Below are 111008 nucleotides of genomic sequence, written 5' to 3'. Positions count from 1 at the left end.
AGGGCAAGCTCGATCTGCTGACCACGATCGACTTCCGCATGACGTCCACGGCGCTGTTCGCCGACGTCGTGCTGCCGGCCGCCACCTGGTACGAGAAGCACGACCTGTCCTCGACCGACATGCACCCGTTCGTCCACGCGTTCAACCCGGCCATCGCCCCGCCGTGGCAGACCCGCGCCGACTACGACGTCTTCCTCGGCCTCGCCGACGCCTTCTCCGAGCTGGCCGCCCGCCATCTCGGGAGGCGGACCGACGTCCTCGCCGTCCCGCTCGCCCACGACACGCCGGACGAGCTGGCGCAGCCCGGCGGCCGCGTACGCGACTGGAAGCACGGCGAGTGCGAGCCCATCCCCGGGAAGACCATGCCGAAGATCGTCACGATCGAGCGCGACTACGCCGCCGTCGGCGCGCGGATGCGCGGCATCGGGCCGCTCTTCGCCGAGCTGGGCCTGACCACCAAGGGCATCACGTACCGGGTCGGGCCCGAGCTGGACGACCTGCGCGCCAGGAACGGCACCACCCCCGAGGGCCGCGTCTCCCTGGCCACGGCCGACCGCATGTGCGAGGCCATCCTCGCGCTGTCCGGCACCACCAACGGCCGCCTGTCCACGCAGGGCTTCGAGACGCTGGAGCGGCGCACCGGCACCCGGCTCGCCGACCTGGCCGCCGAGCACGAGGGCAAGCGGATCACGTTCGCCGACACCCGGTCCAGGCCGCAGCCCGTCATCACCTCGCCCGAATGGTCCGGGTCGGAGACCGGCGGACGCCGCTACTCCGCCTTCGTCATCAACGTCGAACGCGACAAACCCTGGCACACGCTGACCGGCCGCCAGCAGTTCTTCCTCGACCACGACTGGATGATCGAGCTGGGGGAGCAGCTGCCCGCCTACCGGCCGCCGCTCAACATGCGCCGCCACTACGGCGAGCAGGGCGACGGCCAGGACGGGGCCGAGGTCACCGTGCGCTACCTGACGCCGCACTCGAAGTGGTCCATCCACTCGGAGTACCAGGACAACGCCTACATGCTGGCGCTGTCGCGCGGCGGGCCGACGATCTGGATGAGCGTCGAGGACGCCGCCAGGATCGGCGTGGCCGACAACGACTGGATCGAGGCGTACAACCGCAACGGCGTCGTCGTGGCGCGGGCCGTCGTCTCGCACCGCATGCCCGCCGGGACCGTGTACATGTACCACGCCAAGGACCGCAACGTGAACGTCCCCCTGACCGAGAGGTCGGGCCGGCGCGGCGGCGTGCACAACTCCCTCACCCGGCTGCTGCTCAAGCCCAGCCACCTCATCGGCGGGTACGCGCAGTTCACCTACGCCTTCAACTACTACGGGCCCACCGGCAACCAGCGTGACGAGATCACGGTGATCCGCCGCCGGGGCCAGGAGGTGACGTACTGATGCGCGTCATGGCACAGGTCGCGATGGTCATGAACCTGGACAAGTGCATCGGCTGCCACACCTGCTCGGTCACCTGCAAGCAGACCTGGACCAACCGGGACGGCGTCGAGTACGTCTGGTTCAACAACGTCGAGACCAAGCCCGGCGTCGGCTACCCCAAGCGCTACGAGGACCAGGACCGCTGGCACGGCGGCTGGCAGCTGGACGGGCGCGGCCGGCTCAAGCTGCGCGCGGGCGGCCGGGTCAAGCGCCTGCTCAACCTGTTCTCCAACCCCGACCTGCCCGCCCTGGACGACTACTACGAGCCGGCCACCTACGACTACGACACCCTCGTCAACGCCCCCGCGGGACCGCACACCCCGGTCATCCGCCCCAAATCCGCCATCACCGGCCGCGACATGGCCATCACCTGGGGCGCGAACTGGGAGGACGACCTCGGCGGCGCCCCCGAGCACGCCACGGCCGACCCCAACCTCGCCGCGATGGCGGAGAAGGTGGCGATGGAGTTCGACAAGACCTTCATGTTCCACCTGCCGCGCATCTGCGAGCACTGCCTCAACCCGGCCTGCGTCGCCGCCTGCCCGTCCGGCGCCATGTACAAGCGCGAGGAGGACGGCATCGTCCTCGTGGACCAGGAACGCTGCCGCGGCTGGCGCATGTGCGTCTCGTCCTGCCCGTACAAGAAGGTGTACGTCAACCACAGGACCGGCAAGGCCGAGAAGTGCACCTTCTGCTTCCCCCGCATCGAGGCCGGCCAGCCGACCGTGTGCGCCGAGACCTGCGTCGGCCGGCTGCGTTACCTCGGCCTCATCCTGTACGACGCCGACGCCGTGCTCGACGCCGCCCGCGTCGCCGACCCCCGCGACCTGCTGGAGGCGCAGCGCCGGGTCTTCCTCGACCCCGAGGATCCCGCCGTGGCCGCCGCCGCCCGCGCGAGCGGCATCAGCGAGGACTGGATCGAGGCGGCGCGGCGTTCCCCGATCTACAGGCTGGCCATGCGGTACCGGGTCGCGCTGCCGCTGCACCCGGAGTACCGGACGCTGCCGATGGTCTGGTACATCCCGCCGCTCTCGCCCGTCCTCGACGCCGTCACCGGCGTCGGCGCCGACGCCGACGACCCCGACAACGTCTTTCACGCGATCACCGACCTGCGCATCCCGCTGGAGTACCTGGCGAGCCTGTTCTCGGCGGGCGACACCGAGGTGGTGGCCGGGGTGCTGATGAAGCTGTCGGCGATGCGGGCGTACATGCGGGCCCGCACCATCGACGGCACCGTCGCCACGGACCTGCTGGAGTCGGCCGGGATGACGGCCGCCGACATGGAGGACATGTACCGGCTGCTCGCCATCGCCAAGTACGACGAGCGCTACGTCGTGCCGGCCGCCCACCGCGAGGACGCCGCCGCCCTGTCCGCGCAGGCCGGCGGGTGCAGCCTCGACGGCGACGGCGGGCCCGGCATGAGCGACTTCCACCCGACCGGCGTCACCGGCCGGCGCGGCGACGGCCGCCTGGGCCTGAAGCTCTTCGTCGGCAAGGGAGGCCCGGCATGAACCACGTCCCCCGGCAGCGCGCGTCCCTGCTCCGGCTGGTCTCCCTCCTGCTCCAGTACCCCGACCCCGCCCTGCTCGCCGCCCGCGACGAGCTGGCCGAGGCGGTACGCGCCCTGCCGGAATCGAGGGCCCGCACGTCGCTGACCGCCTTCGTGGCCTGGTTCGGCGACCAGCCGCCGATGGAACCGGCCCGCCACTACGTCCAGACCTTCGACCTGCGCCGCAGGTCGAGCCTCTACCTCACCTACTACCTGCACGGCGACACCCGCCGCCGCGGCATGGCCCTGCTCACGCTCAAGCAGCGTTACCGGGTCGCCGGGCTCACCCCGCCGGAGGGCGAGCTGCCCGACTTCCTGCCGGTCGTCTGCGAGTTCGCCGCCCTGGCCGGCCCGGCCACCGGGGAGGCCCCGCTCCGGCAGCACCGCAAGGGCCTGGAGCTCATCCGTACCGCGCTGCACGAGGGCGGCTCGCCGTACGCGCTCGTCCTCGACGCGCTCTGCGGCGAGCTGCCGGAGCTGTCGGCGGCCGAGCAGTCCGCCGTCGCCGACCTCGCCCTGGTGGGGCCGCCCGCCGAGGAGGTCGGGCTGGCGCCGTACGGCCCGCCGCTCACCGAACTGGAGGTCAGACCGTGAACGTCGCGCTCTGGGTCGTCGTCCCCTACGTCGCGCTGACGGTGTTCGTCGTCGGGCACGTCTGGCGCTGGCGGGTCGACCAGTTCGGCTGGACGACGCGCACCACGCAGGTGCTGGAGAGCCGGCTGCTGCGGCTCGGCTCGCCGCTGTTCCACCTCGGCGCGTTCGCCGCGATCGGCGGGCACGTGCTCGGCCTGCTCGTCCCCAAGTCGTGGACCGCGGCCGTCGGGATCGACGAGCACCTCTACCACCTGGTGTCGGTGGTCGCCGGCACCGTGGCCGGGCTCATGGTGGTCGCGGGCCTGGCGCTGCTGCTGGCCCGCCGCTTCACCAGCCCGCGGGTGCGCCGGACGACCACCCGCGCCGACAAGGTGCTGTTCGCCGTCCTCGCCGTGGTGATCCTGCTCGGCATGAGCGCGACCATCGGCGCGAACCTGTTCGGCGGCGGCTACGACTACCGCGCCACGATCGCCGTCTGGTTCCGCGGCGTCCTCATCCTCCGCCCCGACCCCTCCCTGATGGCCGGCGTGCCGCCGGTCTTCCAGCTGCACGCGCTGTCGGCCTGGCTGCTCGCCGCGATCTGGCCGTTCACCAGGCTCGTCCACGTCTGGTCGGCGCCCATCGCGTACCTGTGGCGGCCGTACGTCGTCTACCGCCGGCGCGTGCCGCTGAGCTGATGGCTCCAGCCGTGCTCCAGGAGGTCGAAGGCCCGGACGATGGCCTCGCGGGGATTCTCGTGGGCGTAGGCCGCGCGAGGGGCTTCGAGGGCGAAGTGGGCCAGGGCACCGCAAACAGGGTCGTCCGCGGCGAGGCCGCTCTCCTCCGCGATGACCCGGGCGAGCGCGGCGGCGTGGCGTAGCCACATGTTCTGGGCGTAGTCCCGCAGCGCGGGCGTCCTGGCCACCAGGTCGGCGAAGGCGGCGAAACGGGCGTCGCCGCCTTCACCGGCGGCCACCCGGGTGGTCAGGGCGTGCTCGCGCAGCGCGGCCGGGATGGACTGGCCCTCGGGCCGCTCGCGTACGGCGGCGAGCAGCCGCGCCTCCTGGCCGGAGTCCTCGTCGAAGACGAGGGCTTCCTTCACCGGGAAGTGCTTGAACAGCGTGGTGGTGGACACGTCGGCGGCGTCCGCGATCTCGCGGATGCCGACCTCGTCGTATCCGCGCTCCAGGAACAGGTGCAGCGCGGCGTCGGCGATGGCCTGCCGGGTGGCGGCCTTCTTGCGCTCGCGGCGCCCCATCGGCGGGTGAGACATGCCCGCACCCTACCAACTCGGTGGTACGACTTCAAAAGTTGAACTGTTGCACTTATTGAGTTGGTGTGCTTTTCTGTGGTGCGGCCGCGACACCGCCACCTTCGGAACGAACGGAGCACCACCATGAACACGACTCCGGCACCCCGCATCGCCATCATCGGAGCCGGCCCCGGCGGCCTGACCTGCGCCCGCATCCTCCAGCGGCACGGCATCACCGTCGCCGTCCACGACCGCGACGCCGGCCCCGCCGCCCGCGACCAGGGCGGCACCCTCGACCTGCACGCCGACAACGGCCAGATCGCCCTGCGCGAAGCCGGCCTCCTCGACGAGTTCTTCCGGCTGGCCCGGCCGGAGGGCCAGGAGATGCGCCAGCTGGACCCGGCCGGCACGATGCTCTTCCACCACGTCCCCGGCCAGGACGAACGGTTCAAACCGGAGATCGACCGCGGCCTGCTGCGCGACCTGCTGCTCGACTCGCTTCAGCCCGGCACCGTGCGCTGGGGCCACACCCTGCGGGCCGTCACCGGCCCCGCCGAAGGCCCCCGGCAATTGCACTTCACCGACGGCACCACCGTCGAAGCCGACCTCGTCATCGGCGCCGACGGCGCCTGGTCCAGCGTCCGCCGCGCCGTCTCCCCGGCCACCCCCCGCTACACCGGGGTGAGCTTCCTGGAAGCCTGGTTCCACGACGTCGAGACCCGGCACCCCGACATCGCCGAGCTCGTCGGCCAGGGCGGAGCCGCCGCGGCCGACGGCGAACGCGGCCTGTTCGCCCAGCGCAACGGCGGCGACCACATCCGCGTCTACATCATCCAGCGCGTCCCGGCCGACTGGATCACCGCCGGCGGCCTCACCCCCGAGGCCACCGACGACATCCGCGCCCTCCTCCTGGAGCGCTACCGCGACTGGTCGCCCCGCCTGCGCCGGCTGATCGCCGACAACGACGGCCCGTACGTCGACCGCCCGATCTTCGCCCTGCCCGTCCCGCACGTCTGGGAGCACAACCCGACGGTGACCCTGCTCGGCGACGCCGCTCACCTCATGCCCCCGCTCGGCGTCGGCGTCAACCTCGCCCTGCTGGACGCCTGCGAACTGGCCCTCGCCCTCGCCCGCCACGACACGGTTGACGAGGCGATCCACGCCTACGAGCAGACCATGCTGCCCCGCTCCACGGAAACGGCCCGGCTCCTCGACGGCGCCGCCGAAGGGCTGCTGTCCACCGAGCTGCCCGACTTCGCCGCCGCCGCACTGGGCTAGGTTGCTCGGGTGGGCGTCTACGAGGATCTGCCGGCGGAGCTGATGACCGAGCGGCTGCGGTTGCGGCGGTGGGTGCCGTCGGACGCCGAGGACTACCGCGGGTTGTGGCTTGAGCGGGATCCACGAGTACCGCCGGCACGGCGGATCGACGCCGAGGGCCACCCGACGGTCGAGGACGTCCGCGGCTGGCTCCTCGACAATCCGCTGTCGGCGGCCCCGGGGCTCGGGCTGCTGCCTGTCGAGCTGAGAGCCACCGGTGAGTTCATCGGGTACTGCGGCTTGACTGTCGGCCAGGGGTCTTTCGACGAACCGGAGATCGCGTACGAGCTGGCACAACGAGCTCACGGCCATGGTTACGCGACGGAAGCCGCCCGCGCGGTCATGGAAGCCGCGACTCGAACAGGACGCCGACGACTCTGGGCGACCGTGCGGGAATGGAACGCACCCTCGTTCCGCGTCCTCGAGAAGCTCGGATTCCGCCGAAGCGGCCGCATCACCGAGGACGCCGAACATGGCGACACGATCTGGATGACGCGCGTACTCGAGACGTGAGCACCGGCCGCGCTCCACGGCGCTGTGGTCAGCAGCAGCCGCCCGGCTCGACGGGCTCCTTGGTCAGGGTGTCGGCGTCGCCCTTGACCACGTACACCTCCCATGGCTCCGCTCCCGGGCCGTGGACCCAGACCTTGTCCTGGAGCGCGTAACAGCAGGAGGTGTCGTTCTCCTCGAAGGTGGCGAGACCGGCGTCCTTGAGCCGCTGGGTGGCGGCGTTGACCAGGGCGGTGTCCTCGACCTCCACGCCGAGGTGATCCAGGCGGGTCGCCTCCCCCTCCTCTCCCTCGATGAGCACCAGCTTGAGCGGCGGCTCGGCGATGGCGAAGTTGGCGTAGCCGGGGCGACGCTTGGCCGGCTCAGTGCCGAACAGCTTGGAATAGAAGGCGATCGAGCCTTCCAGGTCGGCGACGCGCAGGGCGAGCTGGACGCGAGACATGGCGATCTCCGCTCTCGTGGTTTCGACGGATGTCTAATCAGCCCCGAGTCTGCGCTACTACTTAGGTACATGTCAAATTAGAGAATCATCTAAGCAGGGTTCAGTATGTACTCGCGCGAGGCGTGGACCTCGCGCCGCAGGGCGGGCAGGTCCACGTCGAGGACGTGGCCGTTCCACTTGCGGGGCTCGCCGTTGATGAGGACGGCGCTGATGTTGCGGGCGTCGGAGCCCAGCACGACGGTGCCGATCGGGTCGTTGAGCGGCATGTTGTTGAGGTCCTCGGCCTGGATGACCAGCAGGTCGGCCTTCTTGCCCGGGGTGAGCGAGCCGGTGACGGCGGCCAGGCCGTTCGTACGGGCGCCCTGGAGAGTGGCGAAGTCCAGGACGTCGTGGGTGGTGATGCGGCGGGGCTGCCGGCCGGTGCCGTACGCGGCGTTGACGGCGCGCATCCGCTGGATGGCGTGCAGGGCCCGCATCTGCGTGAACATGTCGCTGGCCAGGGCGACCTCGACGTCGATGCTCAGCCCGGGGCGGATGCCGACCGACAGGGCCTCGTCGACGGCGGGGATCGCGGTCTCCAGGCCGATCTGGGCGTCGGAGGTGGGGGCGAGCGCCACGGTGGCCCTGGTCTCGCCCATCGCCTTCCACGCCTCCGAGGTCAGCCCGGTGGCGTGGATGAGGGTGACGTCCGGGCCGAGGATGCCGTCCTCGGCCCAGCGCAGGACCGCCTCGGAGGAGGACGTGCCGAAGACGGCGTCCACGCTCACTCCGATGCCCAGGTCCCGCGCGACGCGGGCGAGCTCGGGACCGTAGGCGAGCGCGGGTCCGGCGATCTCGTCGGTGGCGAGCGCCGCCAGGCGCAGGGTCAGCAACTGGTCGTCGCCGCTGAAGTACTGGTCCTTGATGCGCGCCAGATCACCCGGCCACTGCCGGTCCCAGTCGCCGAAGTGCGGCCCCATGGAGGCGTGTACGCCGCGGATGCCGGTGTCGCGCAGGGCCTCGATGGCGGCGTCCGAGTGCTCCCGGGTGCGGGAGTTGTGGGAGAAGTCGAGCATGGTCGTGATGCCGCTGTCGATCGCGGTCAGCGCGGCCAGTCTCGTGCCGACGTACATGTCCTCCGGCCGGTAGACCGGGGCGTAACCGGCCAGCGTGGACATGACATAGCCGCCGAGGTCGTCGACGTCCGGCATGATCCGGCGTAGCTGAGCCTCCCAGGCGTGCCGGTGGGTGTCGACGAAGCCGGGGCTCAGGACGGCGCCGGTGGCGTCCACGACCACCGCGTCGTCGGCGCTGAGGTGGGGGCCGACGGCGGCGATGGCATCGCCCTCGACGAGGAGGTCGCCCTGGTCGATGACGCCGAGGTCGGGGTCCATGGTGACGATGGTCGCGCCGGTGAACAGGATGCGCCGCTCGCTCGCGGGGCGGCGCAGGAGTTGTTCGAGGACGGTGGCGTTGACGTTCATGAAATGTCCTTGTTTTGTGCGTACGTGGGGGAGAGGGCGGCGATGGGCCGCCGGGACGGGTCAGCCCAGCGTCATGACGTAGCCCGCGTGGTGCAGCTCGTCGCCCCTGAACTCCCCGTAGGCCCAGAAACCGAGGTCGTCCAGGTAGTCGATGCGGTCGCCGTCGATCCAGAACCGGCCCTGGTAGGCGTGCGGGCGACCGCCCCGGGTCTCGTCGTAGCGGCCGTCGGCGGTGAGCTCCTGGTGCAGGAAGCCCTTGCGGTCGACCCAGACGCCGACCCGCGGGCTGCCGGTCAGGTCCGGCGCGGCCGGGATGCCCGTTTCGGGAGCGGTGGCCCGGCCGGGGGCGTCGGCGCCGGCCCACAGGACGGGCCGACCGGCCGCGACCAGCGCGCGGACCTGCTCCGGCCGGGACCCGAGGACGGCGATCGCGCTCGGCACATCGGGGGCGAGCTCGTCGGGCACCACCAGGAGATCGGCGGCGTTGCCCGGGGTCAGCGTCGCGACGTACTCCGGACGGCTGCCGCGTCCGCCGGCCAGCGCGACGGCGTCCACGACGGCCGGGACGACGGTCATGCCCGTGCAGTCGACGACGATGGCGTTGTCGTCCTCCGCCGCGGTGACGATGCCGGGGCCGACCCCCACGATCAGGGAACCGACGAACAGGATGTCGGCGCCGGTCATGGTCCCGATCAGCGGGTCCATCGTCACGATCCGGGCGTTGGTGAACAGGACGGGACGGCCGCCGTCGTCCGAGATGATCTCGTGGAGGGCCTTCGGGTTCCAGCTCGCCGTGCCGGTGATGGTCATGGTGCTCCTCACGGGGCTCGTAGGTGTGTGACCATCAGGTTCGTCGTGCCGCGGCGTCGTTACCAGGCCGCCGCTTCCCTAGGTGCGCCGCACCCAGGAAGCCCGTACCTGGGGACACGGCGGCCTGGCCGCCGGCCGGCCGCCGGGCCGACCATGGAGCCATGACCAGCGACGACACGCTCCGCGATCCCCACCCGTACGTCGGGATGTGGGTGACCGCGGACGGCTACATCCGCCAGGAACTGCTGCCGGACGGCCGTTACGACGAGGCCCGAGGGAACCGGCAGAGCGCCTATACCGGCCGCTACAGCGTCACCGGCGACCACATCGACTACATCGACGACACCGGCTTCACCGCCACCGGGGACGTCCGCGACGGCGTTCTCTTCCACGAGCACCTCGTGCTGTACCGCGAGAGCGACCCGCGCGTGCGGCCGCGCGGCTGAGCGGTCGGGGGATTCTCGCCAGGGCCGCTCAGTCCCAGGACGGGTGGCTCGCCGCCTGCACCACCTGTACGGTCTCCCCTCGACCGGCGCGCGCCCGGAGCTCCGCGAAGGCGGCCGCGGTGGCGCTCGCCGGCTCGGCCTGATAGACGACCAGCTGCTGATGCGGGGCGTCATTGACGGTGAACGCCGAGAACTCGATCTCCAGAGCGCCGACCTCGGGGTGCGCGAGGTGCTTGGCCTGCTGGGTCTTGCCCTTCACCTCGTGCCGCGCCCACAGCTCGGCGAACTCGGGGCTCTTCGCGCGGAGCGTGCCGACGACCTCGTCGATCCGGGGCGCGTCGGGGTCGTGCCCGTAGGCCGCGCGCAGTTCGGCCGTACACGAGCTCGCGGCCTTGTCCCAGTCCCGGTAGAAGGCGTGCCCGGCCGGGTCCAGGAAGACCATGCGGGCCAGGTTGTCGAACCTCTGGAACCCGCTGTGCAGGGCCGCGGCGAGCGCGTTGTGCGCCAGGATGTCGAGAGCCGGCCCCAGGATGAAGGCGGGATTGTCGGGCCAGCCGTCGATCAGCCGCCGAAGCTGGGGGCTGATCCGGTCGTGACCGGCGGGGATGCCGCGACGCTCCTGACGCGCCCTGGCGAGCCTGCGCAGGTGGTCGTGCGCCTCGCCGCCGAGGTGGAGTGCGGCGGCGATCGCGTCGATCACCTGGGGCGACGGGCTGGTCTCCCGGCCCTGTTCGAGGCGCATGTAGTAGTCGGAGCTCACGCCCGCGAGCATGGCGACCTCCTCGCGGCGCAGCCCCGGCACCCGCCTGCGCCCGTACTCCGGCAGGCCCACGTCCTGCGGCTTCAGGGCTTCGCGTCGCGCTCTGAGGAAGTCACCCAAGGGAGTGCTGTCGCTCATGACCCCAACCTAATGGGGGACGGAGCCGGCATCGGCAACAGGACGCCCAAGCCTGCCCCGGCGGCCTCCCGGCCCCGCCGTCCGGATCATGGCGTCACCGGAGGAGCGGGGAGCGGCGACGTGGGCTTGGTTGGAACGATCCATAGGCGAGTCTCTCCAAAGGGTGCAAACATCGCCGGGCGACCCGGAAGGAGAACGACGTGAGCGAACCCGAGGTTCGGCCGAACGAGACGACAGTGCCGCTGATGCCGTGCGCGTCAGTGGAGGAGACCCTGGCGTTCTATGAGGCGCTGGGGTTCGAGGCGACCTACAAACAGAGCAAGCCCTACGTCTATCTGGCGCTGCAGTGGAGCGGATTCCAGCTGCACTTCGGCCCGGCGCCCAAGGGCCTGGATCCGGCGCGGGAGGAGTCGGGAAGCTGCCTGGTCATGGTCGACGCCGTGGCGCCGTACCACGCGGCGTTCGTCGCCGCGATGCGCCGGGTCTACGGGAAGGTGCTCGCCTCCGGCCTTCCGCGAATCACCCGTTACCGGCCCGGCGCGTCCCGGTTCACCCTGATCGATCCGTCCGGGAACTCGATCCTCTTCATCCAGCGTGACGAGCCCGCCGAGTTGGAGTACGGCGGCTCGAAGAAGCTGACCGGCCTGGCCAAGGCACTCGACAACGCCCGCATCCTGCGCGAGTTCAAGAACGATGACCTGCAGGCCTTCCGCGCGCTCAAGTCCGCGATGCGCAGACACCACGCGAACGCCTCAGCGGTCGAGCGGGCCATCGCCCTGTGTCATCTCATCGACTTGGCCACCGTTCTCGGCGAGCCCACCGATCCCTGGCTCGCTGATCTGCGCGGTCTGGAGCTCACCGTCGCCGACAGGCAGCGCGTCGAGTCGGAACTCGGGCATCTCGCCGGACTTCAGGAGTGGCTTCCCCAGGTCGGTTGATCACCTCGGCGGAATTGTCGGCGGCGAAGGATACGGTTGGCCGGTGGAACTCACCCCCCGACAGGCGCTCGGTTTGCGGATGTCCAGCCTGCTGCTCCGGGCGTCGCCCGGCGGCGCCGGCCGGGCGAAGGGCGTGGCCGAGGTGGTGACGTGGCTCGGGGCGATGCAGGCGCAAGACCTGGCCAGCGGCCTGTGGTCGTTCGGCGTGCGGCTGCCCGGACACACCGCCGCCGACGTCACCGCCGCGCTGGAGCGGCGTGAGGCGCTGCGCACCTGGCCGATGCGCGGCACCATCCATTTCGTCCCGTCCCGCGACGCCCGCTGGATGGTCGAACTGATGGGCGTCCGAGTGCTGAACGGCGCGGCGAGGCGGCGCGAACAACTCGGCCTCTCGGAGGAGACCGCCGTTCAGGCCATGGAGGTGCTGGGCGCGGCCCTGAGCGGCGGCGGGCGGCTGACCCGGTCGGAGTGCCTGGCCGTGCTGGCCGACAAGGGCATCGACACCGGTGGCCAGCGCGGCTACCACCTGCTGTGGTACGCCAGCCAGCGCGGCCTGCTCTGCATCGCCCCCAACATCGGCAACGAGCAGAGCTTCGTGCTGCTCGACGAGTGGGTCCCCGACCCGCACCGGCCGGAGCGCGACGAGGCACTGGGCACCATCGCCCTGCGCTACTTCCGCGGCCGCGGACCGGCCACCCGGCAGGACTTCGCGGGCTGGACCGGCCTGACCGCGGCCGACGCCAGACGCGGCATCGCCGTGGCCGGCGGCGCGCTGGCCCGGGTGACCGTCGACGGGGTGGAGACGTACCTCGACGGCGCGCTCCTCGACGCCGCCCCGCTCCCGGCCGGCGACGACGAGGTGCTCGTGCTGCCGGGGTTCGACGAATACCTGCTGGGCTACAAGGACCGCTCGCTCATGGTCGCCGACGAGCACAAGGCGGCCATCATCCCCGGCAACAACGGGATCTTCCAGTCCACCGTCGTGCGCGCCGGCCGGGTCGTGGCCACCTGGAAACGCACCCTCACGAAGAGCGCGGTACGGATCGCCGTGCAGCCGCTCGCGCCACTCCACGGAAACGACCGGGCGGAGGTCGAGCGGGCGTTCGAGCCGTACGCGCAGTTCGTGGAACGCACCCCGGAGGTGCGCTGGCCGTGACCCGTCGCGTGTTCGGGCAGTGGCGGATTCGGGCGGCAGGGGTTGAGCCGCCCGCCTGTAAGACAGGCCCCGCACATTCCGATCGGGCTGGACCTGCGGCTCGACACTCGCGTGGGAGTCATCGACCCACGGGGTGGACGTGCAGTGGAGCAGCTTGCTGCGCGGCGGACGCTTTGTCACCTGCGGCGCGGGGCTGGGGGCGGGGACTGGTAAGCAGCAGGGCGCCGGCGGCCAGGACCGCCAGGGCGGTGGCGCCGTGGACGCCGAAGGCGGTGGCGGGCGCTCCGCCGGAGGACAGCACGATGAACATGTCGCCGATCGGGGTGAGCGCCGTGGCCAGCATGACCCAGCCCAGGACACGGCGGTTCCCCGTCAGGGCGACCGCGACGATCACCAGGCCGGACGCCACATCGCGGATTCCCTTGACGGCGAGGAATCCCGCGCCCTCACCCTGAGGCCAGGTGGGCAGGCCGAAATCGGGCGCCATGGACTGGGGAGCCAGCAAATACATGACCCCGACGTAGGCGATGAAGAGGGCGCCGATCACAGAGAGGACGGTGCCGATCGTGGCGCGGGACGGCAGCTTCGTGGGCATGAAGAGTCTCCTGCAGGGGGTGAGGGTCAGGACGCCTGGCGGTCGCGGGTCCAGGTGGGGCTGTCGAGGAAGTGGTTGTCGTAGAGGTCCTGGGAGGCGAGCAGTTCGTCGAGCGTGGCCTCGCCCCGGCGGAGGCGGTCGAGGAGGCGGAAGTACTCGAAGCGCTGGATCCCGGGGGCGACGACGATGAGGAGGTCGGCGGTGTGGCCGGGGGCGGCGGCGAACGCGTGGGGCGTCAGCGGGGGCACGGCCGCCACGTCGCCCTGTTCCAGGGTCACGATCTGCTCGCCCGCCAGGATGCGGGCCTTGCCGCCCAGGATGTAGAAGAGCTCGGTGGAGGTGGCGTGGTGGTGGGGTACGGCGCCGTCCGCGCCTTCGGTGAGCGTCATCCGGATGGTGCTCAGCGCGCCGCCGGTGTCGCTGGAGTCGAGCAGCAGCCGCCCGGTCGCCGTGGGCGAGACGATGGCCTCGGCGTCGACTTCGCGGACGATGGCGGTTTCCACGATCAGAGACATGTCAGGTTCCCTTCGAGCGCGGAGGACACGAGCCGTTCTACGTAGGCCCGGTCGACCGGCGCTCCTGTGATCAGTACTCGGTAGTAGAGGGCGCCGGCCAGCTGGTCGAACAGCACCTCGGCGTCGAGGTCGGCGCGCAGCTCGCCGCGCACGCGTGCCCGCTCGATCAGGGCGATCCCGAGGGCGTTGCGCTCGGCGTACTGCCGGCGGGCCAGCTTGCCGATGTCCTCGTGCCTGGCCGCGGCCGCCACGAGCTCGCCGGCGGTCCCCGCGGACGGGCCTTCGCGGCCGCCTGCCGCGCGCATGCGGTTGAGCGCGGCGGCGATCTCTTCCAGATTGTCGACGAGGTCGGCCCGGATGTCGCCGGTCTCGGTGATCTCATGGTCGGCCTGCAGCCGTGCCACCACCGCGACGGCCAGGTGGTCCTTGGTCGGCCAGCGGCGGTACAGCGTCGTCTTGGCCACTCCTGCCTGCTCGGCCACCTCGTCGATGGACAGGCCGGTGTAGCCGCGTTCGAGCAGCAGGGCGGCGGCGATCCGCAGCACTCGCTCGTCAACTTGCGTGTCGCGTGGTCGTCCCCGAGGCACTGTGCCGCCCCCTCCTCTTTCGAAACTCAGGTAGCGAAAAAAGAAGTTACTCCTCGTGCCGGGATTGCGCAACTCCAGTTTCGTAATTGGTCCGGGCCCTTCCTCCAGGGCCGGAGTTGAGTCAGCATGATCCAGTCGTTGTGGTGGGGAGGGTGGATGGTCGTGTTCGCGTGTACGGGGTGCGGTGCCGTGCTGACGGCGCCGGTGTCACGGGTCGCGCTCCCCGTCCACGCTGATCAGCGGTTCGGCCATGAGCTGCTGCCTGCGCTCCTGGAGCCCGGGACGTACGCGGTGAACCCGGAACCTTCCGGACCGCCTTGGCGACGGTGGGACGAGGTGGGTGCGGACGAAGCGGCGGCCCGCGGAGTGTACGCACCGGTGTACTCCCTGTCGTACGGGCCGCCAGGAAGGGTGGGAGTCGCGCCGGGCGATGTCCGCGGAACCGTGCTGATCCCTGATCGGTGCGACGGTTACTGCTTGGGGCTGGACGGCCGGGACGGCCCGAATCTGGCCTGTGAGGGATGCGGGCAGGCGGTGGGGACCCGGATCGACGACTGCACGCTCTGGCAGGTGGTGTGGCTCGACCCGCGCGCCGTGCGCCAGGTCGGCGCTGCGGGTCCCGCTCGCGGGGTGGTCGGCTGGGAGGCGCTACGGGAGGAACATCCGGGTACGCCACCGGTCGAGCAGCCCGGATGGTGGAGCCCGGTGTGGACGGCGGCCGTCGCGGTGGCGCTGGCCCACCTGCTGGCGGTGTCGGGCGGCAAGCGAGTGGCCGTCCCCGACGGGCCGGTCGCCGAGGCGTTTCGCAGGGCGATCGACATCCTGCTCCCGCCGGGGCCGCCGGCCCGCGAGGTGGGCTTGGCCGGACCTGGCCTGCCCGCCACGATCATGGACATAGCCCTGGTGCCGCAGCATCCGCAGACGGGTGAGGTGTGGCCGGCGGGTGCACGGGCGGTGGTGCCGATGGCCGCTGACGTGTGATGTACATGGCCTTCCACGACGATCGGCGGCTCGCCCCGGCGGCGAGTGGGATGCCGGACGGCGTCCGCCGCGATGATCCGCCGCCGTTGTTGCCGTGGAGGCCGTTCCGGCCCGATTGGGAGATGTTCCTCAGGACATTGGCGCGCCTGCCGGAGGTTCGTCAGCCGTGGTTACGCGCCGTCTATGACCAGGTGGGGGACCGCCGGTACCGGCACCCGTTCTTCTGAACGACTTCGGGCACGCCACAGGCGCAGGTGCCGGCCTTCACAGGTCTTGTGTCCAGATGCCGGGAGAGTGTTCGTCGGGCCTCAACCACAGGTGCGGCTGGTGGTCGCGGTAGCGGTCGTCCCCATCTGGGTGCCAGGGGAAAGTGCCGTCCCGGCCGGGCCAGACGACCTGGAGAAACGGGAAGGGCGGTCGTCGGTAGAACCCGATGGCCGTGCCGAAGAAGGCCCGGTACCAGTGATAGTCGACGGCTTTGAGAGCGATGGGGTATCGGTCGATGATGTCGGGCCATTCCTGTTCGGCCACCAGCGCCAGGCGCGCGGCCGCCTTCTCGCCGAGGGCGTTGAGGCAGGTCTGCATGTCGTAGATGTCCAGGCCGAACATGGCCAACTCGGGCGAACGGTAGTTGTGCCACAGCCCGATGGTGAAGGCCCAGCCCGGCCCGTGCTCATCAGGGGGGATCATCACGACTTGCCAGCCGTGCTCCTGAACCTTCTCGATCGTGGCCTGAGTGCGACGGTCCAGGTCGCCTTGGGCGTCGCAGAGGACGCAGTGGCATGCGTTCAGGTCGACAGGCACAGGCGTGAGCGTATCGACAAAAAGGACCTGCGTTTCCGCAGGTCCTTGGAGAGATCGTGAGTGCCCCCTGCAGGATTCGAACCTGCGCACCCGGCTCCGGAGGCCGGTGCTCTATCCCCTGAGCTAAGGGGGCTCAACAAGGGAAAAGGCTACCAGCATCTGGGGACTGGTCTGCACCAGATAACGCTCGTCGAACACATCCCGCGAAACCCCGCGCGGGCACCGCCTCAGGAGTTAGCTTGGCGGCCGTGGCCGAGGTTCTTGGGAAAGTACTGGTCGTTGATGATGACGAGGTCATCCGGCAGCTCATCGCGGTCAACCTCAACCTGGAGGGGTTCGAGGTGGAGACCGCCACCGACGGGCAGGACTGCCTGGATCGGGTACGGGACGTCAAACCGGATGTCATCACGCTCGACGTCATGATGCCGCGCCTGGACGGCTGGTCCACGGCCGAGAAGTTGCGGGCGGAGCCGGACACCAGCCACATCAGGGTGGTGCTGGTCACGGCGCGGGCGCAGGACGACGACCGGCGGCGCGGGCTGGGGATCGGGGTGGACGCCTACCTCACGAAGCCGTTCGATCCGGCGGAGCTGATCGAGGTCGTGCGGGAGCTGGCCGCCAGGAGCTGATCCGCCGTGCGCGCATGCCCGGATTGTTCCGTACGCTGGCGGCAACAGTCCGGAGTGGCGGGGGGTTCGAGGCGTGCGGAGCTCGGTGTTCGGCAATCTGGAGGGGCAGGGGCTGCCTGGCGGGTTCGTCCTGCAGAACGGCAAGATGCTGCGGGTCGAGCTGCCCTCCGAGGTGCTGGCCAAGCAGGGGTCCATGGTGGCCTTCCAGGGGCAGATGGACTTCGACTACGAGGGCGGCGGGCTCGGGAAGCTGCTGAAGAAGGCGGTGACGGGCGAAGGGGCCGCGCTGATGCGGGTGCGCGGCCAGGGGCTGCTGTATCTCGCGGACAACGCCGACGACATCCACCTGTTCTACCTGGAGAACGAGGGGCTCACGGTCAACGGGCGGAACCTGCTGGCCTTCCAGCCGTCGCTCGCCTGGGACATCAAGCGGGTTCAGGGCGCCGGGATGGCGGCCGGCGGGCTGTTCAACACGACCGTCACGGGCACCGGGTGGGTGGCGGTGACCACGCACGGCGAGCCGGTGCTGCTCGACGCGGCGCGCATGCCGACGTACGCGGACGCCCAGTCGGCCGTGTGCTGGAGCACCCAGCTTGAGGTGGGCGTGAACCGTACGGTCAAGATGGGGGCGCTCATCGGGCGGGGGAGCGGGGAGGCCATGCAGCTCGCGTTCAGGGGGCAGGGGTTCGTGCTGGTGCAGGCCAGTGAGGGCCCGCCGGTGGTGAAGGCCACGTCCTGAGCGACCTGCCGGGCCACCGGCGGGGACGGTCAGGAGCAGGTGGGGCTGGGGGCGGTGTTGGTGCCGCTGGAGGAGCCCAGGAAGCCGAACGTGGTGGACGCGCCGGGTGCGAGCGAGCCGTTCCAGCTCTCGTTGCGCACGGTGACGTTCGCGCCGCTCGCGCTCAGCGTGCCGCCCCAGATCTGGGTGACCTGCTGGCCGTTCGCGAACGTCCAGCGCACGGTCCAGCCGGTCATCGGCGTCGTGCCGGTGTTCTTGACGGTGACCTCGCCCTGGAAGCCGCCCTGCCACTGGCCGGCGGTCCGGTAGGTGGCGGTGCAGCCGCCACTCGTGGTGGGGGTCACGGTCGGGGTGATGGTCGGGGTCGGGGTGACGCGGGACAGGGCGTTCACCAGCGCCGGATACCACTTGTCCGACATCTTCTGGTCGCCGGCCGCGTTCGGGTGCACCCCGTCGTAGGTGTCGGTGGCCGTGTTGAAGCCGGTCCACTGGTCGACCACGGTGACGGGAGACTGCGCGGTCGAGGTGGACGCGGCCCAGGCGGGGATGGCGTTGTTGAAGTTCAGCGCGCGCTGGCCGCACTCGGCGCAACTTGACGGGTTCATCGGAATGATCTTGGCGACCAGGATCTTCATGGCGGGGTTGCTGGCCCGCATCTGGTTCACCAGCGTGGTGAACGCGCCGAGGATCGTCGCCGGCGGGATGTTGCTCCACACGTCGTTCGTGCCGAAGTGCATCATGACGATGTCGGGCCTGGTGGCGGAGAGCCAGCCCGGCAACAGGTTCTGGTTGGCCACGTTCGTGGCCAGGTAGCCGCCGTGGCCCTCGTTGTCGCCGTCGTGGGCGACCCCGCAGCCCTGGGGCGGCAGCGTGCCGACGAAGTCGATGTCGGTGTAGCCGGTGCTCTGTAACCTGTTCCAGAGCAGTGCTCGCCAGCAGCCCGGCGACCCCGTGATCGAGTCTCCCAGGGGCATGATCCTGATGGCGGCCGCGCTGGCCGGCGTGGCGGTCAGGTACATCACCACCGCGGCCAGGGCCAGGAACGCCGCCAGCGCACCGCTGGTCTTCCGCATCGTCCGCTCTCCCGTCGTCGTCTGGCGCCGATCGTAAGAGCGCGTCCGTACGACGGAAAGCGGCTAACCGGTCAAGGAGCCGCGACCTGCGGCGTTGCCGCAGAGAAGCATGTAACTTTCAGCGGACGACGGCGAGCGGGCACGGAGCGTGATGGAGCAGGGCCTGGCTGACCGAGCCGAGGATCAGCCCGGCGAAGGAGGAGCGCCCGCGTGAGCCGACCACGAGCAGGTCCGCCCCCGCCGCCGCCTCCTTGAGCACCTCGACCGGATGGCCGTGGACGACCTCCGTCACGACCGTGACGCCCGGATGCCGCTCGTGCCGCTCCGCCACCAGCGTCCGCAGCTCGCGCAGCACGTCCTGCTCGCTGTCGGGGTCGGCCGGCCCGAACCCGGTGACCTGCGGCCAGGCCCAGCCGTGCACCGCCCGCAGCGGCACACCGCGCCGGCCCGCCTCGGCCAGGGCGAAGTCCAGCGCCCGCAGCCCGTGAGGGGAGCCGTCGACGCCGGCCACGATCTCACCGCGCGTTCCTGCCGTGGGCCGGGCCGGCACCAGCACCACGTCCGTACGGGCGTGCGCGGCCACCCCGTGCGCCACGGACCCGACCAGCAGCCCTCGAATGCCGCCGATCCCCCGGCTGCCCACGACCAGCAGCTCGGCGTCCGCGGCGGCCTCGACGAGCGCGGCGCGCGGGTCGCCGGGCAGCAGCTCGGTGTGCAGCTCGACGTACGGGTTCTCCCTCCGCACCCGGTCCTCGGCCGCCGCGAGCACGGTCGCGCCGCCCTCGCGCAGCCACCGGCCGACCTCGGCGTAGCGGCCGCTGTCGTTCTCGGCCACCCAGCGGGCGACGGCGTGGGCGACGGTCAGCGGTGTACGGCGCAGCGCCGCCTCGGCCCCGGCCCACGCGGCGGCCTCCAGCCCGGCCCGCGAACCGTCCACCCCGACGAGGATCATGACAGTGCGTAGCACTCGACCTCGGCCCGCCGGTACGGCAGGCCCTGCCGGACGGAGTCCCGTACGCACTGGCGCTCGGCCTTGCTGAGCCTGAGCTTGCCGCACACCGTGATGCCGGAGTAGGTCCGGCAGTCGAGCGATTTGTCCGTCCGGCCGACGCGGTACAGCTCTTCGACCTCGGCGCGGCAGCGCGCCCGCGCCTTCGCCGTGTCGGCGTAACGGCACTGGGAGACCAGGGTCCGATACTGCTCTCGGCTGACTTCCTGCTGAGTGGTGCCGTCACCCGCGGCGGCGGGACCACCCATCACGGTCACCACCACGAGCCCTGCTACAGCGGCGATCTTCTTCATGTTCCCCCTGATGGGGACCGTACCGCCGTGGGCGATCGGCAAACCTCGCGGGCCCCCGGCGGAGCCCGCGAGGACGGGCTCAGCCCGGCAGCGTCTCGCCGCCGATCGGGGCGAGAACCTCGCCGGTGTAGTACGACGACATGCGGTTGGCGGCGAAGAAGACGTACGAGGGGGCGATCTCGTCCGGGTCGGCGGCCCGCCCCATGGGCACCTGCTCGCCGAACTTCTCCACCTTGCCCTCCGGCATCGTCGCCGGGATCAGCGGCGTCCAGACGGGGCCCGGCGCGACGGCGTTGACCCTGATGCCGCGTTCCGTCAGGTTCTGGGCCATGGAGTAGGTGAACGCGTTGATCGCGCCCTTGGTGGCGGCGTAGTCGATGAGCGTCTTGTTGCCGCGCAGCCCGTTGATCGAGGACGTGTTGATGATCGCGCTGCCCTCGCGCAAGTGGGGGAGCGCGGCCTTGGTGACGCGGAAGTAGCTGTGGATGTTGACCGCGAACGTGTGCTCCCACTGCTCGTCGGACAGTTCCTCCAGGCCGTCCACCGGCGCCTGGTAGGCCACGTTGTTGACCAGGACGTCCAGCCCGCCCAGCTCGGACACCGCCTGCGCGACGACCGAGCCGCAGTGCGCCGCGTCCGCGAGGTCGCCCGGCAGCAGCACGCAGCGGCGGCCGGCCTCCTCGACCAGCTTGCGGGTGTGGGCGGCGTCCTCGTGCTCGCTCAGGTACGCGATCGCGACGTCGGCGCCCTCCTTCGCGAAGGCGACCGCGACGGCCCTGCCGATGCCGGAGTCGCCTCCGGTGATCAGCGCCTTCTTGCCTTCCAGCAGGTTCCGGCCGACGTAGTCGCGCATCTCGTCGCGTGGCTCCGGGGACATCTCGCCCGTACGGCCGGGGTACTGCTGGTTCTGCTGTGGTGGTGTGGTTTCCGGCATGCTGAGCGGTCTGCCCGTGGGGCGGACCGCCTAACGCGCCTCAGGCCGCGGCGTGCGTCCGCAGCCGCCGCATCCGGAAGGCCAGGACGATCAGCATGATCCCGGCCAGGATGGCGTAGACGCCGATGAGCAGCGCGATGGTGAGCGCCCCGGTCGCCGGCCACGTCAGCACCAGCACACCGAACAGCACCGACAGCGCGCCGGCGAGGACGTGCAGCCACTCGCCCCGGATCTCGTGGCGCAGCCTGATCGCGGCGATGATCTCCGCGATGCCGGTCACGATGGCCCAGATCCCGATGAGCAGCGTGACGACCAGCACCGTCACGCCGGGCCAGATCAGGCACAGGATGCCGAAGATCACCCCGGCGACGGCCAGCAGGATCAGCGGGGCGCGCCGCCCCTTGGCGGCGCGGGTGGCGGCGACGCCGGCGAGGACGCCGTCCACGAACGCGTACGCGCCGAACACGACGGCGAGCACCAGCAGGGTGATCCCCGGCCAGGCGACGGCCAGGATGCCGAAGATCAGGGCGAGCACCCCGCGCAGCGCCAGGGCCCACCAGTGGCCCAGGAAATCGTCGATCATAGTGCGGTTACTGCCCGGAACCGTCCGCTGTCACACGGTAACGACGACCTTGCCCATGAAGACGAATCCGGCGGCCCCGGAGGGCCGCCGGCAGGGCGGGGTCAGATGGGCAGGCCGCCGGTGGCGGAGCTGGTGGAGCCGGTGGCCTGGTAGGCGGCGATGGTGCGCTCGGCGATGCGCATCTGGTGGATCTCGTCGGCGCCGTCGGCGAAGCGGGCCCAGCGGGCGTGCTGGAACATGTCCGCCAGCGGCGTGTCCGTCGAGTAGCCCAGCGCGCCGTGGACCTGGATGGCGCGGTCCACGATCCGGTTGAGGCTGTTGGCCACGAAGTGCTTGGCCATCGAGACCTCCGTACGGAAGTCCTCGCCCTTGTCGATCTTGGATGCGGCGTGCAGGACCATCAGCTTGCACTGGTAGAGCTCCATCGCCGAGTCGGCGATCAGCCACTGGACGCCCTGCTTCTCGGCGAGCAGCGAGCCGTGGCTGTAGCGGTTGAGCGCCCGGTCGACCATCATGTCCAGGGCCGTCTCCGCCTGGGAGATCCAGCGCATGCAGTGGGCGAGGCGGGCCGGCCCGAGCCGGTACTGCCCCAGGCGGTGGCCGTTGCCCCGGCCGCCGAGTACGGCGCTGTCCGGCAGGCGGAGGTCCTCGATGACGATCTCGCTGTGCCCGGTGGAGCCGTGCATGGTCTCGACCTCGCGGACGTCCTTCCAGCCGGGGTTGGGCAGGTCCACGAGGAAGGCGGTGGTGGCGCCCCGGGTGCCCTCGGGGACGTCCTGCTCGGTGCGGGCGATGAGGATGGCGAAGCTGGCCCGGCGGGCGTTGGAGATGAACCATTTGTGACCGTTGATCACCCATTCGTCGCCGTCCCGCACGGCGGTCGTCCGGATGAGGGTCGGGTCGGAGCCGGCGACCTCGGGCTCGGTCATCGCGAAGCAGGACATCTGGGTGCCCTCCAGCAGCGGGCGAAGGTACTTCTCCTTCTGCTCGTCGGTCGCCCAGTGCAGCAGGGTGTGCATGTTGCCCTCGTCAGGGGCCTGGCAGTTGAGCACCCACGGGCCGATGCGGGTCTTGGCCGCCTCCGACTGCACCATGGCCAGCTCGACGTGTCCCAATCCCATGCCGCCCCACTCCTTGGGCATGTGCGGCAGCCACAGGCCCTCGGCCTTCGCCTGGGAGCGGAGCCGGAAGATGGCGCGCAGGTAGGCGTCCCGGTCGCCTTCCTGGACCTCCTCCATGGCGGGGATGACGGTGCCCTGGATGAACGAGCGGACCCGCTTGCGGATCTCCTCGTGCTCGGGGGCGAGGGTGAAGTCGATGGCCATGTCGCCTCTCAGTGGTTCGGTGCGGGGTTGTGGCAGGCCAGCCAGTGGTCTTCGCCGATCTGCCGGATCTGGGGCTCCTCCAGCGAGCAGCGGTCCGTGGCGCGCGGGCAGCGCGTACGGAAGCGGCAGCCGGAGGGCGGGTCGACGGGGGAGGGCGGCTCTCCGGTGATGAGGGTCTCCGCCGGCCGATCGCTGCTCGGGATGGAGGCGATCAAGGCCCGGGTGTACGGATGCGCGGGCCGCGAGATGAGGTCCTCGCCCGGCGCCAGCTCGCACACCTTGCCCAGGTACATCACCATGACGCGGTCACTCACGTTCTTCACCACGGCCAGGTCGTGGGCGATGAACACGAGCGTCAGCCGGTAGCGCGCCTTGAGGTCCTCCAGCAGGTTGAGTATCTGCGCCTGCACCGACACGTCCAGCGCCGACACCGGCTCGTCGCAGATCACCACCTCGGGCTCCAGGATCAGGGCGCGGGCGATGGAGATGCGCTGGCACTGCCCGCCCGAGAACTCGTGCGGCCGCCGCTCCGCCGCCGTCCCCGGGTCGAGGCCGACCGCCTCCAGCACCTCGTCCACCCGGTCGCCGGGCAGCCGCCACACGTGGGGGCCCTCGCCGACGATGTCGCGGACGCGGCGCCGCGGGTTGAGCGAGGAGATCGGGTCCTGGAAGATCATCTGGAGCCGCCGGCGGGTCCGGCGCAGGGCCTCGCCGCGCAGGGCGGTCAGCTCCTGGCCGTCCAGCAGCACCGAGCCCGAGCGCGGCGGCGGCAGCTGCACCAGGGCGCGGGCCGCGCTCGACTTGCCGCACCCGGACTCGCCGACGATGCCGAGCGTCTCGCCCCTCCGCAGGTCGAAGCTGATCCCGGCGACGGCGCTCACCGTACGGCCGGCGCGGCCCGCGGGGAACTCCACGACCAGATCCTCCACCCGCAGCAGCACCTCGTCACGGGGGCGCAGGTGCGCGTTTCCGCTACCGGCCATCGGCGTGCGTCCCTTCCAGAGTGGTCCCGGTCAAGGGGAGCGGGTGCCAGCACGCGTACGCGCGCCCCTCCGCCTCCGTCAGCGGCGGCTGCTCGGTCGCGCAGCGGTCCCCGGCGTACGCGCACCGCGCGCGGAACGCGCACCCGGCCGGCAGATCGGCGAGGTCGGGCGGCCGGCCGGAGATGACCCGGAGCCGGTGGTGCGCCGGGTCGGTGAGCCGGGGCGCGGCCTGGAGCAGGGCCTCCGTGTACGGCATGCGCGGCCGGCCGAACACCTCGGCCGCCGGCCCCCGCTCGACGACCCGCCCCGCGTACATGACGACGACCTCGTCCGCCCAGCGCGCGACCACCGACAGGTCGTGGCTGACCAGCACCACGGCCATGTCGCGCTCCTCGCGCAGCCGGTGCAGCAGCCGCAGCACCTGGTCCTGGATGGTGACGTCGAGCGCGGTCGTCGGCTCGTCGGCGAACAGCACGTCGGGCCCGCACGACAGCGCCATGGCGATCGTCACCCGCTGCCGCATCCCGCCGGAGAGCTGGTGCGGGTAGCGGCGCAGCGCGCGGGCGGGATCGGGGATGCCGACCGAGGCCAGCAGCCGTACGGCCTCCTCGCGCGCCTGCCGCCGGCCCATGCGCAGGTGCACCCGCAGCGGCTCGGCCACCTGGGCGCCGATGGTCCGCACCGGGTTGAGCGCGGTCATCGGGTCCTGGAAGACGGTCCCGAGACGCGGCCCGAGCACCGAGCGCATCTCGACGGGCGAGCGGGCGGTCAGGTCGTCGCCGGACAGGTAGACGGTGCCGCCGCGCACCGCCGTGCCGGGCAGCAGGCCGAGGATCGACCGGATGAGCATGGACTTGCCCGACCCGGACTCGCCCACGACGGCGAGCGTCCGGCCGCGCTCCAGCGTGAAGGAGACCCCGTCCACGGCCTTGACCAGGCCGCGCGGGGTGACGAAATGCGTCCGTACGTCCTCGGCCTGGAGCAGGCAGTCCCGCACCGGGTGCGGCGCGGCGGGCGCGGGGACGGCGGCGACCGCCTGGCGCACCGGCTCCAGGCCGATCTCCCGCACGTCGGTCAGCGCCCGCAGCCGGTCGCCGACCAGGTTGAACGACAGCACGGTCAGGAACATCACGACCGACGGCGCGAGGACCACGTTGGGGGCGTCCTCCATGATGGTGCGGCCCTCGTTGATGAGGCCGCCCCAGGTCGGCGTGGGCGCCTGGACCGACAGGCCGAGGAAGGCCAGGCTGCCCTCGGCGACGATGACGACGGCCATGCCGATGAAGGCGTACGAGGAGGCCGGCACGGCGACGTTCGGCACGACCTCGCGCCACAGGATGCGCCGGTCGCGGGCGCCGAGCACCCGGGCGGCCAGCACGAACTCCCGCCCGGCGTAGGTGAGCGTGGACCCGCGGACGAGCCGCACCCACGACGGCACGCCGAGCACGCCCAGCACGATGATCACGTTGCGCAGGCTCGCGCCCGCGAACGCCACCACGGCGAGGGCGAAGACGAGCGCCGGGAACGCCTGCGCCACGTCGTTCAGCGCCATGATGACCGCGTCGGCGGCCTTCCTGCGGTAGCCGGCGAGCAGCCCGAGCGGCGCGCCGATGGCGAGCCCGAGCAGCACCGCGCCGAGGCCGACGCCGAGCGAGACGCGGGCCCCGTGCACCACCCGGCTCAGCACGTCGCGGCCGAGCCCGTCGGTGCCGAAGGGGTGCGCGGGCGAGGGCCCGGAGCGGGGCGGGCCGGCCAGCGTCTCGTCGTAGCGGGCCAGCGGCAGCACGTCCGCCAGCAGCGCGGCCAGCAGCACCAGCAGGATCCAGCCGGTCGCCAGCCAGAAACCCAGCCCGAGGCGGGTGCTCAGCCGGCCCCTACGCACGACGGATCCTGGGGTCCACGGCGGCGTACACGAGGTCCACCGCGACGTTGATGGCCACGTAGCCGACCGAGATCAGCACGACGCCTCCCTGAACGGCCAGGTAGTCCCGGGAGAAGATGGAGTCGACGATGAGCCGCCCGACGCCGGGCAGCCCGAAGAGGGTCTCGATGATGACCGCGCCGCCGATGAGCGCGCCCAGGTTGAGCCCGACGGCGGTGATGAGCGTGATGGCGGACGGGCGCAGCGCGTGCCGCCACAGGATGCGGCGCGGCGACAGCCCGCGGGCGCGGGCGAGGGTGATGTAGTCCTCCTGGAGGGTGGCGATCAGGTCCGTACGCAGCAGCCGCGCGTACACCGCGAGCTGCCCGCAGCCCAGCGTGACCGCCGGCAGGATCACCGACGTCAGGTTCCACCCCAGGTCGAGCGAGATCGGCGTCCACCCGGTCGCCGGCACGACCTGCCAGGTCACCGCGAAGACCAGGATGAGCAGCACGCCGAGCACGAACACGGGCGTGGACAGCAGCGCGAAGCTGAGGGCGGTGAGCGCCTGGTCGAGGGCCCGGCCGGCGCGGCGGGCGGCGGCCACGCCGATCGGGATCGCCAGGCCGAGCGCGATGACCTGCGCCGCGACCAGCAGCTCCAGGGTGACGGGCAGGCGTTCGGCCAGCTCGGCGGCGACCGGCATCCTGGTGATGTAGGAGGTGCCGAAGTCGCCGGTCGCGATCCCGCCCAGCCAGTCGAGGTAGCGCACCAGCAGCGGCTGGTCGAGGCCCAGCTCCTGGCGCACCTGCGCGCGGGCCTCCTCCGTCGCCGACAGGCCCAGGATCTGCGTGACCGGATCGCCGGGCAGCAGGTTGAGCAGCGCGTACGACAGGAAGGTGACCGCGAGCAGCACGATCAGGAGCCGGACCAGCCGGTGGACGACGATCACCGCTGGGTGACCCAGATCTGCGTGAACGGGTGGTAGGGGATGGGCGAGCCGGTCAGCGGCAGCCCCTTCTCGCCGTCCGGCAGCGTGTGCTCGCCGATGCCCTGCACGCGCGACCTGGCGATGATCGCACCGGTGTTGAGATGGTCGACGAACACGTACGGGACCAGCTCGCGCAGGCGCTCCTGCACGGTCGCGTACGCCTGCTTGCGGGTGGCCTCGTCCGGGCTGATCCGGCCGACGTCGAGGGCCTTGCTGAGCCGGTCGTCCTTGAGCCTGGTCATGTTGAGCGAGATCGCGCCGACCGGCTTGGCGTACGCCTGGTGCATCCAGATGTACTCGCCGTCGGGGTCCTGGGCGGAGAACTGCGTCCACACGGTCGCCTGGTAGCCGCCGGTGATCGCGCGGTTGATCAGGTCGGCCTGGTCGGCCTGCTTGATCGACACCTCGATGCCGGCCTTGCGCCACATGTCCTGGGCCAGCTCGACGCCCTGCATGGTGTTCGGGTCGGGGGTGGAGATCAGCTCGAAGCGGATCGGGCCCTTCTCCGCCTCGACCTCCTTGACCAGCGCGGTGGCCTTGGCGAGGTCGTAGTCGGGGTAGCCGCCGGGGGCGTACCAGGGGGAGTCCTTCGACCACGGGCCGTCGGCCGGCTCGGTCAGCCCGCCGCGCAGGGTCGAGATCACCGTCTTGCGGTCGGTGGCGTGGGCGAGCGCCTTGCGCACGCGTACGTCGTCGAGCGGCGCGACGGCGGTGTTGAGCAGGAAGAAGTACTCGGCGACCGCCATGCCCTCGGCCCGGTGCACGCTGTAGGCGTCCTTCATGGCGCCGAACTTGGTCAGGTCCTCGTCCCGGGAGGTGCCGATGACGTCGATGCCGCCGGCCTCCAGGGTCTGCGCGCGGGTCTGGCTGTCGGGCAGGATGCGGAACTCGATCTCGTCCAGGTACGGGAGCCCGTTCCGCCAGTAGTGCGGGTTCTTGACGACGACCATGCGGTTGTCCGGCACGTACTCCTTGAAGAGGAACGGCCCGGTGCCGACCGGTTTGAGGCTGGCCGTCTTCGGGTCGGCGAGTGAGGCGGGCGGCACGATCATGCCGGTCTGGGTGGTCAGGTAGTAGGGGAAGGCCACCCACGGCTGCGACAGCTTGACCTTGACCGTCATCGGGTCGGCCAGCTCGAACGACTTGATGGGCACGAACACCGCCGCGGTCAGCGGCGACGCCTTCTGCGCCTCCAGGTTGGCCTTGACGATGTCACCGGTCAGCCGGATGCCGTCGGTGAACGCGATGCCGGACCTGACCTTGATGGTCCACTCGTCGTAGGTGTCGTTGGGGGTGACCGACTCCGCCAGGTACGGCTTCCAGCTCCCGTCGGCGGCCACCGCCACCAGCGGCTCGATGATCGTGGTGACCATGCTGTAGCTCTGCGCCGCGAACTGGTCGGTCACCGGGTTGAACCCGTTGGCGTCGGCGCTCAGCCCGTACACCAGCCGGCCGCCCTGCGCCGGCCCCGACGACGCCGCCGAGGGGGCCCCGCCCTGCGGGCCGGCGACCGGGCGTTGGCCGCTGCAGGCCAGCAGCACGGCCGTGGCCAGTAACAGCGTGGCCGGCGTTCTCCAGCGTTTCATTCACGCCTCCTCCCGGATCGTCCCCCGAGAGCAATTTCACCGATAGTACTATCGGTGAAAAATCGCACAAGACCCTAGAGGACCGCGTGATGACGACACCGCCGCTCAGCAGGAGCGAGGCGAAGGACCAGACCCGGCGGCGGCTGATCCGGGCCGCGCTCGCGATCCTCGACCAGGAGGGCGAGGCGGGACTGAGCACCGTCAAGGTCGCCAAGGCGGCCGGGATCGCCCAGTCCAGCTTCTACGTGCACTTCAAGGACATGCACGAGCTGCTGCGGGTGCTGGCCGAGGAGGGCGGCGAACGGCTGCGCGGCGCGATGCGCGAGGCCCGGCGCAAGGCCCGCGAGGAGCCCGGCGACCTCGACCGGCACCGCGAGACCTTCCGCATCCCGCTGGAGGCGAGCTGCCGGCATCCCGAGCTGCTGCGCATCCAGCTGCGGGCGCGGCACGACCCGTCGTCGTCGCTCCGGGACTTCGCGGTGCGGACGGCGGCGGCCTACCGCGACCATCACGCCGCCGACCTGGCCGCGCTCGGCTACACCGCCGACGACGAGCGGGACCGGCGGCGGCTGGAGATGATCGCCGAGGGCATCAACGCCGCCACCAACGCCCTCGCCATCGGCCATCTGGAGGGCCGCTACCCCGACTTGGACGAGTGCGCCGACATCCTGACGGCCCTGTCCCGCGGCGCCCTCCGCCTCCTCCGCCACGAGTCCACCACCCCCCGCCACCCCGATCGGCCGGAGCCGAGAGACCGGCCGGAGCCCGCCGACCCCCACCGCCCCGCGCCCGCCGACCCCGAAGCCGGCGGCTAGGGGGCGAAGGGCGGCGAGCGCCGGGGCCGACGGACGGCGAGGGGCGTGGGTCAGACCTGGGCGGCGAGAGCTGCGGCCTGGTCGGTGGTCAGGCGGCCGTCGGCGACGATCGTGACGACCCTACGGCTCAGCCGTTCCTCGACGACCAGCGGCCGGTCCCAGGCCAGCGCCTGTCCCACGCCCGGATACTCCGTGTTGCGCACGAACCAGGCGTCCCCGTCGTCCTGGACGAACACCAGCGTCCAGTCCCGCCCGTCCGGGTCGGTGCCGGACAGCGCCACCCACCGGTCGCGGCTCCCGTGCACGGCCTCCTCGCCGCCCGGGAGCGTCGCCCGGTCCGTGGACGTGCCGGGCGCGCGCCAGAAGAAGCCGCCGTACCCCGCCCCCGCGCGCCCCTTGGTGGCCGAGCTGTTGACCTCGACGGGCGCCCCGGTGAGGTTCGTCAGCGTGAACGCGAAGTCCAGCGCCCAGGCGCCGTCCCCCAGCGGCCGGGCGGCGACGACGCGCTCCTCGCGCGCCACGACCCGCCCGTCCGGGCCCGCCCACTCCAGCTCCTCCGTGAAGCCGTCGTCGGCGAGCCGGGTGAAGGCCCGGTGCCGCTGCGTGCCGTGGTCGTCGAGCCAGGTCGGCCCCTGGTCCTTGACGTACGTGCGCCCGCCCCAGAAGTTCACCCCGCCGAGGTCCGAGATCGCGACGCCCGCGCCCAGGTGGTGCACGTGGTCCTCGGGCCGCACCTCGGTGACCTCGACGCCGCCGAGCGTGCGCACCCGGTGCAGGTAGGGCCGGGGCGAGTCGGTGGCCGGCAGGTCGGGCCGGATCTCGTACGCGGCCACCTCCGTGCCGCCGACCGTGCCGCCGACCAGCAGGTTCACCCGCGACCACGGCGCGTCCAGCTCGGAGTAGAGCGCCAGCTCGTCCGCGCTGCGGGCGGTCAGCTCGGTGATGCCGGGCAGCAGCCTGCGGACGACCTCGCCCGCCGCGTCCCGCTCGGCCACCTGGTGCCGCTCGGGGATCGGCAGCGGCTCGGGGGCCCGCCGCACGGCGTCCAGGACCTGGGTGAACGCCTCGGTGCGGGCCAGCGGCACCAGCAGCTCCGCGCCCGTCCTGACGTGGTCGATCAGGTTCTCCAGCAGGCCGGCGCGCTCGTGGACGGTGGTGGTGACCGAGCCGTCGGCACGCTCGACCCGGAGCTGGTCCTGGGTGTAGACGAGCGTGGCGCGGCCCCGGTCGCCGTGCACGACGAGGTACGGCTCGTGTCGCTCGGCCGCGCACAGCGACACCGCGATCGTGATCGTCAGCCCGTCGTCGAGCCGGATCCGCACACAGGAGGTGTCGTCCGACTCGATCGGGTTGGCGTGGTAGAGCTCGGTCTCGATGCCGGCCACGCCGCTGTCGGTGAGCGCCAGCGCGGTCGCGACGGCGTGCGCGAACGGGTTGGTGAGCGCCCCGTCCACGACGTCCACGCCGTTCAGCCGGCGCTTGCCGGCCCAGGCCGAGCGGGTGAAGTACGCCGCCGGCCGCTCCCACGCGCCCGCGCCGCCGATGCCGCGCACGGTGCCGAGCGCGCCGCTCGCGATCAGCTCGCGCAGCGCGGGGACGGCCGCCGAGCCGAGCGACTGGAAGCCGACCTGGAGCGCCCGCCCGGTCTCCTCGACCGCCGCCGCGATCCGCCGGTGCTCCTCCGGGCTCGGTGCCGGGGGCTTCTCCAGCAGCACGTGGGAGCCGGCGCGGAGCGCGGTCACCGCGAGGTCGGCGTGCGTGTGGATCGGCGTGCAGATGATCGTGAACTCCGCGCCGGTCTTCTCGATCAGCTCGCCCAGGTCGGGCGACTGCAGCGGCGTGCCGAAGTCGACCTCGACCGGCCGCACGTCGCAGATCCCGACCAGCTCGACGAGCCCCTGGGCGGCCAGCGCGCGCAGGTTGCCCAGGTGGTGCCGGCCGTGCCCGTTGGCCCCGGCGAGAACGACCTTCTCCATCATGTCCTCCCGTCGGGACCGTCGCCCTCAGGCGACGGGGAAATCGGGAGCGGGAGGGCCGTCAAGGCCCAAGCGTGTGGTGACCCGTCTGCTTCACGCATCAGAGTTCTCCGTTCGTCAGCATGGCAAAGGTGCGGTACTGGATGCTGGTTGTGTGACTCGTCAGGTAGGAACCTGCCCTGGCGCAACCGGGCGCCCGGCGTACCGCCGCCCGAACGAGCGCCCCAGGCAGGTAGGGGAACTGCAGGTGATGCCCAGCCACGTGCACCTGTTCGTCCAGCCACATCCTCAGCTCTGGCGCTCGTACGTGGCCGGCCAGTTCAAGGGCAAGGGGTTCACCTCTGTCCACCTGCGCGCCGCGGTGCAGCCCAACAGTCAGACACAGTACGAGCGCGCCCCCGGCGGGGATGACCGTGCGTAGGGCGTTCAAGTTCCTGTTGCGTCCGACCCGTCACCAGGAGATCGCGCTCGCGGCCTGCCTGGAAGACCACCGGCAGTTGTACAACGCCGCTCTTGAACACCGGCGCACCGCTTACGCCAAGGCGGGCGTCACGATCAGATACAGGGACCAGTCGGGCGAGTTGAAGCACATCCGGGCCGACGATCCGGAGGGTCAGGCCCGGTGGTCGTTCTCCTCTCAGCAGGCCACGCTGCGCAGGCTGAACAGGGCGTTTGGCGCGTTCTTCGACCGGGTCAAGGCTGGGCGCACGCCTGGGTTCCCGCGGTTCAAGGGCCGGGGCCGGTTCGACACGGTGCAGTGGCCGAAGGACGGTGACGGCTGCCGGTGGGATTCCCAGCCCGAACATCCCACTGCCACCTTCGTCCGGTTGCAGGGTGTCGGGCATGTGCGGGTGCATCAGCACCGGCCGGTCAAGGGCCGGGTGAAGACGATCAGCGTCACGCGGGAGGGCTCGCGCTGGTATGTGGTGCTGTCGTGTGACGAGGTGCCCGCCGAGCCCCTGCCCGCGACGGGCGCGGCGGGCGGGATCGACATGGGCGTGGCGTCGCTGGTGACCACCAGCGACGGCGAGCACCTCGCCAACCCGCGGCACCTGGCCGCCTGCGCCGACCGGCTCGCGGTGGCCCAGCGGGACCTGACCCGCAAGAAGCGCGGCTCCAACCGCCGCCGTAAGGCGGTGGCCAGGGTCGCGGCGCTGCACGCCAAGGTACGCCGTCAGCGCCTCGACACCGCGCACAAGGTCGCGCTGGCGCTGGTGCGCGCCTACGACGTGATCGTGCACGAGGACCTGCGGATCACGAACATGACCCGCAGCGCGTCCGGCACGATCGAGGCACCCGGCCGCAACGTCGCGGCCAAGTCCGGTCTCAACAAATCGATCCTGGACGCGGGCTGGGGGGTGTTCCTGCGGGTCCTCGCGTACAAGGCTGAAAGCGCCGGTCGAGAGCGGATCGCGGTGAACCCCGCCAACACCTCCCGGACGTGCGCCGAATGCGGCCACGTCGCCAAGGAGAACCGTGTCACCCAAGCCGAGTTTCGATGTCAGGCGTGCGGGCATACCGCGCACGCCGACGTGAACGGCGCGGTCAACATCCGCGGGGCAGGGCTTGCCCTTCGTCAGGCTGCGCAAGCGGCCTAGCGAGAAGCCGCTCCCTTCAGGGAGCGGAGGAGTCACCACGTCCACCTCAGTCCGAGTCCGGCGTGCCCGCCCGCGCGCAACATTCCTCCCGAAACCTCCACCGGGTAAGGCTCCCGCAGCAGCCCGAGTGCCGCGAAGGAGGCGTCCTCCACGTCCTCGGCCATGGCCGGCAGCGGCAGGGCCAGCGCGAGCTGCCCGGACAGCTCGCTCAGCAGATGCGGGTAGACCGGCACGTCGTACGTCCTCGCCAGCTCGGCGATCCGCAGGAACGGCGTGATGCCGCCGACCCTGACCACGTTCGGCTGCACGACGTCGCAGGCCCCGGCGGCCAGCAGGTCGCGGAAGCCGTAGGTGGTGTAGACGTTCTCGCCGACGGCGATCGGCACGTCGATGGAGCGGCGCAGCTCCACGTGCGCGGCCACGTCGTCGGCGGGCAGCGGCTCCTCGATCCAGTGCAGGCCGAACTCGCGCAGCGCGGCGATGGCCCGCCGGGCGCGGTGCAGGTCCCAGCGCTGGTTGGCGTCGATCATCAGCAGCCGGTCGGGGCCGATGACCTCGCGGACGGCGGCGACCCTGGCGACGTCCTCGGCCAGGTCGGGCCGGCCCACCTTGATCTTGACGCCCCGGAGCCCGGCGGCCGTCCAGCGGCGGGCCTGCTCGACCAGCTCCTCCAGCGAGTAGTGCAGGTTGACGCCGCTGCCGTAGACCGGGACCTCGTCGCGCCGCCGGCCGAGCACGTCGGGCAGGGCGGCCTCGCCGCAGCGCAGGTCCCACAGGGCGAGGTCGATCCCGGCCAGGGCGATCGTGGTGATCCCGCCGGGTCCGGCCTCGCGCGTGTGCCGCCAGAGCCGGTCCCACACCACCTCCGGGTGCGGGGGCAGGCCGATCAGCGCCTCGCGCAGGTCGTGGTCGAGCAGCGCCCGTACGGCGTGCGCGCCGATCTGCGGCGTCCACGCGAACCCGGTGCCGGTGCGGCCGTCCTTCAGCGTCACGTGGGTGACGATCACGTGGTTGGCCGGCACGTCGGCGCCCCACGGGCGGGGGAGCGGGGCGGTGCGCAGCTCGGTGCGCAGGTCGGCGACCGTCATGACGCCGTCAGCTCCAGGCCGCTCTTGATCAGCGCCTCCAGCTCCGCCAGGTGCTCCTCGGTGACGTCCACGAGCGGCGGGCGGACCGGGCCCGCGTCCAGGCCGCGCAGCCGTACGCCGGCCTTGACCAGGGCGACCGCGTAGCCGGGGACCTTGCCGCGCAGCCGGACGAGGGGGGCGTAGAACTCGGTGAGCAGCCGCTCGTCGCCGTTCAGGTACGCCTTGGCGATCTCCGGCGCGAACGCGAACACCGCGCTGGAGTAGAGCTCCACGCCGATGCCCCGGTAGGCGGGCATGGTCAGCTCGGCGGTCGGCAGCCCGTTGAAGAACAGGAAGTCCGGGTGGGTCTCGCGCACCGCGAGCACGGTCCGCTGCATGCGGTCGATGTCGCCGAGCCCGTCCTTGAGCCCGATCACGCCGGGGACGCCGGCCAGCTCGACCACGGCCTCCGGCTCCAGCACCACCGAGCCGCGCTGGTAGACGATCACCGGCAGCTCGGCCGCGACCGCCTCGACGTACGCGCGGAAGCCGTGCCCCGGCCCCTGCGCCAGGTAGGGCGGCATGAGCAGCAGCCCGTCGGCCCCGGCCGCCCGCGCGGCCCGCGCCTGGCTGAGCGCCGCGCCGAGCGGCCCGCCCGCGCCCGCGAACAGCGGCACCCGCCCGCGCACCACGTCGGCCGCCACCCGGATCACGCGCTCGTGCTCGGCCTCGGAGAGCGCGGAGAACTCGCCGGTGCCGCAGGCGGCGAACACGCCGCCCGGCCCGTGCTCCAGGCCCTGCCTGATGTGCTCGGCCAGCACCTCCTCGGCGAGCCCGCCCTCGGCGTCGAAGGGGGTGACGGGGAAGAACAGCACACCGCTGAGATTCATTCTGAGTCTTCCTTGAGCTCGGTTCGCCAGCTCCGCTTGGCCTGCCAGCCGAGCAGACGCTCTGCCTTGGTGGTCGAGAAGGCGGGGGAGGCGCCGGTGAGCCCCGCCGCGTACGGTTCGGTGCCCGGCACCACCTGGGGAAGCAGCTCGGCCAGCGGCTCCCTGGCGAGGGCGTCGGCGGCGCCGACGAAGAACACCTCGCCGTTCGGCAGCTCGGGAAGCGCCTCGATGAGCACGCCGGTGAACTCGGCGGCGTCGCGGGCGTCCACGTAGTTGAACAGCGACACCCCGCCCAGCTCGGGCCGGTCCAGCCGCTCGGTGAGCGTGTGGCCCGACTGCGTGGGGGCGCCGGCCCACTCCTCGGGGGCGATGACGAAGCACGGCCTGATGGCGGCGAAGTGCGTGGTGCCGGCCTCGGCGAACGTCTTCATGGTCTGCTCGGCGGCCACCTTGGACAGGTTGTACGCGTTCCAGGGCCGCACCGGGTGCTCCTCGTCGATCGGCAGGTACGCCGGCGCCCATCCGCCCGGCGCCCCGTAGCCGATCACCGTGGGGCTGCTGGCGATCACCACGTTCCGCACGCCGAGCGTCACCGCGGCCTCGCACACGTTGAACGCGAGCTGCGTGTTGACCTTGAAGATCACCGACTCGGGGCGGCTGAACGGCGTGGCGATGGCCGCGAGGTGGATCACCGACTCGGGGCGGAAACGCGCGACGACCTCGAACGCCTCTCCCGTGTCGGTGAGGTCGGCCGGTAAGACGGCCGCGGCCTCCGCCGGTGTCCCGGGGGCGCTGTCGACGCCGATGACCTCGTGCCCGGCCGCCGCCAGCGTGGCGACCACACTGCGGCCGAGGCGTCCTGCGCTTCCGGTGACGAGGACTCTGCTCACCGTGAGGGGCTCCTTCAAGACTGCAAACAGTTGCACTAAACCTTTGTGTCCCCAGGGCCGGGGCGTCAAGAGGGGATTTCGTGGCGCTGGTGCTACCAGGGGGTTTCCGGCCGACCCGGGCATGGGGTGGACCGGCAAGCGCTTTCAGCGTACCCATGGGTTCTGCAAGCGGTTGCGTTAGGGTGAGCCTTTGTGACAGTGACGATTCGTGATGTGGCCCGGGCGTCCGGCGTGCATGTGTCCACGGTGTCGCGGACGTTCTCCGCGCCCCACATGGTCAACGCCGCCACCCGTAGCAGGGTGCTGACGGTGGCCGAGGAGCTGGGATACCGCCCCAACAGGGCGGCGCGGGCGCTCACGACCGGGCGTACGCACAACCTCGGGCTCATCGTGGCAGACATCGCCAACCCGTTCTTCCCCCCGTTGATCAAAGCGGCGCACGCGGCCGCGAGGCAGCGCGACTACCACCTGTTCGTGGCCGACACCGACGAGGAGCCGGCCGCCGAGGAGGAGCTGATCCAGGCCTTCTCCAAACAGGTGGACGGCGTGGTGCTGTGCAGCCCGCGCTCCTCCAACAAGGTGCTGGAGCGGCTGGCCGAGCGGGTGCCGTTCGTGGTGATCAACCGGCGGCTGCGCGGCGCGGCCACGGTGCTGATGGACGTCGGGCACGGGGCGAGGCTCGCGGTCGAGCACCTGACCGGGCTCGGGCACCGCCGGGTGGCGCTGGTGACGGGGCCGGCCGGCTCGTGGACGAGCGACGAGATCCGCACCGCCGCCGAGCAGGTGCGCGGCGTCGAGCTGGTGGTCATCGGGCCGAACGCGCCGACCGAGCGGGGCGGCTTCGGCGCCGCCGAGCGGGTGCGCGAGTCGGGGGTGACCGGCGTGCTCGCCTACAACGACCTCGTGGCCATCGGGCTGATCGAGGGGCTCGGCGATCTCGGGCTGGAGGTGCCGGCGGACGTCTCCGTGGTGGGAATCGACGATATCGTTCCAGGACGGCTCAATCGGCCCAAGCTCACCACCGTGGCGATGCCGACGGCAGCCGCAGGGCGGTTGGCGGTCGACCTGCTCATCCAGGAGGTGGCCGCCACGACGTCGCTGGAGACCAGGCTGGTCGTCAGGGACTCGACGGCAGCGCCACGATAGCGTGCCTGCTGCAACCGGTTGTACTAACTCAGAAGTAAATTCGTCTGACTTCTCCGGAGGGCACCCGTGTCACCAGGGGAAACGCTGTGGCGATATATCGGTAACGGCTATGTAACGCCTGCAAAGGGTTGACGTAACTTTCCCGGCAGCTATAGGAAAGCGCTATCCATTCACATTTCGCCGGAAGGTCCGTGATGACGAATGAGTTCCGTCATGGCTGACTCGGTGGCGGTGAAGCCCCGGAAGGCGGCGAGTCCACCCGCGCAGGGCGGTCACCGCTCCACCCAACGTTCCCGCCGTGAGGCGCGGGCCGCCTACCTCTTCCTGGCGCCCTGGTTCGTCGGCCTGCTCGTCATCACGATCGGTCCGATCTTCGCCTCGCTCTACCTCTCCTTCACCGACTACAGCCTCCTCCAGGAGGCCAAGTGGATCGGGCTGGACAACTACGTCAGGAGGTTCACCGAGGACCCGAGGTTCATCGCCTCGCTCAAGGTGACCACCATCTACGTGGTCGTCTCGGTCCCGTTGCAGTTGGCCTTCGCCCTCGCACTGGCACTGGTGCTCGACCGCGGACTGCGCGGTCTGTCGTTCTACCGCTCGATCTTCTACCTGCCCTCCCTGCTGGGCGGCAGCGTCGCCATCGCCATCCTGTGGCGCAAGGTGTTCGGCGCGGACGGCCTGGTCAACGCGGTGCTCGGGATCTTCGGCATCGAGGGCCAGGGCTGGGTGGGCGACCCGGACACCGCGCTCGGCACGCTGATCCTCCTGCACGTCTGGACGTTCGGCGCCCCGATGATCATCTTCCTGGCCGGCCTGCGCCAGATCCCGTCGAGTTACTACGAGGCGGCGTCGGTCGACGGCGCGGGCGTGTTCCGCCAGTTCAAGTCGATCACGATGCCGCTGCTGACGCCGATCATCTTCTTCAACCTCGTGCTGGAGATCATCAAGTCGTTCCAGTCGTTCACGCAGGCCTTCATCGTGAGCAACGGCAAGGGCGGCCCGGCCGACTCGACGCTCTTCTACACCCTCTACCTCTACCTCAAGGGCTTCAAGAGCTACGACATGGGCTACGCCGCCGCTATGGCGTGGGTCCTGCTGCTCATCATCGCGGCCCTCACCGGGGTGAACTTCCTCGCTTCCAAGTATTGGGTCTTCTATGGCGACGACAAGTAGGCGGCCGGTCCCGGTCCTGTTCCGCCCGCTCAAGGGCGGACCGCTGGTCAAGCACGTGCTGCTGATCGGCTTCGGCCTGGTCATGTTGTACCCGCTGCTCTGGATGATCTCCAGCTCGCTCAAGCCGGAGGAGCTGATCTTCCGTGAGCCCGGCCTGCTGCCCAGCACGGTCACGCTGGAGAACTACACCGAGGGCTGGTACGCGCTCAAGCACCCCTTCGGCTACTACCTGTGGAACTCGGCCGTGATCACCGCGCTGTCGGTGGTGGCGAACCTGGTGGCCTGCTCGCTGGCCGCGTACGCCTTCGCCCGGCTGAACTTCCCGCTGAAGAAGCTCTGGTTCGCCCTCATGCTGGGCACGATCATGCTGCCGCACCACGTGGTGATCGTGCCGCAGTACATCATGTTCTCCGAGCTCGGCATGATCAACACCATCTGGCCACTGGTGATGCCGAAGGTGCTGGCGACGGACGCGTTCTTCGTCTTCCTGATGGTGCAGTTCATCCGTACACTGCCCAGAGAACTGGACGAGGCGGCCGAGATCGATGGGGCGGGATACTGGCGGATCTATCTCAGGGTCGTCATGCCGCTCTGCCTGCCGGCCCTGGCCACGACCGCGATCTTCACGTTCATCTGGACGTGGAACGACTTCCTCAGCCAGCTTCTTTACCTCAACAATCCGGACAACTTCACCGTTCCGGTGGCACTGCGTACGTTCCTGGACGCCAGCAGCGACTCGTCCTGGGGGCCGATGTTCGCCATGTCGATCCTCGCGCTGGGGCCGATCTTCGGTTTCTTCCTGGTCGGCCAGAAGTACCTCATCCGCGGCGTGGCCACCACCGGCCTGAAGTAGTCCTTTCCTCCCCACCCCCCAACCGAACACCCCCTAGGAGGTAGAGCCGTGAGCTCTGGCAAGAAGATGTGGTCGGCGGCGCTGCTGGCCACCGCCGTGCTGGCGGTCACCGCGGCGTGCGGCAGTGGCGGCAGCGGCGGCGAGACCGCCGACGGCAAGATCAAGCTGCGCTTCTCCTACTGGGGCAGCGACGCTCGGCAGAAGATGACCGAAGAGGCCATCAAGAAGTTCGAGGCCAAGAACCCCAACATCGACGTCGAGGGCGAGTTCTCCGACTTCGCCAGCTACTACGAGACGCTGTCCACGAAGGTCGCCGGCAGCGACGCCCCGGACGTGATCACCCTGGAGATCCGCGGCCTGCGCGAGTACGCCGACCGCGGCACGCTGGCCGACCTGGCCAGCAAGGTCAACACGGCCGACATCGACGCCAAGGTCCTGTCCACGGGTGCGATCGACGGCAAGCAGTTCGCCATCCCCACGGGCGTGAACGCGTTCTCGCTGATCGTCAACCCGGCCGCGGTCGAGAGCAGCGGCGCCAAGCTGCCCGACGACACCTCGTGGACCTGGGACGACTTCGTGCAGTTCGCCTCGAAGATCACCTCGGGGAGCGGCGGCAAGCAGATCGGCACCCAGCTCAGCTGGAACCCGGCCTACCTCCAGATCTACGCCGCGCAGAAGGGCGAGCCCTTCTACAACGGCAACAAGCTCGGCCTGAGCCCCCAGACCATCAAGGACTGGTGGGGCATCATGCAGAACCTCATCAAGACCAAGGGCGCCCCCGACGCTGCCAAGAGCTCCGAGATCGGCGCCACCAGCATCGACCAGTCGCTGCTCGGCACCAACAGCGGCGCGATGGGCATGTGGTGGAGCAACCAGCTCGGCGCGGCGGCGAAGGCGTCCGGCCAGAACCTGGAGCTGCTGCGCATGCCGAAGGTCCAGGGCGCGACGACGGGCGGCATGTTCCTGCAGCCCGCCATGTTCTACACCGCCTCCTCCAAGTCCGCGCACGCGGCCGAGGCGGCCAAGTTCATCGACTTCATGGTCAACGACCCCGAGGCGGGTCAGATCATCCTCAGCGACCGCGGCCTGCCCGCCAGCTCCAAGGTGCTGGCGGCGGTCCGCGACAAGCTGCCCGAGGCCGACAAGAAGACGCTCGACTTCCTCGACAAGACCCGCGGCGAGATGTCCGACCCGCCGGCCGCCCCGCCGAAGGGCGCGAGCGCCATGGAGGACATCCTCACCCGGTACTCCGAGGAGGTCATGTTCGGCCGGATGACGCCTGACGACGCCGCCCAGAAGTTCATCACGGAGGCGAACGCCTCCATCGCCGGCTAAGGAGAGACATGAGGTACGCGTTCGTCGGGCTCGGGCACCGCGCGCAGATGTACGTCGACGCGCTGCTCGGAGAGTGGCGTGACGCCGGCACCATCGTCGCCCTGTGCGACCTCAACCGGACCCGCATGGACTACTACGTCGAGCGGATCGGCCAGGAGGTGCCGTGCTTCGCGCCCGATGAGTTCGACAAGGTGCTCGAGCTCGCCGACGCGGTCATCGTCACGACCGTCGACGCCACGCACGCCCGCTACGTGTGCGCGGCGCTCGACGCCGGTCGGGACGTCATCGTCGAGAAGCCGCTCACCGTGGACGCCGAGGGCTGCGCGGCCATCGCCGCCGCCGCCGAGCGCAGCAGCGGCAAGCTGATCGTCACCTTCAACTACCGCTACTCGCCGCGCAACTCCGCGGTGCGCCGGCTGCTCATGGAGGGCGCGATCGGCGAGGTGACCTCCGTGCACTTCGAGTGGACGCTGGACACCATCCACGGCGCCGACTACTTCCGCCGCTGGCACCGGCAGCGGGCCAGCTCGGGCGGGCTGCTCGTGCACAAGTCGACCCACCACTTCGACCTGGTCAACTGGTGGCTCGACGCCGCGCCCGAGCTCGTCTTCGCCCAGACCGACCTGCGGTTCTACGGCGCGGACAACGCCAGGAAGCGCGGTCTCGGCGAGCGTCCCGCGCGAGGGCAGGGCGCTCCGGGGCTGGGCTCGGACCCGTTCATCCTGGACATCTCCGCCGACCAACGGCTCAAGCGCCTCTACCTGGACGCCGAGCACGAGGACGGCTACGTCCGGGACCAGGACGTCTTCGGCGAGGGCATCGACATCGACGACAACATGTCGGTGCTGGTGCGCTACACCAACCGGGCGGTCCTCACCTACTCGCTGCACGCCCACGCTCCGTGGGAAGGCTACCGGGTCGCCTTCAACGGCACCGCCGGGCGGCTGGAGCTGGACGTCGTCGAGCGGGAGTGGACGCCGCCGCACGCGGCCATCGACCCGAGCGCGGCGGCCAAGGAGCACGCCACCGGCTCGTCGGAGCGGCTGCTGCTGCGGCGGCACTGGCGCGAGCCGGAGGAGATCCCGATCGAGAGCGGCGCGGGCGGCCACGGGGGAGGCGACCGGCTGCTGCTGAACGACGTCTTCCGCGGGCCGGACAACGACCCGCTGGCCCGCCAGGCGGGCTACCGCGACGGCATCCGCAGCGTGCTGACCGGCGTCGCCGCCACGGTCTCCGCCCGCACCGGCGCCCCGGTCCACCTGTCGGACCACGGCACCCGTGTCAGCTGACCCTCCCACCCCGCCTCCGGTCGTCCGAGGGGAGGGGGCGGTGTTCCGGGAGCTGGCCGGGGTCGCCGGGGCGCAGTTCGGGCTCTACCCCGAGCCCGGCCCGCGGCTGCGGGAGGCGGCGCGGGACGCGATGGGAGTGCTCGACCTGCACGCCGAGGACGTGCGGGTGGAGCGCTCCTGGACCGACGGCGACCTGTACGGCGAGGAGCTGTCCTGGTCCGTCGGCTTCGGCCCGCGCACCCGCGCCTTCCTGCTCAAGCCCGCCGACGCGACCGGCCCGCTCCCCGGCGTGGTGGCCCTGCACTGCCACGCCGGCATGAAGTGGGCCGGCAAGGAGAAGATCGCCGACGCCCCGGAGGGCCCGTCACCGGAGGTGGCGCGGCTGCGCGCGGAGCTCTACGGTGGCCGGGCGTTCGCCAACGCCCTGGCCCGCCGCGGTTTCGTGGTCCTCGCGCACGACGTGTTCGTGTGGGGCAGCCGCCGCTTCCCGCTCGACCTCCCGCCCGGGCCGGAGAGCGAGGCCGACCGCTACGACGCCGCCGCCCGCGCCCACGAGCACGTGGTGGCCAAGCACTGCGCCGTGCTCGGCACCTCGTTCACCGGGGTCGTCGCCGGCGAGGACCTGGCCGCCGCGGCGTACCTGCGCTCCCGTCCCGACGTGTCCAGGACCGGCTGCGCGGGCCTGTCGGGCGGCGGCCTGCGCGCCGGGCTGCTCGGCGCGTTCGACGAGCACATGGACGCGGTCGTGGTGGCCGCGATGGCCAGCAGCTACCGCGACCTGCTGGACGGGCACGTGGCCCGGCACACCTGGATGTTCTACCCGCCGGGCCTGCCGCGCCTGGCCGACTGGCCCGACCTGATGGCCGCCCGCGCGCCCGCCCCGCTCATGGTCCAGTACGCCACCCGCGACGAGCTGTTCCCCGCCGCGGGCATGCGCCGCGCCCACGAGACGATCGCCGCCCGCTACCGGGACGCGCCCGGCGCGTACGAGGCGGTCTTCGCCGACGTGCCGCACAGCTTCGACGTGCCGATGCAGGAGCGGGCCTTCGACTGGCTGGCCGGCGCCCTCGCCTAGTTGCCGCTCTTCCACTGGGCGAGGAGCTTGTCGTAGTCGACCGTGGCGGGCTTGCCGCGCTCGTCGGCCAGTTTCGCCACCGGCGCGCCCGGCTGGTCCAGCCACTGCTGGGCGGGCTGCTCGGGGTTGAGCTTGGGCGCGCAGGCGCCGCCGTAGCCGACCCGCTCCAGCCGGGACAGGATCTCGTCCTGCTGCTTGGCGAGGTTGTCCATCGACTGTTGCGGCGTGGTCTCGCCGGTCACCGCGGTGGCCACGTTCTGCCACCAGAGCTGGGCGAGTTTGGGGTAGTCGGGGACGTTCGTCCCCGTGGGGGTCCACTGCTTGCGGGCGGGGGAGCGGTAGAACTCGATGAGGCCGCCGTACTTCTTGGCGTTGTCGTCGAAGTACGCGCTCCTGATGTCGGAGTCCCTGATGAAGGTCAGCCCGGTGATCGTCTTCTTCAGCGACACCGTCTTGGACGTGACGAACTGCGCGTACAGCCAGGCGGCGGCCCGCCGCTCCTTCGGGGTGTTCTTCAGGAACGTCCACGCGCCCGCGTCCTGGTAGCCGAGCTTGTGGCCGTCCTTCCAGTACGCCCCGTGCGGGCTCGGCGCCATCCGCCACTTCGGCGTGCCGTCGGCGTTGACCACCGGCAGGCCGGGCTTGGTGAGGTCGGCGGTGAACGCGGTGTACCAGAAGATCTGCTGCGCGATGGCGCCCTGGGCGGGCACCGGGCCCGACTCGCTGAAGTTCATGCCCGCGGCCTCCTTGGGCGCGTACTTCTTCAGCCAGTCGATGTACTTGACCAGCGCGTACACCGAGGCGGGGCCGTTGGTGTCGCCGCCACGGGTGACGGACGAGCCGACCGGGCGGCAGTTCTCGACCCGGATGCCCCAGTCGTCCACGGGCAGGCCGTTGGGGATGCCGGGGTCGCCGTTGCCCGCCATCGACAGCCAGGCGTCGGTGAAGCGCCAGCCCAGCGACGGGTCCTTGCGGCCGTAGTCCATGTGGCCGTAGACCTTCCTGCCGTCGATGGTGCCGTCGCCGTTGACCTTGTTGGTGAAGAAGTCGGCGATGTCCTCGTAGGCCGCCCAGTTGACCGGGACGCCGAGGTCGTAGCCGTACAGGTCCTTGAACTGCTTCTTGATCGCCGGGTCGGTGAACCAGTCGTAGCGGAACCAGTAGAGGTTGGCGAACTGCTGGTCGGGGAGCTGGTAGACCTTCTTGTCCGGGCCGGTGGTGAAGCTGATGCCGATGAAGTCGTTCAGGTCGAGGGTGGGCGAGGTGACGTCCCTGCCCTCGCCGGCGATGTAGTCCGACAGCGGCAGCACGTACGTGCCGCGCGAGTGGGTGCCGATGAGGTCGGAGTCGTTGACGTAGGCGTCGTAGATGTTCTGGTTGCCCTGGATCTGGGTCTGGAGCTTCTCGATGACGTCGCCCTCCTGGATCAGGTCGTGCTTGATCCTGATCCCGGTGATCTCGGTGAACGCCTTGGCGAGCTGCTGGGACTCGTACTCGTGGGTGGTGATCGTCTCCGACACCACGTTGATCTGCATGCCCCGGTAGGGGGCCGCGGCCTTGATGAACCAGTCCATCTCGGCGAGCTGCTGGTCCTTCGACAGCGTGCTCGGGGTGAACTCCCGCGCCACCCACCGCTGCGCCGCCGCCTTGCCGTCGGCCTCACGGAAGTCGCTCGACGGCCGCTGCGCGCCCTGCGCGCAGGCGGTGGCCGCGAGGGTCAGCGCGGCCAGTGCCGCGGCCACGGACCTGCCTGCCCGATGCGTCATCGCTGGGCTCCTCTCCTGTCAGCCCCATATCCCGATCACGACCACCACGAGGACCGCGCAGCCGAGCGCGAGCCACATGGACAGGTCGGTGACGGCCATCCAGCCGACCAGTACGACCGCCGCGCCGATCAGCCCGATGTAGAGCCGGTCGCCGCGGTCGGTCTCGACGCGCAGGAACCCCCGCCTGGCCACGGGAGGGGAGAAGTGCCCCCAGACCGTCATGACGACCAGCAGCAGCGCCAGCCCGGCGAACACCAGCGCCGTCGGCGGGGTCCACACCATCCACTCGAACATCCGGCTACACCCTCCCCAGCGCGAAGCCCTTGGCGATGTAGTTGCGCACGAACCAGATGACGACCGCGCCGGGCACGATCGTGAGCACCCCGGCGGCGGCCAGCAGCCCCCAGTCGACCCCGGCCGCGCTGACCGTCCTCGTCATGGTCGCGGCGATCGGCTTGGCGTCCACCGACGTGATGGTCCGCGCGATCAGCAGCTCGACCCAGCTGAACATGAAGCAGAAGAACAGCGTCACGCCGATGGCCGAGCGGATCAGCGGCAGGAAGATCCGGACGAAGAAGCGCGGCAGCGAGTAGCCGTCCACGGCCGCGGTCTCGTCGATCTCGCGCGGGATGCCGGACATGAAGCCCTCCAGGATCCACACCGCGAGCGGCACGTTGAACAGCATGTGCGCGACGGCCACGCCGAGATGCGTGTCGAACAGGCCCACGGCCTGGTAGATCTGGAAGAACGGCAGCAGGAACACGGCGGGCGGCGCCATGCGGTTGGTCAGCAGCCAGAAGAACAGGTGCTTGTCGCCGGCGAAGCGGAAGCGCGAGAACGCGTACGCCGCCGGCAGCGCCACGACCAGCGACATCACCGCGTTCATCGAGGTGTAGACGATCGAGTTGAGATAGCTCGAATACCACGACGGGTCGCCGAAGAAGGTCTGGTAGTTCTCGAACGTCACCCGCTGCGGGATCAGCGAGAAACTGCCGAGGATGTCGTCGTTCGGGCGGACCGACATGCCGAACATCCACAGCAGCGGCAGCATGAGCGTCGCCACGTACAGCCAGAAGACCGTGCGCGCCCAGGGGAGCCGCCCGCCGGTGGTCCGCGCCATCGCGCTCACCTCCCCGACCTGGTCAGCGCGGTGAAGAAGACGTAGCAGAGGATCTGCACGACGAGGAAGTAGATCAGCGAGAACGCCCCCGCCGGCCCCACGTCGAACTGCCCGACGGCCATCTTCGACAGCAGGATGCTGAGGAACGTCGTCGCGTTGCCCGGCCCGCCGCCGGTCACCACGAACGGCTCGGTGTAGATCATGAAGCTGTCCATGAACCGCAGCAGGATCGCGATCGTCAGCACCCCGCGCAGCCTCGGGAGCTGGATGTGGCGGAACGTCGCCCAGGCCGAGGCCCCGTCGATCTGCGCGGCCTGGAAGTACGGCTGCGGGATCGACCGCAGCCCCGCGTAGGCGAGCAGCGCGACGAGCGGCGTCCAGTGCCACACGTCCATGACGAGGATCGTGATCCAGGCGTCGGTGGAGTCGAGCGTGTAGTTGTAGTCCACGCCGAGCAGGTTGGCGACCGTCCAGCCGCCGAGGCCGATGTCGGGGCGGGCGAAGATCTGCCAGATCGTGCCGACCACGTTCCACGGGATGAGCAGCGGCAGCGCCACCAGCACCAGCGCCACCGACACCCAGACCCCGCGGCGCGGCATCGCCACCGCGATCGCCACCCCGAGCGGGATCTCCACGAGCAGCACCTGGGCGGAGAACAGCAGCGTGCGGACGAACGCCTCGCGGTTCTCCGGCCGCCGCACGGCCTCGTAGAACCAGTCGAGGCCGACGAACACCCGGTCGGCGGGGCTGAACACGTCCTGGACGGAGAAGTTGACCACGGTCATCAGCGGGATGACCGCCGTGAACGCCACCGACACGACGACCGGCAGCACCAGCAGCCAGGCCCGGTTGGCGCGGCGCCGCGGATCGGGGCGCGTCACGCCGCCCCCCTTCCGGTGAGCGGCCCGAGCAAGCCGCATCTCACCTGGTCGCGGAAGAGGAACGCGCGCTCCGGCGGGAAGCGCAGGCACACGGACGCGCCCGGCTCGTACGCCGTGCCCGCCTCGGTCCTGGCGATCACCGGATGCTCGCCGACCAGGGCGTGGACCAGGTCGTAGGCGCCCATGCGATCGACGCCGGAGACGCGGGCCGGCACGCCGGGCGCGGCGCCGAGCTCCACGAACTCGGGCCGCACCCCGATCCGTACCGGGCCGGGCGGCAGCTTCTCGCCGTCGGCCACGGCTGCGCCGGCGTCGGCGCCGGCCACCCGGACCACGCCGCCCGCGATCTCGGCGGGCAGCATGTTCATGCCGGGCGAGCCGATGAAGTGCCCGACGAACTCGTGCGCCGGTGACAGGAACAGCTCGGCCGGCTCGCCCGCCTGCACGATCGCCCCCTCGTTGACCACCACGACCTCGTCGGCGAAGGTCAGCGCCTCGGTCTGGTCGTGGGTGACGTAGATCAGCGTGTGCCCGGTGTCGCGGTGGATCTCCTTGAGCTTGCTGCGCAGCGTCCACTTCAGCGCCGGGTCCACGACGGTCAGCGGCTCGTCCAGCAGCACCGCCGCCACCTCGTGCCGGACCAGGCCCCGGCCCAGGCAGACGATCTGCTGGCGGCCGGGGTCGAGGCGGCGCGAGCGGCGGCCGAGCACGGGGTCGAGCCCGAGCAGCCGGGAGACCTCGCGGACCCGCCGGTCGATCTCCTGCTTCGGGCGGCGGCGGTTGCGCAGCGGGAAGGCGAGGTTGTCGTAGACGGACATCTCCTCGTACAGGACGGGGAACTGGAAGACCTGCGCGATGTCGCGGCCCGCCGTGGGCACGCCGGTGACGTCGCGGCCGTCGAACAGCACCCGGCCCTCGGTGGGCGTGAGCAGGCCCGAGATGATGTTGAGCAGCGTCGTCTTGCCGCAGCCGCTGGGGCCGAGCAGCGCGTACGCCCGCCCGCTCCGCCACGTCCACGTGGTCGGCCGCAGCGCCCAGGTCCGGCCGCCGTCGTAGCTGTGGGCGACGCCCTCCAGCCGGATGTCAGCCATGCAGGTCGACCTCCGCCAGGGGCAGCCGGTCGCCGCCCTCGTCGAAGACGAGGACGTGCGCGGGGTCCACGTACGCGCGGGTGGTCTCGCCCGGCTGGAACCGCCACGTGCCCGGCAGGTGGGCGACCAGGTGCCGCTCGCCGCGCAGCAGCAGGTGCAGGAACGTGGCGCTGCCGGTCACCTCGGCCAGCCTGATCTCGGCGGGCAGCTCCACGGCGCCGGGGCCACGCGGGGCCAGGGTGACCTGGTGGGGGCGGATGCCGAGCAGCACGCCGCCCTCCGCGGCCGTCGCGCCGGGGGCGGGGAACGAGACGCCGAGGCAGTCGATCCGGCCGTCGCGCAGGACGCCGGGCAGCAGATTGAGCGGGGGGTCGCTGAGCGTGGCCGCGACGGCGAGCGTGGGCGGGCGGGCGTACATCGCGGCCACGTCGCCGGTGTCCAGCACCCGGCCCTCGCCGAGCACCACCGTGGGCGCGGCGAACGTCAGCGCCTCGGCGGGGTCGGCCGTGGAGTAGAGCACGACGCCCGGCGCGCCCGCGAAACGGGCCTTGAGGTCGGCGCGGAGCTGCTCGCGCAGCTTGAAGTCCAGGTTGGCGAGGGGCTCGTCGAGGAGCAGCACGTCCACGGGCCGGGCCAGGGCGCGGGCGATGGCGGTGCGCTGCTGCTGGCCGCCCGACAGCTCGGCGGGGCGGCGGTCGAGCAGGCCGGCCAGGCCCATGAGGTCGGCCACCTCGCGCACCCGACGGTCGATCGCGGGGCCGCGGAAACGCGCGTCCAGGCGGAGCGGCGAGGCGATGTTCTCGTAAATCGTGAGCGACGGATAATTGATGAACCGCTGATAGACGAAGGCGATAGATCTCTTCCGGACGGAAATCGCGGTGACGTCCTTTCCGGCGACCAGGACCCGGCCGGAATCGGGGGGCTGTAATCCCGCGACGACCCGCATCAAGGTCGTCTTCCCCGAGTTCAGCGGCCCGATCAGGGTCGTCAGCCCGGTGCCGGTCTCCAGCCGGATGTCGTCGAGCCAGATTTCTCCGCGCTGGCGTACGGAGACGCGATCGATAATCAGCGTCACGTTCCCCGGTCCTCTCTGCTCGCCTCCATCTAACATGATCTGAAAATGCGTGCAAGGGCGGCGGAAAAGGCCCGGACAATGGTGAACGGCGTGGGCTATCGCGCGGCCGGCGTCGTGCCCGATGGCCGCGCCGGGACGGTCACGCCGGAGCCCTCAGTGATCCGGGAGGCCAGAAGGCGACCGCGACGGTCGCCAAACGGACCGACCTGCGCCCCTCGCCTGGCGCTCGTGCCTAGGTTGCTAACATGGCTGTTACTAAGTTTGATGTTAGTAACCTTGTGGATAGCAGCTTTCCGGGAGTGAGATGGCAACCTTCGTAGGGAGGCGGCGCGAGCTCGAGGCACTGGATCGCGAGCTGAGCAAGGTGACGGCCGGGGTCGGTGGGGAGCGGCCCGGTCGGTGCTTGATGCTACGAGGCCGACGCCGGGTGGGTAAGTCGCGGTTGGTGGAGCGGTTCGCCGAGAGGTCTGGTGCGCCCTTCCTTTTCTACGCCGCCACAGGGGCGTCGCTGGAGGCGGACCTGCAGAGACTCAGCCGGGACGCGCAAACGTCCACCCTTCCGTTCGCGAATCTCCTGTCCGCCGCCCGTCCGGCGAGCTGGGATGCCGCCTTCGACGTACTGGCGGCGGCACTGCCGCAGGACCGGGCGAGTGTGGTGGTTCTGGACGAGGTGCCTTATCTGATGGACGAGGATGGCGCCTTCGAAGGCATGCTTCAGCGAGCCTGGGACCGAGCGCTGGAGACCAAGCCGGTTCTGCTGGTTCTCATCGGCTCCGACCTGTCGACGATGGAGGCGCTCAACAGCTATGGACGCCCGTTCCATCAGCGCGGTCGGGAGATGGTGCTGGGTCCGCTCAACCCGGCGGAGGTGGGCGAGATGCTCGGCCTTGAGCCGGCCGAGGCCTTCGACGCGGCATTGATCACCGGTGGACTGCCCCTGATCTGTGCGGAGTGGCCGCACGGTGCGGGAATGTGGGATTTCCTGCGCGCGTCACTCAGCGATCCGGTCTCGGCCCTGCTGGTGTCGGCGGAGCGTTCGCTCGCTGCGGAGTTCCCTCAGCAGGTGCAGGCCCGCGTTGTCCTCTCAGCGATCGGCAGCGGTGAGCGGAACTTCACCAACATCGCCCGCGCCGCCGGCGGGATCGGGGCGACCCCGCTCCATCGAGCGCTGGAGCTTCTCACGGACAAGCGGATCATCGCGGCAGAGCTTCCTGTTTCGGCTCGGCCCTCGAAGGACCGCCGTTACCGGGTCAAGGATTCCTACCTCCGCTTCTGGCTGAAGCTCCTGGGGCCGGCGATGGAAGAGATCGAGCGGGGCCGAGGTGACCTGACGCTGCGGCGCATCCGCGAGAACTGGGCCAGCTGGCGCGGCAGGGCCGTCGAACCTCTGGTGCGCGAGGCGTTGGCACGGCTGCTGCCCGACGCGAACCTTCCCGCCGCCCCCGTCATAGGTGGTTACTGGACCCGTACCAACCATGTGGAGATCGACATCGTGGGAGCGGACCGTGGGCCGATCGCCAAGGAGTTGCTCTTCGTCGGCTCGGTGAAGTGGCTGGAGAACGCCCCGTTCGACCGGCACGATCTCGCGGCGCTGCACCGGCACCGCGCCGCGCTCACGTCGGATCCCGTCCCGGTGGTCGCCGCCTCGCGCAGCGGGACCGACTGCACGGGGCTCGACGCCGCGTACGGTCCGGCGGAACTCCTTGCGGCGTGGTCCACCTGAGCGGACCGGCCCCATGTCCCTGAGCGCCCTTGCCGAGCCTGGTCACGTTCTTGCACCCGCTCATGTAGGGCCCGTCCTTGAGGTCGAACGAGCCCTTCATCACGCCGTAGCCGCCGTCCAGGTCGGAGATGGCGGGAGCACTGCACCGACCGGGCATGCCAGCCGATGAACCCCCGACCTGGGGGAATGCCTCCAAGATCATCCCCTGTGCGTCCCCTGACCATGGTCGTATGGCTGCGTACGGGCACTGTCCGCTGCCTACCGGGGGTGGCGAAACAAAAGACCTGCGGCTGTGAAACCGCAGGTCAGGGGCCTGAAAGGCCGATCTAGGCGCCCCGGCAGGACTCGAACCTGCGGCACCCGCTTTAGAAGAGCTCCAGCAACTACGAGTTTAGTTTGTCTATGGATGTGGTGATATGTGGGTGCTGCTCGACACGTATTGAGATCTTCGGCGTGAGCCTCCTGCGGCTCGCCGCACGACAGGTGTTCGAGCTGGTCAGGGCCATATTTATAGCTGGCAGACTGTAAGACGCTCCCGCTCTTCAGATGCGGGTGTCCTCACAGAAGTACTCCTGTTGCAGTCGGCTCAGCCGGCGGTTGCCTTAGCGTAATGGGATACCTCGAAGCCTGAATGGGGCCGGGCGGAGCTTTGGTGTTCCGCCCGGTCCCGAGTTTGGTCAGGTGGGTTGGTTATGGGCAGTTGCCGATATCGCTTTCGGAGGAGGCCAGGACGACGTTGGTCTTGGCCAGGCCGAGGGCGTTGACGGTGATGTGGACGGCGTTGACGGTCAGGCCTGTGTCGGGGGTGGTGAAGGGGGTCTGCTCGTTGAGGACGAGCTTGACGACGCCGACGTTGACGGTGGTGTTGGGTGTGATCTCGGTAGGTTCTGCGATGACCACCGTGTTGCCGACCTTGAGGAAGGCGATCGTGGTGGTTCCGCTGGATCCAGCGCAGGTGGTGGTGGAGCTGGATTTGATGGTCTTGACGGTGATCACGGGAATGCCGGTGATCCCGATGGTGGTGTCGTCGATGGAGGCGGTGGCCACGGATTTGCCGGGGAATGCGGTGGTGGCGACCTGGGCGCACAGGGCGTGCCCGGTGATCAGTCCGCTGAGGGTGGCGGTGCAGGGCACCGAGGTGGTTTCGGTTGCGGTGGTGGAGATGTGCCCGGTGTCGGGGGTGGGTGCGATGTTGACCAGTTGGATGCCAGCCAGAGAGGCGCCAGCGGTCAGGCCGTAGGCCCGTCCGGTGAGCTGCTGCGGCGTGACGGTGACTTCTTCGTCGCCGCACGGTGAGGTGACGGAGTTGTTGTGGGCGTCGCCGCTGTAGGTGGCGGTCCACCGGTAGGTGCCGGCCGCGCCGATGGTCACGTTGCCGGATGCGGCGGTGCCGGTGCCGGACACCGTCCCGGTACGAGTCTCGATCGGCGTCGCACAGTCGGTGTCACCGGGCGCGAACAGCTGGAACGTGACGGTGCCTGTCGGGTGGTACCCGCTGGACAGGGTCGCTGTATCGGAGACCTTTCCGCCCGCGGGCACCGTGTCCGATGGCGTGGTGGCGATCGATGGAGTCGCCTTCGGGACGTGTTCGGTGATCGTTTCAGTGAAGCCTGGTGACAGGACGCCGTTGAGCAGGAAGTCCACCTTGCAGGTGATGGTGCTTCCCGGTACGGCTTCGGCGCCGATGGAGACGGTCTCAGTGAAGGCGGCATCATCGCCGCTGGTCACCGTCCGGCTGTCCGGGGTCAGGGACACCGACAGGTTCGGGTCGCAGTCGCGCAACTGGTGGGTGACCGTGACCGGCAGGTTGCTCAGGGCCGCCAGGATGGTGTCGCTGACCTCCGAGGCGTCGATGCCGGAGAACAGCTGTCCACCCGTGGCGTTGGTGATCGCGGTCGCTTGCCCGGTCGAGTTCATCCCGGCCAGGTCGAACGCGAGCACGGTGATGTCGGCTGCCTGCAGGGCGCTGATCGCGTCCGCCAGCGTATGGCCGTTGCTGGGATCATGGCTGGGGGCGTCCCCGATCAGCAGCACGATCCGAGAGCTGTTCGGCCTGAAGTCGACGGCCCCGGACGCGACCTCGAACAGGCCATTGATGCCGTCCTCGGGGAAGTCGCCGCCGCCCGACGCGACCAGCGAGTTGAGACCGTTGGTGACGTCGGTGTCGTTGGCGGTGAGGTCCTGCGCCACCCGGAACGGCGTCGCGTCCGCCACGTCCTTGTACTCGGCGACCGCGAACTGCGCGTCCGGCTGCGCCGAAGCTACGTTGGACAGGATCGCGTTCGCATTGGTCTGCACGTTGGAGATGACCCCGCCCATGCTTCCTGTCGTGTCGATCAGGAAGGTGATATCCGGTTTGGGCGGGATCGCCGGAGTAGAGACGGTCTTGGTGATCGTCGTCGATCCGCCCGGGTCCAGGTTCAGCGTTACGTCCGCCGGGGTGACTCCGGGCTCGGCGGACGCCGTCCCTACCCCGGCCATCAGCATTGCACCGGCCATTGCCACGCACGCGGCAGCCTTTAATCGTCGCGTCATTCTCACGGTGTGATTCCTTCTGTGTGGCGTTATGCCATAACGGATTTGGGATCGCTGGCCGTGCAGAATTTCGGTGATTACGTCATACGGAACTCCCTCTCCCCGCGTGCTGGCGCGACAGGATACGATGTCGCGTTGGTTGACAACCTCGGTGACTTTTCAGCGCTGGCCGTGATCAACGAGGCGAGGTGTGGCCACGGTCATAGGGTGACTGGTCGGCGAATCGTTGTAAATAAGGCACTTACGGAAAGTCCCCCGAGTGGCCGCAATCGGCCACTCCTTGCCAATGGGAGACTCTCGCGAGAAGCGAGCTTCGCCAAGATCTTTTGGGTACGCCCGACGAAATGAATAATTCTCAGATTATCGCCTTCAAAGGGCGGCCGTTTCCGGCTCCTCCGGACCGTGTCCCGCACGAAAATACGGTCTCGTGCTCTGGACTGCACCTTTTGCTGCATGAAGCGGGGCAGCGGCTGCGACCGTCGCGGGGCTTTTGTCGCTGATCTACCGGTTGGTGAGGTGCTTGTTCGGCTTGCCGGCGGCGCTGGTTCGCTCTGACCTGTCCAAGGATCTCGAGTTGCTGGTGCTCCGCCACGAGGATCAGGTGCACCCCCCGCGCGCGCAGCGACCGGTTCACCACCTCGATCATCCAAGCCACCGTCGCCGAGTTCATCCAGCACGGCGACCTCGACCGGCACCTGCGGTGCACCCGCCGCAACTACCGCCAGCGACGCGACGCGCCAATCGCGGCCCTGTGCCGGCAGCTGCCCGCCTACCATGCGACCGGCATGCGATGGTCATCGGGAGCATGGCCGTCACGCAAGGGGTGCACGTACGCGCGGTCCTGGTCGATTCGTGCGCGTAGCTGGTCAGCTCCGCTCACGGACCCGTGACCGGGGGTGAGGACATCCACGTTGTCCGCCGCGCCCTCCAGCAGTCGCGGCCCGACGAGGTAGTCCTCGATCGGGTCATTGGTGCTGGTGAAGTTGTCGAGCATCGGGATGAGGACATCAGAGAGCATGTCCCCGGCGACGAGAACGCCATGCTGCTCGATCGACAGCGCCGCATGGCCCGGGGTGTGAGCCGGACGCTCGATGGTCCGGACTGCAGGGCCATCCCAGGGAATCCGCGCGGTTCCGGCAGGCAGACCGGTATTGAGGCCGTACAGGGCCAGCGGTGTCTCCTCGGCGATCTCCGGCGGTACTCCTTCGGCGACGAGGGCTTTCCAGTCCGCGTCCGACAGCACATCTCGCATGAAAGCTGGGTTGCGTCCGCGGAAGTGGTGTACGAGCCCGCCCTGCTGGCGGTATCGCCCGGTTGGCTGAGCCCGGCCTTTCAGCGGGAAGGATCTGGCATGGTGGCTGCCCGATCGCGGTGGTCCGCGGCCAGGGCGTTGCCCAGGGGAGTGGCGACGCCCTCGATGGCGATGGCCGGTTGCCGTTCCGGGGTGTACGCACGTATTTGGCACGATCGACGGCTGCGTCGCCCGCGGGCGGAGGCGGTCGGAACGGGTTGTCACTGCGTGGATGACGCGGAATCAGGGGTTGACCTGGGGAAACGGCTTCAAGATCATCCCCCGTATGTCCCCTGATCATGGTCGTACGGCTGCGTACGGGCACTGTCCGCTGCCTACCGGGGGTGGCGAAACAAAAGACCTGCGGCTGTGAAACCGCAGGTCAGGGGCCGAATATGGCGATCTAGGTGAGTGCCCCCGGCAGGATTCGACCCTGCGGCACCCGCTTCAGGAGAGCTCCAGCAACAGCGAGTCTAGTTTGTCTACTAATGGGGTGATATGTAGGTGCTGCTCGACATGTGTTGGGCTCTCCGGCGTGGGCCCGCTGAGGCGCACCTCATCGAGGGTGTTTAACCTGGTCAGGGCCGTATTCGTGGAAGGGAAGACCACAAGGCGGTTCCGCTCTTCAGATGCGAGTGCTTGGTCATGTTCGGTTACGCAACCGAAGCCGACGTCGCGATCTTCAAGGGCATCCTCTGCTTGAGTGATTTCGCCTCACAGTGCGGGCGCGGACCGTAGTCGTCAGCGGTGCTGCGGCAGACGGACCCACGCGCCCGGTGGGCCGGTGACGGCTCGCGCATCGGGAAGTCGTAGTCCGGGCGTGGCGCAGCACGCGATGACCGTGGTCGCCGGCGAGACCCGGACAGACTGATGAGGAGGCGAACCGGTGCGCGAAGCCGCCGAACGGTTCGTCTTCTTTGCCCATTCCACAACGTCGTCGAGCAGTTCGTCGAAGTAGTAACGCAATGCTTGGATCTTGCGGTCACCTGTGCCGTACTCTTCCTGGCCCAACTCAATCCGCCCCAACCGTGCCGCTTTGCCGCCTAACGGATCACCATGCAGCTCTCAGAGCAGGTGGCTGATGCCCACGGGATGGTAACAACAGCTTGTCGCCTTCACCTGCTTTCCCCAGGATCGGGTGGGTAACGGGTATGGGCGTCGTACTCGTCTTGGCAGCTTATCCCTGCGCGCTCATTTCGGCGATGAACCGACGAATGTCGCGCGCCCATCGCGCGTTGCCAGTGCCGAGAATGCTCTCGCGCACATCCGGGCGCATGTGCAGGAGGATTCGCGCAGCCGGGTATGCCTGCAGATGCCGCAGTATGGGCGCTTGCCAGCCTGGGGGCATTGCCATGAGAACCGAACAGCCACGGTCCGGGTTCAGCACGCCGATGATTTCAGCCGCGCGAGGAGCGTCTATCACCGCAAGGCTGTAGCCCCGTACGAGGTTCCATCGCGTGACCATCAATATCGCGGCGAGCGTCTCGGGTGCCATGGCAGTGAGCACCGGAAGCAGTATGTGCGGCGCCGCGGTATTAACCAGTTCGGCCGCGTACCGTGGTGGCGAGGCGCAAAGAACCGACACAGCGCGGCCCGCGTCCATGGCGAGCAAGATCCTGGCCGCGTTCTGCAACTGCGCGATGGAACCGCTTGCCGCCGGAGGAAGCCCGAAGAACGCATCAGTGATGTCAGCGATCGGGCCCTCAGCGTCCGCACGGCTGCGATAACAGAACGGTACCAGAAGCGCCGCAGCCTGAGCAGGCCCGAGTGCCGCCAAGACGGCCGCGGCACGGAGAGGGCCCATAACATTCAATAAGAACTCGGCCTGCGCTTGCTCCGTCCTGACCATGATCTGGGCCAAGCGGGTAGGTGGAATCGAGGCAGTCGTTTGCGAAACATCGCCCTTGCCGCTCAAAGCCACGAGGAGGAAGGCCGCAAGGGATTCGTCCATTTCCGACAGAATGGCGCCCGCGCGTGCTGGCTGCATGATTGCCAGTCGGTCGAGCGCAGCGTCTCGCCGCATGAGTGCCAGGAGAAGGGCCGCGTCTGCGGTGTCGGTCTTGTTCAGCACCTCAACCGCTTTCTGGAGCGGCATGGCGGCCAACTGTTGAGCGAATAAGTGGGCATCTTGCATGGAGATCTCCCTGTGACAGGGATATAGCGGATGAATGCTACCAGCGGCCCCGATAACATGTGTGGGCGTCGAGCGATCAGGTGATGGGCTGGCGCGTGCTCGGCGCCGTCCATACCGAGGACGTTGGCCCTGTCGGGCCGGGTAGACGGGCGCTTAACGCGCGTGGGCGGCATCCCGTCGTGCTTGCCCTGTTGGTCACCGGCAGCGCCGGCCGCTCGGCGTCATTCCCGCCGAAGCCCCCGGTGAGTTGCAGCCCTTTGACGCCATCATCTCCACACTTGACCTCCAGCTCCCACCGTAAGCATTCAGGTCCTGCGCGATTCGGGTTCTGATGACGCAGCATGCGGCCGGCAGGCTGGCCACGCTCCTGGCCGGGCAGGAGCTTGACCTCCGACAGGCCGACGGCGACCGCGCCACGGAATTGCTCGTAGCCGCGATCGTAGAACAGCCGATCCGCGGCCTCGACGATCTGTGTGCGGGTCGCTGCGCCGCTCATCAGCTCCTCCTTCGGCTGTCATGCGGACGGGCCACATTCCGCTAGGACGCTCGACTGGCGCACCCGAGGTCACTTGTTCTAAAGCCGTCAAGCTGGCCTTCGGCACGCCCTTCGTCGCCAACCCCAACCTGGGCCAGGCCCTGCTGGCCGGTGAGGTCGTTGGTGACGGGTACGACCGGCGTCGTCATCGGCTGCGATAGGCCCATGCTCGGTTGCGGACCATACCGCCTCCATCTGATGGAACCGTACCTGGAGGTCAGGGTTCGAGCATGGGCACAAGGAAGCGTCTGGCCACCGTGACCAGTTGCTCGTCGTCGTCGAGGTCGATGACGGCGCTGGGGATCGCCAGAAACGAGGTGGAGACGCGCACCATCATCTCGGCCACGAGGTCGACGTCGAGGGCGGCCGACACGTTGCCCGTGCGTTGCTCGCGGCGGAGCTGGCCGGCGACGAACTCCCGTACGGCGGCGAGGGTCTGACCCCCGTCGGTCATCATGGACGGGACGAGCAGGTCGGGCTCGGAGACGAGGAGGCCGCCGATCAGCGGGTTGCCGCGAATGGCGCGCAACGAGCTGACGAAGCCGAGGACCACCCTGTCGGCGGCGGTACCCGCCTGCTCGCTGTCGATGAGGAACCGGTCGAAGTAGCGGCGGAACTCCCGGCGCACCACGTGCTCGACCAGCGTGTCCTTGCTCTCGAAGCGCCGGTAGACGGTGATGCGCGACACCTTGGCCCGCCGGGCGACGTCCTCCATGGTGGAGCGCCTGATGCCCATCCTGCAGAACTGCTCATACGCCGCGTCGAGGATGCGAGCCCGTAGCTCGTCGTTGTCGTCGACGCGTTCGACGGCGTCCACGTAGGCGCGCTCCAGCAACGACCCTGAGCCTGACGGCGCCATGAGGCCGGACAGCACGGATTCCACGCTCACCTTCTGCATCGAGTCTGTCTCAAGAGCGGGTCTTGTGGTGTCCGTAACGACGTGTTCTCATGATGATACACAGACTCAAGTTCTGTTTCTTAGTGTCACCCACTTCTCGCCATCGTACGAGAAGGAGGAAGCGGCGTGGGAGAACTCGGCAGACGCGGCGACGGCGCGTTCCCTGCTGGATGGATCTCCGGTGAGCCGATCAAGACTGCCCTGAGCGAGACCCCCCACCTCGAAGGAGTGCAGGCCATGGCAGAGTTGAGCAGGCGCGACATCCTGATCTCAGGCACCGCGCTGGGAGCGCTCGGCGCATTGGGCATCGCCTCACCGGCCCAGGCGAACACACTGGCGGATGGCTGGACCTGGCCGGTCAGCGGCTCGGTCGCGGGCTCCGGCAGCGGCGCCGACCCCCGGTGGGTGTGGGACGACGTCGCCGATCCACTTCTCGCCTCGCTGTTCGACCGTGGCGTCATCCCCGAGGTCAACCGGCTCCTGTACGACTGGAACCGCAATGACCAGCCCCTGCCCGCCGGGCTTCCTGAAGACCTCCGGGCCTTCATCGAGCAGGCACGCCAGCTCCCGCCGTGGGCCGACCAGGCCAAGCTCGAGGCCGCGGCCCGCTTCCACGTCCTCAAGGGGAACTACATCGTCGTCCTCACCATCGTCGGCGCCGGCATGCTGGCCACCGCCATTCCCAAGGAGGCCCGCGCGGTCTACTACTCAGCCGGTGGCGCCGACCTGAAGGACCGGGTCGCGAAGACGAACGTCCTGGCGTACGCGGTCCGGCCGCAGAACGCCTGGGGTCCCGGCGGCACGGCCGTCGTCGAGGCCGTCAAGACCCGGCTGGTGCACGCGGCCGTACGGCATCTGCTCAAGTCGTCGCCCCACTGGTCCGGCCCCATCCCGATCAGCCAGGAGGACATGCTCGTCACCTGGCACACCCTGGCAACCTTCTCGATGCGCGGCATGCGCGCGTGGAAGGTGCGCATCTCCTCCGGGGAGTCCACGGCGTACCTGCACTCGTTGCAACTGCTCGCGCACATGCTCGGCATCAGGGACGAGTTCATCCCCGCCACCTGGGATACCTCCTACGCCCAGTCGGACATCGTCCTGCCCAGGAACATGGGGCCGACGGCGGAGGGCGTGGAGCTCAACAACATCCTGCGGAACATGCTCGCGGAGCTGACCAGCCCGGGCGGCATCGACAAGCCGCTCGTCAACGCGTTCTCCCGCTACCTCACCGGCGACCAGGTGGCCGAGTGGAACGGCATCCCACGCGAGCCGCTGTGGGACCCGGTCATCAAGACCGCCTGGCCGCTGCTGGTCCAGTTCAGGGAGGGGGTGATCGGGCTGCCGCTGGTGCCGTCCGCCGCCTGGCTCCTCGACGAGATGATCAAGAAGTGGACCACGTACTACCTTACCAAGGGGGCACAGACCAAGATCGTGATCCCGACCGGTAACCGGCCCGGCTGATCGCGTCCACGCAATGTCGGTGCGGTCGTATTGGTTGTCGGCGGTCGGGATCGCCGGAATCGGGGCCTGGGCTGGGAAACGCTATTAAGATCATCCCGCGTATATCCCCTGATCATGGTCTCTCGGCTGCATGCGGGCACTGCCGGTTGCCTATCAAAGTTCGCAAAGCGAAAGACCTGCGGCTGTGAAACCGCAGGTCAGGGGCCTGAAAGGCCGATCTGGGCGAGTGCCCCGGCAGGACTCGCTTCAGGGCAGCGGGACCCCCTCACACGTACGCACCCGCCGGCCGGTCTCGAAGAAGGCGACCACCGCCGCCACGCAGTCCGGCGTCCGCAGCCCCGAGCCGTGCACGTCGTCGTCCACGGTCACCACGGTCCCGCCGATCGCCGCCCGCATGTCGAGCGTCCACTCGTACGGCGACGGGCTCTCGTGCAGGTGGCCGGACAACATCAGCGGCCCGCCGCCGCCCCGCAGCCGGACCTCGCGCACCGGCAGCGGCCAGCCCGCGCAGTTCGGCACGAACGCCGTGGCCTCGCCGGTCACCGGATACCGCGTCAGCCGCTCCTGGTAGGCCCGCCACGCCGACTCGAACGTCCGCGGCCCGGAGTCCTCGTTGCAGAAGTAGGCGATGTTCGCCGGCTTGTTGCCGCGCTCGGGCGCGCCGGCCGGCGGGGCGGGCCGCTCGCCGCCCGCGAGCCTCTTGAGCGTGGGCGGGGCGTCCGGGCCGGTGGCGGTCACCAGCTCCTTGAGCACCTGCGCCACGTCCTGCCAGGCGGGGCTGGGCTGGCCGGCCGCTTCGGCGATCATCCGGCCGTCCACGGTCATGTCGATGTCGGTGAAGGTGACGGGGTCGGCGGCGAAGCGCTCGCGCAGCCGGGTCAGCGCCTCGATCACCTCGGCCTTGGTGTCGCCGAAGCCGTACGTGTCGTCCCGCGCGGCGATCCAGGCGGCCATGCGCCGGAAGTCGCGGTCGGTGGCGCGGGCGCGCACCTCGGTGAAGACGTCCATCCTCGGCTCCGTGACGGCCACGCTGTCCAGCCACATGGCCCGCACCCGGTCCGGGAACAGGCTGCGGTAGACGGCGCCGAACCAGGTGCCCCACGACACCCCGAGGAAGGCGATCGTGCGCTCGCCGAGCGCGGCGCGGAGCCGGTCGAGGTCGCGGGCCGCGTTCGCGGTCGTGAGCTGGCCGAGCAGACCCGGGTCGGTGGCCGCGCACGCCTGGTTGGCCGCGACGGTCGCCGCGTAGACCGCGCGGGCCTGCTGCTCGGTGACCGGGCCGGGCGGCGGGGGCCCCTGCTCGGGCGGCCGGCAGGCGGCCTTGGTGCTGTAGCCGGTGCCGCGCGGGTCGAGGCCGATGAGGTCGTAGCGCTCGTTCAGCTTCATGCCGCCCATGACCAGGTCGATCGGCATCAGGTAGCCGCTGCCGCCGGGACCGCCGGGGTTGACCGCGAGGCTGCCGAGGCGGCGGCCCCGGTCGCTCGCCCGCAGCCGGGTGAAGGCGATGGTGATCTGCTTGCCGCCGGGGTCGGCGTAGTCCTGCGGTACCGGCAGCGTGCCGCACTCGGTGCGGCCGTAGAGCGCGCGGAACTTCGCGAACTCCTTGTCGGGCACGCCGATCGAGCGCAGGACGTCGTCGGAGTACGCGGGGCACTCGTGCCAGGTCACCGACGGCTGCCGGGACGCGGAGGCGGGGACGGGGGCGGCGAGCGCCCCGAGCGCCAGGGCGCTTGCCAGTAAGGTCCGGAGAATCATGACTCAAGGCTGGGCCCGGGGCGCGCCGCCGGCCTCCCCCGCGAGTGGGGGACGGACCTCTCCTTCAGGGGATCCCCTCGATCAGGGCAGGATGGCGTCCACGTAACCGCCGTCCACCCGCAACGCCCCGCCCGTGGTCGCCGAGGCGTACGGCGAGCTGAGGTAGACCACCATGTTGGCGATCTCCTCGGGCTCGATCAGCCGCTGGAGCAGCGACTGCGGCCGGTGCTGCCGCATGAACGCCCGCTGCGCCTCCTCCCACGGCAGGTCGCGGTCCACGAGCTGGTAGACGAACTCCTCCACGCCGCCCGTGTGCGTCGGCCCGGCGATCACCGAGTTGACCGTCACCCCGGTGCCCGCCGCCTCCTTGGCGAACCCGCGCGAGACGGCCAGCAGCGCCGTCTTCGTCATGCCGTAGTGGATCATCTCGGCCGGGATCGTCACCGCCGAGTCGCTGGCGATGTACTGGATCCGCCCCCAGCCGCGCTCCTTCATCCCCGGCAGGTACGCCCGCGTGAGCCGCACCGCCGCCAGCACGTTGACCTCGAAGTAGTGCCGCCACTCGGCGTCGTCGATCTCCAGCGCCGGCCGGGCGCCGAAGATGCCGAGGTTGTTGACCAGGATGTCCACCTGCGGGAGCAGGCTCAGCACCTGGGCGCAGCCCTCCTCTGTGGACACGTCGCCGGGCGCGGCGACCAGCTCGGCCGCCGCGGCGGCGGGCAGGCCGTCCGGCGCGCCCGGGGTCATCCGCTCGATGGCCGCCGCCACCCCGCCTTCGCTCCTGCCGTTGACGCCCACCCGGGCCCCCGCCCGCGCCAGCCCGGCGGCGATGGCCGCCCCGATGCCCTGGGTCGAGCCGGTGACGAGCGCGGTCTTCCCGCTGAGATCGATGTGCACGATGTCGTACCCCCTTCGGGGCCCATTTTTCCGTGCCCCGTCGGGGCGGGAGCGCACCGGGGTCGTTTTTCGCCCGGCCACGGGGCAGATCGACTACGTAGGCTGGAGCCGGGCGTGGAAGGGGCGCGGGTGCACCGGATCCTGTGGGGCGTGGCGGCGATGGCGGCCGTCGCGGTGCTCGTCGGGCTGGTCGTCGGGGTGGTCGTGCCGGCCGTGTCGGAGGGGCCGGCGCGGTCGCCGGAGGAGTGCGAGCCGCGCGACACGCGGGTGAGCGCTCCGTACGCGGTCACCGGCTACTGGGTGATCCCGCGTGCCGACCCGTGCGTCACGCGGCGCATGGTCGAGGCCGTCCACCAGATCGGCGGCGACACGCTGATCACGTTCGGGCCGCGGTTCGACGCGGGGGAGCCCGATCCCGGCTTCGCGGACTGCGTCGTGGACGGGCGGCCCTGCGCCGAGGTGCCGGGCAAGCGGGTGCGGCATGTGTACACGTACACCACGAGCGAGGAGTTCGGGCCGGGGCTGCTGCGCTGCCAGGGGCTGGACCGGCGGGTCGAGGCCGGTGAGCGGGTCTTCTACCGGGTGTCGCTGGCCGCGTCCTGCGACGACCCGGTCCACGACCTCGTGCTGATCTCCACCGACGGCGACGGGCTCGGCAACCTGATGAGCGAGGCGGCGGCGTACGGGATGAAGGTCTTCCCCGGGCTGCCCGCCGCGTCGCAGGAGCCCGGCAAGACCTGGGAGCCCGACCACGACCACACCGGCGCGCTGACCGCGTTCACCGAGCGGGTGCTGGCCGACTACCGGGCGCGGTTCGGGGGGTCGGCGGCGTTCGCGGGGGTCTACCAGTCGTTCGAGCTGGCCATGCGCGACCGCGCGCCGAACGATCCGATCATCGAGCTGTACGCCGCCCAGCACGCGACCGTCGCCGCCACGCTGCCCGGCAGGACGATCCTGGTCAGCCCGTACATCGACGCCCGCCGGGGCCGCGGCTTCCCGCCCGAGCAGGCCGGGGACGGGCTCGCCGACCTCGCCCGCACCCGGGCGGGCGCGCCCATGGCCGTCGCGGTGCAGGACGGCCGGGGCACCGGCAAGGTCCCCGTGCACGGCCCGCACGAGCGGGACGCCAAGGTCGAGCCGCGCCTGGTGCCCGTGGTCGGCGACGTCAGCAACGCGCAGGCGTACTACGGGGCCACCCGCGACTACATCGCGGCGGCGGCCCGCCGGGTGCCGCCGGGCGTGGAGCTGTGGGTGAACATCGAAGGCTTCGAGCCCTCGCCCGTGGACGGCGAGTGCGGGCGGGTCGATCCGCTGCCGCTGCGCGGGCGGACCACGAAGAGCCGCCTGGACCGGCAGGTCATGGCCGCGGGCACGCATGCCCAGAAGATCATCTCGTACGGGTGGGACCCGTTCTTCACCTGCCAGGCCCGGTACGACACGCCCTCGCTGGCCGACGACATCGCGAGCGGCTGGCAGGAGCCCATCGTGGTCAGCGCCGTGCGCAAGGACATGAACGGGCAGGCCGGCATCCTCGTCGAGGGCCACAACCTGCGGGGCGGCACCCTGCGCTTCGAGCCGGAGGGCGTGACGGTCGAGCAGGGCTGGTACGGGCGGGGGCGGCTGGAGTCGGCGTGGGTGCCGTACACGCCGGGAGCGCCGTTCACCGCGATCACGGCGACGAACGGGGCCGGCGAGAGCAGCACCACCCCCTACGTCATGCCCTAGGAGAAGATGTCCGGTTGATGTCCGGTCACCGCCCTGGGACGCGCGCGGCCGCCAAGGCAGGGTGAAGGAGAGAACCGAACCCGCTCCGAGAGGAAACACATGCGCGTTCGCACAGCCCTGGCCGCCGCCGGCATGGCCGCCCTCACACTGGCAGCCTCCGCCCTCCCCGCGCAGGCTGCGGCGTGGATCTACGTCGGCATGTTCGACACGCAGGCGAAGTGCAATTTCGACCGGTCGGTGAGACACGCACAGGGATATCCCACCGACCCCACCACCGGCTGCTATCGCGTCAGCAACGGTTATTACTACTTCTATTACGCCTGATCGAGGAGGACTCATCGTGCGCGCCAAGAACACCTTCGTCAGGACCGCACTGCTGGCCGGGGGCCTCATCGCGGCAGTTCTCGCCCCCACGGCGGCCACCGCGGCCACCACCACGACGTCAGGCGCCCAGGCGGCCTTCGCCTGCGCCAACCCCTGCAACTGGTACTCCCAGTCGGTCTCTGCCAGGATCACCGCCCTGAAACTGGCGGAGCAGCAGGCCATATATCTCATGCAGATCGGCTACACGATCATGACCACCGAGGCGCAGTTGCAGACGGACGCCGCCTCCTGGAAAGGACACGTGCGCTACCACGGCTGATCCGAGGTCAGCCCTTGGCCGCCCTCGCCTGCGACCACCCGGTCAGGGCGTCGACCAGGATGTCGGCGAGCAGCGCCGCCTGCCTGCCGTCCTCGTCCAGGTCGGGGTCCAGGATGGTCACCTCCAGCCCGGCCGCGCCGGGCAGCGCCAGCAAACCGCGTAGGAGGGCGGTGAGCTGGGCGGCGTCGAGGCCGCCGGGGGTGGGGGAGTCGACGGCGGACAGGACCGACGGGTCGAGGACGTCGGCGTCCACGTGGATCCAGAACCCGTCCAGCTCGTCCCGGACCAGCACCTTCCTGGCCTGATCGAGGTCGATGTCGCTGCCGGGGACGTACGCGAGCCCGCTGTCGGCCAGCTCCGGCAGGTCCTCGTCGTCGCGGACGCCGAGCAGGATCACGTCCTCGTCCCTGACGTAGGGGCGCAGGCCGTCGAGGTCGGTCAGGTAGTCGTCGCCGCGCCCGGTGACCAGCGCCACGTCCTCGCCCGCCGCCGAGCCGACGTGGGGGGAGTTGCCGAGGTGGCGGAAGTCGGAGTGCGCGTCCAGGTACGCCAGCCCGTACCGGCCGGCCCGCCGCAGTGCCAGCGCGGGGCCCAGCAGGATCGAGCAGTCGCCGCCCAGCAGCACCGGAAACCCGCCGTCCGCCCGGATCGCGGCGACCCGGTCGGCCAGCCTGCGGGCGTAGGCGGCGATGGCGGGGCCGTTGCGCACGCCGTCGCCCGGCTGCCAGGTGGCGACGTACCGGGGCGGGACGAGCGCGCCCGCGTCGGCGGCCCCGAGCCGCGCCACGAGGCCCGCGTCGCGCAGCGCCCAGGGGGCCTTGTAGCAGCCGGGGACGACGCCGGGGGCAGGCGGGCGCAGGCCGAGGTTGGACGGCGCGTCGAGCACGGTCAGGCGGCGGGTTGCGTCAGGGGTTATGATGCTCATACTCGTGACGGTAGCAAGAGGGAGTACGGATGCGCCAGTTCGCGGAGACCGGGGTCGTGGCCATCGACCTGGCCAACACGTGGGACGAATGGCTCGACGACCCGGAACGCCTCCCGGACGTGGCGGCCCTGGCCCGCTTCTGCGCTGAGCTGGGCGAACCCGCGGACGCGCCCGCTGCCGCCGACCTCGACGCCGTACGGCAGGTGCGGTCGCGACTGCGCGACGTCCTGACCCGCGACACCCCGGAACTCCGCACCCGAGCCCTCGCCCAGTGGTCGGCCGACCTCCCGCTCGCCGCCACCGTCGAGGACCACGCCGGCATCCCACGCCTACGCCTCACCGCCGACCCCGAGCGCGGCGGGCCGCCGCTGGCCGCCCGCCTCGCCGTACGGGCCGTCGCCGACCTCCTCGACCTGGCCTCCGCCGGCGACTGGGACCGCCTGCGCCTCTGCGCCGCCCGCCCCTGCCGCGACGCCTTCGTCGACCGCAGCCGCCCTGGCCGCCGCCAGTTCTGCTCCACCCGCTGCGCCAACCGCGCCCACGCCACCGCCTCCCGCGCCCGCCACCGTATCTGAACTACTTCAGATATGCTGCTCGCATGACGACGAAGCGCTTCCCGTACAGCGCGTTCCTCCGTGGCCCGTCGGAGGTGCTGCCCACTCTGGACAGCGCCGACGTCATCCTCGAACGACGCGACGACGAAAACCTGATCCTCATGCGCGCGGAACGCTTCGAGGCGGGGACGGCCAGTCTGCGCATCGCCGCCCGGGCGCTGGCCATCGTGGCGCGCCGCAACGCCGGTCTCGCCGAAGAGGTGCTCGCCGAAGAGCTCACCTGGCTCACCTGGCTCCCCGACGCCGAACGCCACGAGTGCGTACGCGAACTCCTCGCCCACCTGATGGCGGGCGCCGACACCGGCGAACTGCTGCCGTTCGCCAGAGCCCTGACCTCGTGGCGTTCCACCGCCGTCATCTGGAGCGACCCGCAACTCGCCCACGACCTCCACGGCCCCTTCCCTGGCGACGGCCCCGACGTCCCCCGCCCGCTGGACAAGCCCTGATGGCCGGTCGCGGGGACGAGGTGCCGCGTCCCAACCCCTGGCGCGTACGCTTCGCCGACCGGCGCGCCGCCGAGGGCTGGGCCCACCTGCTGGCCCAGGCGCCCGACAACCTCGACCGAGCCTGGGTGGCGATCACCAGTGACCCGCGACGCATCGACTGCCGCCAGCACCCGCTCAAAGGCTCACTGGGCTTCGTGAAGGTGGACGGTGTGTCGGTCGAGCAGTGGCAGTACGAAGCCACCTCGGGTGGTCGGCTCTGGTATGGGATCGACGACGACGAACGCACGCTGTGGATCACGCGCGCCGGAACCGGGCACCCGAAACAGACCGACCAGCGGCGTTGACCGGCGTCGCGTGGATCAGGGGGTGAAGAGGGTGCGGCCCCAGTAGTCGGAGGCGTCGCGGACGCCGGGTGGGCAGGCGAACAGGCCGCTGGAGACGTGTTTGATGTACTCGTTCAGCGGGTCCTCGCGGGCCAGCCGCAGTTGCACCGGCACGAACTGCTTGCGCGGGTCCCGCTGGTAGGCCATGAAGAACAGGCCGGCGTCGAGGCGGCCGAGCCCGTCGGAGCCGTCCACGAAGTTGTAGCCCCGGCGCAGCAGGTGCGCGTTGCCGTGCGAGCTGGGGTGGGCCAGCCGGACGTGGGCGTTCGGCGCGATGTGCGGCTGCCCGTCCGGCCCCTTGGCGGCGAAGTCCAGCGGGTCGAACTCGCGTTTCGCGCCCAGCGGCGCGCCCTCGCCCTTGTCCCGCCCGAAGATCTGCTCCTGCTCGGTGAGCGACGTACGGTCCCAGGTCTCGATCGTCATGCGGATCTTCCTGGTGACCAGGTAGGTGCCGCCGGCCATCCAGGCCGCGCCGTCCCCGGCACCCGCCCAGAGCTGCTCGCGCAGCAGGTCCGCGTCCTCCAGCTTGAGGTTGTTCGTGCCGTCCTTGAAGCCCATGAGATTGCGCGGGGTCGCCTGGGCGCGGGACGTGGACGACGTACGCCCGAAGCCGAGCTGCGACCAGCGCACCGACACCCGGCCGAACCCGATCCTGGCCAGGTTGCGGATGGCGTGCACGGCGACCTGGGGGTCGTGCGCGCACGCCTGCACGCACAGGTCCCCGCCGGAGATCTCCGGCACGAGCTGCTCGCCGGGGAACTTCGGCAGGTCGGCGAGTGCGGCGGGCCGCTTGTCCGCCAGCCCGAATCGCTCGTCGAACAGCGACGGCCCGAACCCGACGGTCAGCGTCAGCCCCGAGGCGGGCAGCCCCAGCGCCTCGCCGGTGTCGTCGGGCGCGGCGGCCGGGTCGCCGCCCACCGCGCCGAACGACCCCGCCTCCTTGCCCTGCGTGAGCCGGGCCGCGGCGGCAGTCCACTCCTGGAGGAGGTCGATCAGCTCGGCCCGGTCGCCGGTGGTGACGTCGAAGGCGACGAAGTGCAGGCGGTCCTGGGCGGGGGTGACGATGCCCGCCTGGTGCTCGCCGTAGAAGGGGTAGGGGGCGGAGGTGGAGGCGGCGTGCGCGACCGGCGGCTCGTCGAGCAGCGACCTGGCGCCCACCGCGCCCGCCCCGGCCACCGCCGCGCCGGCCGCGCCGAGCCCGAACAGGCTCCTCCGGCTCATCCGCCGTCCGTTCCCGGTGGGCTCGGACATGGGGTCCTCCCGCTACTTCGCCACCACAGGGGCGATCTTGCTGATCGGTTCGCCGAGCGCGTTGATCGCGTCGGACAGGGTCTTGAGCTGCGCCTTGGACAGCTCGTCGTGGAGCTGCCAGCCGTCGCCCCTGCGGTGCGTCTCCAGCGCCGCCTCGGCCGCGGCGAACTTCTCGTCCAGCGTCTTGACGAGGTCGGGAGCCCGCTCCTCCAGCACCGGCCGGAGCGACTGCACGGCGGCCTTGGAGCCTTCGAGGTTGGCCGCGAAGTCCCAGAGGTCGGTGTGCGACCAGATGTCCTCCTCGCCGGTGATCTTACCGGTGGCGACCTCGTCGAGGAGCTCCTTGGCGCCGTTCGCCAGGTTGAGCGGGGTGAGCTCGGCGGCGTTGGCCTTGCCGACGATGGTCTTGACGTCGGCGATGAGCTTGTCGGCGATCGGGCCGTCCTTGCTCACGTCCTTGTGGATCCACAGGTCCTTCTCGATCCGGTGGAAACCGGTCCACTTCTCGCCCTCGGCCAGGTCGGCCTCGCGCGCGTCGATGGCCGGGTCGAGGTCGCCGAAGATCTCGGCCACCGGCTCGATGCGTTCCCAGTACGTCCGCGCCACCGGGAACAGCGCCTTCGCCTCGTCGATCTTCTCCGCCTTGACGGCGTCCACGAACTCCTGCGTCTTGACCAGCAGCGTGTCGCTCTGCGTCTTGACGTAGCGCTTGTAGCCGGTCACCGCGGCGGCGAGCTGGGCGTCGGCGGTGAGCGGCTGGTGCTCGCCGGTGACCTTGAGCGGGTTGCGGATGCCCTTGCCGACCATGCCGGGCTTGCAGGCGGTCTCGTACGTGCCGGCCGGCAGCTCCGCGATGAGCTCCCGCGTCAGGCCGGGCACGATGTTCTCGACCTCGGCCATGATGCGGTCGCCCGCGGCGAGCACGTAGAACTCGGTCACCTTGCTGCCGCCGTTGGTGATCGTGAACGTCGTGGTGCCCGCGGGCACCTCCGTGACCGGCACCTCGCACGCGGTGTCCGACGCGGCCACGGCGATCTTCCCCGGCGAGCCTGAGGCGGCCGGCGGGGCGCCGCCGCCGCCGGAGGAGGAGCCGCAGGCGGTGAGTGCGGCCACGGCGAGCGCGCCGGTGGACAGGCGGAGGACGGTACGCATGGTGCTCCTGTTCAGGCCGCGGCGGTGGGCGCCGCGGGCAGGGACGTCCGCCGCGGGCGGAGGAAGAGGACGAGGGCGGGCAGCAGGTACGCGGCCCAGGCGACGACCTCGGCGACGCTGGGCTGCGGGGTGATGTTGAACATCCCGGCCAGCAGCATGCCGTACCAGGAGTCGGCGGGGAGGGAGGCGCCGAGGTCGAAGGCCGGCGTGGCGAGGCCGGTCAGCACGCCCGCCTCCTGGAGGTCGTGCACGCCGTACTTGAGTATGCCCGCCGCGACCACGATGAGCAGCAGCCCGGTCCAGGTGAAGAACCTGGTGAGGTTGATCCTGACGGCGCTGAGGTAGAGCCCCCAGCCGATGGCGACCGAGGTGAGCACGCCCAGCGTGATGCCGATCAGCGGCTCGACGGTCGTGGCGGCGCCCTGCGCGGAGGCGAAGAACAGCAGGGCGGTCTCCAGCCCCTCCCTGGCGACGGCGAGGAAGGCCATGACGGCCACGGCGAGCCGGCCCAGCTCCAGCGCGTCGCTCAGCTTGCCGCGCAGCTCGCCGGAGAGCGTGCGGGCCGCCCGCCGCATCCAGAAGATCATCCAGGTGACGAAGACGACGGCCAGCAGCGAGGCGATCGACTCGAACAGCTCCTGCCCCGTGTACGCCAGGTGGGCCGCCGTGAAGGTCAGCAGCGCGCCGAACGCCGCCGACAGCGCGACGGCGGCGCCCACGCCGGCCCAGACCTGGGGGAGCCGGTCCTTGCGGTCGCTCTTGACGAGAAAGGCGACGAGGACCGAGACGACGAGTGTCGCCTCCAGGCCCTCGCGCAGCCCGATGAGATAGCTGGCGAACACGGACACTCCCGCGGGGTTCTTAGGTAAGGCTCCCCTAAATTAGAGCTCCCGCGGCGTTCTGTCCATGTGTGCCCGGTGTGTTCGTCGTCACCCCGCCAGGTTCTCGGTCAGCAGTTCGAGCAGCGGTTCGCGGCGTACGCACCGCTCCAGCAGGAACGAGTCCGCGAGCGCGGTCAGCTCGTCGTCGCCGAGCCCGCGGAACAGCTCGGCGTACTCGGGGAGCAGCGCCTGCGCGAACAGGATGTGCCTGATCAGGTCGTCGGTCTGGTAGCGGGCGCCCCACGGGTAGGGGTCCCAGCCGGGGAACTCGGTCTCGACCAGCTCGTGCAGCGGCCCGAGCACGTCCGAGCCCTCCTCCATCGTCGACCCCCAGCGGTCGGCCCCGAGCCGCCGCTTCTTGTCGAGGAAGCCCCCGAACCTGTCCAGGTACGGCCCCGCCGCGTGCACCAGCCCCTGCAACCCCACGTCCTTGTACGTCCAGAGCGACCAGCCCGCCCCCTCCGCGTCGTAGATCGCGAGCTGGTCGCGCAGGATCTGGTACCGCTGCGCGTCCTTCTCCGGGTCCCCGGTGTAGACCGGCCCGAACTCGCCCACCCACAACGGCGTCCCGGTCTCCCGCTGGAAGCGGGAGCGCTTGGCGAACGTCCGCTCCAGCTCGTCCTGGTCGCACCACTCGCCCCGCGTGTGCCCGGGGTACGGGCCGCCGTGGGCGAAACCGGCGAGAGCGTAGTCGTGCATGACGAAGACCGTGTTCTCGTACACCTCACGGAAGATCGAGAAGTCGGTTGAGTAGGTGTTGCCGTCCAGGAACAGCACGTGGTGCGGGTCGGCCCCGCGCACCGCCTTCACCAGCCGGTCGTAGAACGGCCCGATCACCTGGCCGGTGACGTCGGCGGGCTCGTTCGCCGGGTTGTAGCCGGCGACCCAGGGGTTGTCGCGGTAGTGGTCGGCCAGGACCTCCCACAGGTGCACCACCCGGTCCTGGAAGTGACGGTGCTGCCAGAACGCCGCCACGTGGGTGGGGTTGTCGGAGTGCCAGTGCTGGTTCTGCGAGCCGGGCAGCGCGTGCAAATCGATGACGCTGTAGATGCCGTGCGCGCCGAGCAGGCCGATCACCCGGTCGAGGTGGCGGAAGCCGCGCGGGTCGATCTCGAAGGGCCGCTCGTCCGACTCCCAGTGGCGGTAGTTCACGGGGATGCGCACGCAGTTCATGCCGAGGCCGGCCAGCAGCTCGGCGTCGCGCTCGGTGAAGAACGAGGTCAGCAGGCGGTCGAAGAACAGCTCGGCCCGCTCCTCGCCGAGCACGCCGCGCACCGCGGCGCGCATCGAGCTCTCGTTGGCGGGGAAGCCGGTGACGAAGTTCTCCATGTTCATCCAGCCCCCGAGGCCCACCCCGCGGAGCCGTACCGGCTGGTCGTCGGGTGTGACGAGGTGGTTTCCGGACACACGCAGCATGTCAGAGGTCATCCCTTCGTGGCGCCGGCGGTGAGCCCGCCGACCAGGTGGCGTTCCGCGACGGCGTAGAACCCGAGCGCCGGGATCATGGCCAGGACGAGGTAGGCGAGGATGCGGGCGGTGTCGGAGGCGTACTGGCCCTGGAACTGCTGGATGCCGAGCGGCAGGGTCCAGTTGGCCTCCTCGGTGAAGACCACCAGCGGCAGCATGAAGTTGTTCCAGCTCCCGACGACGGCGAGCACCGAGACGGTGGCGATGGCGGGCTTGGCCATGGGCAGCAGGATCCGCCAGAAGAACCCGAACGGACTGCACCCGTCGATGATCGCGGCCTCCTCGATCTCCCCGGGGATGCTGCGGAAGAAGCCGCGCAGGATGATGATCGTCAGCGGCAGCCCGAACGCCGCCTGCACGAGGATGACCCCGAGCGGGTCGCCGAGCAGGCCGAGCGCGCGCAGCAGCACGAAGATCGGCAGGATGGCCACCGCGAACGGGAACATCAGCCCCGCCGTGAACAGCGTGAACAGCGCCTCCCTGCCCCGGAAGGCGAACCGGGCGAAGACGAACCCGGCCAGCGCCGCCACCCCCACCGTGAGCACGGTGGTGACGACCGCGATGAACGTGCTGTTCCAGAGCTGCAACCAGAACGACGACGAGGCCAGCACGTCGGTGTAGTTGCCGGTCACCCAGGTCGAGGGCAGCCCGAACGGGTTCGTGGACAGCTCGCTGTTGCGCTTGAACCCGCCGAGCGTCGCGTAGACCACCGGGATCAGCACGAACGCGCCGACGACCCACGCGATGAGATGCAGCGGCAGCGTGTTGCGCCGAGGAGCCTGCTTCTTGCCGCGGGTCATCGCCTGCCTCCCATGCTGGTGGTCGCGCCCTCCAGGTCACGGCGCATCACGAACCGCTGGTAGAACAGCGCGAAGACGAGGCTGAGCACGAACATCACGACGCTGATCGCGCTGGCGTAGCCGACCTGGGAGCGCTTGAACCCCCACTCGAACATCGTCACGGCCATCGTCTCCGACGAGTGCGACGGGCCGCCCTGGGTGAGGATCCAGACCAGGTCGAAGAGCTGGATCGTGTAGATGACGCACAGGAAGACGCTGATCCGGATCGTCGGCCCGAGCAGCGGCAGCGTGATGTGCCTGAAGACCTTCCAGCTGCTCGCCCCGTCGATCTGGGCGGCCTCGACGAGCTCGTTCGGGATGTTCTGCCGGCCGGCCAGATAGATCATCATGTGGAAGCCGAAGTACTTCCACGTCATGACGAGGAACAGCGACGGCATCACCGTGTCCGGGTCGGCCAGCCAGTCGGAGTCGGCGCCGAACAGCGCCAGCACCTGGTTGGCCATCCCGGCGTCGGGCGCGAGGATCAGCGAGAACAGCACGCCGGTGATCACTTCGGACAGCACGTACGGCGCGAAGAACACCAGCCGGTACACCGCCCGCCCGCGGATGCGCTGGTTCAGCAGCAGCGCGATGGCCAGCGAGAGCGGCAGCTGCACGCAGACCGACAGCAGCACCAGCACGAGCAGGTGCCACAGGTCCCGCCGGAAGATCTCCGTGCCGAACAGCCGGGTGAAGTTGTCGAAGCCGATGAAGTTGGTGGGCAGGCCGCCGAACCCGTTCCAGCGGAACGCGCTGGCGTAGAAGGCGACCAGGATCGGCGCCACGACCAGCAGCAGGAACAGCACCAGCGCGGGCAGGACGAACAGCGCGATCGTCAGCGCGCGGCCACGGTGTCTGACGGCGGGGGCGGGGGCCGGAAGCCTGGCCGCCTCCGGCCCTCGGGTCAGTGTCGTCATTCTTCGGTCTTGGCCACTTCGGTGATGGCCTGGGCGACCTGCTCAGGCGTCTTGGTGCCGCCGATCAGCTCGGCCACGCTGTCGTTGACCTGCTGGCCGACGGCCGGCGGGTACGCCTGGTCGAGGTAGAGCTGGTAGCCGGTCGCGCCGGCCAGCATCGTGGCCACCTGCTTGAGGTTGGGGTCGGTGACCGCGCTCTCCTCGCCCTTGAGCACCGGCAGGACGCCGCCGGCCTGGACGGCCTTGGTGTGGTTGTCCATCCGGGTCATGAACTTCACGAAGTCCACGGCCTCCTTCGGCGCGTCCCTGCCGACGGCCAGTCCGCCGCCTCCGCCGAACGCGTCCGTGGCCGAGCCCTTGCCGCCCTCGACGGCGGGGAACGGGAAGAAGCCGAGGTCGTCGCCGAGGCCCTTGCCCGCGTCCTTCTGCACGGACGGGGCCCACTGGCCCATCAGCTCCATGGCGGCCTTGCCGTTGCCGATCGTGGCGGCCTGCCCGTCGGGCGTGGAGTACGCCGCCCCGAGGAAGCCCTTCTGGAACGGCTGCAGGTCGGCCAGGGCCTTCACCTGCTGCCCGGCGGCGATGAAGTCCGGCGTGCTGAAGTTCTTGTCCACGGCCGCCTGCTTGAGCGCGTCGAGCCCGGCGATGCGCATGGCGAGGTAGGCCCAGTAGTAGTGACCCGGCCACTTCTCCTTGCCGGCCAGGGCGATGGGGGTGACGCCGGCGTCCTTGAGCTTCTTGACGTCGCCGAGGAACTCCGACCAGGTGGCGGGCGGCTGCTCGATGCCGGCCTTGGCGAAGAGTTTCTTGTTGTACCAGAAGCCGACCATGCCGATGTCGGTCGGCAGGCCATAGGTCTTGCCGTCGAACTGGTACGCGCTGAGCGCCGCCGTGGTGAAGCCGGGCAGGACGTCGGCGACGTCGGAGGAGAGGTCCTTCACCAGGTCGGCGTCGATCTGCTGCCTGAGCACGCCGCCGCCCCAGGTGGCGAAGACGTCGGGGGCCTTGCCGGACTGCGTGATCGTGGTGAGCTTGGCCTTGTAGGCGTCGTTCTCCAGGACCGTCGCCTTGATCGTGACGTTGGGGTTCTGGGCCATGAACTCCTTGGCCCGCTGCGCCCACAGCGTCTTCAGCGGTTCTGCGGTCGACAGGTGCCACCACTCCAGGGTGACCTTCGCCGGGGCGGCGCTCTCGCCGGACCCGGAGGTCGCGGCGCCGCCACCGCCACCTCCGCCGCAGCCGGCCACGAGCACCGCGGTCGCGATCAACACCACACTGCGTTTCATTCCGAGGGGTCCCTTCTCTGCTGGGCGGAGCACGCCGAGCCTGGCGGAACAGAGCGAAACTTTCGTATAACCCCCGATATTTTCTTTGCCCGGAGCTTAGGTAACCTTGAAGTAACGCGTCAACACCCCCGTTGTGAGCGACGCCGAACCGAAACTTTCGGATACACTCCCGATCGTGTCAGCGAAGAGGCGGGTCACGATCGCACTGATCGCGGAAGAGGCGGGGGTCTCCATCCCCACGGTCTCGAAGGTCATCAACGGGCGCCCGGAAGTAGCCCCTGCCACCCGCCACAAGGTGGAGCGGCTGCTCCAGGAGCGCGGCTACCAGCGCCGCGTCAGCCAGGACGACACCCCGGCCGGGCTGATCGACCTGGTGTTCGCCGAGATCGAGTCGCCGTGGGCGATGGAGATCGTCCGGGGCGCGGAGAGCGCGGCCCGCGAGGCGGGGGCCAGCGTCGTCATCTCGGTCCTGCACACCCACGCCGGGCCCGGCCGCGACTGGCTCGAACGCCTGGCCGCCCGGCGCACCGACGGGGTGGTGATCGTCGCCTCCCGGCTGTCCACCGGCATCCAGGCGCAGCTCGGCGCCCGCGCGCTGCCGTTCGCGGTGGTGGACCCCGAGGGCGAGCCCGCGCCCGGCGTGATCTCGGTCGGCGCCACCAACTGGAACGGCGGCCTGGCCGCCACCCGCCACCTGCTGGAGCTGGGCCACCGCCGGATCGGCATGATCAGCGGCCCGGCCGACATGCTCTGCAGCCAGGCCCGCATCGACGGCTACCGGGCCGCGCTGGAGACCGCCGGCGTCCCGCTCGTGCCCGAGCTGGTCCGCCGGGGCACCTTCCTCGTCGACTCCGGCCACGACGAGGGTCACGCCCTGCTCGACCTGGCCGAGCCGCCGACGGCGATCTTCGCGGGCAGCGACCTGATGGCCTTCGGCGTCTTCGAGGCCGCCCGGCAGCGCGGGCTGCGGGTGCCGGAGGACCTGAGCGTGGTCGGCTTCGACGACCTGCCCCTCTCCAAGTCCGCCTGGCCGCCGCTGACCACCGTCCGCCAGCCGTTGCAGGAGATGGCCGCGCTGGCGACGCGTACGGTCCTGGCCATGGGGCGCGGCGAGGTCCCCGAGACCAAGCGCGTGGAGCTCGCCACCGAGCTCATCGTCCGCGAGAGCACCGCCCGCCACCCGTAGCAGCCGTTTCGCCGGGCTGCTTGGATGGGGTGTGCTGAATTCCGCTCGTTACCTGACTTTGCTGGAGGAGGACCACCGGCGGCTGCGGGCCGCCGGGGCCGCCGACCTCGCCGCGCCCGTGCCGTCCTGTCCAGGATGGACGCTCGCCGACCTGGTCGGCCACGTGGGCGAGGTCTACCTGCACAAGGCGGAGACCATGCGCCTCGGCGCCTGGCCGGAGCCGTGGCCGCCGGAGCCCGACCCCGCGGGCCCGCTGCACCGCCTCGACCGGGCCTACGCGGAGCTGCGCGCCGAGTTCGCCGCCCGTGAGCCCGGCGAGGCCGCGCTCACCTGGTACGACCCGGACCAGACGGTCGGGTTCTGGATCCGCAGGATGGCGCTGGAGACCGTGGTGCACCGGATCGACGCCGAGCTGGCGGCCGGCACGCCCGTCACGCCGGTGCCCGACGACCTCGCCGCCGACGGCGTGGACGAGATCCTGACGGTGATGCTCGCCTACGAGACCACCACGAGCGCGGCCGAGTTCGGCGACGGGCTCGCCCAGGCCGACGGGCGGCCGGTCTCGATCGCGGCGGGGGAGGAGCGCTGGCTGGTGCGGGCCACGCCCGCCGGGGTGGAGGTCGCGCGGGGCGAGCGCGCGAGCGGGGCCGCGTCGGTCGCGGGAGCGCCGCAGGACGTCCTGCTCTGGCTGTGGGGGCGGCAGGACGGGACGGGGTTGACCTTCGGCGGCGACGGCGCGCCGGTGGAGCGGCTGCGGTGGCTGCTCAAGGAGTCCACTCAGTGACAGGGGCGGCGAGGACCTCGCGGAGGCGGGCCGCGTAGGCGCGGGGGTGGCTGAGGTTGCCGTTGTGGCCGCCGGGGAACACCGCGAGCGGCACGCCGGTGAGCTCGGCGAGCCGGTCGGCGCACCGGCGGTCGAAGACGGCGGCCGGGGTCCGCTCGCCGGCCGCCGGGAGCACCGGCACGCGGCAGGCGGCGGGGTCGTCGGGGCCGGGGTCGTCGATGACGGCCTGGAAGTCGTGCCGGATGAAGAAGTCGAAGGCGGCCTCGCGCTCCGCCGTCATGGGGAACGAGGTCAGGCCGGGCTCGGCGTCGCCGCCGGGCGTGATGCCGAGCACGCGGGTCACCTCCTTGAGCGCGGTGGGCAGGTCGGTGGCGAGGTAGAGGTCGCGGATCGCGGCCAGCTCGGCGCGGTGGTGGGCCCGCTCCGACTCGGGAAGCAGCCACGGGGAGACGGGCTCGTGCGCGATGAGCAGGCTGAGCTGCTCGGGGTGGTCGGCGGCCAGGTGGAGCCCGATGGAGGCGCCGAGGCTCTGGCCGAGCATGACGACGGGCTGGTCCGTGAGGCGGGCGAGCAGGTGGTGGATGTCGTCGGCGTGCTCCCTGACGCTCACGGTCGTGTCCGGGATCGTGCTGCGGCCGAGGCCGCGGCGGTCGTAGGTGATCACGGTGCGGGAGTCGGCGAGGTGGCCGACGAGGTCGGCGGTGCGGTCGGCGTCGCCCTCGCCGCTCTGGGAGATCAGCAGGAGGGGGCCGGTGCCGCGCAGCTCGTAGTGGACTGAGCCGCCGGGGATGGTGATCGTGGGCATGCCGACGACCCTAATCCATCAGTTCTGATGTATCAAGTCTGATGGATTATTCAGCGGCGGAGGCCGGGGAGCAGGCGGTCGGCCAGCTTCTCCAGGGCCTCGACGACCTCGCGGACGTGCTCGCCGTCGTCCGTGCCCAGGGCGGCGGCGAGGGCGTCGTCCACCGGGGTGTCGCGGACGCGGGTCACACGGTCCGACGTCTCCGGGGCCTCACGGAGGATCGTCCGGCGGCGGTCCCTGGGGTCGGTGTCGGCGAGGACAGCCCCCGCCGTACGCAGCCGCGCCACGGCCGCCGACACCGCGCTCTGCGGCAGGCCGGTGCGCGCGGCGATCTCCCCGACCGTGGTGCCGGGATGGCCACGCAGGTCGCTCACCACGATCAGCACCGTGCGCACGCTCGTCGAGTGCTCGCCGATGCCCTCGACCGGCATCGCCTCCTCGCCGATCTTCATCAGGGCGCGGCCCAGCAGGAACAACTCGACGCCATTCACGGTCAGCAACCTACCGGCAGGAAAGGGATAAGGTCGTGCGGCGTGACGACGGACCTGGAGGACCTGGCCGGCCGCCTGCGGGAGTTCGCCCGCGCCCGCGACTGGGAGCAGTTCCACACGCCGAAGAACCTGGCGATGGCGCTGGCCGGCGAGGTGGGGGAGCTGGTGGCGGAGTTCCAGTGGCTCACCGCCGCCGAGTCCGCGGACCCCGGCCCCGAGGCGCTGGCCCGTATGCGCACCGAGCTGGGGGACGTGACCCTCTACCTGGTGCGCCTCGCCGACGTGCTGGGCGTCGACCTGCTGGCGGCGGCCACGGACAAACTGGCCGACAACGAGCGCCGCTACGACGCCGATCGCTACCGGGGCTCGGCCCGCAAGGCCCCGCCGTAAGGGGCGCCCGCGATCTTCTCGTGGGTACGAACCCCCGCATAGGCTGTCGAACATGCGTTTCGGAGTGCTGGGGCCGCTGGCCGTGTGGACCGACGCCGGCGAGGCCGTGACGATCCCCGGCCTCAAGGTGCGGGCGCTGCTCGTGAACCTGCTCGTCCACGAGGGCCACCCGGTCTCGGCGGACCGGCTGGTCGACGACCTGTGGGGCGAGGAGCCGCCGGGCAACCCGGCCGCCGCGCTCCAGGTCCGGGTGTCCCAGCTGCGCAAGGCGCTGGAGGACGCCGAGGCGGGCGGCAAGAACCTGGTGGTCTCGCGCGCCCCCGGCTACCTGCTGCGGCCCGACGCCGGCGCGGTGGACGCCGGGCGGTTCGCGGAGCTGCTGGCGCGGGCCGAGGCCGCGGGCAGCCCGCGGACCAGGGCCGGCCTGCTGGGGGAGGCGCTGGCGCTGTGGCGCGGCCCGGCGTACGCGGACTTCGCCGACGAGGAGTACACCCGCGCCGCCATCCTGCGCCTGGAGGAGCAGCGGCTGTCGGCGCTGGAGCAGCACGCCGAGGCCCGGCTGGAGCTGGGCGAGCACGCACTGCTCGTGGGCGAGCTCGGCGACCTCGTGACCCGCCACCCGCTCAGGGAGCGGCTGCGGGCGGTGCACATGCGGGCGCTGTACCGGGCGGGCCGCCAGAGCGAGGCCCTCGCCGGCTACGCGGAGCTGCGCGAGCGGCTGGCCGACGAGCTCGGCCTCGATCCCGGGCCCGAGCTCGTGGCGCTGCACCAGGCGATACTCGGCCAGGACCCGGCGCTCAGCCTCCCGGCCGGGCGCCCGCTCACGAACCTGCCCGCCGCCGTCAGCAAGCTGATCGGCCGCGACGAAGCACTGAGTGAGGTGTGCGGCCTGGTCGGGGAGGAGCGGCTGGTCACGCTCACCGGCAGCGGCGGGGTCGGCAAGACCCGGCTGGCGCTGGCCGCCGCCGACCGGCTCCTCGACGGCTTCGCCGACGGCGCCTGGCTGGTCGAGCTGGACCAGGCCGTACGGACCGGCCTGCACGACGCGGGCCGGGGTGCCTCCGCCACGGGCGGGACGGCGGGGGACGCGCCCGCAGCGGGCGCATCCCCGGCCGGCGGGGCGGCATCGGGCGCGTTTCCGGCGGGCGCGGCGGCGGGGCCGCGGACGGCCGCCGAGGCCGTCATGGCCGCGCTGGACATCCGCGAGTACGCGGACTCCGCCGACGTGGCCGGGCAGCTCGCCGAGGCGCTGCGGCACCGCCACGCCCTGCTCGTCCTCGACAACTGCGAGCACGTCGTGGCGGAGGTCGCCGAGCTGACCGAGCTGCTCCTGCGCTCCTGCCCCGACCTGCGGGTGCTGGCCACCAGCAGGGAGCCCCTGTCCGTGGCCGGCGAGGTGCTGTGGAGCGTCCCCCCGCTGGAGGTGCCCGCCAGCACGGACCTCGCCGTGATGGCCCGCTCGGACGCGGTCCGGCTGTTCGTGACCCGCGCCGCCGCCTCCGCGCGCGGCTTCGCCCTGGACGCGGGCAACGCCCAGGCGGTCGCGCAGCTCTGCCGCCGCCTCGACGGCATCCCGCTGGCGCTGGAGCTGGCCGCGACCCGGGTGCGCGCGCTCGGCGTGCACGGGGTGGCCTCCCGGCTGGACGACCGGTTCCGGCTGCTCGCCTCCGGGTCGCGCGGCGCGCCGGCCCGCCAGCAGACGCTCACCGCGGTCATCGACTGGAGCTGGGACCTGCTCTCCGAGGAGGAGCGGCGGGTGCTGCGCCGCCTGGCGGTGCACGCCGAGGGCTGCACGCTGGAGGCCGCCGAGGCCGTGTCCACCGACGGCGATCCGGTGCTGGACGTGCTCGACCTGCTGCCCCGGCTGGTGGACCGCTCGCTCGTGGTCGTCGCCGGCTCCCCGGCCGGGGTGCGCTACCGGCTGCTGGAGTCGGTGGCGGCGTACTGCCTGGCCAGGCTGGGGGAGGCGGGCGAGCTCGACGCGGTCCGCCGCGCCCACCTGCGCCACTACCTGGCGCTCGCCGAGGAGTGCGAGCCGGGCCTGTACGGCCACGAGCAGCGCGACCGGCTGCTGCGCCTCGACGCCGAGGCCGCCAACCTGCGCGCCGCCCTCGACACCGCCGTCGGCACCGGCGACGCCGCGAGCGCGGCGCGGCTGGTGAACGCCCTGGCCTGGTACTGGTTCCTGCGCGGCCGGCTGGCCGAGGGCCGGCGCTCGCTGGCCGCCGCCCTGTCGGTGCCCGGCCCGGACTCCCCGGAACGGGCGCGCGCGGCCGCCTGGCACGCCGGGTTCGCCATGATGCTGGGCGAGCAGGTCGACTGGCGGCCGGTGCTCGCCGCCGTCGCCGACCCCGGGCAGCGGGCGAGAGCCGAGCTGTTCGTCGGCATGCACGTCAGGGACGTGCCGACCGGCCAGGAGCTCAACGAGCGGGCGCTGGCCGCCTTCCGCGCCGTCGGCGACCGGTGGGGCGAGGCGGCGGCCCTCGCCTGCCAGGCCAGGGACGCCTTCACCCGGCGCGACCACGAGGCGCTCGACCGCTGCGCCGGCGAGAGCGTACGGATCTTCACCACGCTGGGTGACCGCTGGGGCCTGCTGCGGGCCACGGAGTGGCTGGCCTCGGCCGCCGAGATGAGCCGCGACGCCGAGCGCGCGAACCGGCTCTTCGGCGAGGGCCTGCGGATGGCCGAGGACCTCGGCCTGTGGCCGGAGGTCGCCACCCACACCGCCTGGCTCGGCTGGGTCGCCCTGGAGAGCGGCGCGTACGAGCGCGCCATCGAGCTGTGCGAGCGCGCCAGGAAGATGGCCGCCGACCAGGGCTACCGGGAGGGCGAGAGCATGGGCGAGATGGGCGTCGCCTTCGCCGCCCGCCGCGCCGGCCGGCTCGACCTGGCCGAGCGGCACCTGCTCCGGCTCCTGGAGGGCGTGCCGCGCGATCCCGACGCCGAGCCCGCCGTGCACGTGGCCGACGTGCTCACCGAGCTGGGCCACGTACGCGAGGCGCGCGGCGACCAGGCCGCCGCCCTGGCCCTGCAGGAGGAGGCCATCGTCGCGGCCCGCAGGATCGGCGACCCGCGGACGCTGACGTGGGCCGTGGTCGGCGCGGCCTCCGCCTGCGGGGCGAGCACGCGGGCCGCGCGGCTGCTGGGGCTGGCCGCGGCCAACAGGGAGCGGCTCGACCTGCCCGCAGGTCCTGCGGAGCAGGAGGAGTTCGACCGCATCGCGGCACGGGTGCGCGACGGCATCGGCGCGCAGGCGTACGCGGAGGCGTACGCCGAGGGCGCGGCCCGCAAGCTCGACGAGGTCCAGGACCTGCTCTGACGCTCACCCCTGAGAGGCGCGCTCGACGTGCTCGGCGAGCCGGTCGAAGAACTCGACCCAGCCCTCCTTCGCCTGCTCGGCGTGCTCGGGGTCGGTGTTGACGCCGTACTGGTGGAAGCGCATCTCGGTGCGGTCGCCGGTCGCGGCGAGGTCCACGGTCACCACCGACGCCGGGCCGTCGCCGGGAGCGTCGGGGTCGCCGGTCGTGAACACCAGCCGGCCGGGCGCGCGCACCTCGCGGTAGCGGCCGTCCAGCGTCACCTCGAACCCCTCCTCGCCAACCAGGGTGGCCCGCCAGACCCCGCCGGGCACGGCGTCCAGGGTGATCCGGCCGAGCGGCGTGGCCATCCCGCGCGGCCCGAACCACCGCGAGAAGCGCTCCGGGTCGGTCCAGGCGGCCCAGACGCGGTGGCGCGGGGCGGCGAAGCGGCGGGTGATGGTGTATTCGGCGGTCTGCGGCATCGGATCCTCCTGGGGCGGGTTCGCGAGTTTCGGGGTGGAACACCTTCACGGTCGCGCGCCGCCCTTACGAACGCCTTCCTGTGCCCTTAAGACCCGTTGTGGCACCCTTGGGGGCATGCGCATCCTTCGCGCCGCGCAGGTGCTCACCGGCCGCCCCGGCGAGGTGATCCCGAACGGCGAGGTGGCCGTGGACGGCGCCGTGATCGCCTTCGCGGGGCCGCGCGGCGGCGCCGGCGAGCCGGGCGACGCCGACGAGGTCGTTGACCTGCCCGGCTGCACCCTGCTGCCGGGGCTCATCGACGCGCACGTGCACCTGGGCTTCGACGACAAGGTCGACCCGGTGACCGGGCAGAGCCCCGAGAGCGACCGCCACCTGCTGCTGCGCATGGCCGAGAACGCCCGCAAGCTCGTCTCCGCCGGTGTCACCACCGCCCGCGACCTCGGCGCGCGCGGCTTCCTCGACCTGGCGCTGCGCGACGCGATCGAGGAGGGGCTGGCCGTCGGCCCCCACCTGATCGCCGCGACCCGGCCCATCACGCCCACCGGCGGCCACTGCTGGTACATGGGCGGCGAGGCCGACGACCTGCCCGCCATCCGCCGCGTGGCCAGGGAGAACCTGCGGGCCGGCGCCGACTGCCTCAAGATCATGGCCTCCGGCGGGCAGATGACGCCGAGCGCGGCGCCGAGCTGGGTCCAGCAGTACTCCACCGAGGAGATCCGCGCCGTCGTGGAGGAGGCCGGCACCCGCGGCAAGGGTGTGGCCGCGCACGCCCACGCGCACGCGGCCATCCGCAGCGCGGTCGAGGCCGGGGTGGCCACGATCGAGCACTGCTCGTTCTTCACGCCCTCCGGCCACCGCTACGACCCGGAGCTGGCCGACCTGGTCGCGGAGAGCGGCACGTACGTGTGCCCCACCCTGCACGGCGTCTACTGGCGGCTGCGCGACACGCTCGGCCCCGAGATGCTCGACGACTGGCTGCACGGGATCGTCGCCCTGCGGGACGCCGGGGTGCGCCTCATCGCCGGCACCGACTCCGGCTTCGCGGCCGCGGGCGTCGGCAACCGCACCGACGGCTACGTGGCGGGGCTGGAGGTGTTCGCGGGGGCCGGGTTCGGCAACGCCGAGGTGATCGAGCTGGCCACGGCGCGGGCCGCCGACGCCTGCGGGGTCGGCGCGGTGACCGGGACCGTCGAGACCGGCAAGCGGGCCGACCTGATCGCGGTGCGCGGCGACCCGCTCCGCCGCATCTCCGACCTGCGCGAGCTCGTGCTCGTCCTGGTCGGCGGGCGGGCCGTCACGCAGACCGGCGTGGACACGGTCACCTCCTCCCTCTGAGCCCGTTGAAGGAGTTCGCATGCTGCCCTGGTCCGCCGAGCTGGCCGGCCGTCTCGACCACCGCGTGATCGACAGCACCCTGCTGCGCGGCAACCCGCTGGGCGACCCGCACGAGCGGCCGCTGCTGGTGTACGTGCCGCCGGGCTACGACGACGAGCCCGAGCGCCGCTACCCCTCCCTGTACGTGCTGCTCGGCTACACCGGCCACGTCGCCATGTGGCTCAACAGGGCGCCGTTCCGCCGGCCGTTCCCCGAGCTGGCCGACGCCATGTTCGCCGCGGGGGAGGCGCCGCCCGCGATCGTCGTGTACGTCGATGCCTGGACCGCGCTCGGCGGCAGCCAGTACCTCGACTCGCCGGCCACCGGCCGCTACCACTCGTACCTGTGCGAGGAGGTCGTCCCCTGGGTGGACGCCCACTACCGCACCCTCCCCGGCCGCGACCACCGGGCGGTCACCGGCAAGTCCAGCGGCGGCTACGGCGCCATGGTGACCGCCATGCTCGCCCCGCACGTCTTCGGCGCCCTCGCCACCCACGCCGGGGACGCGCTGTTCGAGGTCAGCATGAGGCACGCGTTCCCGGGGCTGGCGCGGCGGCTGCGCGACATGTACGGCGGCTCCTACGACGCCTTCCTCGCCGACTTCCGCTCCCGGCTGGCCGGGACCCGGGAGGGCGATCTGGAGCTGCTGGAGATGTACGCCTACGCGGCGGCGTACTCGGCCGACGAGGACGGCACGGTGCGGATGCCGTTCGACGACACGGGGGCGCCGGTGCCGGAGGTGTGGCGGCGCTGGCTGGCGCACGACCCGGTGGTCATGGCGGGCGAGCCCCGCTACGCCGAGGCGCTGCGCTCGATGCGGGGCATCTGGGTGGACGCCGGGCACCGGGACGAGTACTTCCTGGACTTCGCCGCGGTCGCGTTCCGCCGGGCGGTGGCGGCGGCGGGCGTGCCGGACGAGCGGGTCCACTTCGAGCTGTTCGACGCGGGGCACGGCGGCATCGAGTACCGCTACCCGCTCGCCCTCGCCTGGCTCGCGCGGCGGCTGTCGGAGCGGAACGGCTAGGCTGCCCGCGTGGACAAAGCGGAATTGAAGGACCAGGTACGCGAACTTCGTGCGCAGGGCCGTTCTCCCAAGGAGATCGCCCGCGCGCTCAAGGTGCCGCCGTCCGTCGTGGCGCCGCTGGTGAGGGAGATCGCCGCGGAGACCACGGCCGGCGGTGACGCCCCCGACGTGGTCGGATGCTGGATCAACGTCGGCTGGAGCGCCGGCCTCGGCATCGACCCCGCGCTCGGCTGGAGCGACGAGGCGCCGGAGTCCGGCGCCGACGGCATGGTGTGCGTGCTCGTCGCCCGCCGCCACTCATGGGACCGCATGGAGGTCTCCGGCTACCTCGCCGACGTGTTCTGCCTCGGCGTGCGCAACGCCATCGGCCCGCAGATCATGGACGACCGGGAGCTGGCGCGCTTCCGCGAGTACTTCTTCGGCGAGTACGCGGGCTGGCAGGAGGCGCCGTACGAGCTGGCCAGGCACCTGGTGCTGGGCTCGGTCGACTACGCCCGCACGCTCGGGTTCGAACCGCACGAGGACTTCGGGCCGGTCGCCGACGCGCTCGGCAAGTGGGAGGGCGGCTCGGCGATCACGTTCGGCCGCGAAGGCAAGCCGTTCTACCTGGAGCAGCCGGGCGACGACGCGAACAAGGTGCTGCGGACGCTGCGGCGCACCCTCTCCGACGACGACTTCGACTACGTCACCGGAGGCCGGTGACCTCGGCGCGTCACCGGAGGCCGGTGACCCGCAGCGTGACGTTGAGCCGGCCGGCGGCGAGACCGGTGGCCGGATCGCCGGTGCCGGGCAGGATCTTCAGCACGCCGTGGTAGGCGAGCCGCGACGGCCCCCCGAACACGAACAGGTCACCCGAGGCCAGCTCCACGTCCGTGTACGGCCTGCCGCGCGTCTCGGTGTTGCCGAACCTGAACCGGCACGTGTCGCCGATGCTCAGCGATACCACCGGGGCGGGCGACCTCTCGTCCTTGTCCTGGTGCATGCCCATCCGGGCGTCGGCGTCGTAGAAGTTGACCAGGGCCGTGTCGGGGGCGTAGTCGTCGGCCGGGCGGCCGTACGCCTCGGCCACCGCACGGCGGCCCAGGTCGGCGAGCCAGCCGGGGAAGTCGGCGACCTTGCGGCCGTTGACGTCGTGGGCCAGGCGCGTGTAGCGGTAGGGCTGCCAGTGCCAGCCCACGCACACCGTCTGGACCGACATCACGCCGCCCCCGGGCAGCCGGGTGTGCCGCATCGGCACCGGCCCCGTGGCCCACGCGCGGCAGGCGCGGACGAGGTGGCGCTGCTCGTCCATCGACAACCAGCCAGGAACGTGGACCGCGCCCGGCGCGATCTCCCTCATCGGCAACGGGATCATCGTCACCCAGCCTACGACGCGGTTGTGAGGGCGGGAGCGGCCGACGTACGCTCGCCGCAGCTCGAACCCGAGGAGTGTGAAGCATGGCCGAGTCCCGTGAGCACGTCTTCGCCGGCGTGCACGGCGCCCGCACCGTCCGCGAATGGCCGCACGACGACCCCCGCTACGTCGTCCTGCTGATCCACGGGTACGGCGAGCACATAGGCCGCTACGAGCACGTCGCCGACCGGCTGGTCCGCCACGGCGCCGCCGTCTACGGCGTCGACCACGCCGGGCACGGCAGGTCGGAGGGCGAGCGGGTGCTCATCGAGGACTTCGAGGACGTCGTCGCCGACGTCCACACCGTCGAGGAGCAGGCACGGGCCGCGCACCCCGGCGTCCCCGTCGTGGCGATCGGCCACTCGATGGGCGGCATGATCGCCGCCCGGTACGCCCAGCTCCACGGCGCGGGACTGGCCGCGCTCGTCCTGTCCGGGCCGGTGATCGGGGAGTGGGAGGCGGTGCCCGCGCTGCTCGCCCTCGACGAGTTGCCCGACATCCCCATCGACCCGGCCACGCTCTCCCGCGACCCGGCCGTGGGCGCCGCGTACGCGGCCGACCCGCTGGTCTGGCACGGGCCGTTCAAGCGGGCCACGCTGGAGGCGTTCGCCGCCACGCTGGCCGCGATCGGCAAGGGCGGCACGTTCGGCGACCTGCCCACGCTGTGGGTGCACGGCGAGGACGACCAGCTCGTGCCGCTCGGGCCGAGCCGGGCGGGCATCGAGGCCGTACGCGGCACGGACCTCACCGAACGCGTCTACCCGGGCGCGCGGCACGAGGTCTTCAACGAGACCAACCAGGACGAGGTGCTGGACGACGTCATCGCCTTCCTCGACCGCGCCCTGCCTGCGCGAGAGTGATGTCCTACCTCACGGGCTCGTAGTGCATCGCCGTGACGCCGCACCCGAACGGCTGAGCCGAGACCCGGCGCAGCTTCCGGCGGCCGGGGAAGACCGGCATCCCGCCGCCGATCGCGGTCGGGTTGACGAACAGGTGGTACTCGTCGATGAGATCGGCTTCGGCCAGGCTCGCGACCAGCGTCCCGCCGCCGTACACGATGAGGTCCCCGCCCGGCCTCGCCTTCAGCCCGCTGACCGTCTCGGCCAGCTCGCCGCCGGCGACGGTCGCGTTCTCCCACGGCGACTCCGTGAGCGTGCGGGAGATCACGACCTTGGGGGTGCGGTTCATCCAGTCGATCGACTCCTTGTCCTCGCCGGGCGGCCCGGCGGCCCACGCCGGGATGAACCCCTCGGCGAGCCTGCGGCCGAGGACGATGGTGTCCACGTTCGCGGTGAGCGCGTTGATGTGCTCGTTGAGGTCGTTTGTCCAGGGGAAGGTCAGCCAGTCCATCTCGCCGTTCGGGCCGGCCATGTAGCCGTCGGCGCTGACCTGGACCTGGAGCAGCAGTTTGCGCATGGGGACGCGTTTCCCTTCGAAGCCGTCGTCAATGGACACCACCCTGCCGGACCGACCTTACGATCCCCTTCCGATCACCTTCAGACGCCGCCTTCACAGGGGCCGTTCCGCGGCGGCGGAGGCGAGGCGCCACCCATCGCATGAAGCCCGGCTTTCGGACGTTGGCCGACGTCCGCCTCGCGACGTCCGCCTCGCGACGTCCGCCTCGCGACGTCCGCCTCGCGACGTCCGCCTCGCGACGTCCGCCTCGCGACGTCCGCCTCGCGACGTCCGCCTCGCGACGTCCGCCTCGCGACGTCCGCCTCGCGACGTCCGCCTCGCGACGCCAAACTCTTGAACGCCGGCCTCGCGGCGTTCGCCGTGTGACGCCAACCTCTGCGTACACCAGCCTCGTGAAGTGGGCCTTCAGTCGTCGGCCTGGAGTCGTCAGCGGACCCGCAGCCAGACGTGTCCCTTGCCGTGGTCGCGGGTCAGCTCGACCTTCCAGCAGCCGCGCTCGGGAAAGACGAAGCCCGTGCCCCACTCCTGCCCGGGACGCCGCCAGTTCGACCCGCCGTGCTCCTCGGGGCCCCAGGCGAGCCGGGCGCGCGTGCCGTCCGGAAGCGTCGCCTCGACCTTGCGCAGCGGGCCCTCCCCGGTCATCCGCCACACGATCTTGACCTCCGCGCCGCGCCGCACCGGCACCTCCCCGAACAGCAGCCCCCACAACTCCACCCCTTCGCCCGTGCCCCGCACCTCGGGAAAGCCGTCCCCTCGCGACACCGCCGTCCCGCGACACCCGGCCCCGTCAATGGTCACCACCGGAACGGGGCTCACGGTCCCGGTGGCATCGGTCGCGCCGGGCGTGCCCGCAGCGCCGGGCTGCGTGCCACCGGTCTGCGGCGTGCCCGCCCCCGAAGTCGCCGTTCCCGGAGTCGCCGTCCCCGGAGTCGCCGTTCCCGGAGTCGCCGTCCCCGGCGTGCCCGCCGTCCCCGGCGTGCCCGCCGTCCCCGGCGTGCCCGCCGTCCCGGGTGTCGTACCACCACCGGTGCCACAACCAACCGCCACCGCAAGCACCGCCACGAGCGGCACCACCATCCACCTCATCGATCATCCTCCTCGCCCCCCTTACACCGCCCGCCGGCGAAAGGTTCCGAGATCCACACCGATGACTTCCTGCCGCCCCTCCGGTCAGCACATCCGAGGAGGCCATCCATGAACGGTGAACGAGAACGGGTCCTGACGGCGGGCGTGGCCCTGCTGGAACGGGCGATCGACTACACGCTCGGCAGTCTGCGCATCGTGACCCCGCCCATGCTCTGCCGCGCGACCCCCTGCGCAGGCTGGACCATGGAACGGCTGCTGGCCCACGTCACCGACTCCCTCCGCGCCCTGAACGAGGCCGCCACCGGCACCGTCACCCTCGGCACGAAGGCGCTCGACCACCTGCGCACCGCCCGGCGGCTCAACCGCCACGACAACCCGGCCCTCCTCGTACGGGACGACGCCACCGAACTCCTCGGCACCTGGGCGGCCACGCTCACCGGCGAGCTGGTCTCGATCGGCGACCGCCACCTGACCAGCCCCATGGTGGCCGCCGTGGGCGCGATCGAGATCGCCGTACACGGCTGGGACATCGCCACCGCGTGCGGTGAGCCCCGCCCCATCCCGACCCTGCTGGCGGACGAGCTGCTGGACCTGGCCCACCTGTTCGTGACGCCCGCCGACCGGCCGCACCGGTTCGCCGCGCCGCGCCCCGTCCCCCTGGACGCCCCCGCCGACGACCGCCTCCTGGCCTACCTGGGACGCGACCCGGCCGCCGCCGGCCGGCGGCCCTACCCGAACGGCCACTCCATCTGACCCGGTCCCGCGCGCCGCGCGCCGACACCGTACGATCGCCCTGTACGACATCCCGCGAAACCGGCACCTGACCGGGCAATCGGATGAGAAGATCGTAACTGGGCACACACCCATCGTTCGGGGCCGAAACACGTCCGGCCGGTCCGGCGGCGGCGGGGGGCACGCAAGCGCCGGATCCAGGCCGACCAACGTGGTGGCGACGACCGTTCTTCGTGCGGCCGTCGCCACCACTCCCGCTTCCCCCGAATCCGTACGAAGGCTCAGCGGCCAGGTGACCGCCCCCCGGCCAACCGGCGGAGAGGGCCGGATGACGCGGGGACGGATCATCGGTGTGCGCGCAGCGCGGCCAGCACCCACCGGAAGGCCGGGACCGCCGGTGGGGATGGTTCCTGACCTCTGAGGATGCTCAAAAGCTGCCAATACCGCTCAACCCTGGGCTCGGCGACCATCTCCAACCAGTCGATCAGGGCGGCGACCTCCTGCGCGGGCAGGTCGTCGGGGATGATCCGCGTCAGGATCAGGCTCGCCTCGTCCGCCTCCGGCGCGAGTCCGCGCGACAGAGCGGCGCCCGCGTGCTCCAGCACCAGGGGCCGGAGGTCGAGACCGTACTCCAGGCGGTTGTCCCCCTCGCCGCTGAGGACCATCCGCCGGACCGTCCGCCGGAAGCTCTCGTCGCCCGTCAGCTCGGCCAGCTCCACCCATGCGCCGACCTGTGCGGAGGTCGGGTCCTCAGGGAGCTCGGCGGGAAGGTCCCGCATCCATCCTCCGACCAGCGCCGCGTCCTCATCGACGACATCGGCGAACACGTGGTCGACGAAGTCGTCGATGATCTGCCGGCGTTCCCGCGCCGAGAGCCGGGCCAGTGCGTTGATCAAGGCGATCTCCTTGGTAGAGCTGTCTCGGTCGGTGAGAACACGCAGGACGGATCGGCGGATCTTCAGGGTGCGGATCTCGGCGTCGAGCGCTTTGACGTGCAGGTCCGCCACTTCGCTCAGCGTGACGCGCCTCTCCAGCACCTGCTGGATGGCGTCGAGGCCGAGCCCGAGATCGCGAAGCGTCCGGACCAGGTCCAGCCGCGCGACCGCCTCCGCGTCATACAGCCGGTATCCGCCCTCCGACCTCTGAACCGGCGGTACGACGCCGCTGTCGGACCAGAAACGGATCGTGCGTGCCCGCAGCCCCGTCCGCCGGGCCAACTCCCCGATCGTGTAGAAATCCGTCACGTCGTCCATGACGCGAATCTGCACCTTCCACCCGGTGGAACCTCAAGCGATTTATCGGAAGTCGTCACCGGAGGCCGCGTTAATCGCGTGGATTGTCCTGCGGCGCTTTTGCCGAAATCGGCCGATGCGATTGTGAATGGTGCAGCACCGGGTGGTTCTCGACTCGTGAGCCGGTGGTGGTGGCTACGCGGGGTCGGCGGCCAGAACCTCCAGGACCTGGTCGCCGTATTTCGCCAGTTTGTTCTCGCCGACGCCGTTGACCGTGCTCAGCTCGGCCGACGTGGCGGGGCGGAGGGTGGCGATCTCGCGGAGCGTGGCGTCGTGGAAGATGACGTAAGCCGGAACACCCTGCTCCTTGGCCACCGTGGCGCGCCAGGCGCGCAGGCGTTCGAAGAGCGGGGCCGCTTCGGCGGGAAGCTCGACCGCAGGCCGCGACTTCCCTGAACCGGAACCGGAACCGGAGCCCGAGCCGGAGCCGCTGCCGGAGCCGCCGCGCGTGCGGGCCGGGCGGAGGGTGTCGCGGCGCAGCAGGACCTCGTGGTTGCCGCGCAGCACCTCGGCGCTGGCGTCGGTGAGCACCAGCGCCCCGTAGTCGGACTCGACCGCGAGCAGCCCCTGCGCCAGCAGCTGCCGCACCACGCTGTGCCACTCCTGGTTGCCCAGCTCGGTGCCGACCCCGAAGACGGTGAGCGAGTCGTGGCCGTGCTGCAGCACCTTGGCGGTGGTCTTGCCGAGCAGGATGTCGACGATCTGGCCCACGCCGAACTTCTGCCGCCGCTCCTTGGCCAGCCGGAACACGGCGGACAGCACCTTCTGGGCGGCGACCGTGCCGTCCCAGGTCTCGGGCGGCGACTGGCAGGTGTCGCAGTTGCCGCACGGCTCGGCCCCCTGCTGGCCGAAGTAGTCGAGCAGCATCACGCGGCGGCAGCCGGCGGTCTCGCACAGCGCCAGCATGGCGTCGAGGTGCATCACCTGGCGGCGGCGGTGGGCGTCGTCGCCCTCCATGGCGAGGCGGCGGTGCTGGATGACGTCCTGCAGGCCGTAGGCCATCCACGCGGTCGCCGGCAGCCCGTCGCGGCCCGCCCGCCCGGTCTCCTGGTAGTAGCCCTCCACCGACTTGGGCAGGTCGAGGTGGGCCACGAAGCGCACGTCGGGCTTGTCGATGCCCATGCCGAAGGCGATGGTGGCGACCACGATGAGCCCGTCCTCGCGCAGGAAGCGGGCCTGGTGGGCGGCGCGGATGCGGGCGTCGAGCCCCGCGTGGTAGGGCACCGCCGCGATGCCGTGCTCGACCAGGAACTCGGCGATCTTCTCCACCGAGGAGCGCGACAGGCAGTAGACGATGCCGGAGTCGCCGGGATGCTCGGTGCGCAGGAACTCCAGCAGCTGCTTCTTCGGCTCGGCCTTCGGGGTGATCCGGTAGTGGATGTTGGGCCGGTCGAAGCCGGCCACGAAGTGGCGGGCCTGGTCGAGGCCGAGCCGCGAGGAGATCTCGGCGTGCGTGGCGGGGGTCGCGGTGGCCGTGAGGGCGATGCGCGGCACGTCCGGCCAGCGCTCGCGCAGCTCCGACAGGGCGAGGTAGTCGGGGCGGAAGTCGTGGCCCCACTGCGCCACGCAGTGGGCCTCGTCGATCGCGAACACCGAGATGTCGCCCTTGGCCAGCAGCCGCATCGTGGCGTCCACCCGCAGCCGCTCGGGGGCGAGGTAGAGCAGGTCGAGCTCGCCGGCCAGGAACTCGGCCTCGACGAGCTGGCGCTCGCCGAAGTCCTGCGTGGAGTTGAGGAAACCGGCCCGCACGCCGAGCGCCCGCAGCGCGTCGACCTGGTCCTGCATCAGCGCGATGAGCGGGGAGATGACCACTCCGACGCCGGGACGCACCAGGGCCGGGATCTGGTAGCAGAGCGACTTGCCGCCCCCGGTCGGCATGAGGACGAGCGCGTCGCCGCCGCCGACGACCTGGTCGATGATCTCCTGCTGCCCCGGCCGGAACGAGTCGTAGCCGAACACGCGGTGCAGAACCTCGGAGGGGGTATCCATGCGGCTACCTTACGTGTTCGCGAGCGGACGTCAGGTGAAGTTCGCCGAGGGCGAGCGGGAGCCCCCGGCGCGGAACCACCGGCGTGGAACCACCGGCGCGCGACCATGCGCACGTGCGGTCGTCAGGGGGCCGGGGCGCCGCCGACGGTCCCTTGCCGATCGTAGGCCACGAGCGCCAGCGCTCCGGTCGCGCAGGCCGCCGCCACCGCCCCCATGACCGCCGGGAACCCGGCGACCTCCGCGATCCCGGCCGCCGCCAGCGGCGCGAGCGCCTTGGCCACCGTGATGGGCAGCGCCAGCGCGCCGCTCAGCGACGCGAACGCGGCCGTGCCGTACCGGTCGGCGATGAGCGCGGGCCGCGCGATCGTGGCCACCCCGAACCCCAGCCCGAACAGAACCACCGCCGCCACGGCCCCGCCGGTGCTGCGTCCGGCCAGCGGCAGCAGCACCGCCGCGAGCCCCTGCAGCCCGAACATCGCCGCCGTGATCAGCGCCACCCGCCAGCGGGCCTGCAGCCCCGTGGTGACCAGCCGGCCGGTGACCGACAGGACCCCGAGCAGTCCTGCCACGCTCGCCGCGAACACCGGCGGGTGCCCGAGCGCGATCAGGTACGTCACCAGCAGCACCCCCATGACCGACACCGCCCCGGTCTGGGCGAGGAACCCGGCCGCGAGCAGCCAGAACGGCCGCTCCCGCAGCGCGTCGCCGACGATCGCGCCCCGGTCGACGCGGGACGGCCCCGGCCGGTCGCGCACCGTGAGGGCGTGCAGCGGCACGGCGGTCAGGGCGTAACCGGCGGCGAGCACCATCAGGGCCTGCCGCCACCCGTACCGGTCCACCAGGAACCCGGTCAGCGGCAGGAAGACGCTGGAGGCGAACCCGGCGACCACGGTGACCGTGAGCAGCGCCCGTGCCCGCCGCGCCGGGTCGAACCAGGCGACGATCACCGCGAACGCGGCCTCGTACAGCACCGCGGCCGACGCGAGGCCCAGCACGGCGCACACCGCGTACAGCTCGGCCACGGAGCGCACCTGCGACCAGGCCAGCACGGCCGCCGCGCCGAGCAGCGACCCGGCCGTCATCAGGCCGCGTCCGCCGCGCCGGTCCAGCAGGCGTCCGACGGCGGGCGCCGCCACCCCGGAGACGAGGACGGACAGGGTGATGGCCCCGGTCAGCACGGTGACCCCGGCGTCCAGGTCGCGCGCCATCGGCGGGATGAACACCGAGAAAGCGTAATAAAGCACGCCGTAGCCGGCGGTCTGGGTGATCGCGAGCGCGGCCACCATGCGGGCCCGCGCACCCGGAGGAAGATCCTCGATCACCCCATAGAGCCTAACCCCGTGGGTAGCGTCGGATCATGACTCCCTCTTATGTGGTGACCGGCGGTGGGCGCGGCATCGGACGGGCGGTGACCGAGCGGCTGCTGGCCGGCGGCGGCGCGGTCGTCGTCATCGAGCACGACGCCGCCGCACTGGACGCCCTCGACGGCCTCGCCGGCGTCGTACCGGTGATCGGCGACGCGGCGGACGAGCAGGTGGCCGCGCGGGCCGCCGCCCTCGCCCAGGAGCACGGCACGCTGCGCGGCTGGGTCAACAACGCGGCCGTCTTCCGCGACGCCTCCGTGCACGCCTCGCCGATCTCCGAGGTCAGGGCGTTGATCGCGGCCAATCTGGACCTGGCCGTGGTCGGCTGCGCCACCGCCGTCCGCGCCTTTCTCGCCGCCGGCGGTCCGGGGGCGATCGTCAACGTCACCTCGCACCAGGCGACCCGGGCGGTGCCGGGCGGGCTGCCGTACGCGACGGCCAAGGCCGCCGTCGAGGGGCTGACCAGGTCGCTGGCCGTCGAGTACGGCAGGCGCGGCATCCGGGTCAACGCCGTCGCGCCCGGCACGGTGGCGACCGAGCGCTACCTGGCGTTCCTGGCCGGGCTGGGCGAGGAGGCGGCGGCGGCCGTGGAGGAGCAGATCGCGGTGCTGCATCCCATCGGGCGGGCGGCGGAGCCGGCCGAGGTGGCGGCCGTCGTGGCGTACCTGCTGTCGGACGACGCGGCGTTCGTCAACGGGGCGACCGTGCCCGTGGACGGCGGGCGTACGGTGCTCGGGCTCGACCCCGAAGCCAGGGAATGAAAACCGTTGCCATCTGGTTGAGCGGGACATGCGAAAGAACCTGCACCCCGCGTACCGTCCCGTCGTCTTCCGCGACCCCAGCGTGGGCTTCGCCTTCCTCACCCGCTCGACCCGTACGAGCACGGCGACCATCGAGTGGGAGGACGGCCGGACCTACCCGGTCGTCGACGTGGACGTCTCGTCCGCCAGCCACCCCTTCTACACCGGTCGCGGCCGGGTCATCGACTCCGCCGGCCGCGTCGAGCGGTTCAACCAGCGTTACGGCAAGAAGTGATCAAGGCCCGCCCAAGAGGCGGGCATGCCGGAACTACCGGCGGGTAAAAGTTCTCCACCGGCGTGAGAGCAGCAGTGGTGGAGCGAATGGGTCTCTCTGGAAGGGAACGCCGCATACTCGCCCAGATTGAGCAGGCCCTGGAGCGAGAGGATCCCGAGTTGGCCCGGCGCGTCGCGGCCATCAACAGGATCGAGGCGGTCGGCGGCCTGCCGGAGCGGCCCTATGGGGACCGGGTGCGCCTGTGGGCGCTGACCCACGGGTGGGTGATCGTCGTGGCGGCCGCGCTGGTGATCGTGTCACTGCTGATAGCGGTCCTGGCCACCTGAGCCCGGTCGGCTGTCTGAGCCCGGTCGGCCGCCGGAGCCCGGTCGGCCGCCGGAGCCGGGCCGGCCGCCGGAGCCGGGTCGGCCGCCGGAGCGGCGGTGCCGGATCACCAGCAGGTCGACGGCGGCGACGACCGCCACGACCGCCGCGATGGCCGCCTCCCACCGCCACACCTCCTCGCCCGTGCTCATGGCGCGGATCGCGAAGAACACCGCCGCGGCGACGGCGAGCACCAGCGCCACCATCGACAGGATCCGGCGCGCCCGCAGCGGGCTGCGCGCGGTCGTGGGCTCCGTGCCCGTACGGTCACGTAGCCACATGATCATCACCTTCCCTGCACACGGCGGTCAGGCCAGGCATCTCAGGGCGCTGGTCAGGCGCGGGTCGAGCCCGTGGGAGGCGGGCAGCCGGCCCACCGTCGCCGCCACGAACTCCGGGTAGGACAGCGTCGCCGTCACCCCGTCCAGCGCCACCCAGATCTCATCGGCCGTCTGCTCGACCTGCACCTTCGAGTCGCTCTCCGCCAGCGCGAAGCGGCCGACCGCGATCCGCCACAACGTCCGGTCGTCGGCCTCGTCCGCCGCGACCGGCGCCTCGACGTCGTCGGCGTGGGTGGCGTACTCGGAGTCGTAGTGGAAGGCCTGACGCCCGTTGGGGTAGGGCCCGGCCATCGTCTCCAGCATGGCGTCCCGGCCCAGCTCGCGCATGCGCCGCCGGGTGTCGCCGTTCTTCTCGCGCCACTCCCGCAGCACGTCCTCGACCGGCAGGTCGCGGCGCTGCCGTACGCACCACTCGTTGAAGTCCTCGTAGCCGCCGATGCCCTCGGCGGACATCCGGCTCATCAGCTCCGGAACGGTCCCGTCGAGGACCGCGTGGTTGTACATCTCCTCGCCCGCCAGGTGCGCCAGCACGTCGCGGACCGTCCAGCCCGCGCAGTGGGACGGCCGCAGCCAGCCCCTCTCGTCCAGCCCGGCGAAGAACCGGTCCAGCCTGGCCGCCTCGGCGTCGAAGATGTCGAACGGGTCGAAGTCACGCAGCGGGTCGTCCTCAGCCATACTCCGGACGCTACCCGTGATGTCCCGCCTTTCACGGACCCTTGACGATCAGTGGCCCGGCGGCCGACTTGGCCTGCTGGTATTCGGCGGCGCACGAGGGCGCGCGCTCGGCGGGCACCCAGCCGCCCTTGGCGATGGCGGCGTTCCGCGCCGGGTCGGCGCCGTAGAGCAGGCAGGCGAACGTGGCCGACTCCTCCTCCCCGGCCAGGTGGCCGAGGCCGGCGTGCCCGGCGGCGAGCAGATGGCGGGCCTCGGCGGCGGCGACCGCCTGCTCCGGCCGGTCGGCGGCCAGCGTGAGCGCGGCGAGCCGGTCGGCCTGGTCCTCGGCGTCCGGCAGGCCCTCCAGCGTGCCCAGGGCGTGACCGAGCTCGTGGTGGAAGAACGCGGTCAGCGCGGCCTCGACGCGGCGGCCGATGGCGCGGGCGTCGGCCTCCTCGGTCTCGGAGATGCCGGTCAGCGTGCTTTCCAGCCGGTCGACCAGGGAGTAGCAGACCGTGATGCGGCTCTCGCGGGCGTCCCAGGGGGCGGAGCGCCCGTCGCAGTCGCGGGCGACGACCTCGACCGCCCGCGGCAGCCTGATCTTCGTACGCAGCGCGCCGCTCTCCTTGAGCAGCCGGCGGGCCTGCTCCGCGCGCTCGGACCCGGCGGGCTCGTACCGTACGGCGGGAGGCGAGGCGGCCGGAGGGGACGGCGTGGGGGCCGCTCCCAGCGCGCTCACCATGCTCAGGGCCAGAGCGGCGAGGGAGTGCGGCATGCGGGGGGCTCCTTCCCTGGGGGGTCGCGGCGGTGCGACCTACCATGCGGCGATCAGCTGATCGCTAAACCCCTGCCCAGGTAAAACCTGCTGAAAAGCCGGAGGCCCGGCCCCCGTAAGGGGACCGGGCCTCAGGAGTGGTGCTTGCTCAGCGACGCCACCAGGAACCGTAGACGCGCACGTAGTCGGCGCGGCTCGTCGAGCTGTTGAGCTCGTCGTTCCCGGCGAACGAAGCGCGGAACCAGCCGCTCTTGTACGCCTTGGTCTTGGCGAAGAACTTGCCGTCCCACTTCGTCGTGGTGGAAGTGACCCACTTCCAGGCGCTGGAGCCGTTGGCACGGTAGAAGATGTTCACCTTCTCGCCGCGGACGCCCTTCCACCGGTGGTCATCGGCCTGGAGCCGACCGGAGAAGTAGATCGACTTGCCCTTGCGGACCTTGTGCGGCTCGGCCTCGAAGCGCGAGACGCGCGTGTCGGCCTTGGTCTTGGCGAGCTCGACCGCGAAGTACGCGTCGTCCTTCGCCACTTCCTTGCCGGCGTCGTCGAACGCCACGGCCGTGGCCTTCCACTTGCCGGGCTGGTCGCCGTCGGAGAAGCCGACCGAGAAGCGCCAGCTCTCCAGCGGCTTGACGTCCTTGGCGCGCAGCGCCCGGACGCCGTCGACCGGAGCGACGGTCACTTCGACCTTCTTGACGTCCGAGCCAGCCCGGACGTGGATGAACGCGGTGCTCTCCTCACCCTTCTTCACCACGACCGGGTTCGGCGTGATGCTGCGGATGAACAGGCGGGTGTCCGCCTTGGTGGCGGTGCTGGCGGAGGCGGCCCCCGCCCCCGTGACGAGCATGGCCCCGCCCACGAGGGCGGAGACGAAACCCAGTGCGATCTTTCTCATGAGGGTGCTGATTCCTCTCCCCGTATCGCTTCAGAGCCGGCCCGGGGTGCCGGACTCCCTCTACTACTGTGAGGCACGAAAAGGGGCAAAGGTTCGCTAAAGTTACGAGAAATTTTTGATCACGGCTTTAACCTGCACTTATGTGACCCAAATTCTTTTTCGGGCTGGATGACCTACTACAGTCTGTGCCATGACGGACGTCTACACGCTCGGCGAGCCCCTCGGCGTGGTCACGAGCGGCCGGGTCCGCCACGACGGGGAGGCCAGGCTCGACGTCTGCGGGCCGGAGTTCACGCTGGCCGTGGCGCTGGCCAGGCTCGGCCACGAGTGCGCCTACCTGGGCAAAGTGGGCGGCGACGAGCTCGGCGCGCGGGTCCTGACCGTGCTGCGCGGCGAGGGCGTGGACGTGACGGACATGCGGGTGTCGGAGGGGCTGCCGACGGGCCTGCTGCTCAGGGAGAGCCGCGTGGGCCGCGAGCCGCGCACGGCGCACTACCGCACCGGGTCGGCCGGCTCGCGCCTGTCGCCGGGCAACGTCCCCATCGACCGGGTGGGCGCGGCCAAGATGCTGCACGTCACGGGTCTGACGGCCGCGCTCGGCATCGACGCACAGGACGCCGTGCGCGCCGCCGTCAGCGCCGCGCGCAACGCCGACGTGGTGATCTCCTTCGCCGTCGAGTACGTCCCGGAGCTGTGGCCGTCGGTCCGCGAGGCCGAGGAGGTGCTGAGCGAGCTGGCCTGCGCCTCCCACCTGCTCTTCCTCCGCCAGGACGAGCTCGACCTGGTCAAGCCCGCCCTCACCCCGGAGCGCGAGGTCGTCGTGAACCGCGGCGCGAAGGGCGCCACCGTGCGCGCCGACCGGATGCGCTACGACGTCCAGGGCTGGCAGGTGCCGGTGGTGGACCCGTCGGGCGCGGGGGAGGCGTTCGCGGCCGGCTACATCAGCGCGGCGCTGGACGGCCTCACCCCGCAGGAACGCCTGTACCGCGGGGCGCTGTTGAGCGCCGCCGCGGTGACGGGCGTCAGCGACTGGCAGGGGTTGCCCACCAGGGCCGAGCTGTGACGGTCAGTTGATCGTCAGGGTGAACGTCGAGGTCGTGTTCCTGATGTTCTGCGCGTTGCCGCTGAAGCGCAGGCCGGTGAACGTGGCCGACCCGACCGCCGGGCCCTGACCGGGCTCGGGCAGCTCGTTCACCCAGATCCCGAAGCCGGACTTGGCGTCGAAGGCGTCGCCGCTCTTCTGGGCGCCGCTGATCGAGACGTTGGTGAAGGTCGTGTCCTTCACCGGGTTGAGCGGCGTCGTCGGGCTGGAGTAGCCGGTCTGGAACATGATCCCGCTGTAGGTCGGGTCCACGATGTCCAGGTTGCTGACCCTGATGCCCTGGAACACCTTGGAGGAGGAGAACACCCACAGCGCCGGGAACGTCTGCTGCCCCCAGAAGTGGCCGCCCGCCCTGACCAGCGAGATGTTGTCGAACACGGTGGGCGGGCTCGCGCCGAAGCCGTGCATCGGGTAGCCGAAGTCGAGCGAGCTGATCGTCACGCCCGAGTAGACGAGCGTGTCGGCCACGTAGATGTTCCTGAAGGTGTTGTCGTAGCCGCCGTAGACGGCCACGCCCGCGGCCCGCCAGGTGAGCAGCGAGCTGAGGTTCTCGAAGACGTTGCCGTGCTGCTCGCCGGGGTTGTTGTCGGTGGCCGAGAACAGCGCGAAGCTGTCGTCGCCCGTGGCGCGGGTCTCGATGTTGGTGACGTGGTTGCCGGTGCTGCCGTTGGTGAAGTTGAGCCCGTCGGCGAAGGTGTTCCTGATCCGGGAGTTCTTCAGCGTCATGTCGTCGGTGTTGGTGCCCCAGTACATGCAGACCTGGTGCTCGACCCAGATGTTGTCGATCGTGATGTTGGCCACGTTCGAGAAGTCGAAGACCTTGCCGGGGCCGTCGATGCGGGCCGTGTAGTTGCCGAAGTAGGCGAAGCCCTGGAACGTCGTGCCGTTGGCGGTGGCGTCGGCGCGGAAGCCGATGTCGGTGTTCTCCTGGCCGGGCGGCGGGCGGAAGCGGGTGAACCACGGGCCCGCGCCGACGATCTTGATCGCCTTGCCGTAGACCTGGAACTTCGAGCCGGTCTGGTAGTCGCCGGCGGGCAGGTAGACGCCGGTCAGGCTGCTGTCCATGCGGGCCTTGTCCAGGGCGTTCTGGACGTCCTGGTGGGTGAAGCCGGCGGGGACGGCGTACTTGGCCGGGTCGGGGTTGGCGACCGCGGTCGCCTGTTCGAGGTCGATGAAGTCGATGGCGTACGTGCTGGTGTTGGCGGCGTCCTTCTGCAGGCGGATCTTGCTGCCCTTCGGGACGGTGGTGCCGAGCATCAGGTTCGCCTCGTCGTAGATGTGCCGGGGCGGGCCGGAGCCGGGGTTGTTGGTGGGCTGGTGCTCCGCGCCGTACAGCCAGGCGTGGCGGGAGGTCAGCGGGATCGCCTTGAGCAGCGTGCCGTTGACGTAGACGTTGAGCGTCGAGTCGATGCCGCCGCCGCCCGGGGCGTCGGGGATCGAGAAGCGGGTGACGAGGGTGTTGGTGTCGGCGCGGGTGGTGAACTCGACGTAGGCCCCGGTCTGGTTGAGCGTGACCGCGCGGCGGCCCGACGCCTCGCCGGCGAGCGTGCCGACGTCCCTGCTCGGGCCGACCCGGGCCGCGCCGCCGCCGAGCACGGCGTCCTCGGCCTCGTAGGTGTCGTAGGGCATGTTCGCGCCGCGGCCCACGAACAGCGGCAGCTCGCTGGTGTTGTTGGCGCGCTTGACCGGCAGTTCGTTCGCGTCGTCGGCGAGCACGGTCCTGACGGTGTACCTGCCGTTGGCAGCCGTCCAGGTGCCGAGGGTGATCGGCGCGGTGGTCGCGCCGGCCGCGATGGCGCCGCTCACCGAGCCGGTCAGGGTGCGCACGACCGTGCCGCCGGCGTCGACGACGGTGAGCGTGACGCCGTGCGCGGCCGAGCTGGAGGCGACCGTGCCCTGGTTCCTGATCGCCACGCTGAACGTCACCGTGCCGCCCGCGGCCGGGTTGCCCGGCGTCCAGGCGACGGGCGCGGCGACCAGGTCGGCGGTGTCGACCGGCCGCACGGTGAGCGTGCCCGCGGTGGTGTTGTTGGCCTCGTTGAGCTCGGTGACCTTGTTGTCCTCGTCCACCTTGGCGGACAGCTGGTACGTCCCCGCGTCCCGCGCCCCGATGTTCGCCGACACGGTCGCCGACGCCCCCGCGGCCAGCGCGCCCACGGCGGCGGTGCCGACCTTGGCGGTGCCCGCGTAGAAGGTGACGGAGGTGGCGGCCGAGCCGGCGGTGCCCGCGTTCCTGACGGTGGCCGACAGCGTGACCGCGTCGGTCTCGACCGGCGACGCCGGGCTGGAGGTCAGGTTCGCCACGGTGAGGTCGGGGTTGGCCGACGGCGTGCCGAACACCTGGAACTCGGCGACCTGCCCGCCGGGCGCGCCCGAGTTGGCGGTGAACTGCAGCCGGACGTCGGCCGCCTTGCCGGTCACCGGGATGGTCACCGAGTTGCCCGTCGCCGGGTCGAAGGTGTAGGTCGCCGAGGCCACCAGGCCGGTGAAGGAGCCGGCGCTCTGCTCGCGGCCGAGGACCTGGAACGTCTGCGTGCGCCGGCCCCACGCCTGGGCCGGGTCGAGCTTCACGGTGATCGAGGTGAGGTCGGCGTTGGCGCCGAGCTGGACGGTGAGCTGCCCCGGGTAGGCGGCGCTCTCCCAGTACGTCCCCAGGTTCCCGTCGTTGGCGTTGGCGGCGACGTACGTGTGCGTGTGCGAGGACTCGGTGATCGGCTTGCCGAGCGCCAGATTCGTGCCGGGCGGCGGCGGGCCGTCGTCGGCGGTGCCCCAGACCTCGAACTCCGAGAGCTGGCCGGCGGGCCAGCCGGTGTTGCCGGTGATCTGGACGCGCACGTACCGCGTGGTGGTGGCGGGGAAGGTGATGGTGGCCGTCGGGTTGAAGGTGTAGGTGGCCGAGGCGGCGATCGTGGTGAACGGGGAGGAGCCGGTCGCGCTGCCCTGGACGGTCAGCGTCTGCGTACGGCTCGGCCAGCCGGACGGCAGCTTGAGCACCAGCCGGTTGACGCTCGCGCTGGTGCCGAGGTCCACCTGGATCCACTGCGGGAAGGCGTTGCCCGCCGACTCCCAGTAGGTGGCCTGGTTCCCGTCGGTGACGTTGGCGGCCGGGTAGACGTCGGTGAAGCTGCTCGCGGTGGCGGCCTTGCCGGCGGCGAGGTTGGTGTCGGCCGCGGCCTGTGCGGCGGCGGGGGCGGCGAGGAGCCCGATGGCTAACGAAAGGGCGGCTAGGACAGCTCTCATGGGGGTGGCCCTTCGGCGGAGGCTAGTTGGCCGAACCATAGGATGTCGAGCAGATGGCCGCAATATTTCGACTGTATTTCGCAAACGGATGACTGACTGAAGTCGGCGCGGAACGACCGTCGGAGCTGGTCAACACCAGGTGGCGAGCCGGAAATCCGTACGGGTGCGCTGCAAGCGCGTCGTCCGATCCACGTAAGTCCTTGCAAGCGCTTGCGCTGCAGGCCGTATAGTTTGCGCATGACACGACGACTCGCAGAGGTGGCCAAGAAGGTCGGGGTGAGCGAGGCGACCGTCAGCCGCGTGCTCAACGGCAAGCCGGGGGTCTCCGACGCGACCCGCGAGGCCGTGCTGACCGCTCTCGACGTGCTCGGCTACGAACGCCCCACCCAGCTCCGCGGCGACCGGGCCAGGCTGGTCGGCCTGGTGCTGCCCGAGCTGCAGAACCCGATCTTCCCCGCCTTCGCGGAGGTGGTCGGCGGGGCGCTCGCCCAGCAGGGGTTCACCTCGGTGCTGTGCACCCGCACGGTCGGCGGCGTCTCGGAGGCCGACTACGTCGACCTCCTGCTCCAGCAGCAGGTCAGCGGCGTGGTCTTCGCCGGCGGCCTGTACGCCCAGGCCGACGCCGCGCACGGCCACTACGAGCTGCTGCACGAGCGCAAGCTCCCGACCGTCCTCGTCAACGCGGCCGTCCGGCACCTCGACTTCCCCCAGGTCTCCTGCGACGACGCCGTGGCGGCCGAGATGGCGGTCGCCCACCTGCGCGCGCTCGGCCACGAGCGCGTCGGCATGGTGCTCGGGCCGAAGGACCACATGCCCTCGCGGCGCAAGCTGGAGACGTTCCTCGCCGCAGGCGGCGACGCCGAGCTGGTCGAGCACACGATGTTCTCGCTGGAGGGCGGGCACGCGGCCGCCGCCCGGCTGGTCAGGCGCGGGGTGACCGGCGTGGTGTGCGCGAGCGACCTGCTGGCGCTCGGCACCGTGCGGGCCGCGCGCCGCGCCGGGCTCTCGGTTCCGGGCGACATCTCGGTGATCGGCTTCGACGACTCCGCGCTCATGAACTGCACCGAGCCGCCGCTCACCACGGTCCGCCAGCCGATCGACGCGATGGGCCGGGCCGCCGTGGACCTGCTGGTCGCGCAGATCGACAAGGCGGTGGTCCCGGCCGACGAGCTGCTGTTCGAGCCCGAGCTGGTGGTACGGGCCTCCACGGCGCGCTGCCCTGCGTAACACAGTCGTTATCTTGCAATAGAGCGTCGAAATATTGCGTCCATGTGTCGCTGATCCTATGGTGTGGGCACCTCGCATCAGAAGGGTCAGACCATGCGGAGATCCACCGGACTCTTGCTCGTAACCGCGCTCGGCCTCTCGGCGACCGCCTGTGGCTCCGGCGAGTCGCCGCAGCCCGCGGCCTCCGGCGGGGCGGCGAACGTGTCGATCACGGTCGCCTGCCAGCCCGCCAAGACCGCCCCCCAGGACCGCAAGGCCTGGGACGAGGACGTCGCCGCGTTCATGAAGGCGCACCCCGGCGTGACGGTGAAGAGCACGGACCAGCAGCCGTGCTTCGACCCCAAGACCTTCGGGCCCAAGCTGGCGGGCGGCCAGATGGAGACCGTCTTCGTGGTGCCCATGACGAACTACGACGACGTCATCGCGCAGGGCCAGGCCCTCGACATCACGCAGTACACCGGCTCGGTCAAGAACTGGAACGACCTGCGCCCCGACCACCGCGAGCTGCTCACCAAGGACGGCAAGGTCTACGGCGTCCCCAACGTGCACTACAGCGTCGGCCTGGTCTACAACCGCGCCCTGTTCACCAAGGCCGGCCTCGACCCCAACACCCCGCCGAAGACCTGGGCCGAGGTGCGCGAGGCCGCCAAGAAGATCGCCGGCCTCGGCGCCGGCTACGTCGGCTACGGCGAGTACTCCGGCGGCAACACCGGCGGCTGGCACTTCACCCAGGCCATCTACGGCCGGGGCGGCAGCATCCTGACCGACGACGGCAAGAAGGCCGCGTTCAACTCGCCCGAGGGCAAGGCCGTGCTGCAGAACCTGCACGACATGCGCTGGGTCGACAACAGCATGGGCAGCAAGCTCCTCGTCGGCTGGGAGTCGCTCATGATGGCCATGGGCAGCGGCAAGGTCGGCATGATGCTCGGCGCGCCCGACGTGGTCACCGACGTGGTCACCAAGTTCAAGGGCAACGTCGACGACTACGGCATCACCGGCTTCCCCGAGGCCAAGGCGTCGCTGAGCGGCGGCGAGGCGTACATGATCAACCCGAAGGCCACGCCCGAGCAGGCCAAGGCCGGCATGGAGTGGATCGACTTCCGGTTCAACACCGTCGGCAAGGGCCGCTTCGACTTCGCCCGCGGCAAGGCCATCGGCAACCCGGTCGGCGTCCCCGACAACGCCGTCTACGGCGACTCGCCCACCGGCAAGGCCCTCCAGGAGGAGCGGGTGAAGAACGCCTCGCTGCCCGTGGAGAACTACCAGACGTACGTGGACGCCGCCGCGACCGTCCCGCCGAAGGCCGAGCCCCCGCACGCGCAGGAGCTGTACGCCATCCTCGACGTGGCGATGTCCGGCGTGCTGAGCCGCAAGGACGCGAGCGTGGACGAGCTCCTGGCGGACGCCGAGACCAAGGCCAACGCGATGCTGGCGGCCAAGGGCTGACCCTGATGCGGATCTTGAGGCGCAATCTGACGGCCTACGGGTTCCTCTGCGCGGCGTTGTTCTGCTTCACGGTGTTCGCCTGGTATCCGATGGTCAGGGAGTTCATCCTGAGCTTCCAGCGGACCGACCTGATCAACCCGCCCGAGTGGGTGGGGCTGGACAACTTCAAGGCGGCCGTCGCCGACCCGGCCTTCGGCGAGGCCTGGCTGAACACCGTGGAGTTCACCGCCCTGGCGCTGCTGTGCGGCTACGCCGTCCCGTTCGCCGTCGCGCTCGTGCTGAACGAGCTGCGCCACGCCCGGGCCTACCTCAGGTTCGTGGTCTACCTGCCGGTCATGCTGCCGCCGATCGTCGCGGTGCTGCTGTTCCGATGGTTCTACGATCCCGGGCCCGGGCTGTTCAACCAGATACTCGACTTCTTCCACCTGCCGACGCTCGCCTGGCTGGACAGCTCCTCCACGGCGCTGATCTCGCTGGTCATCGTCTCGACCTGGATGAACATGGGCAGCGCGACCCTGATCTACCTGGCCGCGCTGCAGAACATCCCGCCCGAGCTGTACGAGGCCGCCGAGCTCGACGGCGCCGGGATCGTCAAGCGCATCCGGCACGTCACGATCCCGCAGACGCGGCTGATCCTGCTGCTCATGCTCATGCTGCAGATCGTGGCGACCATGCAGGTGTTCATCGAGCCGTACATGCTGACCGGCGGCGGCCCGGAGAACGCCACCGTCAGCGTGGCCTACCTGATGTACCAGTTCGCCTTCTCGCAGATGAACTACGGCCAGGCCGGGGCGCTCGGCATGATGCTCATGCTCGCGCTGCTCGTCTTCGCCGCCTTCCAGCTGCGCACCACCCGGGAGGACCAGGCATGATCGCCGTCGGCGCGGGCACGGCCGGCCGGAAGGGCAGGCGTGGCGCCGGAAGGCGTCCGAAGCCGATACAGGTGCAGTTCAGGACGATCGTCTCGCCCCACCAGCTCAACAGCCGGTGGGGGCGGCGGATCTACTGGCTGGTGCTGGTCTCCGTCGTCCTGCTGTTCACCCTGGCCTTCGTCTTCCCGCTCTACTGGATGGTCACCGGCGCCATGAAGACGCCGGACGAGATCGCCGAGATGCCGCCCACACCGGTGCCCCGGGACCCGACGCTGGACAACTTCGTCGAGGCGTGGGACCTGTTCGACATCGGCACGCTGCTGGCGAACACCGCGTACTACGCCTTCGGGGCCTGGCTGTTCTCCATGGTGGTGGACGTGTCGGCGGCGTACGCGCTGTCGAAGCTGCGCCCGGTGTTCGGCAACGTGATCCTCGGCGCGATGCTGGCCACGCTGATGATCCCGCCGATGGTGATCCTCATCCCGCTCTACGTGACGATCGTGGACCTCGGGCTGCTGAACAACCCGTGGGGGCTGTGGTTCCCCGCGGCGGCCAACGGGTTCAACATCTTCCTGCTCAAACGGTTCTTCGACTCGATCCCGCGCGAGCTCATCGAGGCGGCGCAGATCGACGGCGCCGGGCCGGTGCGCACGCTCTGGTCCGTGGTGCTGCCGGTCTCCCGGCCCATCCTCGGCGTGGTGTCCATCTTCACGATCGTCACCGCCTTCAAGGACTTCGTCCTGCCGCTGCTGGTGATGACCGACAGCGAGAAGATGCCGATCAGCGTGGGGCTGTCGCAGACCGCAGGGGCGGTCACCCAGAACCAGGTCATGGCCGGCCTGGTGATCGCCGGCATTCCCATGATCATCGTCTTCTTCGTCTTCCAACGACACATCATGGCGGGCCTCACCGCCGGAAGCATCAAGGGATAATCGCATGTCGAAAACGTGGTGGCGGGGGGCCGCGATCTACCAGGTCTACCTGCGTAGTTTCGCCGACGGGAACGGCGACGGCGTGGGCGACCTCGCCGGCCTGCGATCCCGCCTGCCGTACCTGAAGGACCTGGGGATCGACGCCATCTGGCTCAACCCGTGGTATCCCTCGCCGATGGCCGACGGCGGCTACGACGTCGCCGACTACCGGGACATCGAGCCGGTCTTCGGCACGCTCGCCGAGGCCGAGGCGTTCATCGAGGAGGCGCACGAGCTCGACATCAAGGTCATCATCGACGTCGTGCCCAACCACAGCTCCACCGAGAGCGCATGGTTCAAGGAGGCGCTGGCGGACCCGGCGGCCCGCGACCGGTTCTGGTTCGCCGACCGGCCGCTCAACGACTGGCAGTCCATCTTCGGCGGCTCCGCCTGGACGCAGGTGCCGGACGGGCAGTGGTACCTGCACCTGTTCGACCCGGGGCAGCCGGACTTCAACTGGGCGAACCCCGAGGTCCACCAGGAGTTCGAGGACGTGCTGCGCTTCTGGTTCGAGCGCGGCGTGGACGGCTTCCGCATCGACTCGGCGGCGCTGCTGTTCAAGTCGGACACCGCGTACGAGGACCTCGACGGCGTCCACGACGTCTACCGGCGCTGGCGCGAGATCGCCGACGAGTACGGCGAGCGCGTCCTCATCGGCGAGGTCTGGCTGCCCGACCAGGAGCGCTTCGCCCGCTACCTGCGCCCCGACGAGCTGCACACGGCGTTCAACTTCGACTTCCTGTCCTGCCCCTGGGAGGCCGCCGAGCTGCGCCGGGTCATCGACCTGACGCTCGCCACGCACACCCCGATCGGCGCGCCCCCGACCTGGGTGCTGTCCAACCACGACGTCACCCGCCCGGTCACCCGCTACGGCCGCGCCGACACCACGTTCGAGCACGGCGGGCGGCTCCACGGCACGCCGTCCGACCTGGAGCTCGGCCACCGGCGGGCGCGGGCGGCGGCGCTGCTGGCGATGGCGCTGCCCGGCTCGGTCTACGTCTACCAGGGCGAGGAGCTGGGCCTGCCCGAGGTCGAGGACCTGCCGGACGAGCGGCGGCAGGACCCGATGTACGCCCGGTCGGGCGGCACGAACCCCGGCCGCGACGGCTGCCGCGTCCCGCTGCCGTGGTCGGGGGAGGAGCCGCCGTTCGGCTTCGGCACGGGCACACCGTGGCTGCCGCAGCCGGACAACTGGCGCAAGCTGACCGCCGAGGCCCAGCTCACGGACCTCGGCTCGATGCTCAACCTGTACCGCGAGGGGCTGCGCATCCGGCGCGAGTCGCTCGGCGACGGCACCCTGACCTGGCTGCCGCTCGACGGCGACGTGCTCGCCTTCCGCCGCGACTCGGGCCTGACCTGCGTCACCAACCTCGGCCCCGGCCCGGTGCCGCTGCCCGAGGGCCGGCTCCTGCTGGCCAGCGGCCCGCTGGAGGACGGCGCGCTCCCCGCCGACACCACGGCCTGGCTCGCCTGAAGCCGGCCAACGCGGCCTCGTCTCACCGCCTGGCCCCGCTCGGGTCGCGGAGCCAGGCGGTCAGCGCACGCCCGGCACGGCGAGGTCCCACGCGACCGGGGCGGTCATGCACTCCTCGAAGTCGTTCCAGAGCAGCCCGCGCGGCGTGGCCAGCAGGTTGCCGGGATGCGCGTCGCCGTGCACGGCCTGCCCGCCGTCCCGGGGCAGCCGCCCGGCCAGCTCCTCGTGACCGGCGCGCAGCCGGGCGTGGGCGCCAGGATCGATCCGGCCGTCCAGGACGTCGAGCAGCCGCGCGGGCTCGTCCAGCGCCGGCCACAGGACCGGCAGCTCGCCAGGGAAGCCACGCAGGGCCTCGTGCAGCCCGGCCAGCCCCTCCCCGGCCTCCTCGGGCGAGATCACCCGCTCCGGGTCGTGCTCGGCGTACGTCCAGAACGTCACCACGAAGCCGTCCCGCAGGTGCGGCCCCGGCGGCAGCAGGTCGCTCGGCGGCACCACCGGGGCGCCCGCGCGGTGCAGGTGGGACACCACCTCCAGCTCCCGCCGCAGCACCTCGTCCGGCCGCGCGCGCCGCGTCGCCGTGACGATCGGCACGCGCGCCACGACCGGCGCGGGCCGCAGGTGGACGCGCAGGTTGAAGGAGTCGTGGAGCAGCACCGGCTCCTCCACCAGCACGCCGTGCGCACGGGCCACGGCGACCGCGGCCGCCACGGCGGAGGCCGTCGTCACGCGGACTCGCGGATCACCAGCTCGGTGGGCAGGATGACCGGGTCGCCCGGCCCGCCCTCGAACAGGCCGAGCAGCAGGTGGACCATCGCCGTCGCCTGGTCCGTCACCGGGTGGCGCAGCGTGGTCAGCGGCGGCTCGGTGTACTTGGCCGCCTCGATGTCGTCGAAGCCGACCACGGCCACGTCGTCGGGCACCCGGCGACCGGCCTGGCGCAGTGACTGGAGCGCTCCCACGGCCATCAGGTCGTTGGCCACGAAGACGGCGTCGAGGCCGGGGTCGTCGCCGAGGAGCTGGCGCATCGCGATCGCCCCCGACTCGCGGGTGAAGTCGCCGACCGCCACGATCGAGCGGCGGTCGGAGTCGCGCAGGACGTTGCGGTAGCCGGCCAGGCGGTCCTGGCCGGCGATCATGTCCTGCGGCCCCGCGATGGTCGCGATGCGGCGCCGGCCGATCTCCACCAGATGGCGCACGCCGGCCTCCGCGCCGCCCACGTTGTCGTTGTCCACGAACGGGATGTCCACCGGCACGGCGGGCCGCCCGTACGACACCACCGGCACGCGCAGCCGCGACAGCGCGGACGGCAGCGGGTCGGCGCCGTGCATGGAGATGAGCATGACGCCGTCCACGTGCCCGCCGGAGATGTAGCGCTCGACCCGGGCGTGGCTCTTGGCGTTGGACGCCAGCATGAGCACGACCTGCTTGTTGGCCGACTCGAGCTCCATCGACGCCGACCTGATCACCGTGGAGAACAGCGGGTCCTCGGAGAAGACCCGGGTGCCGGGCTCGCTGATGACCAGCGCGATCGAGTCGGTGCGCTGGGTGACCAGGCTGCGCGCGGCCGAGTTGGGGACGTAGCCCAGCTCGTCGATGGCCTGCAGCACGGCGTCGCGGATGTGGGGCGCCACCGTCGTCTGCCCGTTGACGACGCGGGAGGCGGTGGCCCGCGAGACACCCGCCCGGGCGGCGACCGCCTCCAGGGTCGGGCGTCTCATGACTGCACCAGAAGGGAGAGCACGTAAAAAATCTACAGGCCGTTTCTGGCGATGACGTCGCGGTACCACAGAGCGCTGTCCTTGAGGGTGCGGTTCTGCGTCGCGTAGTCCACGTGCACGATCCCGAACCGCCGCCGGTAGCCCTCCGCCCACTCGAAGTTGTCCAGCAGCGACCACACGAGGTAGCCGCGCAGGTCCGCGCCCGCCTCGACGGCCCGCCACACCTCGCGCAGGTGCCCGTCCAGGTACGCCACCCGGTCCGCGTCGTGCACCCGCCCGTTCTCCACGACGTCGTCGAAGGCCGCGCCGTTCTCCGTGACCATGAGGCCGACCTGCGGATAGTCCTGCGAGAGCCGGACCAGCAGGCGCGACAGGCCGTCCGGCACGATCGGCCAGCCCATCGCCGTGGTGGGGGCGTCGGCGGCGGCGAACCGCACGTCCTCCGACCCCGGCCAGGCGGCGTCGGCGGGCAGGCCGGGGCCGGCCTCGACGACGCACGGGTTGTAGTAGTTGACGCCGATCAGGTCGATCGGCGCCCTGATGGTGTCGAGGTCGCCGTCGCGGATGTGGTCCGTGCCGCCGTTGCGCCGGGCCGCCGCCAGCACCTCCTCCGGGTACGTCCCGTACACGGCCGGGTCGAGGAACTGCCGGGTGAGCAGCGCGTGGATGCGGTCGACGGCCGCCGCGTCGGCCTCGCCGGGCACCGCCGCCGGGTCGTTCACCTGCGCCGGGGTGAGCACGGGCGAGGAGTTGACCACCAGCATCACGCTGCCGGGCCGCAGCCGCCTGGCCGCCAGGCCGTGGCCGAGCAGCAGGTGGTGGGCCGAGCGCAGCGCGCTCGCGGCGTCGCGGCGGCCCGGCGCGTGCACGCCGTTGCCGTAGCCGAGGTAGGCCGCCACCCAGGGCTCGTTCAGCGTCGCCCAGTTCGTGACCCGGTCGCCGAGCCGGGCGTGCACGGCCTCGGCGTAGTCGGCGAAGCGGTGCGCGGTGTCGCGGTCGGTCCAGCCGCCGCGCTCCTCCAGGGTCTGCGGGAGGTCCCAGTGGTAGAGGGTGACGTACGGCGTGATGCCCGCAGCCAGCAGTTCGTCCACGAGCCGGTCGTAGAAGGCGACGCCGCGCGGGTTGACCGGGCCCGAGCCGTCCGGCTGGACGCGCGGCCAGGCGATCGAGAACCGGTACGCCGCCAGGCGCAGCTCCCGCATCAGGGCGACGTCGTCCCGGTAGCGGTGGTAGTGGTCGCAGGCCACGTCACCGGTGTCGTCGCCCGCCACGTTCCCGGGGGTGTGGGAGAAGGTGTCCCAGATGGACTGTCCCCGCCCGTCCTCCTTGACCGCCCCCTCGATCTGGTACGAGGCCGTGGCGGCGCCCCAGACGAAGTCCTCGGGAAAGATCATCCCTTCACAGCTCCTTGCATGATTCCGCCGATGATTTGCTTGCCGAACAGCACGAAGACGGCCACCAGCGGCAGCGTGCCGACCGCCGTGCCGGCCAGGCCGAGCACGTAGTCGTTGACGTACCCGCTGGCCAGGGAGGACAGCGCCACCTGGACCGTCGGATTGTCCGGATTGAGCACGACCAGCGGCCAGAAGTAGTCGTTCCAGGCCGACATGAAGGTCAGCATGCCGAGCACGGCCGCCGCGGGCCGGGCCGCGGGCAGCACGACGTGCCAGAACAGCCCCCAGGTGGTGCAGCCGTCCACCCGCCC

111 protein-coding genes and 1 tRNA gene (2 of these 112 cut by a window edge) are annotated in these 111008 nt (G+C 71.0%); 48 read left to right on the top strand and 64 right to left on the bottom strand.

Annotation, left to right across the window (positions count from 1 at the left end):
• The 4 genes in view from AC27IY_RS44975 to narI are tightly spaced (each overlapping or abutting the next) and all read left to right on the top strand, a layout consistent with a single transcriptional unit that may run on beyond the window.
• Positions 1-1406: the final stretch of a nitrate reductase subunit alpha gene (locus tag AC27IY_RS44975; protein ID WP_487181719.1), read on the top strand. 2260 nt of this gene lie to the left of the window's left edge; only the last 1406 of its 3666 coding nucleotides appear in the window; its start codon lies off the left edge, out of view; its stop codon occupies positions 1404-1406.
• Positions 1406-2956 carry a nitrate reductase subunit beta gene (narH, locus tag AC27IY_RS44970; protein WP_487181718.1) on the top strand — a complete coding sequence of 517 codons (1551 nt, stop codon included), beginning with the start codon at positions 1406-1408 and terminating at the stop codon, positions 2954-2956. The genes AC27IY_RS44975 and narH overlap by 1 nt, the downstream gene beginning before the upstream one ends.
• Positions 2953-3588, top strand: a complete 636-nt coding sequence (gene narJ, locus AC27IY_RS44965) for a nitrate reductase molybdenum cofactor assembly chaperone (protein ID WP_423474403.1) — start codon at positions 2953-2955, stop codon at positions 3586-3588. Before narH ends, narJ begins: the two co-directional genes overlap by 4 nt.
• Complete coding sequence (narI, locus tag AC27IY_RS44960) at positions 3585-4265, top strand: respiratory nitrate reductase subunit gamma (protein ID WP_487181717.1); 681 nt, start codon at positions 3585-3587, stop codon at positions 4263-4265. The genes narJ and narI overlap by 4 nt, the downstream gene beginning before the upstream one ends.
• Here narI and AC27IY_RS44955 read toward each other — a convergent pair.
• Positions 4238-4840 (bottom strand): TetR/AcrR family transcriptional regulator, encoded by a 603-nt coding sequence (locus AC27IY_RS44955; protein WP_423443846.1) that lies wholly within the window; start codon positions 4838-4840, stop codon positions 4238-4240. The two genes, narI and AC27IY_RS44955, sit on opposite strands and share 28 nt — an antisense overlap.
• 123 nt (positions 4841-4963) lie before the next feature.
• Here AC27IY_RS44955 and AC27IY_RS44950 point away from each other — a divergent pair, with 123 nt between their 5' ends.
• Positions 4964-6097 carry an FAD-dependent oxidoreductase gene (locus tag AC27IY_RS44950; protein WP_487181716.1) on the top strand — a complete coding sequence of 378 codons (1134 nt, stop codon included), beginning with the start codon at positions 4964-4966 and terminating at the stop codon, positions 6095-6097.
• A 9-nt stretch (positions 6098-6106) separates the two neighbouring features.
• On the top strand, positions 6107-6649 hold the full coding sequence (locus AC27IY_RS44945) for a GNAT family N-acetyltransferase (RefSeq protein WP_423474409.1): 543 nt from the start codon (positions 6107-6109) through the stop codon (positions 6647-6649).
• A 28-nt stretch (positions 6650-6677) separates the two neighbouring features.
• On the opposite strand, the gene AC27IY_RS44940 is transcribed toward AC27IY_RS44945, so the two are convergent.
• The 3 genes from AC27IY_RS44940 to AC27IY_RS44930 all read right to left on the bottom strand — a co-directional run bounded on the left by AC27IY_RS44940 (position 6678) and on the right by AC27IY_RS44930 (position 9361).
• Positions 6678-7088, bottom strand: a complete 411-nt coding sequence (locus AC27IY_RS44940) for an ArsI/CadI family heavy metal resistance metalloenzyme (protein ID WP_423443852.1) — start codon at positions 7086-7088, stop codon at positions 6678-6680.
• 89 nt (positions 7089-7177) lie between these two features.
• A complete protein-coding gene (locus AC27IY_RS44935; RefSeq protein WP_487181715.1) occupies positions 7178-8551 on the bottom strand; it encodes an amidohydrolase family protein in 1374 nt (457 codons plus the stop codon).
• Between the two features lie 60 nt (positions 8552-8611).
• Complete coding sequence (locus AC27IY_RS44930; RefSeq protein ID WP_487181714.1) at positions 8612-9361, bottom strand: Atu4866 domain-containing protein; 750 nt, start codon at positions 9359-9361, stop codon at positions 8612-8614.
• Between the two features lie 161 nt (positions 9362-9522).
• Here AC27IY_RS44930 and AC27IY_RS44925 point away from each other — a divergent pair, with 161 nt between their 5' ends.
• Positions 9523-9807 carry an Atu4866 domain-containing protein gene (locus AC27IY_RS44925; protein WP_487181713.1) on the top strand — a complete coding sequence of 95 codons (285 nt, stop codon included), beginning with the start codon at positions 9523-9525 and terminating at the stop codon, positions 9805-9807.
• Between the two features lie 28 nt (positions 9808-9835).
• On the opposite strand, the gene AC27IY_RS44920 is transcribed toward AC27IY_RS44925, so the two are convergent.
• Positions 9836-10705 (bottom strand): helix-turn-helix transcriptional regulator, encoded by an 870-nt coding sequence (locus tag AC27IY_RS44920; RefSeq protein ID WP_487181712.1) that lies wholly within the window; start codon positions 10703-10705, stop codon positions 9836-9838.
• A gap of 200 nt (positions 10706-10905) precedes the next feature.
• On the opposite strand from AC27IY_RS44920, the gene AC27IY_RS44915 reads away from it, so the two are divergent.
• Positions 10906-11643, top strand: a complete 738-nt coding sequence (locus AC27IY_RS44915; RefSeq protein ID WP_423443862.1) for a VOC family protein — start codon at positions 10906-10908, stop codon at positions 11641-11643.
• A gap of 43 nt (positions 11644-11686) precedes the next feature.
• On the top strand, positions 11687-12799 hold the full coding sequence (locus AC27IY_RS44910; protein WP_487181711.1) for a winged helix DNA-binding domain-containing protein: 1113 nt from the start codon (positions 11687-11689) through the stop codon (positions 12797-12799).
• Between the two features lie 118 nt (positions 12800-12917).
• Here the strand turns inward: AC27IY_RS44910 and AC27IY_RS44905 are convergent, their stop codons facing one another.
• From AC27IY_RS44905 to AC27IY_RS44895, 3 genes are read right to left on the bottom strand one after another with little or no spacing between them, the layout of a single operon-like run.
• The gene (locus AC27IY_RS44905; RefSeq protein ID WP_487181710.1) at positions 12918-13394 is read right to left on the bottom strand and encodes a DUF4267 domain-containing protein; all 477 of its coding nucleotides are present in this window, start codon (positions 13392-13394) and stop codon (positions 12918-12920) included.
• Between the two features lie 26 nt (positions 13395-13420).
• A complete protein-coding gene (locus tag AC27IY_RS44900) occupies positions 13421-13909 on the bottom strand; it encodes a cupin domain-containing protein (RefSeq protein WP_423443876.1) in 489 nt (162 codons plus the stop codon).
• Positions 13900-14454, bottom strand: a complete 555-nt coding sequence (locus tag AC27IY_RS44895; RefSeq protein ID WP_423443878.1) for a TetR/AcrR family transcriptional regulator — start codon at positions 14452-14454, stop codon at positions 13900-13902. Before AC27IY_RS44895 ends, AC27IY_RS44900 begins: the two co-directional genes overlap by 10 nt.
• A gap of 576 nt (positions 14455-15030) precedes the next feature.
• Here AC27IY_RS44895 and AC27IY_RS44890 point away from each other — a divergent pair.
• The gene (locus tag AC27IY_RS44890; protein WP_487181709.1) at positions 15031-15477 is read left to right on the top strand and encodes a hypothetical protein; all 447 of its coding nucleotides are present in this window, start codon (positions 15031-15033) and stop codon (positions 15475-15477) included.
• A 5-nt stretch (positions 15478-15482) separates the two neighbouring features.
• Entirely contained in the window at positions 15483-15704 is a 222-nt protein-coding gene (locus tag AC27IY_RS44885) for a hypothetical protein (RefSeq protein WP_487181708.1), read from the top strand.
• A 37-nt stretch (positions 15705-15741) separates the two neighbouring features.
• Here AC27IY_RS44885 and AC27IY_RS44880 read toward each other — a convergent pair whose 3' ends face one another.
• Both AC27IY_RS44880 and AC27IY_RS44875 read right to left on the bottom strand, forming a co-directional pair.
• Positions 15742-16281 (bottom strand): DUF4262 domain-containing protein, encoded by a 540-nt coding sequence (locus tag AC27IY_RS44880; protein WP_487181707.1) that lies wholly within the window; start codon positions 16279-16281, stop codon positions 15742-15744.
• 61 nt (positions 16282-16342) lie between these two features.
• A tRNA-Arg gene (locus AC27IY_RS44875) sits at positions 16343-16414 on the bottom strand.
• Positions 16415-16529: 115 nt separating this feature from the next.
• Between AC27IY_RS44875 and AC27IY_RS44870 the strand changes: the two genes are divergently transcribed.
• The gene (locus AC27IY_RS44870) at positions 16530-16910 is read left to right on the top strand and encodes a response regulator transcription factor (protein ID WP_364449332.1); all 381 of its coding nucleotides are present in this window, start codon (positions 16530-16532) and stop codon (positions 16908-16910) included.
• Between the two features lie 73 nt (positions 16911-16983).
• The gene (locus AC27IY_RS44865) at positions 16984-17649 is read left to right on the top strand and encodes an AIM24 family protein (RefSeq protein ID WP_344209782.1); all 666 of its coding nucleotides are present in this window, start codon (positions 16984-16986) and stop codon (positions 17647-17649) included.
• A gap of 29 nt (positions 17650-17678) precedes the next feature.
• Here AC27IY_RS44865 and AC27IY_RS44860 read toward each other — a convergent pair whose 3' ends face one another.
• The 10 genes from AC27IY_RS44860 to AC27IY_RS44815 all read right to left on the bottom strand — a co-directional run bounded on the left by AC27IY_RS44860 (position 17679) and on the right by AC27IY_RS44815 (position 28287).
• Positions 17679-18722: a cellulose binding domain-containing protein gene (locus AC27IY_RS44860; protein WP_487181706.1), complete on the bottom strand. Its 1044-nt coding sequence runs from the start codon at positions 18720-18722 to the stop codon at positions 17679-17681.
• A gap of 118 nt (positions 18723-18840) precedes the next feature.
• A complete protein-coding gene (locus AC27IY_RS44855; protein ID WP_487181705.1) occupies positions 18841-19659 on the bottom strand; it encodes a universal stress protein in 819 nt (272 codons plus the stop codon).
• Between the two features lie 11 nt (positions 19660-19670).
• Positions 19671-20024 (bottom strand): hypothetical protein, encoded by a 354-nt coding sequence (locus AC27IY_RS44850; protein ID WP_364449324.1) that lies wholly within the window; start codon positions 20022-20024, stop codon positions 19671-19673.
• 79 nt (positions 20025-20103) lie between these two features.
• Positions 20104-20958 carry an SDR family oxidoreductase gene (locus AC27IY_RS44845; RefSeq protein ID WP_344209774.1) on the bottom strand — a complete coding sequence of 285 codons (855 nt, stop codon included), beginning with the start codon at positions 20956-20958 and terminating at the stop codon, positions 20104-20106.
• Between the two features lie 40 nt (positions 20959-20998).
• Positions 20999-21541 (bottom strand): HdeD family acid-resistance protein, encoded by a 543-nt coding sequence (locus tag AC27IY_RS44840; RefSeq protein WP_423443893.1) that lies wholly within the window; start codon positions 21539-21541, stop codon positions 20999-21001.
• A gap of 101 nt (positions 21542-21642) precedes the next feature.
• The gene (locus AC27IY_RS44835; protein ID WP_423474429.1) at positions 21643-22866 is read right to left on the bottom strand and encodes an acyl-CoA dehydrogenase family protein; all 1224 of its coding nucleotides are present in this window, start codon (positions 22864-22866) and stop codon (positions 21643-21645) included.
• An 8-nt stretch (positions 22867-22874) separates the two neighbouring features.
• The gene (locus AC27IY_RS44830) at positions 22875-23849 is read right to left on the bottom strand and encodes an ABC transporter ATP-binding protein (RefSeq protein ID WP_449948457.1); all 975 of its coding nucleotides are present in this window, start codon (positions 23847-23849) and stop codon (positions 22875-22877) included.
• Positions 23839-25731, bottom strand: a complete 1893-nt coding sequence (locus AC27IY_RS44825; RefSeq protein WP_449948460.1) for a dipeptide/oligopeptide/nickel ABC transporter permease/ATP-binding protein — start codon at positions 25729-25731, stop codon at positions 23839-23841. Before AC27IY_RS44825 ends, AC27IY_RS44830 begins: the two co-directional genes overlap by 11 nt.
• Complete coding sequence (locus AC27IY_RS44820; RefSeq protein ID WP_344209764.1) at positions 25724-26662, bottom strand: ABC transporter permease; 939 nt, start codon at positions 26660-26662, stop codon at positions 25724-25726. Before AC27IY_RS44820 ends, AC27IY_RS44825 begins: the two co-directional genes overlap by 8 nt.
• Positions 26659-28287 (bottom strand): ABC transporter substrate-binding protein, encoded by a 1629-nt coding sequence (locus tag AC27IY_RS44815; protein ID WP_423474433.1) that lies wholly within the window; start codon positions 28285-28287, stop codon positions 26659-26661. The genes AC27IY_RS44820 and AC27IY_RS44815 overlap by 4 nt, the downstream gene beginning before the upstream one ends.
• Before the next feature lie 89 nt (positions 28288-28376).
• Between AC27IY_RS44815 and AC27IY_RS44810 the strand changes: the two genes are divergently transcribed.
• Positions 28377-29102, top strand: coding sequence for a TetR family transcriptional regulator (locus AC27IY_RS44810; RefSeq protein ID WP_487181704.1), 726 nt, complete (start codon positions 28377-28379; stop codon positions 29100-29102).
• Positions 29103-29152: 50 nt separating this feature from the next.
• Here AC27IY_RS44810 and AC27IY_RS44805 read toward each other — a convergent pair whose 3' ends face one another.
• On the bottom strand, positions 29153-31078 hold the full coding sequence (locus AC27IY_RS44805) for a DUF6807 family protein (RefSeq protein WP_487181703.1): 1926 nt from the start codon (positions 31076-31078) through the stop codon (positions 29153-29155).
• A 247-nt stretch (positions 31079-31325) separates the two neighbouring features.
• Between AC27IY_RS44805 and AC27IY_RS44800 the strand changes: the two genes are divergently transcribed.
• Both AC27IY_RS44800 and AC27IY_RS44795 read left to right on the top strand, forming a co-directional pair.
• On the top strand, positions 31326-31499 hold the full coding sequence (locus tag AC27IY_RS44800; RefSeq protein ID WP_487181702.1) for a hypothetical protein: 174 nt from the start codon (positions 31326-31328) through the stop codon (positions 31497-31499).
• Positions 31486-32676, top strand: coding sequence for an RNA-guided endonuclease InsQ/TnpB family protein (locus AC27IY_RS44795; RefSeq protein ID WP_423474439.1), 1191 nt, complete (start codon positions 31486-31488; stop codon positions 32674-32676). The genes AC27IY_RS44800 and AC27IY_RS44795 overlap by 14 nt, the downstream gene beginning before the upstream one ends.
• A 32-nt stretch (positions 32677-32708) precedes the next feature.
• Here the strand turns inward: AC27IY_RS44795 and AC27IY_RS44790 are convergent, their stop codons facing one another.
• The 3 genes from AC27IY_RS44790 to AC27IY_RS44780 are packed head-to-tail and all read right to left on the bottom strand — an operon-like array spanning position 32709 to position 35523.
• Positions 32709-33764, bottom strand: a complete 1056-nt coding sequence (locus tag AC27IY_RS44790; protein ID WP_487181701.1) for a mandelate racemase/muconate lactonizing enzyme family protein — start codon at positions 33762-33764, stop codon at positions 32709-32711.
• The gene (locus AC27IY_RS44785; protein ID WP_423443908.1) at positions 33761-34633 is read right to left on the bottom strand and encodes a 5-dehydro-4-deoxyglucarate dehydratase; all 873 of its coding nucleotides are present in this window, start codon (positions 34631-34633) and stop codon (positions 33761-33763) included. The genes AC27IY_RS44790 and AC27IY_RS44785 overlap by 4 nt, the downstream gene beginning before the upstream one ends.
• A complete protein-coding gene (locus AC27IY_RS44780; protein WP_423443910.1) occupies positions 34630-35523 on the bottom strand; it encodes an NAD-dependent epimerase/dehydratase family protein in 894 nt (297 codons plus the stop codon). Before AC27IY_RS44780 ends, AC27IY_RS44785 begins: the two co-directional genes overlap by 4 nt.
• Positions 35524-35715: 192 nt before the next feature.
• Here AC27IY_RS44780 and AC27IY_RS44775 point away from each other — a divergent pair, with 192 nt between their 5' ends.
• From AC27IY_RS44775 to AC27IY_RS44750, 6 genes are all read left to right on the top strand, one after another.
• Entirely contained in the window at positions 35716-36669 is a 954-nt protein-coding gene (locus AC27IY_RS44775; protein WP_423443912.1) for a LacI family DNA-binding transcriptional regulator, read from the top strand.
• 213 nt (positions 36670-36882) lie between these two features.
• Positions 36883-37842, top strand: coding sequence for a carbohydrate ABC transporter permease (locus AC27IY_RS44770; RefSeq protein WP_487181700.1), 960 nt, complete (start codon positions 36883-36885; stop codon positions 37840-37842).
• Positions 37826-38695 carry a carbohydrate ABC transporter permease gene (locus AC27IY_RS44765; RefSeq protein WP_423443915.1) on the top strand — a complete coding sequence of 290 codons (870 nt, stop codon included), beginning with the start codon at positions 37826-37828 and terminating at the stop codon, positions 38693-38695. Before AC27IY_RS44770 ends, AC27IY_RS44765 begins: the two co-directional genes overlap by 17 nt.
• Before the next feature lie 48 nt (positions 38696-38743).
• Complete coding sequence (locus AC27IY_RS44760; protein ID WP_423443917.1) at positions 38744-40030, top strand: ABC transporter substrate-binding protein; 1287 nt, start codon at positions 38744-38746, stop codon at positions 40028-40030.
• An 8-nt stretch (positions 40031-40038) separates the two neighbouring features.
• A complete protein-coding gene (locus AC27IY_RS44755; protein WP_487181699.1) occupies positions 40039-41319 on the top strand; it encodes a Gfo/Idh/MocA family protein in 1281 nt (426 codons plus the stop codon).
• Positions 41320-41359: 40 nt separating this feature from the next.
• Positions 41360-42394 (top strand): dienelactone hydrolase family protein, encoded by a 1035-nt coding sequence (locus tag AC27IY_RS44750; RefSeq protein ID WP_487181698.1) that lies wholly within the window; start codon positions 41360-41362, stop codon positions 42392-42394.
• On the opposite strand, the gene AC27IY_RS44745 is transcribed toward AC27IY_RS44750, so the two are convergent.
• Genes AC27IY_RS44745 through AC27IY_RS44720 form a run of 6 tightly spaced genes read right to left on the bottom strand, consistent with a single transcriptional unit; the run spans position 42391 to position 48327 of the window.
• On the bottom strand, positions 42391-44160 hold the full coding sequence (locus AC27IY_RS44745; RefSeq protein WP_423474450.1) for an ABC transporter substrate-binding protein: 1770 nt from the start codon (positions 44158-44160) through the stop codon (positions 42391-42393). The genes AC27IY_RS44750 and AC27IY_RS44745 overlap by 4 nt on opposite strands.
• An 18-nt stretch (positions 44161-44178) precedes the next feature.
• Positions 44179-44454, bottom strand: coding sequence for a DUF2160 domain-containing protein (locus AC27IY_RS44740; RefSeq protein WP_344209735.1), 276 nt, complete (start codon positions 44452-44454; stop codon positions 44179-44181).
• Positions 44455-44458: 4 nt separating this feature from the next.
• On the bottom strand, positions 44459-45280 hold the full coding sequence (locus AC27IY_RS44735; protein ID WP_487181697.1) for a carbohydrate ABC transporter permease: 822 nt from the start codon (positions 45278-45280) through the stop codon (positions 44459-44461).
• 5 nt (positions 45281-45285) lie between these two features.
• Entirely contained in the window at positions 45286-46161 is an 876-nt protein-coding gene (locus AC27IY_RS44730) for a carbohydrate ABC transporter permease (RefSeq protein WP_364449270.1), read from the bottom strand.
• Positions 46158-47252, bottom strand: a complete 1095-nt coding sequence (locus AC27IY_RS44725; protein WP_487181696.1) for an ABC transporter ATP-binding protein — start codon at positions 47250-47252, stop codon at positions 46158-46160. Before AC27IY_RS44725 ends, AC27IY_RS44730 begins: the two co-directional genes overlap by 4 nt.
• On the bottom strand, positions 47245-48327 hold the full coding sequence (locus AC27IY_RS44720; protein WP_364449264.1) for an ABC transporter ATP-binding protein: 1083 nt from the start codon (positions 48325-48327) through the stop codon (positions 47245-47247). Before AC27IY_RS44720 ends, AC27IY_RS44725 begins: the two co-directional genes overlap by 8 nt.
• A 445-nt stretch (positions 48328-48772) precedes the next feature.
• On the opposite strand from AC27IY_RS44720, the gene AC27IY_RS44715 reads away from it, so the two are divergent.
• Complete coding sequence (locus tag AC27IY_RS44715; RefSeq protein ID WP_487181695.1) at positions 48773-50050, top strand: ATP-binding protein; 1278 nt, start codon at positions 48773-48775, stop codon at positions 50048-50050.
• Positions 50051-50740: 690 nt separating this feature from the next.
• Here the strand turns inward: AC27IY_RS44715 and AC27IY_RS44710 are convergent.
• The 6 genes from AC27IY_RS44710 to AC27IY_RS44685 all read right to left on the bottom strand — a co-directional run bounded on the left by AC27IY_RS44710 (position 50741) and on the right by AC27IY_RS44685 (position 57443).
• On the bottom strand, positions 50741-52585 hold the full coding sequence (locus tag AC27IY_RS44710) for a choice-of-anchor P family protein (RefSeq protein ID WP_487181737.1): 1845 nt from the start codon (positions 52583-52585) through the stop codon (positions 50741-50743).
• A gap of 769 nt (positions 52586-53354) precedes the next feature.
• Entirely contained in the window at positions 53355-53837 is a 483-nt protein-coding gene (locus AC27IY_RS44705; protein WP_423443935.1) for an MBL fold metallo-hydrolase, read from the bottom strand.
• Positions 53838-54617: 780 nt separating this feature from the next.
• Entirely contained in the window at positions 54618-54902 is a 285-nt protein-coding gene (locus tag AC27IY_RS44700; RefSeq protein ID WP_423443937.1) for a hypothetical protein, read from the bottom strand.
• A gap of 151 nt (positions 54903-55053) precedes the next feature.
• Positions 55054-56010, bottom strand: a complete 957-nt coding sequence (locus tag AC27IY_RS44695; protein ID WP_487181694.1) for a magnesium and cobalt transport protein CorA — start codon at positions 56008-56010, stop codon at positions 55054-55056.
• Between the two features lie 76 nt (positions 56011-56086).
• Positions 56087-56506: a hypothetical protein gene (locus AC27IY_RS44690; RefSeq protein ID WP_449948507.1), complete on the bottom strand. Its 420-nt coding sequence runs from the start codon at positions 56504-56506 to the stop codon at positions 56087-56089.
• Positions 56507-56762: 256 nt separating this feature from the next.
• Complete coding sequence (locus AC27IY_RS44685; RefSeq protein WP_487181693.1) at positions 56763-57443, bottom strand: TetR/AcrR family transcriptional regulator; 681 nt, start codon at positions 57441-57443, stop codon at positions 56763-56765.
• A 237-nt stretch (positions 57444-57680) separates the two neighbouring features.
• On the opposite strand from AC27IY_RS44685, the gene AC27IY_RS44680 reads away from it, so the two are divergent.
• Entirely contained in the window at positions 57681-58904 is a 1224-nt protein-coding gene (locus tag AC27IY_RS44680; protein ID WP_423443945.1) for an oxygenase MpaB family protein, read from the top strand.
• 246 nt (positions 58905-59150) lie between these two features.
• Here AC27IY_RS44680 and AC27IY_RS44675 read toward each other — a convergent pair whose 3' ends face one another.
• Both AC27IY_RS44675 and AC27IY_RS44670 read right to left on the bottom strand, forming a co-directional pair.
• On the bottom strand, positions 59151-60659 hold the full coding sequence (locus AC27IY_RS44675) for an alpha/beta fold hydrolase (RefSeq protein ID WP_487181692.1): 1509 nt from the start codon (positions 60657-60659) through the stop codon (positions 59151-59153).
• An 81-nt stretch (positions 60660-60740) separates the two neighbouring features.
• Positions 60741-61556 (bottom strand): SDR family NAD(P)-dependent oxidoreductase, encoded by an 816-nt coding sequence (locus AC27IY_RS44670; RefSeq protein ID WP_344209718.1) that lies wholly within the window; start codon positions 61554-61556, stop codon positions 60741-60743.
• A 129-nt stretch (positions 61557-61685) separates the two neighbouring features.
• Between AC27IY_RS44670 and AC27IY_RS44665 the strand changes: the two genes are divergently transcribed.
• The 3 genes from AC27IY_RS44665 (at position 61686) to AC27IY_RS44655 (ending at position 63924) form a co-directional block, all read left to right on the top strand.
• Positions 61686-63281: a DUF4434 domain-containing protein gene (locus tag AC27IY_RS44665; RefSeq protein ID WP_487181691.1), complete on the top strand. Its 1596-nt coding sequence runs from the start codon at positions 61686-61688 to the stop codon at positions 63279-63281.
• 99 nt (positions 63282-63380) lie between these two features.
• On the top strand, positions 63381-63605 hold the full coding sequence (locus AC27IY_RS44660; RefSeq protein WP_423443953.1) for a hypothetical protein: 225 nt from the start codon (positions 63381-63383) through the stop codon (positions 63603-63605).
• 16 nt (positions 63606-63621) lie between these two features.
• On the top strand, positions 63622-63924 hold the full coding sequence (locus tag AC27IY_RS44655) for a hypothetical protein (RefSeq protein WP_423474466.1): 303 nt from the start codon (positions 63622-63624) through the stop codon (positions 63922-63924).
• Between the two features lie 7 nt (positions 63925-63931).
• Here AC27IY_RS44655 and AC27IY_RS44650 read toward each other — a convergent pair whose 3' ends face one another.
• Positions 63932-64849, bottom strand: a complete 918-nt coding sequence (locus AC27IY_RS44650) for an arginase family protein (RefSeq protein WP_423474467.1) — start codon at positions 64847-64849, stop codon at positions 63932-63934.
• Between the two features lie 29 nt (positions 64850-64878).
• Here AC27IY_RS44650 and AC27IY_RS44645 point away from each other — a divergent pair, with 29 nt between their 5' ends.
• From AC27IY_RS44645 to AC27IY_RS44635, 3 genes are read left to right on the top strand one after another with little or no spacing between them, the layout of a single operon-like run.
• Complete coding sequence (locus AC27IY_RS44645) at positions 64879-65424, top strand: CGNR zinc finger domain-containing protein (protein ID WP_487181690.1); 546 nt, start codon at positions 64879-64881, stop codon at positions 65422-65424.
• A 23-nt stretch (positions 65425-65447) separates the two neighbouring features.
• Entirely contained in the window at positions 65448-65909 is a 462-nt protein-coding gene (locus AC27IY_RS44640) for a hypothetical protein (RefSeq protein WP_487181689.1), read from the top strand.
• A complete protein-coding gene (locus AC27IY_RS44635) occupies positions 65909-66253 on the top strand; it encodes a hypothetical protein (RefSeq protein ID WP_449948533.1) in 345 nt (114 codons plus the stop codon). The genes AC27IY_RS44640 and AC27IY_RS44635 overlap by 1 nt, the downstream gene beginning before the upstream one ends.
• A gap of 15 nt (positions 66254-66268) precedes the next feature.
• Here the strand turns inward: AC27IY_RS44635 and efeB are convergent, their stop codons facing one another.
• From efeB to AC27IY_RS44600, 7 genes are all read right to left on the bottom strand, one after another.
• The gene (gene efeB / locus AC27IY_RS44630) at positions 66269-67543 is read right to left on the bottom strand and encodes an iron uptake transporter deferrochelatase/peroxidase subunit (RefSeq protein WP_487181688.1); all 1275 of its coding nucleotides are present in this window, start codon (positions 67541-67543) and stop codon (positions 66269-66271) included.
• A 12-nt stretch (positions 67544-67555) separates the two neighbouring features.
• Entirely contained in the window at positions 67556-68695 is a 1140-nt protein-coding gene (gene efeO, locus AC27IY_RS44625; RefSeq protein WP_487181687.1) for an iron uptake system protein EfeO, read from the bottom strand.
• An 11-nt stretch (positions 68696-68706) separates the two neighbouring features.
• Positions 68707-69537 (bottom strand): iron uptake transporter permease EfeU, encoded by an 831-nt coding sequence (gene efeU, locus AC27IY_RS44620; RefSeq protein WP_364449228.1) that lies wholly within the window; start codon positions 69535-69537, stop codon positions 68707-68709.
• Between the two features lie 87 nt (positions 69538-69624).
• Entirely contained in the window at positions 69625-70992 is a 1368-nt protein-coding gene (locus tag AC27IY_RS44615; protein WP_449948545.1) for a glycoside hydrolase family 5 protein, read from the bottom strand.
• An 8-nt stretch (positions 70993-71000) separates the two neighbouring features.
• Positions 71001-71843 carry a carbohydrate ABC transporter permease gene (locus AC27IY_RS44610; protein WP_344209698.1) on the bottom strand — a complete coding sequence of 281 codons (843 nt, stop codon included), beginning with the start codon at positions 71841-71843 and terminating at the stop codon, positions 71001-71003.
• Positions 71840-72799, bottom strand: coding sequence for a carbohydrate ABC transporter permease (locus tag AC27IY_RS44605; RefSeq protein ID WP_423443972.1), 960 nt, complete (start codon positions 72797-72799; stop codon positions 71840-71842). Before AC27IY_RS44605 ends, AC27IY_RS44610 begins: the two co-directional genes overlap by 4 nt.
• The gene (locus AC27IY_RS44600) at positions 72796-74085 is read right to left on the bottom strand and encodes an extracellular solute-binding protein (protein WP_344209694.1); all 1290 of its coding nucleotides are present in this window, start codon (positions 74083-74085) and stop codon (positions 72796-72798) included. Before AC27IY_RS44600 ends, AC27IY_RS44605 begins: the two co-directional genes overlap by 4 nt.
• 175 nt (positions 74086-74260) lie before the next feature.
• Between AC27IY_RS44600 and AC27IY_RS44595 the strand changes: the two genes are divergently transcribed.
• The gene (locus AC27IY_RS44595; RefSeq protein WP_344209692.1) at positions 74261-75271 is read left to right on the top strand and encodes a LacI family DNA-binding transcriptional regulator; all 1011 of its coding nucleotides are present in this window, start codon (positions 74261-74263) and stop codon (positions 75269-75271) included.
• A gap of 31 nt (positions 75272-75302) precedes the next feature.
• Positions 75303-76055, top strand: coding sequence for a maleylpyruvate isomerase N-terminal domain-containing protein (locus AC27IY_RS44590; protein WP_487181686.1), 753 nt, complete (start codon positions 75303-75305; stop codon positions 76053-76055).
• Here AC27IY_RS44590 and AC27IY_RS44585 read toward each other — a convergent pair.
• Positions 76036-76860: an alpha/beta fold hydrolase gene (locus AC27IY_RS44585; protein ID WP_487181685.1), complete on the bottom strand. Its 825-nt coding sequence runs from the start codon at positions 76858-76860 to the stop codon at positions 76036-76038. The genes AC27IY_RS44590 and AC27IY_RS44585 overlap by 20 nt on opposite strands.
• Before the next feature lie 50 nt (positions 76861-76910).
• Complete coding sequence (locus AC27IY_RS44580; RefSeq protein ID WP_487181684.1) at positions 76911-77351, bottom strand: MarR family winged helix-turn-helix transcriptional regulator; 441 nt, start codon at positions 77349-77351, stop codon at positions 76911-76913.
• Between the two features lie 42 nt (positions 77352-77393).
• Between AC27IY_RS44580 and AC27IY_RS44575 the strand changes: the two genes are divergently transcribed.
• Positions 77394-77741, top strand: coding sequence for a nucleotide pyrophosphohydrolase (locus tag AC27IY_RS44575; RefSeq protein WP_344209684.1), 348 nt, complete (start codon positions 77394-77396; stop codon positions 77739-77741).
• Between the two features lie 52 nt (positions 77742-77793).
• Positions 77794-81060, top strand: coding sequence for an AfsR/SARP family transcriptional regulator (locus tag AC27IY_RS44570; protein ID WP_487181683.1), 3267 nt, complete (start codon positions 77794-77796; stop codon positions 81058-81060).
• Between the two features lie 3 nt (positions 81061-81063).
• On the opposite strand, the gene AC27IY_RS44565 is transcribed toward AC27IY_RS44570, so the two are convergent.
• Positions 81064-81522, bottom strand: coding sequence for an SRPBCC family protein (locus tag AC27IY_RS44565; protein ID WP_487181682.1), 459 nt, complete (start codon positions 81520-81522; stop codon positions 81064-81066).
• A gap of 115 nt (positions 81523-81637) precedes the next feature.
• Here AC27IY_RS44565 and AC27IY_RS44560 point away from each other — a divergent pair, with 115 nt between their 5' ends.
• From AC27IY_RS44560 to AC27IY_RS44550, 3 genes are read left to right on the top strand one after another with little or no spacing between them, the layout of a single operon-like run.
• Positions 81638-82858: an amidohydrolase family protein gene (locus AC27IY_RS44560; RefSeq protein ID WP_487181681.1), complete on the top strand. Its 1221-nt coding sequence runs from the start codon at positions 81638-81640 to the stop codon at positions 82856-82858.
• 19 nt (positions 82859-82877) lie between these two features.
• A complete protein-coding gene (locus tag AC27IY_RS44555; protein WP_344209675.1) occupies positions 82878-83921 on the top strand; it encodes an alpha/beta hydrolase in 1044 nt (347 codons plus the stop codon).
• Positions 83922-83930: 9 nt separating this feature from the next.
• A complete protein-coding gene (locus AC27IY_RS44550) occupies positions 83931-84623 on the top strand; it encodes a helix-turn-helix domain-containing protein (RefSeq protein ID WP_487181680.1) in 693 nt (230 codons plus the stop codon).
• A gap of 10 nt (positions 84624-84633) precedes the next feature.
• Here AC27IY_RS44550 and AC27IY_RS44545 read toward each other — a convergent pair whose 3' ends face one another.
• Complete coding sequence (locus tag AC27IY_RS44545) at positions 84634-85275, bottom strand: alpha-ketoglutarate-dependent dioxygenase AlkB family protein (protein ID WP_449948569.1); 642 nt, start codon at positions 85273-85275, stop codon at positions 84634-84636.
• Positions 85276-85358: 83 nt separating this feature from the next.
• On the opposite strand from AC27IY_RS44545, the gene AC27IY_RS44540 reads away from it, so the two are divergent.
• On the top strand, positions 85359-86174 hold the full coding sequence (locus AC27IY_RS44540) for an alpha/beta hydrolase (RefSeq protein ID WP_423443990.1): 816 nt from the start codon (positions 85359-85361) through the stop codon (positions 86172-86174).
• A gap of 4 nt (positions 86175-86178) precedes the next feature.
• Here AC27IY_RS44540 and AC27IY_RS44535 read toward each other — a convergent pair whose 3' ends face one another.
• The gene (locus AC27IY_RS44535) at positions 86179-86730 is read right to left on the bottom strand and encodes a dihydrofolate reductase family protein (protein ID WP_487181679.1); all 552 of its coding nucleotides are present in this window, start codon (positions 86728-86730) and stop codon (positions 86179-86181) included.
• Positions 86731-87156: 426 nt separating this feature from the next.
• Entirely contained in the window at positions 87157-87492 is a 336-nt protein-coding gene (locus tag AC27IY_RS44530; protein WP_449948579.1) for a hypothetical protein, read from the bottom strand.
• 432 nt (positions 87493-87924) lie between these two features.
• On the opposite strand from AC27IY_RS44530, the gene AC27IY_RS44525 reads away from it, so the two are divergent.
• Positions 87925-88569 (top strand): TIGR03086 family metal-binding protein, encoded by a 645-nt coding sequence (locus tag AC27IY_RS44525; protein ID WP_423443996.1) that lies wholly within the window; start codon positions 87925-87927, stop codon positions 88567-88569.
• 323 nt (positions 88570-88892) lie between these two features.
• Here AC27IY_RS44525 and AC27IY_RS44520 read toward each other — a convergent pair whose 3' ends face one another.
• The 3 genes from AC27IY_RS44520 to AC27IY_RS44510 all read right to left on the bottom strand — a co-directional run bounded on the left by AC27IY_RS44520 (position 88893) and on the right by AC27IY_RS44510 (position 93151).
• A complete protein-coding gene (locus AC27IY_RS44520) occupies positions 88893-89801 on the bottom strand; it encodes a helix-turn-helix domain-containing protein (protein ID WP_449948582.1) in 909 nt (302 codons plus the stop codon).
• Between the two features lie 174 nt (positions 89802-89975).
• On the bottom strand, positions 89976-91829 hold the full coding sequence (recQ, locus tag AC27IY_RS44515; protein WP_449948586.1) for a DNA helicase RecQ: 1854 nt from the start codon (positions 91827-91829) through the stop codon (positions 89976-89978).
• Between the two features lie 122 nt (positions 91830-91951).
• A complete protein-coding gene (locus AC27IY_RS44510; protein WP_371249983.1) occupies positions 91952-93151 on the bottom strand; it encodes an MFS transporter in 1200 nt (399 codons plus the stop codon).
• 35 nt (positions 93152-93186) lie between these two features.
• On the opposite strand from AC27IY_RS44510, the gene AC27IY_RS44505 reads away from it, so the two are divergent.
• The 3 genes from AC27IY_RS44505 to AC27IY_RS44495 all read left to right on the top strand — a co-directional run bounded on the left by AC27IY_RS44505 (position 93187) and on the right by AC27IY_RS44495 (position 94554).
• Positions 93187-93954 (top strand): SDR family NAD(P)-dependent oxidoreductase, encoded by a 768-nt coding sequence (locus AC27IY_RS44505; RefSeq protein ID WP_423444004.1) that lies wholly within the window; start codon positions 93187-93189, stop codon positions 93952-93954.
• A 28-nt stretch (positions 93955-93982) separates the two neighbouring features.
• Positions 93983-94228, top strand: coding sequence for a type B 50S ribosomal protein L31 (locus tag AC27IY_RS44500; protein WP_344209648.1), 246 nt, complete (start codon positions 93983-93985; stop codon positions 94226-94228).
• Positions 94229-94314: 86 nt separating this feature from the next.
• Positions 94315-94554 (top strand): DUF3040 domain-containing protein, encoded by a 240-nt coding sequence (locus AC27IY_RS44495; RefSeq protein WP_423474502.1) that lies wholly within the window; start codon positions 94315-94317, stop codon positions 94552-94554.
• Here AC27IY_RS44495 and AC27IY_RS44490 read toward each other — a convergent pair.
• The 4 genes from AC27IY_RS44490 to AC27IY_RS44475 form a co-directional block, all read right to left on the bottom strand.
• Positions 94525-94872, bottom strand: a complete 348-nt coding sequence (locus tag AC27IY_RS44490) for a DUF6343 family protein (protein ID WP_487181678.1) — start codon at positions 94870-94872, stop codon at positions 94525-94527. The two genes, AC27IY_RS44495 and AC27IY_RS44490, sit on opposite strands and share 30 nt — an antisense overlap.
• A 27-nt stretch (positions 94873-94899) precedes the next feature.
• Positions 94900-95607 (bottom strand): maleylpyruvate isomerase family mycothiol-dependent enzyme, encoded by a 708-nt coding sequence (locus tag AC27IY_RS44485; protein WP_487181677.1) that lies wholly within the window; start codon positions 95605-95607, stop codon positions 94900-94902.
• 31 nt (positions 95608-95638) lie between these two features.
• Positions 95639-96361 carry a DUF4344 domain-containing metallopeptidase gene (locus tag AC27IY_RS44480; RefSeq protein ID WP_487181676.1) on the bottom strand — a complete coding sequence of 241 codons (723 nt, stop codon included), beginning with the start codon at positions 96359-96361 and terminating at the stop codon, positions 95639-95641.
• A 148-nt stretch (positions 96362-96509) separates the two neighbouring features.
• A complete protein-coding gene (locus AC27IY_RS44475) occupies positions 96510-97253 on the bottom strand; it encodes a hypothetical protein (protein WP_423444013.1) in 744 nt (247 codons plus the stop codon).
• 190 nt (positions 97254-97443) lie between these two features.
• On the opposite strand from AC27IY_RS44475, the gene AC27IY_RS44470 reads away from it, so the two are divergent.
• Positions 97444-98316, top strand: a complete 873-nt coding sequence (locus AC27IY_RS44470; RefSeq protein WP_344209635.1) for a sugar kinase — start codon at positions 97444-97446, stop codon at positions 98314-98316.
• 3 nt (positions 98317-98319) lie between these two features.
• On the opposite strand, the gene AC27IY_RS44465 is transcribed toward AC27IY_RS44470, so the two are convergent.
• Entirely contained in the window at positions 98320-101595 is a 3276-nt protein-coding gene (locus AC27IY_RS44465; protein ID WP_487181675.1) for a discoidin domain-containing protein, read from the bottom strand.
• Positions 101596-101832: 237 nt separating this feature from the next.
• On the opposite strand from AC27IY_RS44465, the gene AC27IY_RS44460 reads away from it, so the two are divergent.
• From AC27IY_RS44460 to AC27IY_RS44440, 5 genes are all read left to right on the top strand, one after another.
• Positions 101833-102822, top strand: a complete 990-nt coding sequence (locus tag AC27IY_RS44460; protein WP_364449156.1) for a LacI family DNA-binding transcriptional regulator — start codon at positions 101833-101835, stop codon at positions 102820-102822.
• A 93-nt stretch (positions 102823-102915) separates the two neighbouring features.
• On the top strand, positions 102916-104268 hold the full coding sequence (locus AC27IY_RS44455; protein WP_364449153.1) for an ABC transporter substrate-binding protein: 1353 nt from the start codon (positions 102916-102918) through the stop codon (positions 104266-104268).
• 5 nt (positions 104269-104273) lie between these two features.
• Positions 104274-105140: a carbohydrate ABC transporter permease gene (locus tag AC27IY_RS44450; protein ID WP_344209627.1), complete on the top strand. Its 867-nt coding sequence runs from the start codon at positions 104274-104276 to the stop codon at positions 105138-105140.
• Positions 105137-106072, top strand: coding sequence for a carbohydrate ABC transporter permease (locus tag AC27IY_RS44445; RefSeq protein WP_487181674.1), 936 nt, complete (start codon positions 105137-105139; stop codon positions 106070-106072). Before AC27IY_RS44450 ends, AC27IY_RS44445 begins: the two co-directional genes overlap by 4 nt.
• Before the next feature lie 4 nt (positions 106073-106076).
• A complete protein-coding gene (locus AC27IY_RS44440; RefSeq protein ID WP_423444019.1) occupies positions 106077-107585 on the top strand; it encodes a glycoside hydrolase family 13 protein in 1509 nt (502 codons plus the stop codon).
• A 60-nt stretch (positions 107586-107645) separates the two neighbouring features.
• Here AC27IY_RS44440 and AC27IY_RS44435 read toward each other — a convergent pair whose 3' ends face one another.
• The 4 genes in view from AC27IY_RS44435 to AC27IY_RS44420 are tightly spaced (at most 32 nt apart) and all read right to left on the bottom strand, a layout consistent with a single transcriptional unit that may run on beyond the window.
• Positions 107646-108311: a phosphotransferase gene (locus AC27IY_RS44435; RefSeq protein WP_487181673.1), complete on the bottom strand. Its 666-nt coding sequence runs from the start codon at positions 108309-108311 to the stop codon at positions 107646-107648.
• Positions 108308-109303: a LacI family DNA-binding transcriptional regulator gene (locus AC27IY_RS44430; protein WP_344209619.1), complete on the bottom strand. Its 996-nt coding sequence runs from the start codon at positions 109301-109303 to the stop codon at positions 108308-108310. Before AC27IY_RS44430 ends, AC27IY_RS44435 begins: the two co-directional genes overlap by 4 nt.
• 32 nt (positions 109304-109335) lie before the next feature.
• Positions 109336-110697, bottom strand: a complete 1362-nt coding sequence (locus tag AC27IY_RS44425; protein WP_364449142.1) for a GH1 family beta-glucosidase — start codon at positions 110695-110697, stop codon at positions 109336-109338.
• On the bottom strand, positions 110694-111008 hold the 3' end of the coding sequence (locus AC27IY_RS44420; protein ID WP_344209615.1) for a carbohydrate ABC transporter permease. It continues 489 nt past the right edge of the window; the window shows 315 of its 804 coding nt (coding positions 490-804); its start codon lies off the right edge, out of view — the gene reads right to left on this strand; it ends in the stop codon at positions 110694-110696. The genes AC27IY_RS44425 and AC27IY_RS44420 overlap by 4 nt, the downstream gene beginning before the upstream one ends.

This window comes from Nonomuraea sp. B208 (genome assembly GCF_057536035.1).
Note: the sequence above shows the minus strand (reverse complement) of the source record. Positions and strands in the feature narration are given on the sequence as shown.

Bases quoted from the DNA above. Each gene is read 5' to 3' on its own strand.
- AC27IY_RS44610 (WP_344209698.1), bottom strand. From the start codon at position 71,843: ATGACCCGCGGCAAGAAGCAGGCTCCTCGGCGCAACACGCTGCCGCTG.
- AC27IY_RS44835 (WP_423474429.1), bottom strand. From the start codon at position 22,866: ATGGCCATCGACTTCACCCTCGCCCCCGAGCACGAGGAGATCCGCAAG.
- AC27IY_RS44480 (WP_487181676.1), bottom strand. From the start codon at position 96,361: ATGCCGCACTCCCTCGCCGCTCTGGCCCTGAGCATGGTGAGCGCGCTG.
- AC27IY_RS44540 (WP_423443990.1), top strand. From the start codon at position 85,359: ATGGCCGAGTCCCGTGAGCACGTCTTCGCCGGCGTGCACGGCGCCCGC.
- AC27IY_RS44465 (WP_487181675.1), bottom strand. From the start codon at position 101,595: ATGAGAGCTGTCCTAGCCGCCCTTTCGTTAGCCATCGGGCTCCTCGCC.
- AC27IY_RS44830 (WP_449948457.1), bottom strand. From the start codon at position 23,849: ATGGCCGGTAGCGGAAACGCGCACCTGCGCCCCCGTGACGAGGTGCTG.
- AC27IY_RS44705 (WP_423443935.1), bottom strand. From the start codon at position 53,837: ATGCGAGATGTGCTGTCGGACGCGGACTGGAAAGCCCTCGTCGCCGAA.
- AC27IY_RS44585 (WP_487181685.1), bottom strand. From the start codon at position 76,860: ATGCCCACGATCACCATCCCCGGCGGCTCAGTCCACTACGAGCTGCGC.
- AC27IY_RS44495 (WP_423474502.1), top strand. From the start codon at position 94,315: ATGGGTCTCTCTGGAAGGGAACGCCGCATACTCGCCCAGATTGAGCAG.
- AC27IY_RS44695 (WP_487181694.1), bottom strand. From the start codon at position 56,010: ATGCAAGATGCCCACTTATTCGCTCAACAGTTGGCCGCCATGCCGCTC.
- AC27IY_RS44650 (WP_423474467.1), bottom strand. From the start codon at position 64,849: ATGAGCATCATAACCCCTGACGCAACCCGCCGCCTGACCGTGCTCGAC.
- AC27IY_RS44425 (WP_364449142.1), bottom strand. From the start codon at position 110,697: ATGATCTTTCCCGAGGACTTCGTCTGGGGCGCCGCCACGGCCTCGTAC.
- AC27IY_RS44795 (WP_423474439.1), top strand. From the start codon at position 31,486: ATGACCGTGCGTAGGGCGTTCAAGTTCCTGTTGCGTCCGACCCGTCAC.
- AC27IY_RS44805 (WP_487181703.1), bottom strand. From the start codon at position 31,078: ATGGAGAAGGTCGTTCTCGCCGGGGCCAACGGGCACGGCCGGCACCAC.
- AC27IY_RS44930 (WP_487181714.1), bottom strand. From the start codon at position 9,361: ATGACCATCACCGGCACGGCGAGCTGGAACCCGAAGGCCCTCCACGAG.
- AC27IY_RS44560 (WP_487181681.1), top strand. From the start codon at position 81,638: ATGCGCATCCTTCGCGCCGCGCAGGTGCTCACCGGCCGCCCCGGCGAG.
- AC27IY_RS44735 (WP_487181697.1), bottom strand. From the start codon at position 45,280: ATGGCGCGGACCACCGGCGGGCGGCTCCCCTGGGCGCGCACGGTCTTC.
- AC27IY_RS44490 (WP_487181678.1), bottom strand. From the start codon at position 94,872: ATGTGGCTACGTGACCGTACGGGCACGGAGCCCACGACCGCGCGCAGC.
- AC27IY_RS44600 (WP_344209694.1), bottom strand. From the start codon at position 74,085: ATGAAACGCAGTGTGGTGTTGATCGCGACCGCGGTGCTCGTGGCCGGC.
- AC27IY_RS44690 (WP_449948507.1), bottom strand. From the start codon at position 56,506: ATGAGCGGCGCAGCGACCCGCACACAGATCGTCGAGGCCGCGGATCGG.
- AC27IY_RS44950 (WP_487181716.1), top strand. From the start codon at position 4,964: ATGAACACGACTCCGGCACCCCGCATCGCCATCATCGGAGCCGGCCCC.
- AC27IY_RS44905 (WP_487181710.1), bottom strand. From the start codon at position 13,394: ATGCCCACGAAGCTGCCGTCCCGCGCCACGATCGGCACCGTCCTCTCT.
- efeO (WP_487181687.1), bottom strand. From the start codon at position 68,695: ATGCGTACCGTCCTCCGCCTGTCCACCGGCGCGCTCGCCGTGGCCGCA.
- AC27IY_RS44745 (WP_423474450.1), bottom strand. From the start codon at position 44,160: ATGACGCATCGGGCAGGCAGGTCCGTGGCCGCGGCACTGGCCGCGCTG.
- AC27IY_RS44840 (WP_423443893.1), bottom strand. From the start codon at position 21,541: ATGATCGACGATTTCCTGGGCCACTGGTGGGCCCTGGCGCTGCGCGGG.
- AC27IY_RS44680 (WP_423443945.1), top strand. From the start codon at position 57,681: ATGGCAGAGTTGAGCAGGCGCGACATCCTGATCTCAGGCACCGCGCTG.
- AC27IY_RS44940 (WP_423443852.1), bottom strand. From the start codon at position 7,088: ATGTCTCGCGTCCAGCTCGCCCTGCGCGTCGCCGACCTGGAAGGCTCG.
- AC27IY_RS44675 (WP_487181692.1), bottom strand. From the start codon at position 60,659: ATGATTCTCCGGACCTTACTGGCAAGCGCCCTGGCGCTCGGGGCGCTC.
- AC27IY_RS44570 (WP_487181683.1), top strand. From the start codon at position 77,794: ATGCGTTTCGGAGTGCTGGGGCCGCTGGCCGTGTGGACCGACGCCGGC.
- AC27IY_RS44925 (WP_487181713.1), top strand. From the start codon at position 9,523: ATGACCAGCGACGACACGCTCCGCGATCCCCACCCGTACGTCGGGATG.
- AC27IY_RS44525 (WP_423443996.1), top strand. From the start codon at position 87,925: ATGAACGGTGAACGAGAACGGGTCCTGACGGCGGGCGTGGCCCTGCTG.
- narJ (WP_423474403.1), top strand. From the start codon at position 2,953: ATGAACCACGTCCCCCGGCAGCGCGCGTCCCTGCTCCGGCTGGTCTCC.
- AC27IY_RS44520 (WP_449948582.1), bottom strand. From the start codon at position 89,801: ATGGACGACGTGACGGATTTCTACACGATCGGGGAGTTGGCCCGGCGG.
- AC27IY_RS44645 (WP_487181690.1), top strand. From the start codon at position 64,879: ATGCGCCAGTTCGCGGAGACCGGGGTCGTGGCCATCGACCTGGCCAAC.
- AC27IY_RS44660 (WP_423443953.1), top strand. From the start codon at position 63,381: ATGCGCGTTCGCACAGCCCTGGCCGCCGCCGGCATGGCCGCCCTCACA.
- AC27IY_RS44790 (WP_487181701.1), bottom strand. From the start codon at position 33,764: ATGACGGTCGCCGACCTGCGCACCGAGCTGCGCACCGCCCCGCTCCCC.
- AC27IY_RS44845 (WP_344209774.1), bottom strand. From the start codon at position 20,958: ATGCCGGAAACCACACCACCACAGCAGAACCAGCAGTACCCCGGCCGT.
- AC27IY_RS44445 (WP_487181674.1), top strand. From the start codon at position 105,137: ATGATCGCCGTCGGCGCGGGCACGGCCGGCCGGAAGGGCAGGCGTGGC.
- AC27IY_RS44955 (WP_423443846.1), bottom strand. From the start codon at position 4,840: ATGTCTCACCCGCCGATGGGGCGCCGCGAGCGCAAGAAGGCCGCCACC.
- AC27IY_RS44565 (WP_487181682.1), bottom strand. From the start codon at position 81,522: ATGCCGCAGACCGCCGAATACACCATCACCCGCCGCTTCGCCGCCCCG.
- AC27IY_RS44765 (WP_423443915.1), top strand. From the start codon at position 37,826: ATGGCGACGACAAGTAGGCGGCCGGTCCCGGTCCTGTTCCGCCCGCTC.
- AC27IY_RS44555 (WP_344209675.1), top strand. From the start codon at position 82,878: ATGCTGCCCTGGTCCGCCGAGCTGGCCGGCCGTCTCGACCACCGCGTG.
- AC27IY_RS44475 (WP_423444013.1), bottom strand. From the start codon at position 97,253: ATGAGAAAGATCGCACTGGGTTTCGTCTCCGCCCTCGTGGGCGGGGCC.
- AC27IY_RS44885 (WP_487181708.1), top strand. From the start codon at position 15,483: ATGGCCTTCCACGACGATCGGCGGCTCGCCCCGGCGGCGAGTGGGATG.
- AC27IY_RS44485 (WP_487181677.1), bottom strand. From the start codon at position 95,607: ATGGCTGAGGACGACCCGCTGCGTGACTTCGACCCGTTCGACATCTTC.
- AC27IY_RS44850 (WP_364449324.1), bottom strand. From the start codon at position 20,024: ATGAAGAAGATCGCCGCTGTAGCAGGGCTCGTGGTGGTGACCGTGATG.
- AC27IY_RS44545 (WP_449948569.1), bottom strand. From the start codon at position 85,275: ATGATCCCGTTGCCGATGAGGGAGATCGCGCCGGGCGCGGTCCACGTT.
- AC27IY_RS44505 (WP_423444004.1), top strand. From the start codon at position 93,187: ATGACTCCCTCTTATGTGGTGACCGGCGGTGGGCGCGGCATCGGACGG.
- AC27IY_RS44710 (WP_487181737.1), bottom strand. From the start codon at position 52,585: ATGACGCGACGATTAAAGGCTGCCGCGTGCGTGGCAATGGCCGGTGCA.
- AC27IY_RS44615 (WP_449948545.1), bottom strand. From the start codon at position 70,992: ATGCTGCGTGTGTCCGGAAACCACCTCGTCACACCCGACGACCAGCCG.
- AC27IY_RS44740 (WP_344209735.1), bottom strand. From the start codon at position 44,454: ATGTTCGAGTGGATGGTGTGGACCCCGCCGACGGCGCTGGTGTTCGCC.
- AC27IY_RS44605 (WP_423443972.1), bottom strand. From the start codon at position 72,799: ATGACGACACTGACCCGAGGGCCGGAGGCGGCCAGGCTTCCGGCCCCC.
- AC27IY_RS44460 (WP_364449156.1), top strand. From the start codon at position 101,833: ATGACACGACGACTCGCAGAGGTGGCCAAGAAGGTCGGGGTGAGCGAG.
- AC27IY_RS44500 (WP_344209648.1), top strand. From the start codon at position 93,983: ATGCGAAAGAACCTGCACCCCGCGTACCGTCCCGTCGTCTTCCGCGAC.
- AC27IY_RS44935 (WP_487181715.1), bottom strand. From the start codon at position 8,551: ATGAACGTCAACGCCACCGTCCTCGAACAACTCCTGCGCCGCCCCGCG.
- AC27IY_RS44455 (WP_364449153.1), top strand. From the start codon at position 102,916: ATGCGGAGATCCACCGGACTCTTGCTCGTAACCGCGCTCGGCCTCTCG.
- AC27IY_RS44860 (WP_487181706.1), bottom strand. From the start codon at position 18,722: ATGCGGAAGACCAGCGGTGCGCTGGCGGCGTTCCTGGCCCTGGCCGCG.
- AC27IY_RS44785 (WP_423443908.1), bottom strand. From the start codon at position 34,633: ATGAATCTCAGCGGTGTGCTGTTCTTCCCCGTCACCCCCTTCGACGCC.
- AC27IY_RS44725 (WP_487181696.1), bottom strand. From the start codon at position 47,252: ATGGCTGACATCCGGCTGGAGGGCGTCGCCCACAGCTACGACGGCGGC.
- AC27IY_RS44430 (WP_344209619.1), bottom strand. From the start codon at position 109,303: ATGAGACGCCCGACCCTGGAGGCGGTCGCCGCCCGGGCGGGTGTCTCG.
- AC27IY_RS44535 (WP_487181679.1), bottom strand. From the start codon at position 86,730: ATGCGCAAACTGCTGCTCCAGGTCCAGGTCAGCGCCGACGGCTACATG.
- AC27IY_RS44815 (WP_423474433.1), bottom strand. From the start codon at position 28,287: ATGAAACGCTGGAGAACGCCGGCCACGCTGTTACTGGCCACGGCCGTG.
- AC27IY_RS44685 (WP_487181693.1), bottom strand. From the start codon at position 57,443: ATGCAGAAGGTGAGCGTGGAATCCGTGCTGTCCGGCCTCATGGCGCCG.
- AC27IY_RS44810 (WP_487181704.1), top strand. From the start codon at position 28,377: ATGACGACACCGCCGCTCAGCAGGAGCGAGGCGAAGGACCAGACCCGG.
- AC27IY_RS44640 (WP_487181689.1), top strand. From the start codon at position 65,448: ATGACGACGAAGCGCTTCCCGTACAGCGCGTTCCTCCGTGGCCCGTCG.
- AC27IY_RS44450 (WP_344209627.1), top strand. From the start codon at position 104,274: ATGCGGATCTTGAGGCGCAATCTGACGGCCTACGGGTTCCTCTGCGCG.
- AC27IY_RS44920 (WP_487181712.1), bottom strand. From the start codon at position 10,705: ATGAGCGACAGCACTCCCTTGGGTGACTTCCTCAGAGCGCGACGCGAA.
- AC27IY_RS44770 (WP_487181700.1), top strand. From the start codon at position 36,883: ATGGCTGACTCGGTGGCGGTGAAGCCCCGGAAGGCGGCGAGTCCACCC.
- AC27IY_RS44635 (WP_449948533.1), top strand. From the start codon at position 65,909: ATGGCCGGTCGCGGGGACGAGGTGCCGCGTCCCAACCCCTGGCGCGTA.
- AC27IY_RS44755 (WP_487181699.1), top strand. From the start codon at position 40,039: ATGAGGTACGCGTTCGTCGGGCTCGGGCACCGCGCGCAGATGTACGTC.
- AC27IY_RS44470 (WP_344209635.1), top strand. From the start codon at position 97,444: ATGACGGACGTCTACACGCTCGGCGAGCCCCTCGGCGTGGTCACGAGC.
- AC27IY_RS44440 (WP_423444019.1), top strand. From the start codon at position 106,077: ATGTCGAAAACGTGGTGGCGGGGGGCCGCGATCTACCAGGTCTACCTG.
- efeB (WP_487181688.1), bottom strand. From the start codon at position 67,543: ATGTCCGAGCCCACCGGGAACGGACGGCGGATGAGCCGGAGGAGCCTG.
- AC27IY_RS44900 (WP_423443876.1), bottom strand. From the start codon at position 13,909: ATGTCTCTGATCGTGGAAACCGCCATCGTCCGCGAAGTCGACGCCGAG.
- narH (WP_487181718.1), top strand. From the start codon at position 1,406: ATGCGCGTCATGGCACAGGTCGCGATGGTCATGAACCTGGACAAGTGC.
- recQ (WP_449948586.1), bottom strand. From the start codon at position 91,829: ATGGATACCCCCTCCGAGGTTCTGCACCGCGTGTTCGGCTACGACTCG.